Source organism: Flavobacterium sp. FlaQc-48 (genome assembly GCF_044007335.1).
Lineage (GTDB): Bacteria > Bacteroidota > Bacteroidia > Flavobacteriales > Flavobacteriaceae > Flavobacterium.
This window is the reverse complement of record NZ_JBIPCR010000024.1, coordinates 1-91,522: the sequence shown is the minus strand read 5'-3', so window position 1 is coordinate 91,522 and position 91,522 is coordinate 1. Positions and strand designations below refer to the sequence as shown.

General features: G+C 34.6%; 87 protein-coding genes, 1 tRNA gene and 2 pseudogenes. 41 read left to right on the top strand and 49 right to left on the bottom strand.

Annotated features, from left to right (window positions below; translation table 11 throughout):
* The first annotated feature begins 555 nt into the window (after nt 1-555).
* Nucleotides 556-2,175 carry an alkaline phosphatase PafA gene (gene pafA / locus ACHRWY_RS25485; RefSeq protein WP_395358455.1) on the top strand — a complete coding sequence of 540 codons (1,620 nt, stop codon included), beginning with the start codon at nt 556-558 and terminating at the stop codon, nt 2,173-2,175.
* A gap of 130 nt (nt 2,176-2,305) precedes the next feature.
* On the opposite strand, the gene ald is transcribed toward pafA, so the two are convergent.
* Nucleotides 2,306-3,424: an alanine dehydrogenase gene (gene ald / locus ACHRWY_RS25480; protein WP_395358453.1), complete on the bottom strand. Its 1,119-nt coding sequence runs from the start codon at nt 3,422-3,424 to the stop codon at nt 2,306-2,308.
* A gap of 201 nt (nt 3,425-3,625) precedes the next feature.
* Between ald and ACHRWY_RS25475 the strand changes: the two genes are divergently transcribed.
* Nucleotides 3,626-4,084: an Lrp/AsnC family transcriptional regulator gene (locus tag ACHRWY_RS25475; RefSeq protein WP_055095431.1), complete on the top strand. Its 459-nt coding sequence runs from the start codon at nt 3,626-3,628 to the stop codon at nt 4,082-4,084.
* 62 nt (nt 4,085-4,146) lie between these two features.
* Here ACHRWY_RS25475 and ACHRWY_RS25470 read toward each other — a convergent pair whose 3' ends face one another.
* Both ACHRWY_RS25470 and ACHRWY_RS25465 read right to left on the bottom strand, forming a co-directional pair.
* Nucleotides 4,147-5,595, bottom strand: coding sequence for a glyceraldehyde-3-phosphate dehydrogenase (locus ACHRWY_RS25470; protein ID WP_395358451.1), 1,449 nt, complete (start codon nt 5,593-5,595; stop codon nt 4,147-4,149).
* Nucleotides 5,596-5,885: 290 nt separating this feature from the next.
* Nucleotides 5,886-7,286: a trypsin-like peptidase domain-containing protein gene (locus tag ACHRWY_RS25465; RefSeq protein ID WP_395358449.1), complete on the bottom strand. Its 1,401-nt coding sequence runs from the start codon at nt 7,284-7,286 to the stop codon at nt 5,886-5,888.
* 159 nt (nt 7,287-7,445) lie between these two features.
* On the opposite strand from ACHRWY_RS25465, the gene dapF reads away from it, so the two are divergent.
* The 4 genes from dapF (at nt 7,446) to ACHRWY_RS25445 (ending at nt 11,049) form a co-directional block, all read left to right on the top strand.
* Nucleotides 7,446-8,228, top strand: coding sequence for a diaminopimelate epimerase (gene dapF, locus ACHRWY_RS25460; RefSeq protein ID WP_395358447.1), 783 nt, complete (start codon nt 7,446-7,448; stop codon nt 8,226-8,228).
* 34 nt (nt 8,229-8,262) lie between these two features.
* A complete protein-coding gene (locus ACHRWY_RS25455) occupies nt 8,263-8,796 on the top strand; it encodes a GNAT family N-acetyltransferase (protein ID WP_395358445.1) in 534 nt (177 codons plus the stop codon).
* 10 nt (nt 8,797-8,806) lie between these two features.
* A complete protein-coding gene (gene mltG / locus ACHRWY_RS25450) occupies nt 8,807-9,847 on the top strand; it encodes an endolytic transglycosylase MltG (RefSeq protein ID WP_395358443.1) in 1,041 nt (346 codons plus the stop codon).
* Nucleotides 9,848-10,401: 554 nt separating this feature from the next.
* Nucleotides 10,402-11,049 carry a peptidoglycan-binding protein LysM gene (locus ACHRWY_RS25445; RefSeq protein ID WP_395358441.1) on the top strand — a complete coding sequence of 216 codons (648 nt, stop codon included), beginning with the start codon at nt 10,402-10,404 and terminating at the stop codon, nt 11,047-11,049.
* A 48-nt stretch (nt 11,050-11,097) separates the two neighbouring features.
* Here ACHRWY_RS25445 and scpA read toward each other — a convergent pair whose 3' ends face one another.
* From scpA to dnaA, 10 genes are all read right to left on the bottom strand, one after another.
* Entirely contained in the window at nt 11,098-13,239 is a 2,142-nt protein-coding gene (gene scpA / locus ACHRWY_RS25440) for a methylmalonyl-CoA mutase (RefSeq protein WP_395358439.1), read from the bottom strand.
* A 44-nt stretch (nt 13,240-13,283) separates the two neighbouring features.
* Nucleotides 13,284-14,648, bottom strand: coding sequence for a methylmalonyl-CoA mutase subunit beta (locus ACHRWY_RS25435; RefSeq protein ID WP_395358437.1), 1,365 nt, complete (start codon nt 14,646-14,648; stop codon nt 13,284-13,286).
* A gap of 23 nt (nt 14,649-14,671) precedes the next feature.
* On the bottom strand, nt 14,672-15,007 hold the full coding sequence (locus ACHRWY_RS25430; protein ID WP_395358461.1) for a septum formation initiator family protein: 336 nt from the start codon (nt 15,005-15,007) through the stop codon (nt 14,672-14,674).
* Between the two features lie 151 nt (nt 15,008-15,158).
* Nucleotides 15,159-15,767, bottom strand: coding sequence for a uridine kinase (gene udk, locus ACHRWY_RS25425; protein ID WP_395358435.1), 609 nt, complete (start codon nt 15,765-15,767; stop codon nt 15,159-15,161).
* Between the two features lie 254 nt (nt 15,768-16,021).
* Nucleotides 16,022-16,903: an SDR family oxidoreductase gene (locus ACHRWY_RS25420; protein WP_395358433.1), complete on the bottom strand. Its 882-nt coding sequence runs from the start codon at nt 16,901-16,903 to the stop codon at nt 16,022-16,024.
* 78 nt (nt 16,904-16,981) lie between these two features.
* A complete protein-coding gene (locus tag ACHRWY_RS25415) occupies nt 16,982-18,109 on the bottom strand; it encodes a methionine aminotransferase (RefSeq protein ID WP_395358431.1) in 1,128 nt (375 codons plus the stop codon).
* Nucleotides 18,110-18,174: 65 nt separating this feature from the next.
* Nucleotides 18,175-18,642: an energy transducer TonB gene (locus tag ACHRWY_RS25410; protein WP_395358429.1), complete on the bottom strand. Its 468-nt coding sequence runs from the start codon at nt 18,640-18,642 to the stop codon at nt 18,175-18,177.
* Nucleotides 18,643-18,665: 23 nt separating this feature from the next.
* Nucleotides 18,666-19,379, bottom strand: coding sequence for an SAM-dependent methyltransferase (locus ACHRWY_RS25405; RefSeq protein ID WP_395358427.1), 714 nt, complete (start codon nt 19,377-19,379; stop codon nt 18,666-18,668).
* Nucleotides 19,380-19,451: 72 nt separating this feature from the next.
* Nucleotides 19,452-19,919: a low molecular weight protein-tyrosine-phosphatase gene (locus tag ACHRWY_RS25400; RefSeq protein ID WP_395358425.1), complete on the bottom strand. Its 468-nt coding sequence runs from the start codon at nt 19,917-19,919 to the stop codon at nt 19,452-19,454.
* Nucleotides 19,920-19,928: 9 nt separating this feature from the next.
* Complete coding sequence (gene dnaA / locus ACHRWY_RS25395) at nt 19,929-21,356, bottom strand: chromosomal replication initiator protein DnaA (RefSeq protein WP_041517015.1); 1,428 nt, start codon at nt 21,354-21,356, stop codon at nt 19,929-19,931.
* 187 nt (nt 21,357-21,543) lie between these two features.
* On the opposite strand from dnaA, the gene ACHRWY_RS25390 reads away from it, so the two are divergent.
* Nucleotides 21,544-21,948 (top strand): acyl-CoA thioesterase, encoded by a 405-nt coding sequence (locus tag ACHRWY_RS25390; protein ID WP_395358422.1) that lies wholly within the window; start codon nt 21,544-21,546, stop codon nt 21,946-21,948.
* Nucleotides 21,949-21,979: 31 nt separating this feature from the next.
* On the opposite strand, the gene ACHRWY_RS25385 is transcribed toward ACHRWY_RS25390, so the two are convergent.
* The 3 genes from ACHRWY_RS25385 to ribD all read right to left on the bottom strand — a co-directional run bounded on the left by ACHRWY_RS25385 (nt 21,980) and on the right by ribD (nt 24,419).
* Entirely contained in the window at nt 21,980-22,612 is a 633-nt protein-coding gene (locus tag ACHRWY_RS25385; RefSeq protein ID WP_395358420.1) for an IMPACT family protein, read from the bottom strand.
* A gap of 162 nt (nt 22,613-22,774) precedes the next feature.
* The gene (locus tag ACHRWY_RS25380) at nt 22,775-23,377 is read right to left on the bottom strand and encodes an HAD family hydrolase (RefSeq protein WP_395358418.1); all 603 of its coding nucleotides are present in this window, start codon (nt 23,375-23,377) and stop codon (nt 22,775-22,777) included.
* The gene (ribD, locus tag ACHRWY_RS25375; protein ID WP_395358416.1) at nt 23,370-24,419 is read right to left on the bottom strand and encodes a bifunctional diaminohydroxyphosphoribosylaminopyrimidine deaminase/5-amino-6-(5-phosphoribosylamino)uracil reductase RibD; all 1,050 of its coding nucleotides are present in this window, start codon (nt 24,417-24,419) and stop codon (nt 23,370-23,372) included. The genes ACHRWY_RS25380 and ribD overlap by 8 nt, the downstream gene beginning before the upstream one ends.
* Before the next feature lie 107 nt (nt 24,420-24,526).
* On the opposite strand from ribD, the gene ACHRWY_RS25370 reads away from it, so the two are divergent.
* Genes ACHRWY_RS25370 through prmC form a run of 3 tightly spaced genes read left to right on the top strand, consistent with a single transcriptional unit; the run spans nt 24,527 to nt 26,746 of the window.
* Complete coding sequence (locus ACHRWY_RS25370) at nt 24,527-25,012, top strand: GNAT family N-acetyltransferase (protein ID WP_395358414.1); 486 nt, start codon at nt 24,527-24,529, stop codon at nt 25,010-25,012.
* Nucleotides 25,013-25,019: 7 nt separating this feature from the next.
* Entirely contained in the window at nt 25,020-25,829 is an 810-nt protein-coding gene (locus ACHRWY_RS25365) for a hypothetical protein (protein ID WP_395358412.1), read from the top strand.
* A gap of 59 nt (nt 25,830-25,888) precedes the next feature.
* On the top strand, nt 25,889-26,746 hold the full coding sequence (prmC, locus tag ACHRWY_RS25360) for a peptide chain release factor N(5)-glutamine methyltransferase (protein WP_395358410.1): 858 nt from the start codon (nt 25,889-25,891) through the stop codon (nt 26,744-26,746).
* Nucleotides 26,747-27,097: 351 nt separating this feature from the next.
* Here the strand turns inward: prmC and ACHRWY_RS25355 are convergent, their stop codons facing one another.
* The gene (locus tag ACHRWY_RS25355; RefSeq protein WP_395358408.1) at nt 27,098-28,342 is read right to left on the bottom strand and encodes an ABC transporter permease; all 1,245 of its coding nucleotides are present in this window, start codon (nt 28,340-28,342) and stop codon (nt 27,098-27,100) included.
* 216 nt (nt 28,343-28,558) lie between these two features.
* Between ACHRWY_RS25355 and hisS the strand changes: the two genes are divergently transcribed.
* From hisS to ACHRWY_RS25295, 12 genes and pseudogenes are all read left to right on the top strand, one after another.
* Nucleotides 28,559-29,986, top strand: a complete 1,428-nt coding sequence (gene hisS, locus ACHRWY_RS25350; RefSeq protein WP_395358406.1) for a histidine--tRNA ligase — start codon at nt 28,559-28,561, stop codon at nt 29,984-29,986.
* 306 nt (nt 29,987-30,292) lie between these two features.
* Nucleotides 30,293-30,363: transfer RNA gene (locus tag ACHRWY_RS25345), tRNA-Trp, on the top strand.
* Nucleotides 30,364-30,723: 360 nt separating this feature from the next.
* Nucleotides 30,724-31,302: a nucleotide exchange factor GrpE gene (locus ACHRWY_RS25340; RefSeq protein ID WP_395358404.1), complete on the top strand. Its 579-nt coding sequence runs from the start codon at nt 30,724-30,726 to the stop codon at nt 31,300-31,302.
* Between the two features lie 94 nt (nt 31,303-31,396).
* Entirely contained in the window at nt 31,397-32,509 is a 1,113-nt protein-coding gene (gene dnaJ, locus ACHRWY_RS25335) for a molecular chaperone DnaJ (protein WP_395358402.1), read from the top strand.
* Nucleotides 32,510-32,673: 164 nt separating this feature from the next.
* A complete protein-coding gene (locus ACHRWY_RS25330; protein WP_395358400.1) occupies nt 32,674-33,594 on the top strand; it encodes an ABC transporter ATP-binding protein in 921 nt (306 codons plus the stop codon).
* A gap of 101 nt (nt 33,595-33,695) precedes the next feature.
* On the top strand, nt 33,696-35,012 hold the full coding sequence (locus ACHRWY_RS25325) for an ABC transporter permease (protein WP_395358398.1): 1,317 nt from the start codon (nt 33,696-33,698) through the stop codon (nt 35,010-35,012).
* A 104-nt stretch (nt 35,013-35,116) separates the two neighbouring features.
* Nucleotides 35,117-36,280: a sigma-54-dependent transcriptional regulator gene (locus ACHRWY_RS25320; protein ID WP_395358396.1), complete on the top strand. Its 1,164-nt coding sequence runs from the start codon at nt 35,117-35,119 to the stop codon at nt 36,278-36,280.
* Nucleotides 36,281-36,379: 99 nt separating this feature from the next.
* The gene (locus ACHRWY_RS25315) at nt 36,380-37,042 is read left to right on the top strand and encodes a DEAD/DEAH box helicase (RefSeq protein ID WP_395358394.1); all 663 of its coding nucleotides are present in this window, start codon (nt 36,380-36,382) and stop codon (nt 37,040-37,042) included.
* A 106-nt stretch (nt 37,043-37,148) separates the two neighbouring features.
* The gene (locus ACHRWY_RS25310; protein WP_395358392.1) at nt 37,149-37,937 is read left to right on the top strand and encodes an alpha/beta hydrolase; all 789 of its coding nucleotides are present in this window, start codon (nt 37,149-37,151) and stop codon (nt 37,935-37,937) included.
* 32 nt (nt 37,938-37,969) lie between these two features.
* Complete coding sequence (locus ACHRWY_RS25305) at nt 37,970-38,188, top strand: putative signal transducing protein (RefSeq protein WP_395358390.1); 219 nt, start codon at nt 37,970-37,972, stop codon at nt 38,186-38,188.
* 76 nt (nt 38,189-38,264) lie between these two features.
* A complete protein-coding gene (locus tag ACHRWY_RS25300) occupies nt 38,265-39,068 on the top strand; it encodes a Cof-type HAD-IIB family hydrolase (protein ID WP_395358388.1) in 804 nt (267 codons plus the stop codon).
* A 5-nt stretch (nt 39,069-39,073) separates the two neighbouring features.
* Nucleotides 39,074-39,584 (top strand): annotated as a pseudogene (locus tag ACHRWY_RS25295) (GNAT family N-acetyltransferase).
* A gap of 105 nt (nt 39,585-39,689) precedes the next feature.
* On the opposite strand, the gene ACHRWY_RS25290 reads toward ACHRWY_RS25295, so the two are convergent.
* Nucleotides 39,690-40,208: a hypothetical protein gene (locus tag ACHRWY_RS25290; RefSeq protein WP_065451486.1), complete on the bottom strand. Its 519-nt coding sequence runs from the start codon at nt 40,206-40,208 to the stop codon at nt 39,690-39,692.
* Nucleotides 40,209-40,710: 502 nt separating this feature from the next.
* Here ACHRWY_RS25290 and mtaB point away from each other — a divergent pair.
* The gene (mtaB, locus tag ACHRWY_RS25285; RefSeq protein ID WP_395358386.1) at nt 40,711-42,045 is read left to right on the top strand and encodes a tRNA (N(6)-L-threonylcarbamoyladenosine(37)-C(2))-methylthiotransferase MtaB; all 1,335 of its coding nucleotides are present in this window, start codon (nt 40,711-40,713) and stop codon (nt 42,043-42,045) included.
* A gap of 111 nt (nt 42,046-42,156) precedes the next feature.
* On the opposite strand, the gene ACHRWY_RS25280 is transcribed toward mtaB, so the two are convergent.
* The 8 genes from ACHRWY_RS25280 to ACHRWY_RS25245 all read right to left on the bottom strand — a co-directional run bounded on the left by ACHRWY_RS25280 (nt 42,157) and on the right by ACHRWY_RS25245 (nt 47,815).
* A complete protein-coding gene (locus ACHRWY_RS25280; RefSeq protein WP_395358384.1) occupies nt 42,157-42,666 on the bottom strand; it encodes a hypothetical protein in 510 nt (169 codons plus the stop codon).
* Nucleotides 42,667-42,726: 60 nt separating this feature from the next.
* On the bottom strand, nt 42,727-43,443 hold the full coding sequence (locus ACHRWY_RS25275) for a 3-ketoacyl-ACP reductase (protein WP_395358382.1): 717 nt from the start codon (nt 43,441-43,443) through the stop codon (nt 42,727-42,729).
* A 113-nt stretch (nt 43,444-43,556) separates the two neighbouring features.
* Nucleotides 43,557-44,144 carry an LURP-one-related/scramblase family protein gene (locus tag ACHRWY_RS25270; protein WP_395358380.1) on the bottom strand — a complete coding sequence of 196 codons (588 nt, stop codon included), beginning with the start codon at nt 44,142-44,144 and terminating at the stop codon, nt 43,557-43,559.
* Nucleotides 44,145-44,263: 119 nt separating this feature from the next.
* Entirely contained in the window at nt 44,264-44,662 is a 399-nt protein-coding gene (locus tag ACHRWY_RS25265; RefSeq protein ID WP_395358378.1) for a TonB-dependent receptor plug domain-containing protein, read from the bottom strand.
* Nucleotides 44,663-44,740: 78 nt separating this feature from the next.
* A complete protein-coding gene (locus ACHRWY_RS25260) occupies nt 44,741-45,691 on the bottom strand; it encodes a hypothetical protein (RefSeq protein WP_395358376.1) in 951 nt (316 codons plus the stop codon).
* 2 nt (nt 45,692-45,693) lie between these two features.
* Complete coding sequence (locus ACHRWY_RS25255) at nt 45,694-46,194, bottom strand: RNA polymerase sigma factor (RefSeq protein ID WP_395358374.1); 501 nt, start codon at nt 46,192-46,194, stop codon at nt 45,694-45,696.
* Nucleotides 46,195-46,478: 284 nt separating this feature from the next.
* Nucleotides 46,479-46,967, bottom strand: a complete 489-nt coding sequence (locus ACHRWY_RS25250; RefSeq protein ID WP_395358372.1) for a hypothetical protein — start codon at nt 46,965-46,967, stop codon at nt 46,479-46,481.
* Between the two features lie 11 nt (nt 46,968-46,978).
* Entirely contained in the window at nt 46,979-47,815 is an 837-nt protein-coding gene (locus ACHRWY_RS25245; protein WP_395358370.1) for a DUF6929 family protein, read from the bottom strand.
* 208 nt (nt 47,816-48,023) lie between these two features.
* Between ACHRWY_RS25245 and ACHRWY_RS25240 the strand changes: the two genes are divergently transcribed.
* From ACHRWY_RS25240 to ACHRWY_RS25215, 6 genes are all read left to right on the top strand, one after another.
* Nucleotides 48,024-48,905, top strand: a complete 882-nt coding sequence (locus ACHRWY_RS25240; RefSeq protein WP_395358368.1) for a PPK2 family polyphosphate kinase — start codon at nt 48,024-48,026, stop codon at nt 48,903-48,905.
* A gap of 196 nt (nt 48,906-49,101) precedes the next feature.
* The gene (locus ACHRWY_RS25235) at nt 49,102-50,568 is read left to right on the top strand and encodes a hypothetical protein (protein WP_395358366.1); all 1,467 of its coding nucleotides are present in this window, start codon (nt 49,102-49,104) and stop codon (nt 50,566-50,568) included.
* A 95-nt stretch (nt 50,569-50,663) separates the two neighbouring features.
* Entirely contained in the window at nt 50,664-52,436 is a 1,773-nt protein-coding gene (locus tag ACHRWY_RS25230) for a cytochrome-c peroxidase (protein ID WP_395358364.1), read from the top strand.
* 458 nt (nt 52,437-52,894) lie between these two features.
* On the top strand, nt 52,895-53,494 hold the full coding sequence (locus ACHRWY_RS25225; protein WP_395358362.1) for a porin family protein: 600 nt from the start codon (nt 52,895-52,897) through the stop codon (nt 53,492-53,494).
* A gap of 103 nt (nt 53,495-53,597) precedes the next feature.
* Nucleotides 53,598-54,647 (top strand): sensor histidine kinase, encoded by a 1,050-nt coding sequence (locus ACHRWY_RS25220; protein ID WP_395358360.1) that lies wholly within the window; start codon nt 53,598-53,600, stop codon nt 54,645-54,647.
* Nucleotides 54,648-54,729: 82 nt separating this feature from the next.
* Nucleotides 54,730-55,443 (top strand): LytR/AlgR family response regulator transcription factor, encoded by a 714-nt coding sequence (locus ACHRWY_RS25215; RefSeq protein WP_395358358.1) that lies wholly within the window; start codon nt 54,730-54,732, stop codon nt 55,441-55,443.
* A 2-nt stretch (nt 55,444-55,445) separates the two neighbouring features.
* Here ACHRWY_RS25215 and ACHRWY_RS25210 read toward each other — a convergent pair whose 3' ends face one another.
* Nucleotides 55,446-56,381, bottom strand: a complete 936-nt coding sequence (locus ACHRWY_RS25210) for a DUF6268 family outer membrane beta-barrel protein (RefSeq protein WP_395358356.1) — start codon at nt 56,379-56,381, stop codon at nt 55,446-55,448.
* A gap of 167 nt (nt 56,382-56,548) precedes the next feature.
* Nucleotides 56,549-57,067 (bottom strand): hypothetical protein, encoded by a 519-nt coding sequence (locus ACHRWY_RS25205; RefSeq protein WP_395358354.1) that lies wholly within the window; start codon nt 57,065-57,067, stop codon nt 56,549-56,551.
* Between the two features lie 189 nt (nt 57,068-57,256).
* Between ACHRWY_RS25205 and ACHRWY_RS25200 the strand changes: the two are divergent.
* From ACHRWY_RS25200 to ACHRWY_RS25190, 3 genes and pseudogenes are all read left to right on the top strand, one after another.
* Nucleotides 57,257-57,427: pseudogene (locus ACHRWY_RS25200) on the top strand (MATE family efflux transporter); the annotation flags it as partial.
* 268 nt (nt 57,428-57,695) lie between these two features.
* Complete coding sequence (locus tag ACHRWY_RS25195) at nt 57,696-57,923, top strand: hypothetical protein (RefSeq protein WP_017495128.1); 228 nt, start codon at nt 57,696-57,698, stop codon at nt 57,921-57,923.
* Nucleotides 57,924-57,957: 34 nt separating this feature from the next.
* Nucleotides 57,958-59,892, top strand: a complete 1,935-nt coding sequence (locus ACHRWY_RS25190; RefSeq protein ID WP_395358352.1) for an LTA synthase family protein — start codon at nt 57,958-57,960, stop codon at nt 59,890-59,892.
* A gap of 529 nt (nt 59,893-60,421) precedes the next feature.
* On the opposite strand, the gene meaB is transcribed toward ACHRWY_RS25190, so the two are convergent.
* From meaB to ACHRWY_RS25175, 3 genes are all read right to left on the bottom strand, one after another.
* The gene (meaB, locus tag ACHRWY_RS25185; RefSeq protein WP_395358350.1) at nt 60,422-61,519 is read right to left on the bottom strand and encodes a methylmalonyl Co-A mutase-associated GTPase MeaB; all 1,098 of its coding nucleotides are present in this window, start codon (nt 61,517-61,519) and stop codon (nt 60,422-60,424) included.
* Nucleotides 61,520-61,670: 151 nt separating this feature from the next.
* Complete coding sequence (locus ACHRWY_RS25180) at nt 61,671-62,312, bottom strand: NAD(P)-dependent oxidoreductase (RefSeq protein WP_395358348.1); 642 nt, start codon at nt 62,310-62,312, stop codon at nt 61,671-61,673.
* 57 nt (nt 62,313-62,369) lie between these two features.
* A complete protein-coding gene (locus ACHRWY_RS25175; protein WP_395358346.1) occupies nt 62,370-62,777 on the bottom strand; it encodes an Rrf2 family transcriptional regulator in 408 nt (135 codons plus the stop codon).
* A 177-nt stretch (nt 62,778-62,954) separates the two neighbouring features.
* Between ACHRWY_RS25175 and ACHRWY_RS25170 the strand changes: the two genes are divergently transcribed.
* The 3 genes from ACHRWY_RS25170 (at nt 62,955) to ACHRWY_RS25160 (ending at nt 65,748) form a co-directional block, all read left to right on the top strand.
* Nucleotides 62,955-64,040, top strand: coding sequence for a serine hydrolase domain-containing protein (locus ACHRWY_RS25170; protein ID WP_395358344.1), 1,086 nt, complete (start codon nt 62,955-62,957; stop codon nt 64,038-64,040).
* Nucleotides 64,041-64,085: 45 nt separating this feature from the next.
* Nucleotides 64,086-64,997 (top strand): AEC family transporter, encoded by a 912-nt coding sequence (locus tag ACHRWY_RS25165; RefSeq protein WP_395358342.1) that lies wholly within the window; start codon nt 64,086-64,088, stop codon nt 64,995-64,997.
* A 112-nt stretch (nt 64,998-65,109) separates the two neighbouring features.
* Entirely contained in the window at nt 65,110-65,748 is a 639-nt protein-coding gene (locus ACHRWY_RS25160) for a peroxiredoxin (RefSeq protein WP_395358340.1), read from the top strand.
* A gap of 88 nt (nt 65,749-65,836) precedes the next feature.
* On the opposite strand, the gene ACHRWY_RS25155 is transcribed toward ACHRWY_RS25160, so the two are convergent.
* The 3 genes from ACHRWY_RS25155 to ACHRWY_RS25145 form a co-directional block, all read right to left on the bottom strand.
* Nucleotides 65,837-68,071, bottom strand: coding sequence for a cation:proton antiporter (locus ACHRWY_RS25155; RefSeq protein WP_395358338.1), 2,235 nt, complete (start codon nt 68,069-68,071; stop codon nt 65,837-65,839).
* A 240-nt stretch (nt 68,072-68,311) separates the two neighbouring features.
* Nucleotides 68,312-69,658: an adenylosuccinate lyase gene (gene purB / locus ACHRWY_RS25150; RefSeq protein WP_395358336.1), complete on the bottom strand. Its 1,347-nt coding sequence runs from the start codon at nt 69,656-69,658 to the stop codon at nt 68,312-68,314.
* A 248-nt stretch (nt 69,659-69,906) separates the two neighbouring features.
* Nucleotides 69,907-70,596, bottom strand: a complete 690-nt coding sequence (locus ACHRWY_RS25145; RefSeq protein WP_395358334.1) for an SIR2 family NAD-dependent protein deacylase — start codon at nt 70,594-70,596, stop codon at nt 69,907-69,909.
* Nucleotides 70,597-70,738: 142 nt separating this feature from the next.
* Between ACHRWY_RS25145 and cysC the strand changes: the two genes are divergently transcribed.
* The 4 genes from cysC to ACHRWY_RS25125 all read left to right on the top strand — a co-directional run bounded on the left by cysC (nt 70,739) and on the right by ACHRWY_RS25125 (nt 73,712).
* Nucleotides 70,739-71,272 carry an adenylyl-sulfate kinase gene (gene cysC / locus ACHRWY_RS25140; protein ID WP_395358332.1) on the top strand — a complete coding sequence of 178 codons (534 nt, stop codon included), beginning with the start codon at nt 70,739-70,741 and terminating at the stop codon, nt 71,270-71,272.
* A 51-nt stretch (nt 71,273-71,323) separates the two neighbouring features.
* Nucleotides 71,324-72,007, top strand: coding sequence for an aspartyl/asparaginyl beta-hydroxylase domain-containing protein (locus ACHRWY_RS25135; RefSeq protein WP_395358330.1), 684 nt, complete (start codon nt 71,324-71,326; stop codon nt 72,005-72,007).
* Nucleotides 72,008-72,017: 10 nt separating this feature from the next.
* Complete coding sequence (locus ACHRWY_RS25130; RefSeq protein WP_395358328.1) at nt 72,018-72,977, top strand: sulfotransferase family protein; 960 nt, start codon at nt 72,018-72,020, stop codon at nt 72,975-72,977.
* Between the two features lie 72 nt (nt 72,978-73,049).
* Nucleotides 73,050-73,712: a TrmH family RNA methyltransferase gene (locus ACHRWY_RS25125; RefSeq protein ID WP_395358326.1), complete on the top strand. Its 663-nt coding sequence runs from the start codon at nt 73,050-73,052 to the stop codon at nt 73,710-73,712.
* 110 nt (nt 73,713-73,822) lie between these two features.
* On the opposite strand, the gene ACHRWY_RS25120 is transcribed toward ACHRWY_RS25125, so the two are convergent.
* From ACHRWY_RS25120 to ACHRWY_RS25075, 10 genes are all read right to left on the bottom strand, one after another.
* Nucleotides 73,823-74,713 carry a YARHG domain-containing protein gene (locus ACHRWY_RS25120; RefSeq protein WP_395358324.1) on the bottom strand — a complete coding sequence of 297 codons (891 nt, stop codon included), beginning with the start codon at nt 74,711-74,713 and terminating at the stop codon, nt 73,823-73,825.
* Nucleotides 74,710-75,345 (bottom strand): DUF2306 domain-containing protein, encoded by a 636-nt coding sequence (locus tag ACHRWY_RS25115; RefSeq protein WP_395358322.1) that lies wholly within the window; start codon nt 75,343-75,345, stop codon nt 74,710-74,712. Before ACHRWY_RS25115 ends, ACHRWY_RS25120 begins: the two co-directional genes overlap by 4 nt.
* Nucleotides 75,346-75,449: 104 nt before the next feature.
* The gene (locus ACHRWY_RS25110) at nt 75,450-76,409 is read right to left on the bottom strand and encodes a transporter (protein ID WP_395358320.1); all 960 of its coding nucleotides are present in this window, start codon (nt 76,407-76,409) and stop codon (nt 75,450-75,452) included.
* Between the two features lie 220 nt (nt 76,410-76,629).
* Nucleotides 76,630-77,670: a cytochrome-c peroxidase gene (locus ACHRWY_RS25105; RefSeq protein ID WP_395358318.1), complete on the bottom strand. Its 1,041-nt coding sequence runs from the start codon at nt 77,668-77,670 to the stop codon at nt 76,630-76,632.
* A gap of 155 nt (nt 77,671-77,825) precedes the next feature.
* On the bottom strand, nt 77,826-78,629 hold the full coding sequence (locus tag ACHRWY_RS25100) for an MbnP family protein (RefSeq protein ID WP_395358316.1): 804 nt from the start codon (nt 78,627-78,629) through the stop codon (nt 77,826-77,828).
* A gap of 117 nt (nt 78,630-78,746) precedes the next feature.
* Nucleotides 78,747-79,112, bottom strand: coding sequence for a hypothetical protein (locus ACHRWY_RS25095; RefSeq protein WP_395358314.1), 366 nt, complete (start codon nt 79,110-79,112; stop codon nt 78,747-78,749).
* 188 nt (nt 79,113-79,300) lie between these two features.
* On the bottom strand, nt 79,301-82,645 hold the full coding sequence (gene secA / locus ACHRWY_RS25090) for a preprotein translocase subunit SecA (RefSeq protein ID WP_395358312.1): 3,345 nt from the start codon (nt 82,643-82,645) through the stop codon (nt 79,301-79,303).
* Nucleotides 82,646-82,734: 89 nt separating this feature from the next.
* Nucleotides 82,735-82,956, bottom strand: a complete 222-nt coding sequence (locus tag ACHRWY_RS25085) for a DUF2795 domain-containing protein (protein WP_007138072.1) — start codon at nt 82,954-82,956, stop codon at nt 82,735-82,737.
* Between the two features lie 174 nt (nt 82,957-83,130).
* Nucleotides 83,131-83,700 (bottom strand): cob(I)yrinic acid a,c-diamide adenosyltransferase, encoded by a 570-nt coding sequence (locus tag ACHRWY_RS25080; RefSeq protein ID WP_395358310.1) that lies wholly within the window; start codon nt 83,698-83,700, stop codon nt 83,131-83,133.
* 76 nt (nt 83,701-83,776) lie between these two features.
* On the bottom strand, nt 83,777-84,463 hold the full coding sequence (locus tag ACHRWY_RS25075; protein WP_395358308.1) for an ABC transporter ATP-binding protein: 687 nt from the start codon (nt 84,461-84,463) through the stop codon (nt 83,777-83,779).
* Between the two features lie 307 nt (nt 84,464-84,770).
* On the opposite strand from ACHRWY_RS25075, the gene ACHRWY_RS25070 reads away from it, so the two are divergent.
* Complete coding sequence (locus tag ACHRWY_RS25070; RefSeq protein ID WP_395358306.1) at nt 84,771-85,430, top strand: DUF6565 domain-containing protein; 660 nt, start codon at nt 84,771-84,773, stop codon at nt 85,428-85,430.
* Between the two features lie 52 nt (nt 85,431-85,482).
* Here ACHRWY_RS25070 and ACHRWY_RS25065 read toward each other — a convergent pair whose 3' ends face one another.
* Nucleotides 85,483-86,262 (bottom strand): O-methyltransferase, encoded by a 780-nt coding sequence (locus ACHRWY_RS25065; RefSeq protein ID WP_395358459.1) that lies wholly within the window; start codon nt 86,260-86,262, stop codon nt 85,483-85,485.
* A gap of 154 nt (nt 86,263-86,416) precedes the next feature.
* Between ACHRWY_RS25065 and ACHRWY_RS25060 the strand changes: the two genes are divergently transcribed.
* The gene (locus ACHRWY_RS25060) at nt 86,417-87,967 is read left to right on the top strand and encodes an SDR family NAD(P)-dependent oxidoreductase (protein WP_395358457.1); all 1,551 of its coding nucleotides are present in this window, start codon (nt 86,417-86,419) and stop codon (nt 87,965-87,967) included.
* Between the two features lie 113 nt (nt 87,968-88,080).
* Here the strand turns inward: ACHRWY_RS25060 and ACHRWY_RS25055 are convergent, their stop codons facing one another.
* From ACHRWY_RS25055 to ACHRWY_RS25040, 4 genes are all read right to left on the bottom strand, one after another.
* On the bottom strand, nt 88,081-88,563 hold the full coding sequence (locus ACHRWY_RS25055) for an FKBP-type peptidyl-prolyl cis-trans isomerase (protein ID WP_395358304.1): 483 nt from the start codon (nt 88,561-88,563) through the stop codon (nt 88,081-88,083).
* Nucleotides 88,564-88,703: 140 nt separating this feature from the next.
* Entirely contained in the window at nt 88,704-90,566 is a 1,863-nt protein-coding gene (locus tag ACHRWY_RS25050; RefSeq protein ID WP_395358302.1) for an ABC-F family ATP-binding cassette domain-containing protein, read from the bottom strand.
* Between the two features lie 220 nt (nt 90,567-90,786).
* Nucleotides 90,787-91,188, bottom strand: a complete 402-nt coding sequence (locus ACHRWY_RS25045) for an XRE family transcriptional regulator (RefSeq protein WP_395358300.1) — start codon at nt 91,186-91,188, stop codon at nt 90,787-90,789.
* Between the two features lie 17 nt (nt 91,189-91,205).
* Nucleotides 91,206-91,522 (bottom strand): XRE family transcriptional regulator (locus ACHRWY_RS25040; RefSeq protein WP_395358298.1); only part of this gene is annotated, 317 nt, incomplete at its 5' end.

Here is a 91,522-nt window from a genome sequence, read left to right as displayed (position 1 = left end):
CCTTTCTTTTAAAAACCCTGTTTCTAACGAAACGGGGTTTTTTGTTTTCTATGGGTTTGTGATTTAACGGCAAGGTGCGCAAGGTTTAACTTTAAAGCTTTGCGAACTTTGCGGTTTTACTTTGCGGGCTTTGCGGTAAAAAAAAACTATTTATCACAATTATGACCATAGATTGTGCGCTCGCATGCTTGAAACCACTGCCAACGTTTACGAAATTCTATAAATCGCCTGGCAAGCTTTTGCAGGCGTAATATTTTGGGATTTTTAAAATTTGGATTTTCTTTTAAAAATAATACTTCTCTTTATTTATGTCTGCGTTAGGGATGGCAGCGGTATCCTTTTGCGATATCCTAATCCGCTTGGTCTTAAACAATACCACTCTCGCAAAAGATTTAGCGTACAGCCCGGCCCGGAGGGAAACGCCCACAACAATTCTTGAATAATTTTCTGTAACAGTTTCTGTTAAATTATAGTCATTTTTAAGTTTTAAATTATAGTGGGTTAGTCTATCTAGATGTGAATCTGTATTTTTGTACTAAATATTATAATTTAAGTATGAAAAAAAGTATTGTATTGTTGACATTGTTTGTTATCTCAAATTTAAGTGCTCAACAGCGCCCTAAGTTGGTAGTAGGTATTGTAGTAGATCAGATGAAAATGGAATATTTATATCGGTTTTCAGATGATTTTTCACCAAACGGATTTAAGAGATTGATGAATAATGGATATACTTTTCAGAATATGCATTATAATTATATGCCGACTTATACAGCTCCTGGACATGCTTCGATTTACACGGGAACTACACCAGCCACACACGGAATTGTAGGTAATGAATGGTTCAGCAGAACACTTGGTAAAGAGATGTATTGTACCGATGATGCCGGAGTAAAAACGGTTGGAGATGGTACTGCAGAAGAAGGGGCTATGTCTCCAAAAAACCTGCAAAGTACTACAATTACGGACGAAGTAAGAATGGCTACTAATTTTGAAGGAAAAGTTATTGGAATTAGTCTTAAAGATCGAGGCGCGATTTTACCAGCGGGGCATTTTGCGAACTGGGCTTTTTGGTACAGTAAAACAGGTTCTTTTATTTCTAGTAGTTTTTACGGAGAAAAATTACCTGAATGGGTGTCTCAGTTCAATAGCGAGAAACATTATATGACTTATATTAATAAAGGTTGGGATTTGTATAAGCCAGCTTCAGCTTATAACGAAAGTTTACCTGATAATAATCCTTATGAAGGTAAATTGTTTGGAAGTGCCGCTCCTGTTTTTCCGTACGATTTGAAATCAATGTATGAAAAAAATGATGCGGGAATTCTAAGGGCAACTCCTTTTGGAAATGATTTATTAGCTGAATTTGCTATGAAAGCCATTGAAAAAGAGGAATTAGGAAAAGATAACGTTACAGATTTTTTGACTGTAAGTTTTTCTTCTACTGATTATGTGGGGCATTTACTAGGACCACGTTCTATGGAACTTCAGGATACTTATTTAAGATTAGATCAAACTATAGCAGACTTTTTAAATTATTTGGATAAAACGGTAGGAAAAGATAATTATTTACTTTTCCTGACTGCTGATCATGCAGGGGCTGAAAACGTTATTTATTTAAAAGACAGAAAGTATAATGTAGATAATTATCCGTCGAAAGAAGTTAAGAAGAGTTTGCAGGATTTCTCTACTAAAACTTTTGGAGCTGATTTAATTTTAAATTACTCAAACTTTAATGTTTTCTTCAATAAGCAAATTATTAAAGATAAAAAGTTAGATTTGGTAAAAGTAAAACAAGCTTTTAAAGAGTTTCTGATTTCGCAGCCACAAGTTAAGAAAGTATATACTGAAGAAGAAATTTTAGCGAATGGAGGAAATGACTACTATTTGAATTTTGTAGCAAAAGGTTATGATGTGACTCAAAATGGTGATTTAGTTATTATCGATAAGCCCGGAGATATTGAGTATTCAACAACGGGGACTTCACATGGTACACCTTATAGCTATGATACTCATGTACCTGCTATTTTTTACGGATGGCATATTAAAAAAGGAGAATCTTATGATAAGAAAGCCATTACTGAAATTGCTCCAACAATAGCACAGAAAATTAAGGTAGCTTTCCCAAATGGAACTGAAGCAAAAGTATTGCAGGAAGTTTTGGATGAGAAAAAATAGTTTCCTATTGGATGTATAAAGTAAAAACCTGTCATAAATTATGACAGGTTTTTTTATGGACAAAAAAAAGACTTTTCAATTAAGAAAAGTCTTTTATAGTGTTTAGTAAGCACTTATTTTAATGTTAGCACTATGCGTTTGCTAACACTAACTCTTCATTGAAGGGAAGATTCCAGGCCTCAGCAACTCCTTTGTAAAGGATTTTTCCGTTAGCAATGTTTAATCCTTTTTTCAATTCTTCGTTTTCATTACAAGCTTTTTCCCATCCTTTATTTGCTAATTGTACTGCGTAAGGCAAAGTAGCATTTGTTAAAGCTAAAGTTGATGTATAAGGAACAGCACCTGGCATATTGGCTACACAGTAGTGTACAATATCATCAATGATAAAAGTTGGATTTTCGTGTGTTGTTGGAGTACAAGTTTCGATACAACCTCCCTGATCAACTGCAACGTCAACAACAACAGTTCCCGGACGCATTAATTTAAGCATATCACGAGTAATTAAGTGAGGTGCTTTTGCTCCTGGAATTAAAACAGCACCAACAATTAAATCAGCATCAGCGATTGCTTTAGTGATATTGTAGTGATTTGACATTTGTGTATTTACGTTTGCAGGCATAATATCATCTAAATAACGTAAACGTGGCAAACTTAAATCCATAATAGTTACCTGAGCCCCTAAACCAGCAGCCATTTTTGCAGCCTGGGTTCCAACGATTCCTCCACCTAAAACTAAAACTTTAGCAGGAGGTACACCTGGAACACCGCCTAAAAGAATTCCTCTTCCTTTTAAAGGTTTTTCAAGATATTTAGCACCTTGTTGGATAGCCATACGACCAGCAACTTCAGACATTGGAACTAATAATGGTAAGCTACGATCTGTTTTTTCTACTGTTTCATAAGCCAGACATACAGCACCTTTCTCAAGCATAGCATGAGTTAATGGTTCTGATGAAGCAAAGTGAAAGTAAGTAAATAATAATTGATCTTTTTTAATTAATGGATATTCAGATGCAATTGGTTCTTTTACTTTAATGATCATTTCAGCGATAGCATATACTTCTTCAATAGTTGCTAAAACTACTGCGCCAGCCTCTGCATATTCCTGGTCGCTAAAACCACTTCCTAAACCAGCAGTTGCCTGAACATATACAGTATGTCCATGTTTTTTCATTTCAGAAACACCGGCAGGAGTTAAGGCCACACGGTTTTCATTGTTTTTTATTTCCTTTGGAACACCTATTATCATCTTGTTATATTTTTTTTGTTTTTATTAAAATTGTTTTACAAAACTACAGATAGAGAATATATTATGGATTAAGTGCTGATAAATAAGAAAATATTATTTTATTTAATACTTTTACAGAAAAATATTCTTTTTAAAAGCGAATAGAGTCCTTAAAAAAGAAAAAATGACTAAGTTTTATTAATTACAGAAAACGTTTTCGTTATGGCTTTAGATGAAATTGACAAAAAAATCTTACGACTTTTACAGGAAAATGCGCACTACACTTTAAAAGATATTGCGAACAAAATAAACTTGTCTTTAACGCCTGTTCATGACAGGGTGAAACGTCTTGAAAAAGAGGGTGTTATTGAGAAATATGTTTCGATTTTGAACAAGAAAAAATTAGGAAATAATCTGACTGTTTATTGCCAGGTTACCTTAACAAAACAAACTTATGATACATCAGAAGGATTTAATCAATCGATTTTAAACTTGCCTGAAGTGGTCGAATGTAATTATGTTTCTGGTAATTTTGATTATATGCTTAAAATTATCATTCCGGATATGGAAAGCTATCATCAGTTTCATCAGAAAAAATTGTCTGTGTTGCCGGAAGTTTCTCTAATCAATACGGTTTTTGTAATTTCAGAGGTAAAGAGTACAACAGTTTTGCCTATTTAAAATAGTAAAACCATCAGGAGATCCTGATGGTTTTAGAATGGTTAATGTGTTTTGGTTTTATATTAGTAATAAGTAAAACGTCTTACTTTGGCAATATATTTGGCCAGACGAATTACCTGATGACTGTATCCGTATTCATTATCATACCAAATATACAGTACAATGCTTTTTCCGTCTTTTGAAACAATTGTAGCATTACTGTCATAAATAGATGGTGCAGATGTTCCAACAATATCCGAAGACACAAGTTCATTGTTTAATGAATATTTTATTTGCTCTACCAGTTCACCTTCAAGGGCATATTTTTTCATGATTTTATTAATAGCAGGAAGCGAAGTTGCTTTTTTTACTTCTAGATTTAAAACGACTAAAGAACCATTTGGTACGGGAACTCTAATAGCATTTGAAGTTAATTTTCCTTCTAATGATGGCAGTGCTTTTGCAACTGCATTTCCGGCACCGGTTTCGGTAATCACCATATTTAATGCAGCAGCTCTTCCGCGACGGTATTTTTTATGCATATTATCAACCAGATTTTGATCGTTTGTATAGGCATGAATAGTTTCTAAATGACCTTTTACTACACCTAAAGTGTCTTCGATTGCTTTTAAAACGGGTGTAATAGCATTTGTAGTGCATGATGCAGCAGAGAAAATGTCTATTTCATCAGGATTATATTCGTTGTGATTTACGCCATGGACAATATTTGGTATTCCTTTTCCGGGTGCGGTCAATAAAACTTTACTTACACCTTTTGAAGTTAAATGTCTTTTCAATGCTTCTTCGGTTGTAAAGGCACCTGTGTTGTCGATTACTAGTGAATCATTGATTCCGTATTGTGTATAATCGATTTCTTCCGGAGAATTTGCCGCGATAACATGTACAGTAGTTCCGTTTATAATTAATGCATTATTTTTTGGATCAGCAATTACAGATCCTTGAAAATCTCCATGGATTGAATCATATCTAAGTAAAGAAGCTCTTTTCTCTAGTGTAGATGCATCATTTTTGTCACGGGTTACAATTGCTCTCAGGCGCAATTGATTTCCTTTTCCGGTTTTAGACATTAATTCTCTGGCTAATAAACGTCCAATTCTTCCAAAACCATATAAAACAACGTCTTTTGGCTGAATTTCTTCTGAAGATTTTGCTTTTTTCAATTTGTCAATTACAAAATATCGTGCATCGGGATATTTTTCATCTTCTAAACGATATTCGTAAGTCAGTTTTCCAAGATCTATTTTTGCAGGTGGAAGATCGAGCGATAAAACAACTTTTGCGATTTCAACCGAATCAAAAATGGTGATTGGTTTACCTACAAATTCACCTGCATATTGATGTAAATTGATAATATCGCTGACATTTTTATCAAGTAATTGATTTTTAAATAAAACCATTTCAATTGATTTATCATACCATAAATCACTTATGACTTTGATTAATTCGACACCAGCTCTTCTTCGGTCGACTTGTAATGATACCTCTTTCTGGTACAACGTTTTTTTGCTCATAATTGATTAAATTGAAAAAATAAATAAACAAATATTTTTAAATTTTGCGCAAAAGTACTTATTTCAATCGATTTCGTAAGCTGTTTTGTGATTTATTTTTGAAACCGCTTAAAAAAAATATGTTCTCAGGAAGCATAAAAAATAAGCTTTGGACAAGTAAAAATTAAATCCTTTTTCAAAAAAAACAGCCACCTTATTTCTAAGATGGCTGTTTTTTTAGTGTTTAATCTCAGTAAACCATTTTCAGTAACTTAAAACTGAAAAACTGTAACTTTAAATTGCGATTAATTTTAAATGATAATTCTAAGTATTTCACCGTTTCTATTGATCATTTCGATGCGTACACTTTGTCCTTCATCTTTTTTGTTTAAAAGTTTAGAAACAGTTTCAATATTAGTAGCTTTTACATTATCAATACTCAGGATAATATTGCCCTGTAGTTCGTTTTGATATTGTGCCAAATTCTCATTGTTGATGTTTTTAATTTTTACTCCGTAATCAATTCTAAATTTCTTTTTATCAGAAGCATCAATATTTTCTAGTTCTATTCCTTTAAATTCAGTGCTGTAAAATTCGTTTTTGCTTAAAGTTACCGGAACTGTTTTTGTTTTTCCATCTTTAATGTAAGTTACTTTCACAACATCGTTTGGTCGTTTGGTATTAATGTAACCAGAAAGGTCTGCGTAAGTTGAAATGTTTTGATCGTCAAGTTTTACAATAATATCTCCTTTACCAAGTCCTGCTTTTTCGGCACCGGAATTTTTGGAAACTTTACTAATATAAAAACCTTGTGTTTCAGTAACGCCCAGTTCTTTTGATGCTGTACTGTTAAGTTCTCCACCTTCTACACCGAGAATTCCTCTCTGAACATTTCCAAATTCCATAATATCCTCGATAATTTTTCGGGCAATATTAGAAGGAACAGCAAATGAATATCCTACATAAGAACCTGTCATAGATGAAATCATAGTATTAATTCCGATTAATTCACCTCTTGTATTGACCAATGCACCACCACTGTTTCCTGGATTTACAGCAGCATCAGTCTGAATAAAGGACTGAATTCCGTTAGTATCTAGATTTCTTGCTTTTGCCGAAACAATTCCAGCAGTTACCGTTGATGTTAAATTATACGGATTTCCAACTGCCAGAACCCATTCACCAATTTTTACAGAATCTGAATTTGCAAAAGCTGTATAAGGTAATTTTTCATTGGCGTCGATTTTTAATAATGCGATATCCATTTTAGAATCAGTACCAATTAATTTGGCTTTGTATGATTTTTTATTGTTCAGAGTAATCTCGATTTCTGTCGCATCCTTTATTACATGGTTATTGGTTACAATGTACCCATCTTCTGAAATAATCACTCCGGATCCGGTTCCAACTTGTTCCTGTTGCTGTTGACCACCGTAACCATAGAAAAATTCCATCATAGGATTATTAACAGTTCTTCGCGAAACATTTTTTACGTGTACAACAGTATGAATTGTTTTATCTGCTGCAGCTGTAAAATCTACCGTTTCAGCAGATAAAGCCACATTCTTTCCAAATGAGTTGGGGGCAAGAGTTACAACAGAATTTTGTCTTCCAAAAAAAGAGTTGTTGCTTTCAAATAATAACTTGTAAGCACCAAGGGTTGTAGCACCACTAAGTAGTGAAACCAAAAATAAGGTTGAAAGTCTTTTCATAGTTATATTGTGTATTTAAGTTGTTATAATTTATGTTTAGGTAATTTTACGTAAAAATAATTCAAAAAATTAACGAATAAAATGGTTTAACGCTCTTTAACATTGATTAACATTTCATTAATTATTTGTTCGTACTTTTGTAGTATTAATGTAAAAAAAATGCAAATAGAATTTTATAAATATCAGGGTACGGGGAACGACTTTGTAATGATTGATAATCGTTCAGATTTCTTTCCAAAAGAAAATATCAAAGTGATTGAACATCTATGCGACAGACGTTTCGGAATAGGAGCAGATGGCCTTATTTTATTGGAAAATGATGCTGAAACTGATTTCAGAATGGTGTATTATAATTCAGATGGAAATCAGAGTTCCATGTGCGGAAACGGAGGACGTTGCTTAGTGGCTTTTGCAAACCAATTGGGAATAATCGAAAACGAAACAACATTTATGGCAACAGACGGTTTGCATCACGCCTCAGTTGGGCAGGATGCTATTGTCTCTTTGCAGATGATTGATGTTGATGAAGTACAACAAAACGATTCCTATACCTTTTTAGATACTGGTTCTCCACATCATGTACAGATTGTTGAAGATCTCGAACATTATAATGTAAAAGATAACGGTGCTGCTATTCGCTACGGAGATTTATATGGAGAAAAAGGAAGCAATATTAATTTCGTGAAGAAAGTAGATGACGATACATTTTCACTTCGTACTTATGAAAGAGGTGTTGAAGATGAAACTTTAGCCTGTGGAACCGGGGCAACCGCAGTGGCAATTGCTATGAATGCTATTGGACAAACAAATAAAACTTCAATTAACTTAAATGTTGAAGGAGGCAAATTAGTGGTGTCTTTTGATAAACTGGGAAATCATTTTACAAATGTATTTTTGACCGGACCTGCAAAATTTGTTTTTAAAGGAACAATAGAAATTTAATACTAAAGCGGGATTATCAATCTCAAATTTAAAAATGATTACACTCAAAGGAGAAAATATTTATCTGCGAGCATTAGAACCTAATGATTTAGAGTTTGTGTATGCAATGGAGAATGACGAAACTATTTGGGAAGTCAGTAATACCCAAACACCTTACAGTCGATTTTTGGTTCGGCAGTATCTCGAAAATGCGCAGCAGGACATTTATGAAGCCAAACAATTGCGATTAGCGATTTGTCAGGATCAGGATTTTCCAGCCATAGGATTAATCGATTTATTTGAATTTGATCCCAAAAATAATAGGGCCGGTGTCGGAATTGTTATTCAGAGTGGTGAAAAGAGGAATCAAAAGATTGGATCTGAGGCATTAGAGCTTTTAATTAAATATTCCTTTCATAATTTAAATTTGCATCAATTATATGCAAATATTGCTGTAGGAAATGTAGCAAGTATAGCACTTTTTACTAAATTTGGCTTTGAGAAAATAGGAATCAAAAAGGATTGGATTTTGCTAAATAACCGCTATCACGATGAAGCAATTTTTCAGTTAATTAACAAACAAATTTAAACTTTATACTTTGAGCTTAAAAAAAATAATCACGATATCTGCTGTAGCCGTAATTTCAGTATTAATGATTTATGGATTTATTTTAATTAATAAAATATTCAGCGCCAATACTAAATTCGAAGAAAAAGAACTTTATGTATATGTACCAACTGGTGCAAATTATACAGATGTAAAGAAAATATTAGAACCCTATATCAGGAATTTTGACAATTTTGAAATGGTCGCCAGTAAAAGAAGTTATCCTGAAAATGTAAAATCAGGTCGCTTTTTGCTTAAAAAAGATATGAATAATATTGATCTGGTCCGTGCGATGCGTTCAAATGTTCCTGTAAAATTAGCTTTTAATAACCAGGAGCGTTTAGAGAATTTTGCAGGAAGAGTAGGTTCTGAAATAGAAGCAGACAGTTTATCGTTAATGAAAGCATTTAAAGATCCGGCTTTTCTGGCAGCAAATGGTTTCAACGAAGAGAATGTCTTTGCTATGTTTATTCCTAATACGTATGAAATCTATTGGAATACCCCGGCAGAGAAATTTCGTGATAAGATGATTAAAGAGTATCATAATTTCTGGACGCCTGAAAGAATTGAAAAAGCAAAAAAACAAGGTTTAACTCCTGTTCAGGCTACTATTTTGGCTTCTATTGTTCATAAAGAATCAGTTAAAAAAGATGAACGTCCGCGTATTGCAGGAGTATATTTAAATCGTTTACGTTTAGAAATGCCCTTACAAGCAGATCCAACGGTTATCTATGCCTTAAAATTAAAAGACAATAATTTTGATCAGGTTATAAAAAGGGTCTTTTATAATGATTTAGTTATGAAATCCCCATACAATACCTATGTAAATATCGGACTTCCTCCCGGGCCTATTGCAATGCCTGATATTACAGCGCTGGAAGCAGTTTTGAATCCGGAGAAAAATGATTATATTTATTTTTGTGCGAGTGTTGAACGTTTCGGATATCACGAATTTGCTTCGACATTAGCAGAACATAATGTAAATGCAAAAAAATATTCAGACTGGATCGCTAGTCAGGGTGTAACAAGATAGTTTTTTAATTAAATAAAAGATTAATATTTAACCGAAGTTCTGAACTTCGGTTTTTTTATGGCTTAAAAGTATCATTGAATCTTCTGAATTTGATATATAACTAAAAAGCAATTATGGCGGTGGATTTAACTATTGCATTTTTTATAATGGAAAAAAAATATTTTTTTAAATTTTAATGAGTCGTTTTTGAGGAAGGGGATTTTTTTGAGACCCTAATTTTTGCTTTTTCTCTTAAATTAATCTGAATTTTTTTAAAATTGAAATTTCATTTAGCGTTTAAAACGACTTAATAGTGTAGGTTTAATCTTCTTATTTTAACATATTTGATAAAAATTTGATAAAAATGACATTTTTTAAGTTTATTTTTTTTCGCTTTTGAAGCATAATCACCACTTGGGCGAAGTACTGGAATACTGCATGAGCAAAGGGCTAAAGCGAGATTTTATAATTCTTTAAAACATGTAAACTGTTGATTTACAGTATTGTTTTGTATTTCTTATCTTTGCACCGTAGAAATTTCAAAGAGGTGACAGCGTTTTGAAGAAAAACAATTTATGATAAAGAAGTGGTATTTTTATGCGAGTTTGATCGTTATTATTACATTTTTAAGTTTGGGTTTTAAACCCTTTAATCTGGAAACCAAACCTTGGTTTTTAATAGAAAAAACAGATGGATCCGAATACTTATTTCCATCGCAAAAAGAGGATGATTATCCTGAATTAAAAAAAGTAAATGTCATATTTACAGAAAAGCGCCTTATAAGTTTTAAAGAAGCGGTTGCTTTTAAAGAATCTCAGGGAAAATACCGATTGGTAAATTCTCTTGGTTACATGGGTAAATACCAATTTGGCCCTCAAGCCTTACGATCTGTTGGTATTCACAATGACAAAGCCTTTTTAAAAGATCCTGCCTTACAGGAAAAAGCATTTGTTGCTTTATTGTCTAAAAACAAATGGATTTTACGCAATGAAATTGAAAGGTATGAAGGTAAAATAATCAATGGTGTTCAAATTACCGAATCGGGTATTTTAGCAGCTGCACATCTTGGAGGAGCTGGTTCAGTCAAAAACTTTTTCAAAAATAATGGAAGCAGACATTTTAGAGATGCCTACGGGACTTCATTAAAAAGTTACATGAGAGCTTTTGGAGGTTACGACCTTTCTCATATTGAAGCAGATAGTGATGCTACAATAAACGATTAAAAATTACAAGCATAAAAAATCCCGATTGTTCGGGATTTTTTATGCTTTTTAATCAATAAGGATTTCTAAAATTTTGATGGCAGCTTCACTAATTTTGGTTCCGGGACCAAATACAGCTACTGCTCCGGCATCAAACAGAAATTGATAATCCTGGGCCGGAATTACACCGCCAACAATTACCATGATATCTTCACGTCCGTGTTTTTTTAGTTCTTCTATTACTTGCGGCACTAATGTTTTGTGTCCTGCAGCCAATGATGAGACACCTAATATATGTACGTCATTTTCTACAGCTTGTTTGGCAGCTTCAGCCGGAGTTTGAAAAAGAGGACCAATGTCTACATCAAAACCTACATCGGCATAACCGGTTGCTACTACTTTTGCACCTCGATCATGCCCGTCTTGTCCCATTTTGGCAATCATTATTCTGGGACGTCTCCCTTCTTGTTTGGCAAAGGCATCAGCTAACTGTTTTGCCTTTTCAAAATTTTCGTCGTTTTTTATTGCTGCACTATACACACCGCTAAAGGATTTAATTTGCGCTTTATATCTGCCGAAAATACTTTCAAGGGCATCGCTAATTTCGCCTAAAGTAGCCCTGTTTCGGGCGGCTTCAATAGCAATTTCCAGTAAGTTTCCTTGCCCGGTTTTAGCACAAAGTATTAATTTTTCGAGTGATTGATTTACTTTTTCGGTATCTCTTGTTGCTTTTATTTCCTGAAGCCTTTCTACTTGTTGTTTTCGAACCATTTGATTGTCAACATCCAAAATATGCAAAGGATCTTCTTTGTCCAATCGATATTGATTTACACCCACAATAATATCCTGTCCACTGTCTATTCGGGCCTGTTTTCTGGCTGCTGCTTCCTCAATTCTTAGTTTTGGAATTCCGGCTTCAATGGCTTTTGTCATTCCGCCTAATTCTTCTACTTCTTCAATAAGTTTCCAGGTACTTTTTAGAATTTCATTAGTCAGACTTTCAACATAATAACTGCCTCCCCAAGGATCGACAGTTTTGGTTATTTTGGTTTCTTCCTGTAAAAAAATCTGCGTATTACGTGCTATCCTTGCCGAAAAGTCTGTAGGCAGTGCAATAGCTTCATCAAGTGCATTGGTGTGCAACGACTGAGTTCCTCCAAAAGCGGCTGCTGTTGCTTCGATACAAGTCCTGGCAACATTATTAAAAGGATCTTGTTCTGTTAAGCTCCATCCGCTTGTTTGGCAATGTGTTCTTAAAGTCAGGGATTTGTCACTTTTAGGATTAAATTGCTGTACTAATTTTGCCCAAATCATTCGTCCGGCGCGCATTTTGGCAATTTCCATAAAATGATTCATTCCGATTGCCCAAAAGAAAGAGAGGCGGGGAGCAAATTCGTCAATGGTCATTCCTGTTGATAATCCTGTTCGAATATATTCTAAACCGTCGGCTAACGTATAGGCCAATTCAATATCCGCAGTTGCGCCGGCTTCCTGCATATGATATCCTGAAATAGAGATAGAATTGAATTTGGGCATTTTTTTGCTCGTAAATTCAAATATGTCTGCTATAATCTTCATAGAGGGTGTTGGCGGATAGATATAGGTGTTACGAACCATAAATTCTTTCAGAATGTCATTCTGGATTGTTCCTGATAATTTTTCAATTGCTACACCCTGTTCTTCAGCTGCAACAATATAAAATGCCATAATAGGCAAAACCGCCCCGTTCATGGTCATCGAAACAGACATCTCGTCTAACGGAATCTGATCAAACAATACTTTCATGTCTTCAACAGAATCAATTGCAACACCTGCTTTGCCAACATCACCTACAACTCTTTCATGATCTGAATCATAACCCCGATGTGTAGGTAAATCAAAGGCAATAGAAAGTCCTTTTTGTCCTGCTGCCAGATTTCGTCTGTAAAAAGCATTGCTTTCTTCTGCGGTAGAAAATCCTGCATATTGACGAATTGTCCAGGGACGTCTTACATACATTGTAGCGTATGGTCCTCGTAAATTGGGCGCAAAACCAGCTCCGAATTCAAGAAACTCTAAATCTTCGATATCTTTTTCAGAATAGTTTTTCTTGAGTTCAATTCCTTCAGCCGTGTAAAAGTTTTGAGTTATAGGTTCAGAGTTATTAGTCAGTTCGTCTAACTTTTCGCTTTTAACATCTAACTTAATATGTTTAAGGTCTTTTCTTATCATGGAAATACTCTTTTGAGCAGTTTATTAATTACTTAGAAAAACGATTATTCAAGTTCCAGCCTTTCCTGTTCCAGTTTTTCTGCCAGTCTTTTTTCGATTATGGGTGTAATTAATGTTTTTCTTGGTTTTATTTTTACAAAAGGAAACAATTCTAAATCGTGTTTCATTTTGTCGTCTTTGTTTGGGTATTTATTTGTTCCCAACAAGACTTCTTTTTTAGAATCGAATAATTCCTGTTCTTTAGCTGCGCTTTCCTGAATCTTCTTTTTAATAGTTCCGTCGTTTAAAAGTTTGAGGAAACCTCCATTGGCTTCAATATCTTTAAATAAAGTAAGACTTTTTTCTGCCAATTGCATGGTGAGGCTTTCTATATAATAACTTCCATCGGCAGGATTATCGACTTTATCAAAGTAACTTTCGTGTTTTAAAACTAATAATTGATTGCGGGCAATTCGATCACCAAATTCATTGTCTTTATGATATAGAGAATCGTAAGGTAAGTTTGCCACGGCATCTGCACCACCTAAAATAGCCGACATACATTCGGTCGTAGTGCGAAGCATGTTTACATTGTAATCGTAAATGGTTTTGTTGCGTTTAGTTGGTGTAACTAAGAAATGACATTCTATATCCGGATTATATTCGGCAGCAATTACTTTAAAAAGCATTCGAAGAGCACGAAGTTTTGCAATTTCAAAAAAATAATTCGTTCCTACCGCTATTTGAAAAACAATTGTTTTTGTAATTGGGGATAAACGATTTAAATATTCGTTTGCATGTGCTAAACTATAGGCAATTTGTTGTGTAATGTTGGCACCGGCATTTTGATATAACCCTGAATCTATACTTAAAAGGGAGAGATTTGTGGTGGCTTTTGCAATTTTCTCAATCGTTTCGAAATTACTTTTGTCAGAAGTCGTAAACCAGTTTCCTTCTCTTGCAAAGTGGCCAATTGGGTCCATATTACAGAAAAAAATGGCTTTTTTTTGTATAGAAATGCTATCCAGTAATTTTACGAAATCGATTGAAATGAATTTCAAATTAAAGTAAACGGTCCTGTTTTCTAAAGGAAGAGTTTCTAATAATTTTTGAACATCGGTTTTTTCGTTTTCGATAGTAAAACGTAAACTTTCAGCACCTCTTTCGATAGTGTTCATAGCTCTTTGAATCGATTTCTCGATATCGTATACAAAGATGTTTTGACAAATTTTAAAATTGGAAGCCTGTGTTTTTACCTGAGCTGCCCTGGAAAATTCGTCTATGTGATAAAACGGTTTAACCTGAAGATCTTCGGGAGAATGCCAAATTACGGTTTCGTTATAATCGGCTCCGTCTAATTCAAACTGAATTTTTTGTTTCCATTGTTTGGATGAAATCGGATTAAAATCGTCGAATAGGGTAGTAGCCATTGGGATTGTGTGCTTTTTTCTGATTATTCTTTAGTATCTTGAATAGTATCTCCTTCAAATTGAATGATGTAAATGTCTTCGCTGTCTTTTTTCATGAAGTACTTTTCGCGGGCATATTTTTCTATTTGTTCAGGATTTTTAAGTTGCTTGATCTGTTCCTGATCTTTTTTTATTTCTTTTTGGAAATATTTTTTATTATCCTGCAATTCATTAATCTGTCCGTCTAAAAAACGATGATCAAAATAAGAGTAATTGTCTAAAAATAACATCCAGACCACAAAAAACAGCAGCACCCAAACATATTTATTGCTCAGGAGTTTAAACCATCGTTTGCCTTTGTATGGATTTTTTATTTTCATTTTCATTTAACCTGTTATTTCTAGTAATTTCAATTGGTGTTTTTAGCCCCGATAGTAGTGAAAACCCTTTGGTGCCGGTGTTCGGCACAAAAGGTTGAAACGAATAGCGGGAATAGCTCCTAACTTTTATGGAATAAATTTACGATAAAAATTATGAAATTCGTTGATTAATTACAGCCCGGACTACATCAATGGCAACAGTATTATATTTATCATTAGGGATAATAATGTCAGCAAAAGCTTTTGAGGGTTCAATAAATTGCTCGTGCATTGGTTTTAAAGTGTTTTGATAACGTGTTAAAACCTCATCAATATCACGTCCGCGCTCTGAAATATCTCTTTTTAAGCGACGAATTAACCTTTCATCAGAATCGGCATGAACGAATACTTTAATATCAAAAAGTTCTCTTAGTTCCGGATTAGTCAAGATTAAAATTCCTTCGACAATCATTACTTTTCTTGGATGCGTTGATACCGTATCGTCAGTTCTGTTATGTTGTATAAACGAATATACCGGCTGATCTATCGTTTCACCTGCTTTTAAAGCTTTTAGATGTTTTACCAATAATTCAAAGTCAATTGCACGAGGATGATCAAAATTTATTAATGCTCTTTCGTCAAAAGATAAATTGGTTGTTTCTTTATAATACGAATCCTGAGAAATTACGCCCACTTCAGTGTCTGGTAATTCGTTCATGATTTGATGTACTACTGTTGTTTTTCCACTTCCTGTTCCACCTGCAAGTCCAATAATGAGCATAAAATTTGATGTTATATATTTGTCCGGCAAAAATAATAATTTAAGTGGATTGTCTAAGCATATTAACGTATTTAACCATATAAGTGATATAAGTAAATTTACGCAAACAGATATTTAAACAATTTATTAGTTCATTGAACTTATATCACTTATATGGTGAAAAACATAAAAAAATCCCGAAAGCAGAACCTTCGGGATTTAGTGCAATCAGTATAGTTTAAATAAAATATTCTGAATTTAGTAAGCACATAAAATTATTTATTCTTTTTTGCTTTTATCATCATTTCAAGCTGGTCCCAAAGTTCTTCAGGAATTGCTTCTAATAAATTAAATTGTCCGGCGCCTTTTAGCCATTCACCACCATCAATTGTAATAACGTCTCCGTTTACATAAGCTGAAAAATCAGACACTAAGTAAGCGGCTAAATTCGCTAATTCCTGGTGATCACCTACACGTTTTAAAGGTACTTTTTTTGCCATATCGAATTTTTCAGCTAAATCACCCGGCAATAGTCTGTCCCATGCCCCTTTTGTTGGAAATGGCCCCGGAGCAATGGCGTTAGAACGGATTCCGTATTTTGCCCATTCTACAGCCAGACTGCGTGTCATAGCTAAAACTCCTGCTTTTGCAGTTGCACTAGGTACCACATAAGCAGATCCTGTCCAGGCATAAGTCGTTACGATATTTAAAATCGTAGCCGATGTTTGTTTGCTGTCAATCCAATGTTTTCCAAAGGCTAGCGTGCAGTTTTTGGATCCTTTTAATACAATATCTATAACAGTATCAAATGCATTTGCAGATAAACGTTCTGTTGGAGAAATGAAATTTCCGGCAGCATTGTTTAATAGAACATCTACTTTCCCGAAAGCTTTTAAAACTTCCTGAAGCATATTTTCTACTTCTTCATAATGACGAACATCACATTGAAGTGGTAAACATTTTCCTCCCGTTTCAGCTTCAAGTTCTGTAGCAGTGTTTTTTAGCTTTTCTAAATCTCTCGAAGTGATAGCCACCTGAGCACCTAATTCCAAGAAATATTTAGTCATTGCTTTTCCTAAACCACTTCCTCCACCTGTAACGACAATGACCTTACCTTTTAAAGCGTCATCTCTCAACATTTTATCTGTATAGCTCATATTTTTCTCTTTTTTATTACAATATTAATTAAATAAATAGGATGCACGCATAATAATGTTATAAAATTTTGATAAACTTTATATATCACACAATTTTTTTGCAGCAGATTCTAAGGTAACATTGTCTTTGGCAAAACAAAAACGGATTAATTTTTGATCTTTATGATCGGAGTAAAAAGTAGAAATAGGAATAGCGGCAACGCCATGATCTGTGATTAATTTTTTGCAAAAAGTAACATCATCGTCTTCTGAAATGTTAGCATAAGAAACAACCTGAAAATAAGTTCCTTCGCAAGGTTTTAATTCAAATCGACTGTTTTGAAGTAGTTTTTGAAAGTAATCCCGTTTTTCCTGATAGAATTTTCCGAGAAGATTTACATCAACAACATTTAAATATTCGCTTATAGCAGCTTGTGAAATACTATTAACGCTAAATACTAAAAATTGATGTACTTTTTTGATTTCTTTCATTAGATGCTCAGGTGCAACGGTATAACCAATTTTCCACCCCGTAATATGAAATGATTTTCCGAAAGAAGAAACCATGATGCAGCGATCTAAAAGAAAATCTTTGGTATGTGCCGAAATATGTTTTTCTTCAAAAGTAATGTATTCGTAAACTTCATCAGATAAAACAATAATGTCAGGATGTTTTGAAAGCAATTTTTCCAATTGAAGAAAATCAGCTTCTGTCAAAATTTTCCCGGTTGGATTATGCGGATTATTGATAATAATCATCTTCGTTTTTGACGAACACGCTTTTTCTATAGTTTCCCAATTTGGGGTGTAATCATTGTTTAATGCAACACGAACTGGTTTTGCGTTACAAAGTAAAACCGGAGATTCATAAGAATCATAACTCGGATCCAGAATAATAACTTCATCACCCGTTTTTACCAAAGCTAAAATCGAAGTAAAAATTCCCTGAGTGGCACCGGCAGTAACCAGAATTTCAGTTTCGGGAATAATGGTTCTGTTGTATGAACTCTGAATCAATTTTGCAATCTGATTCATCAATGGTGGAAAACCTGCCATTGGTGTATATTGATGCACATTTTCTTTGGATAATTTTGCCAAAATATCTGTTAATCGTTCGTCAACAGGAAAGTTTGGGAATCCCTGCGAAAGATTGATTGCATTGTATTCAGCTGCCATTTTTGACATTACCGTGAAAATACTTGTGGTTACATTTGGAAGTTTACTCATGAAAAAGTTTGATTAAGGGAAAACTTGTGAGTACAATATAAGGAAATTTTTATTTTGTTGAATAATTACTTTACGAAATTATTTACAGAAACTGGTATTGAATATAATGTTCTAACAGTAGTATTGTTTTGTTTTCCGGGAATCCATTTTGGAGACATTTTTAAAACACGTATAGCTTCTGCGCCGGTTTCAAAACCAATGTCTCTTAAAACTTTAATATCACTTAATGAACCGTCTTTTTCTATTATAAAAGTTAGATATACTTTTCCTTTTATTTCTGTATTTTTTGGATTTTTATAATTTTCCTTTAAAAAACGATCAAATGCTTCTTGTCCTCCAGGAAATTCTGGTCTTACTTCTAGTCCAGCTGTATTGTAAACTTGATTTTTTTCTTCAATAACTTCGCTGGTTGGTTTGTAAGGAAGTTCTTCTGAGTTTTTAGGGGATGTCTTGCCGGAAGAATCTTTTGTCCTGGTTTGAGAAAATATACTTTGCACAGAACAGATCAAAATGAGGATTAAAAGCTTTTTCATACATTATGGTTTTAAAGTTAGTTTTACATTTTATGAATAATAAAAATCGTAGGTCTGTTATGTAAATCAACCTTTAATTTCTTCCAATCTGAAATACGCATCGTTTTAATGAATTCTGTTGGTAAGGTGATATCTGTGGCAATACACAGATGTGTAGACGGATTTAAGATTTGCAGAATATCTTCGACTAATTTATTGTTTCTATAAGGGGTTTCAATAAAAAGTTGTGATTGATTTTTATCCTGAGATAATTTTTCAAAATATTTTAATGCCGATTTTTTTTCGTCTTTATCTATTGGTAAATACCCGTTGAATGTAAAACTCTGACCATTCATTCCGGAAGCCATCATGGCCAGTAGAATAGAAGAAGGGCCAACTAGAGGTACAACCTGAATTCCTTTTTCATGAGCCAGTTTTACAATTACAGCACCGGGATCAGCAACTCCTGGGCAACCTGCTTCGCTCATTAAGCCCACATTTTTGCCTTCTAATAAAGGTTTTATGAAGTCTAAATGTTCGCTTGGTTCAGTACGTTTATTAAGTGTGAAAAGTATAAGTTCTGATTGTTTTTTCTCAGGAGAAACTGCTTTTATTGATTTTCTGGCGGTTTTTTCGTTCTCAACAATATAATGATCTATAAAATCGATACTTCTTTTTACGGTTTGTGGTAAAACGTCCATCGGATCACTTTCGCCCATTGTTGTTGGAATTAAATATAATTTTCCTGGGAGTTTCATTTTGTGATATTTTAGGGTTTAAAGCAAAAAATGTATTTTAATTATCGTTAAGTAATTAAAATACAAATTAAATTAGGAATGTTTTTCGATAAGTTTTTGGGCTATAATTTCAGCAACTTCATCCAGCATCTGGTAAACATTGTCAAAACCATTAACAGCTCCGTAATAAGGATCTGGAACATCTACATTTTCATCCGGAAATAATTCGTTTAAGATAAGATGTACTTTGTTTTTGTGTTCCGGAGTTTTAGCCAGCTGAATGACATCACGGTAATTTGAACTGTCCATGACATAGATATAATCAAATTCGTCAAAATCAGCGATTTTAAATTGTCTGCCTTTTTGATTGTCAATACATAAGCCGTTTTTTTGCGCTACTGCAATCGAGCGTTTGTCGGGAGCATGACCAATATGCCATGATCCTGTTCCGGCAGAATCAACAATAAATTTATCCTGAGGTAATTTTGCTGCTAGAATACCTTCTGCTAAAGGTGATCTGCAAATATTTCCCAGGCAAACCATTAAAATTTTTACTGGCATGATTCGCGTTTATAGCGTTAGTTTTTTATTGATGTCTTCGACAAATTTCTTGAATTGTTTATCTGTAGAAACTAAATTGTCAACGGTTTTACAAGCGTGTAATACGGTAGCGTGATCACGGTCCCCAATTTGTGAGCCAATGTTTGCCAAAGAAGCTTTGGTAAATTTCTTAGCAAAAAACATAGCCAGTTGTCTTGCCTGAACAACGTGCCTTTTTCTGGTTTTAGATTGAAGCGTTTCGATATCCAGCTGAAAATAGTCAGATACAATTTTTTGAATATAATCGATAGAGATTTCTCTCTTTACGTTTTTGACAAATTTCTCTACAACACTTTTTGCCAGTTCAATGGTAACTTCTTTTTTATTGAAAGAAGACTGAGCAATTAATGAAATAATAGCACCTTCAAGTTCTCTAACATTAGATTTAATATTGCGGGCAACATATTCAATAATATCTTCAGGCATTTCGACACCATCGCGATATAAAATGTTTTTTAAGATCGAAATTCTGGTTTCGTAATCCGGCTGATGTAATTCAGCAGATAATCCCCATTTAAAACGGGATAACAAACGTTGCTCAATGTCCTGCATGTCAACAGGAGCTTTGTCTGATGTTAAAATTACCTGTTTTCCGTTTTGGTGCAGGTAGTTGAAAATGTGGAAAAATACGTCCTGAGTTCCGGATTTTCCAGATAAAAACTGAACGTCGTCAATAATTAAAACGTCGATTAATTGGTAAAAGTGAATGAAATCATTACGATTATTCTTTTTTACCGAATCAATATATTGTTGTGTGAAAATTTCGGCAGAAATGTATAAAACCGTTTTTTCAGGATATTTATCTTTTACTTCTACACCTATAGCGTGTGCTAAGTGTGTTTTTCCTAAACCAACTCCGCCAAAAATCAATAATGGGTTAAATGATGTTCCTCCAGGTTTATTGGCAACAGCCATACCTGCTGAACGGGCCAGACGGTTTGAATCTCCTTCAAGGAAATTATCAAAGCTGTAATTGGCATTTAACTGCGACTCAATTTTTAAATTTCTAATTCCGGGAATTACAAACGGGTTTTTAAGTTCAGGGTTTAAGTTTTTAAACGGAGCATCAACCTCCTGAGGTTTCATTGGAACTCTGTTGGCACTTGGTAGCTGTTCAGTAAACGGTTGTTTATTACCATAAGTGTTCTCCATTTTAATTTTATAGAGTAACTTTGCGTTTTTTCCCAGTTCTTTGGTAAGCGCAACTTTCAATAATTTAACATAGTGTTCTTCTAACCATTCGTAGAAAAATTTACTAGGTACCTGAATATATAACGCGTTGTCGGTTAGCTCAACTGATTTGATTGGTTCAAACCAAGTTTTGTATGCTTGATCTTGAATATTGTCTTTTATAAAGGACAAACAGTTTTCCCATACCGATTGAGCAGTTTTAGTCATAGATTCAGATAAATTTTCTTATTATTGATAAAGATTCTCCTAATAAAAAAGGAGCAATTTTATTCCGTATTTCGGGATAACAAATATGTGAACAAATTTCTGTAAAAAAAAATATTTTGGACTCTAATTTTATAAAAAAAAGTTGTAAGTGAACTTTTGAAAGTTAAATTTTTTTAATACATAATTAATGAAAAATCATCAAACTCAGGTACGGGTTCGTTACTCTGAAACCGATCAAATGGGCGTTGTTTATCACGGAAATTACGTTCCGTATTTTGAGATAGGACGCGTGGAATGGCTTAGAAATAAAGGGGTTTCTTATAAAAGTATGGAAGAAAGTGGTATTGGGTTGCCCATTGTTTCCATGCAAATAAATTATAAAAAATCAGCGCGCTATGATGAGCTTCTTACAATTCATACGACTTTCAAAAGTCAATCCTCGGTGAAGATTGAATTTGACTGCGCGATCTATAATGAAGCGAATGAGTTATTAACAACTGCGGTGTTTATTTTAGTATTTATTTCGTTAAAAACAGGTCGCCCGACGGCACCTCCGGAATACATTTTAGAATTATTTAAAACATTAGTATAATTGTTAAAATGTACTGGGTTTTAATGTCAATTTATATAATTTTAATGTCGATTTCGAACATTAAATCAAAAATGTCGAATACTGTTTCGGCATTTTTTTTTCGGGTTTTCGTTCCTATTTTACCTATTGGAAGACCGGAAACCTCGTTAATCTCCATTTCCTGAGAAGTAATTTCCAGTTTCTTTTCTTTAATAACACGCATCACTTTGTTCATGTTTTTATAATCAAAAGAGATTAAAAAGTGAACATCAATTGTTTTTTCGATAATTTGACAACCTTCAAGTGTCATTTGTGCAGTTGTTTTATAAGCTGCAATTAATCCGCCAACACCTAATTTTGTACCGCCAAAAATTCGAACCACAACAACAAGAACGTTGGTTAGTCCAAAAGATTGTATCTGTCCGTAAATAGGAGCTCCGGCACTATTATTAGGTTCTCCGTCATCATTAGCGCGATACGTTACTTTTGGAGCGGTGCCCAGTTGGTAGGCATAACAAAAATGAACGGCATGAGGATGTTGTTTTTTTAAGACTTCAATTATAGGTCTTACTTCATCTTCAGTTTCTATAGGAAATGCATAACCAAAGAACTTGCTTCCTTTTTCCTTGAAAAGCACTTCTTCTGATTCAAAGGCAATGGTTTGATACGTATCGTTATATTCCAAAAGTAAAATTTCTAAATTATATGAGTAAAATAAGGTAAAGGTTTTTTTATCCAGATTTAAAAAGATCCAGGCTGATTTACACAGATTATAATTAAACCTGCTCCAATCTGCGTGAAAAAAATCCTTCTGATCTTTTTAATCTGTCGCTAAAATAAAGAGTACCTAAATTATTTTTTTTTCAAACAGATCCACAACATCTTCCTGGCCCACTTGTAAGTTCCAGATATTAAATCCTAATGCAGCTGCAGAATCTGTGTTTTCTTTTTTATCATCTACAAACAAAGTACGTTTTGGTGATAACTCATGTTTATTGATTAAGTATTGAAAAACTTCAGCATTGGGTTTTCTCATTCCAATTTCAAATGAAAAATAGACTTTTTCAAAACATTGGTAAAAATCGCTGTAGAAAGAAATGCCACTTTTATTTTCGAAAGTTTCAATATGGATTGAATCTGTATTGCTTAATAAGAACAAGCGGTACTTTTTAGAAAGCATTTGTAGAAACTCCAATCGGTATAGAGGAAAATCTGCCAGAACAGCATTCCAGGCTTCCAGAATTTGTTCAGTTGAAGCGTTTGGAAGTTCTTTTTGAAAACCGGCCAAAAAATCAGCATGCGAAATATCTCCTGTTTCGAACAAAAGATTCAAACGCTCCAATTCTGCATTCCACTCTGTCATGCCTAATTTTTGCAATCCTGAAATGGTAGCTTGTTTATCTAAATTGATAAAAATGTCTCCAAAGTCAAAAATGATAGTATCAATCATGATTTCTAATATATATTAATTCGTCGCTTTGAATGTAGGTTTTGGTTGCGTTTTTCTTTTGAATTATGGGTGCTTTTGTTCCCTTTTCGAAAGTGGTGTTTCCAATAAAAATTCGGGCTTCATCCCAGATATCCTGATCAATAAAAGTTTGTAAAGTTTGCAATCCGCCTTCAATAATAATAGACTGAATCTGATTTTGATATAAAATGCCCAAAATTTGCGGAACAATATTTTGATTAAAATCAATTACTTCAAAGATAGTGTTTTCTGCTGATATGATATTTTCAGATTTTGTAAATACAATCGTTTTTACACTGTCGTCAAAAATAAAACTTTCTTTAGAAATCCGATTGTTTTGATCCAAAACAACTCTTACCGGATTATTCCCTGACCAGTCACGAACATTCAATCTTGGATTGTCGGCTATAACTGTTTGTGTGCCCACTAAAATTGCTTGTTCCTCGCTTCGCCATTTATGAACCAATTGCCTTGAAAACGTATTGGTAATCCAAACAGGCCTGCGTTCCGGATTGGTTATTTTTTCAGGGGCTAAAAAACCGTCCTGGCTTTCGGCCCACTTCAATATAATATAAGGTCTCTTTTTTTGATGAAATGTAAAGAAGCGCTTATTTAGTTCGTTACACTCTTTTTCTAAAATACCAACCGTTACATTTGCTCCTGCAGCAATTAGTTTTTTGATGCCATTTCCTGCCACTTTTTCGTTTGGATCGACTGTTCCCACAACTACATTTGGGATCTCATTTGCGATAATTAAGTCGCAACAAGGCGGTGTTTTTCCAAAATGGCTGCAAGGTTCAAGGCTCACATATATAGTTGCTTTTTTTAAAAGCGATTTGTCTTTTACAGATTTTACGGCATTTACTTCGGCATGCGGCTCTCCGGCTTTTTTATGCCAGCCTTCACCAATAATCTTATCTTCGCAGACGATGACACTTCCTACCATTGGGTTGGGGTAAGTAGTCCCAAATCCATTTTTGGCAAGCTCGATACAACGTTTTATGTATTTCTCATGTATATTCACGATACAAAAGTAATTATTTTTGAGTTTAGTCCCGATAGTTTTAGGATAGTTGAGAAACTATCGAAAAAGTATATTTACTTTTGTAATGGATTACAAGAATAAATAAAATGGAAAAATGGCTTATAAGAGCAATTGAAAAAGAAGACAATCAGGCAGTTGCTCAGTTAATACGATCGGTTTTTGATGAAATGGGAATACCAAAGGTAGGAACAGCATACGAAGATGCGTATTTAGATTTAATGTTTGAAGAATACAGTAAATCAAAGGCGGTTTATTTTGTAGTTGAAAAAGAAGGTAAAATTTTGGGATGTTGCGGAATTGCCCCTTTAGAGAATGGTGATCCGGAAATTTGTGAATTGCAAAAAATGTATTTCCTGCCTGAAACCCGTGGCTTGGGAATTGGAAGTAAAATGATGGCAAAGTGTCTGGATAAAGCCAGAGATTTTGGATTTAAAAAATGCTATATCGAGACGATGCCGTTTATGCATGCCGCTCAAAAATTATATAAAAAATCAGGTTTTGAATATTTAGATGCTCCAATGGGAAATACAGGGCATAGTTCTTGCCCGGTTTGGATGTTAAAAACATTATAAGTTGACTATGAAAAAAATAATTCTTCCATTTTTGATGCTTTCAATATTATTTTCCTGTAAAGATCATCATGACGTAAAAACTCAAAAGTCTTTAAAACCGGTTAAGAATCAAGTCGTTAAAGACTCCGTTGTAAACGATGAAGTGGTTGTTGAAGAAGATTTTAAGAATGACTTTGATATCTTGCTTCAGCATGGATACAGAGATGATGAAGGCAGTAATCCGGCTAATTCCTTAAATAAAAACTGGGTTGATTTGTTCGAAGAAAATGGAGAATATTATCTTGGAAAAGCTGATTTTAAGATTGAAAAAGGATTCGACGAATGTGTCGGGGATTCTTTGAGATCGATTATTTCCAAAAACAAATCACTTTTGTTTATGGACTATTCACAATTGAAATTGGGAAAAATAAAGACTTTGAAATTGGCTAAAAACAAAATCTGGCCTGACGAAAAAGTAACTTTAAAATTCAATAATACAGACTATGTTTTTAGGGCTGAAGGAAAAGTGCTGTCTACTGAAAAAAGAAGTTTAGATGATAATAAAGAAGAAGTTTATAAAAAAGTAGAAAACTATAAACTTTATTTAAAAGCCAATAACGGACCTGAAAAATTGCTTTTGCAAGTAGACACATTCAATGATACTTTTGTTGAATTGCTTTTTGCCGGAGATATTGATAATGATGGAAAACTGGATTTTATTTTTGGTGCAAACCGGGATTATGAAGAAACGCGTGTTATGTTATTTCTTTCTTCAAAGGCAGAAAATGAAGAGCCTGTAAAAAAGGTTTCTCAAATCGCCATACAATTCGATTGTTAGCAGAATTCAGGCAAAAAGTATAAAAAAACACTGCTTAAATATATAAATTTCAAGTATAAATGAGAATTAAACAATACCGCACTCAGTTTATTAAAGAGTTGTCGTCTTTTTACGATGCGTACGAAGCGGAAAGTTTTTTCTATTTAATTTTAGAAGATAAACACAAACTTCGGCAAATCGATTTAGCTTTAAATCATGAATTGACTTTTTCTGAAGAGGATTTTGTGGTTTGGGATTCTTTATTGGCCGAGTTAAAAAAAGAAGTTCCGATACAATATTTATTAGGTAAAACTCATTTTTATGGTTTAGAGTTTGAAGTCAATGAAAATGTTTTGATTCCGAGACCTGAAACAGAAGAATTGGTAGAATGGATTATCAATGAACATTCGAAGATGGATCGGACTAAAAAAATCAAAATCCTTGATATTGGAACAGGAAGCGGATGCATCGCAATTTCTCTTGCCAAAAACATTCCAAATGCAGAAGTATATGCTATTGATGTTTCAAAGAAAGCGATAGAAACGGCTAAGAAAAATGCTGCTAATAATAAAGTTGAACTCAATTTTATACTTCAGGATATTTTAGAAACGGAGGAATTGAAATGTAATTTTGATATTATTGTTTCAAATCCGCCTTATGTCCGTAATTTGGAGAAAGAAGAAATCAAAAAGAATGTTCTGGATTACGAGCCGCATTTGGCACTTTTTGTAGAAGATAATGATGCTTTGGTCTTTTATCGGAAAATAGCAGAACTGGCTCAGGAAAATCTCTTGGAAAACGGACAGTTGTATTTTGAAATTAACCAATATTTAGGTGAAGAAACGAAAGATTTATTAGAAAAAATGAATTTTAAAAATATCGAATTGCGAAGGGATATTTATGATAATGACAGAATGATTTCATGTAAGGTTTCTTAGGCTGTATGAATTACCAAAGTTAAGCATACTCAAATGGAAGATCAAAATACAACCATAAAAGACTATTTGAAAATAGATGGTTATTTTTTGCTAAGGGAATTAAATCGGTAAAGGAAATTTAGAAAAGTGATGTAGGTGGTTTTCAAAATCAAAGCTAGAGCTTTTTAAGTCCGGCTAGAGTTGTTGAAATCATAGCAGGTTTTATCCATAGAAGTGGAAATCCTTTTGTGCCGGTCCTGAGGCTTTGGGTGGTGTAAAAAAAACATATTAGGAGTAAATCCGGTCTTTTGAAGAGCTATTTCTCCATTAAATACTTGATTCACAGTATTAGGCTTAAGCGCCTATTTAAAACTATTCGTAACGTAAGGCTTCAATTGGGTCTAATTGCGAAGCTTTAATTGCCGGATATAAACCGGAAACAATAGCAACGGCAAAACTGGTTCCGAAAGCTGCAAAAATAGCCATCCACGGAATCACAAAAGCAAAGCTCATTGCAGCTGCAAAAGCAAAACCTACTAAAATTCCCAGGACAATTCCAACCAGACCTCCAATTTGTCCAATTAATAAGGTTTCTATAAAAAACTGAACCGAAATGGTCACTTTTGTTGCTCCTAAGGCTTTACGAACACCAATTTCGCGGGTACGTTCTGTAACCGAAACAATCATGATATTCATTAAGGCAATCGAGGAACCTAAAATAGTAATAATGGAAATAATCCAGGAAGCCCAGCCTAAATATTTAGTAATGCCCAGGATTCTGTTTATTAAATCGTCACTTCGGCCAATACCAAAATTGTTATCACGAACCGGACTTAATTTACGAACTCGTCGCATAGTACTTGTGGCGTTATCAATGGCTTCGTCTAAAAGTTCTTTTTTAGAAACCATTACGCTCATTGTATAATTGATGTTTGGGGAAGTAAATAAGGAACGTGCTACTTGTATTGGAATCAAAACACGTAAATCCTGACTATGACCAAAAGTAGATCCTTTTTCTTTTAAAACTCCAATGACCTTAAAGCGTGCGCCACGAATAGAAATAACTTTGTCAATTGGATTGACATCTTTTAGCAGGCCTTTTTCAAAATCAGAGCCTACGATACAGGAATATGTATTGTTTTCGATGTCGAATTGATTAAAAGAACGGCCTGAAGTAGTTTCTAAACCTGAATTATTGATAAAATGCTCGTCGACCCCTACAATTGTAATTTCCGGATCTGTTTTTTTATCTATATATTTTACTTCTGCGGTTGTGGTAGCTGTAAACGAAAGAGAAGTTTCGGTAAAAGGATATTTGTATTTGTTCTTAAAAGCTACAGCTTCCGGATAAGAAATGATTGGATTTATAATTTCACGCTCTTTTCCGCCACGATTTTTAAGCGTGTTTTCGTATTGATTGATGTTGAAAGTATTCGCCCCCATTGAAGCAAAATTGGTTGAAACCGTATTTTCAAGAGCTGTTACAACAGTTAAAATTCCAACTAGAGCTGTAATTCCGATAGCGATAATTACCACGGTAAGAATAGTACGCAATAATTGTGTTTTGATAGAACCAAAAGCAATTCGGATATTTTCTTTAAATAATTTTAGCATCATGACCAATTTGTCACGAAAATACGTTTTTTGTTACAAGTTTGTTTTCGAACTGCTATTATTTATTTTAAAAAATAAGATATTTGCAGTCGATTAGAATTTATGAGGAATCTAAATTCTGCGAAAATCCAATAATCTAAAAAGATCATTTATATTTAAGACTTCAAGCAAAAGAAATCTAATAATCTAAAGATCTAATAATCTAAAGATCTAAAAAAAATGGCTTTAAAACCAAGTATTCCACAAGGGACAAGAGATTTTTCACCTGCAGAGGTGTCAAAACGTCAATATATTATTCAGACTATAAAAAGTAATTTTGAGAAATTTGGTTTCCAGCCCATTGAAACCCCTTCGTTTGAAAATTCAGATACCTTAATGGGGAAATATGGGGAAGAAGGCGATCGTTTGATTTTTAAAATATTAAACTCCGGTAATTTCTTCTTTAATAAAAATAAAATTGAATTACCGGAATCTATAGAATCGCTGCAAGTTAATTCTGCTGAAACAATAGATTTGAATCAAAGAATTGAGCTGAATAAATTTACCGGAAAGATTTCAGAGAAAGCCTTGCGTTATGACCTGACCGTTCCGTTTGCCAGATATGTAGTGCAGCATCAGAACGAAATTGAATTTCCTTTTAAGAGATATCAAATTCAACCGGTTTGGAGAGCTGACAGACCTCAAAGAGGGCGTTACAGAGAATTTTATCAATGTGATGCCGATGTTGTAGGTTCAAAATCATTATGGCAGGAAGTAGAACTGGTTCAATTGTATGATACGGTTTTTACTTCTTTAGGTCTTGAAGGTGTGACAATCAAAATCAATAATAGAAAAATATTATCCGGAATTGCGGAAGTAATCGGGGCATCGGATAAATTGATCGATTTTACGGTAGCACTTGATAAACTGGATAAAATTGGTGAAGATGGTGTAAAAAAAGAAATGATCGAAAAAGGTATTGCTGAAGAGGCTTTGGTCAAAGTGCAACCACTTTTTAGTTTTGCAGGATCATTTGCAGATAAAATCGCTCAGCTTTCAGGTTTACTGGCCGAATCAGAAGAAGGAATGAAAGGAGTGGAGGAATTGAAATTTATTTGTGACAATGTGGCAACTTTAGGTTTGGCAACAGCAACATTAGATCTTGATGTAACTCTTGCCCGTGGATTGAATTATTATACCGGAGCTATTTTTGAAGTAGCAGCACCAAAAACGGTTTCAATGGGTTCTATTGGCGGAGGCGGAAGATATGATGACTTGACAGGCATTTTTGGTTTGAAAAATATGAGTGGCGTTGGAATCTCATTTGGTTTAGATCGTATTTATTTAGTTTTGGAAGAATTAAAATTATTTCCGGAAACTGTTGCAGCAACATCAAAGGCATTGTTTATTAATTACGGAGATGCAGAAGCTTTATACGCGTCGCAAGCCATTCAGAAATTGAGACAGGAAAATATAAAAGTAGAATTGTATCCGGATAATGTAAAAGTGGGAAAACAGTTTCAATATGCAGATAAACGTTTGATTCCGTTTGCAGTAATTGCAGGCGATCAGGAAATTGCGTCGAATTCGTACTCACTTAAAAATTTAGTTTCAGGAGAACAGGTTTCTGTTGATTTTGAAGGGTTGAAGGCTGCTTTGTTGTCATAAGAGTTTAACCGCAAAGTGCGCTAGGTTTAATTTTACTTCACGCACAGAAAACACAAAGTTCGCAAAGCCAGATAAACACAAAGCTTTGCGAACTTTGTGTTTTTATAAAACCATACCTTTAAAATCTTAGCGTACTTTGCGGTTATTTCATAAAGTTTTTGTTTTGACAAAAAAGGTATAGCTTGTAAAGCTTTGGTGGTGATTGTGTTACTGAATTATTAGGGTTTATTAGCTTAAATCTTTTTAAATTTGCGTGAAATAGTTGGTGGAAAAGAAAAAAAAGCATTTAATTTGCGGCCTTAAGTTACGGGCGTAGTTCAAGGGTAGAATAGCGGTCTCCAAAACCGTTGATGGGGGTTCGAATCCCTCCGCCCGTGCAATAAAACAGATTAAATAAGGTGTTTTATTTATCAAAGGCTTTCTGTAAGCTATGGGTAAAAGAAATAAAAAAAAGCTTCGTCTGAAATAGGCGAAGCTTTTTTTAATATAAGGTAAACTTGAATTAATAATTATTTATAAAGCCGAGGCCAACCCTTAAATTCAATTTTGATCGGTAATAATTTAATTTCCAATTTGGAACTCAAAGATAAAGCAAACTAAAACGTAATAGTCTTAAAATTATACTAAATTTTAAAAGACTAATTTCGCTTTTTAAGTGACTCAGTTTTAATAAAGTGACAATTTGACATTTTATAAGATTTGGCAGTACTTTTGCAATCCAACAGAAAGAATAAAAAATGAAGTTTAAGAATATTTTTAAAAATAAAAGTAATATGACTACGGAAAATACAGAGTTCGATCAGGAATTAGATGATGTAACGTTAGAGAACAACGCCAACGGTGAACAATTAATTGTTGAAGAATTAAGTGTTGAAGAGCAATTGGCTCAAGACTTGGCAAAAGAAAAAGATAAGTTTTTGAGATTATTTGCAGAATTTGAAAATTACAAAAAAAGAACTTCAAAAGAGCGTATGGATTTGTTTAAAACTGCAAATCAGGAAGTTTTGTTAGCAATGCTTCCGGTTTTGGACGATTTTGACAGAGCGACTGTAGAAATCAACAAATCTGAAGATGAAAATTTGAAAAAAGGTGTTGAGTTGATTCACGAAAAATTAAAAAGCACTTTGGTTTCTAAAGGTTTAGAGCAAGTTGAAGTAAGAGCAGGTGATGCTTTTAATGCTGATTTTGCTGAGGCAATTACCCAAATTCCGGCACCGTCTGAGAAGTTAAAAGGGAAAATTGTTGATGTTATTGAAAAAGGATACAAATTAGGAGACAAAATTATTCGTTTCCCTAAAGTGGTAATCGGAAACTAAAACTAAAAATTAGATTCTGAACGTCAATTTTTTAAGAATTGGATTTTGGAATTTATCCCGATAAAACTATCAGGATTGGAATTTAACCTAAATTATGAAAAAAGATTTTTACGAAATATTAGGCATTTCAAAAAATGCTGATGCAGCCGAAATTAAAAAAGCGTATCGAAAAAGTGCGTTAAAATATCACCCGGATAAAAATCCAGGCGACAAAGAGGCAGAAGAAAACTTTAAACTTGCGGCAGAAGCTTATGAGGTTTTAAGCGATCCGAATAAAAAAGCGAAATACGATCAATACGGACATCAGGCATTTGATGGATCCGGCGGATTTGGCGGTGGCCACGGCGGAATGAACATGGATGACATTTTCAGTCAGTTTGGTGATATTTTTGGTGGCGGATTTGGCGGTTTCGGCGGAGGCGGAGGCGGAGGTCCTCGCCGTGCTAAAGGAAGCAATCTTCGAATTAAAGTGAAATTAACTTTAGAAGAAATTGCAAATGGTGTGGAGAAAAAAGTAAAAGTAAAACGTAAAGTTCAGGCCAAAGGTGTAACATACAAAACGTGTTCGACTTGTAACGGTCAGGGACAGGTAATGCGTGTAACCAATACCATTTTGGGAAGAATGCAATCTGCATCAACTTGTCCTACTTGTGGGGGTTCCGGTCAGATTTTAGATAAAAGACCTTCTGAGGCAGATGCTCAGGGAATGGTTCAGGAAGATGAAACTGTTTCCATCAAAATTCCTGCAGGAGTTGTTGACGGGATGCAATTGAAAGTTTCCAATAAAGGAAACGATGCCCCTGGAAATAGTATTCCAGGTGATTTAATTGTGGCTATCGAAGAATTAGAACACGAATTTTTGAAACGTGAAGGTGAAAACATCCATTACGATTTATACATCAGTTTCCCGGAAGCTGTTTTAGGAGTTTCTAAAGATATTGAGGCTATCAACGGAAAAGTTCGTATTAAATTAGAAGAAGGTATTCAGTCCGGAAAAATCTTAAGATTAAAAGGAAAAGGAATTCCAAGTATCAACGGTTACGGAAGCGGGGATTTACTGGTTCATGTAAACGTTTGGACACCAAAAACATTAAATAAAGAGCAAAAACAATTTTTTGAAAATGCCTTAAACGATGAACACTTCGTTCCAAGTCCTGAAAAATCAGAAAAATCATTTTTTGAAAAAGTAAAAGATATGTTTTCATAAGCCATACTTTTTCTAAAAGGTTTAAATAAATACTAAAACCCATTCTAATGCAAATTTAGAATGGGTTTTTTGTCTAATTATACAAAGATTCGCTTCGAATTATTTACTTTTACAGGCTGTTGGTCATAATGATCAAACCGAAGCAGAAAATCTTAAAATACAGCATGGGCAACTTACTCGAAGTACATAAAGTCGTAAAACAATACGGTGATTATGTAGCGCTTAACGAAGTTTCATTAAATGTGCCAAAAGGCAGTATTTATGGACTATTAGGTCCAAACGGAGCCGGAAAAACTTCTCTTATCCGAATCATAAATCAAATTACTTTGCCGGATAGTGGCGAAATAATTTTAGACGGAGAAAAATTGCAGCCCAAACACGTACAGACTATTGGTTATCTTCCGGAAGAAAGAGGATTGTATACTTCGATGAAAGTAGGGGAGCAGTGTTTGTATTTGGCACAGATGAAAGGTCTTTCGAAAGCCGAAGCAAAAGTGCAGTTAGAATACTGGTTTGATCGTTTGGGAATTCAGGGCTGGTGGAATAAGAAAATCCAGGAGCTTTCTAAAGGAATGGCACAAAAAATCCAGTTTGTGGTTTGCGTTTTGCATAAACCAAAATTGCTCATTTTTGATGAACCTTTTTCCGGATTTGATCCCGTTAATGCCAATATCATTAAGGACGAAATTTTGGCATTGAAAGAACAAGGTGCCACCATTATCTTTTCGACACACAGAATGGAAAGTGTTGAAGAACTATGTGATCATATCGCCTTAATTCACAAATCGAATAAGTTAATAGAAGGAAAACTAAGCGATGTAAAGCGACAGTTTAAAACCAATAGTTTTGAAGTTGGAATTTTGACTGATAATGTTGAAGGTTTGATGTATGATATTACACAAAAGTTTATCGTTTCGCCGGCAAATTTTAAATCATTAAACGACGATCTGAAATTAGATATTCAAATTGGAAATGCAACGCCAAATGAATTATTGCATCTTCTCACGCAAAGAGGTCAGGTGACACATTTTGTAGAAAAAATTCCAAGTGTAAACGATATTTTTATTCAAGCAGTAACTGGGTAGATTTTCAGATCGTTAGACTTCTTGGATTCTTAGACTGAATCTGGAAATCTAAAAACAAATCTAACAATCTAAGAAGTCTAAAAATCTTATAATCTAAATAAATGAGTATAGTTTCATTAATTATAAAGAGAGAATTTATTGCAAAAGTCCGCAATAAGTCTTTTGTTGTCATGACTTTTTTAAGCCCATTGCTTTTTGTGGCTATTGCAGGATTTATTGGGTATTTAAGCTCAATGAAAGCAGAAACAAAACGAATTGCCATTCATGATGAAACAGGTTTGTTTGCCAACGATTTTTTAAAACAGAATAAAAAAGGCGGCGAGTACCGATTTTTGAATCTTTCTGAAATTGATGTAAAATCCCTGAAGGATAGTATTACCAAAGAAAACTTTAGTGGCTTAATTGTTATTCCAAAAACAGATAATTCCAAAGATTTAGAAAGTAAAATTGAGTTTATTTCAAATAACAGTCCAAGTATTTCCTTTATCGAAAACACGCAGGATGTTATAGCAGAGAAAATCACCAAAATAAATTTAGAAAGGGCAAAACTGGATACTTTAGCGATTAAAGAAGCGCAGTCAGCTGTAAATATTCATTTGGTTAAAGCTTCGGGAGAAGAAAGTTTAAAAGGCCTGAATGAAATAAAAATAGGAATAGGCGGTGCATTTGGTTATCTGATTATGATGTTTATTATCATTTACGGAAATATGGTCATGCGAAGCGTCATCGAAGAAAAAACCAACCGAATCATCGAAATCATAATTTCATCGGTAAAACCATTTCAGTTAATGATTGGTAAAATCGTTGGAACCTCACTGGCCGGAATTTTGCAATTTATGATTTGGGCAATTATTGGACTTGGTCTGATGTTTGCTGCTTCGGCATTTTTTGGAGTCAATGTGGGCCCAACGGCTAAAATTCCACCGGCATTAATGCATTCGGCGCAACAGGAATTTGCAGGATCTGCACAAATGTACATTAGTGAATTATGGAACCTGCCTATCGCCAGTATTTTAATAGGGTTTGTAATTTATTTTATTGGGGGTTACTTTCTGTACAGTTCTTTTTATGCTGCAATTGGAGCTGCAGTTGACAATCAAACTGATTCGCAACAGTTTTTATTGCCGATCATTATGCCATTGATATTAAGTGTTTATATTGGTTTCTTTACTGTTGTAAATGATCCCCACGGAACTATAGCAGTAGTGTTTTCTATGATTCCGCTTACATCGCCAATCGTAATGTTAATGCGTATTCCGTTTGGAGTACCGTGGTGGCAAATCGCGATTTCGGTATCATTATTGTTTGCTACCTTTTTTCTTGTGGTTTGGTTTGCAGCCAAAATTTACCGTGTTGGTATTTTAATGTATGGCAAGAAACCAACCTGGAAAGAACTGTACAGATGGCTTAAATATTAATTTTTTTAAAGCTGCTAAGATTCTGAGTTGTTAAGTCGCTAAGTTTAGCTTCTTTAAAAAAAACTCAGAATTTTAGCAACTCAGAACCTTAGAACCTCAAAAGAATGAGTAAAATACTAATTGTAGAAGACGAAGCAGCGATCAGAAGAGTTTTGGTGAAAATTTTATCAGAAGAAAATGATTCGTATCAGGTGGATGAAGCTGAAGATGGAGTTGTTGGACTGGAGAAGATAAAAAATAACGATTACGATTTGGTGTTGTGTGATATTAAAATGCCAAAAATGGATGGTGTTGAGGTTTTGGAAGCAGCAAAAAAAATCAAACCTGAAATTCCGATGGTTATGATTTCCGGTCACGGCGATATGGAAACAGCTATTCATACCATGAGACTGGGTGCTTTTGATTATATCTCAAAACCACCTGATTTAAATCGTTTGTTAAATACTGTCCGTAATGCTTTAGATAAAAAGCAACTCGTAGTTGAGAATAAAATCCTAAAGAAAAAAGTCAGTAAAAACTACGAAATGGTTGGGGATAGCGAAGCCATCAATCACATCAAAGTAATGATTGATAAAGTAGCCCAAACCGAAGCCAGAGTTTTGATTACAGGACCAAACGGAACCGGAAAAGAATTAGTAGCACATCAGTTACATGAAAAAAGCGAACGTGCCGGTTTTCCTTTAATCGAAGTAAATTGTGCTGCGATTCCAAGCGAACTGATCGAGAGTGAATTATTTGGCCATGTAAAGGGGGCTTTTACATCAGCAGTAAAAGATCGTGCAGGAAAGTTTGAAGCAGCTGACAAAGGAACTATTTTTCTGGATGAAATTGGCGATATGAGCCTTTCGGCGCAAGCCAAAGTGTTACGTGCTTTACAAGAAAGTATGATTACCAGAGTAGGGGCCGAAAAAGACATTAAAGTTGATGTTCGTGTTGTGGCTGCCACCAATAAAGATTTAAAAACTGAAATTGCCGAAGGTCGTTTTCGCGAAGATTTGTACCATCGTTTGGCAGTGATCTTGATTAAAGTTCCGCCATTAAACGAAAGACGTGACGATATTCCGGCCTTAATTAGGCATTTTGCAGAGAAAATTGCTTCAGAACAAGGAAATGTAGTTAAGGTATTTTCGGCACAAGCCGTACAATTATTGCAAGAATACGACTGGACAGGAAATATTCGTGAACTTCGAAATGTAGTCGAAAGATTGATCATTTTGGGAGGAACAGAAATTTCTGAAACCGATGTGAAAATGTTTGCCAGCAAGTAAGCTTCGCGCAACAGGTCTTAAGCGATAAGCTTCAGGCCAATAAAAAATATAAATAATTTTTGCTTATGGCTTATTGCCTGAAGCTTAAAGCATAGAAAGATGAAACTAAAAAAAATAAACGAAAAATTACAGGACGCTTTAATTGAAAATGGATTGACGCAAGCTAATGTATTGCAACAGGAAACTTTTTCGACCATAAAAAGTGGTGCAGATTGTATCATTCTTTCTCCAGCAGGAAGTGGAAAATCGACTACAATTGTATTAAATGTAATTCAGCAATTGGCTGGTCATACAGAAGAATCACCGCGCGCTTTGATCTTTGTAGAGGATAAAGCCAAAGTTTTAGAAATGGAAGCGCTTTTCGAAAAATACGGAAAATATACCAATCTTGAAGTTTATGGCGTTCACGATAAAGGCGATATGGATTATGATAAGAATTATATTTCTACAGGAGTAGATGTTTTAATTGGTACGCCAAATAAATTAAGTGATATGTTTACAACCGCGGGGTACAATGTAAACCGTTTAAAAATGTTTATTATCGATGATGCAGACCCTATTTTGAAATTGCGCCATGAAACTAAAATCATGCGTATCTCAAACAGTATTGCCAAAACACAACGCATCATTTTTGCTGAAACACTGACAGAACGTATCGAGATTTTAGCCGATAAAATGATGTTGGAACCTTACTTATTTGATATGGATGAAGAAGGCGAGGAAGAACTGGATGAAGAAGAAGGAGAGATTCAGGAAGAATAATAAATAAAGCCGCCGTTGGTTCTCAGTTTACAGTATTGAACTGAAAACGGAGCATACAAACTAAAATGTAATGTTGTTTATGGAGATAGTGAAAACGCTTAAATTTTTGGCAATTATACTTTTGGGATTTTTTGTTATTATTTATGTAATTACTGTTTCCTATGTCTATTTCAATCAGGTTGGAATGGTTTTTCAAAGCTCGCGACTTCCCAAAGATTACAAATTTGGTTATTATCAGAAATTTGAAGAATTAAACATTAAGTCGTTTGATGGGATAAAGCTGAATGGATTGTTATTCAAAGCTGACGATTCAAAAGGGCTTATTTTTTATCTTCATGGAAATGCAGGGACACTAGAAACCTGGGGAAGAATTGCAGGCATTTATACGCATTTAGGATACGATATCTTTATTTTGGATTATCGAAGTTTTGGCAAAAGTGAAGGCGAAATTCAAAATGAAGAACAATTAAATAAAGATGTTTCGATTGTTTATAAAACATTAGCCAAAAGCTATCCCGAGAATAAAATCATTATTGCAGGGTATTCAATAGGTTCCGGACTGGCGACTATTTTAGCTTCTGAAAACAAACCAAAGGCCTTAATTTTGCAAGCACCTTATTATAGTTTTACGGAATTGTCAAGCAGCAGAGTGCCGTTTTTTCCAAATTTTATGAAGAAGTTCAGTTTAGAGACCTTTGAGTATTTGCCAAAAGTAAAAGCTCCAATTTACATTTTTCATGGAATGAAGGATCAATTGATTCCTTATGAAAACTCGGTTCGATTAAATGAACTTTTAAAAGGAAAAGCGCAGTATTATCCTTTAAAAGATCAGGATCATATTGGGATGAATGAAAATGTTGGTTTTCAGGATCAATTAAAAATAATTTTAGAATAAAGAATTCAAATAATAATAAAAAACAGAATGTCATGGGATTAATGAAAGTGTATTCAGGAAGTGAAGTATTAGCAATTGCTTTGCAGGAAAGATTAGAAGAAGCGGGAGTAGAAACGGTAAAAAAAGATAATATTCAGTCTGCTCGTTTAGGTGGTTTTGGGCAATCTGATTTAGCTGTTGAAGTATTTATTCAGGAAACTGATTTTGCAAAGGCAAATCCGGTTATTGAAGAATTTAGAATGAGTATCTAAGAAAGAGTAAATAGTCACAGTCTTAGTTTCGGTCATCATTGATTACTGGGGCTGAAAACTGAAAACTCAAAAAAGTATGCAATACAAAATGTTAGTGCTCGACATGGATGATACCTTGTTGACAGACGATCATAAAATTTCAGAATTAAATAAAAAAGTACTTCTTGAAGCACAGGCAAAAGGGGTACATGTAGTGCTGGCTTCAGGCAGGCCAACATCGGCAATGACTGCTTATGCCAAAGAACTACAACTTGATTTATACGATTCTTATATTATTTCATTTAACGGAGCTGTAATCAGTACCGTAAAAGATGATCTTGTCTTGTTTGAACAATCTTTAACACCGGAACAAATTCATGATTTATACGATTATAGTATAAAAATGAAAACGGATATTATTACTTATCTTGATGGTGAAATTGTTAGTGAAACAGATTCGGAGTATATCGAAATTGAAAAAGAGATTACCGGATTGCCGCACCATAAAGTACCTGATTTTAAAGCAGCAGTTCAAAAACCGGCAGTAAAATGTATTTTATTGGCAGAGCCTTCTTATTTAAAAGAGTTAGAAAAGGATTTAAAAGTAGCAATGCCACATTTAAGCATTGCAATGTCTAAACCCTTTTTCCTGGAGGCTGCCCAGAACGGAATTGATAAAGCAGCGAGTTTAAAACTTTTGGCTGAAAAGCTGCATATTCATCAAAGCGAGATTATTGCCGTAGGAAACGCAGGAAATGATTTAACAATGATCGAATATGCGGGACTGGGAGTTTGGGTGGATAATGTAACGCCTGAATTACGTAACAGGGCGGATGTAATTGTAGCTTCAAATAATAATGACGGTGTTGCCGAAGTGGTACAGCGTTATATTTTAAATTAAAAATCATGAAAGATCCAATTGAAACAGAACGTTTGCTTTTAAGAGAATTACTCCTTTCTGATGTAGATGGAATTTTTGAATTGGAATCTAACCCAAATGTACATTTGTATGTAGGTAATAAACCTATTACAGATGTTAATGAAAGCCTTGGGTATATTGAATTTATTCAGCAACAATACAAAGATTTCGGAACTGGGCGCTGGGCTGTACTCCTAAAAGACACAAATGAATTTTTAGGATGGTCCGGGATAAAATTTATTACCAATGAAATCAATAATCATAAAGATTTCTATGAAATAGGATATCGTTTCATCGAGAAACATTGGGGAAGCGGGAAAAGCATTTGTAAAGTATGCTTTTGAAGTAATGAAAGTCGAAGCTATTTACGTCTATGCAGATGCGGGAAATGAAAACTCCAGAAAAATTTTGGAAAAGCTTGGTTTGCGTTACGTCAATGCTTTTGAATATGAAGGAGAGTCCGAAGTTTGGTACGAATTAAAAAATCCAAACATTTAGTATTTCTAAGAAATGCGTTCCAAATCTTTGTAAACTTAAATTTTATTTTAAGATCTGCAAAGATTTGGAAAACAGCTCATAGTTTCTAATACTTAGTATCAGATATTATTTTTTAGCTACAGAAACAAAGTATTTATTTCCGTCACCCATTGTCAGTTTTACACGTTCGTCGCAAAGATCGATAGCGAAATTAGCGCTTTCGTAACAAGTACAAGTAGTGTTTTTGTCTTTAGACATTTCTGTTTTACAATTGTTGTTTTTGAAAGTAGACAATTGAGGTGTGTACAAACTCACTAAATCAGTTGAAGCTGTTACCAAAGAAATAATACTTGCCGAATTATTACTCGTAATTCTGTAAACAATTCTATCAGTATAGTTTACTTCATTTACTGTTACTTTACGAATATAAGTGTAAGCCGTAGAGCCTTCACCCGGTTCTTTAACCTCAAATTTAAATCCAACCGCACGAATTGCAATATCAAATTGAGACTGAGAGTTTAAACTCGCCCAAGTTGTCAATGTACTAATAGATGGAAATGGATTAGCAGCCGGGGCAGCAGTTTGCGCCTGAGAGCTAAAAATGGTTAAGAACATCAAGCAGATTGTGGGTAAAAATGCTTTCATATGGAGTTTTAATTTTTAATTTTTGCCTACTCTTTCTGGTTTTCGGCATTCCCATTTTTTATAATAACAAAACAACAACATAACGAGGGAAAATCAAAATTGTTATGAACTATTTATTATTTAAATAATATAATTTTAATTGACACTTTTTTGAAGAAGTGAAATTACTTCTAAAATCTATCTTCACAAAGTTAAATGTAAGAAAATTTGAATTTAATCCTTAAAAAAATGCACTTAATCGGTGATATTTGCATTTAATCGATGATTTTGTCATTTTATTCTTATCGAAATCTAATGTTGTTTTACACAGAGAAAATTTATTCACTGCCTGTTTCGCTAAATTTACGATTTTTTAAGATCAGTTAAAATATATGTTTCGTGCAAAATATTGATATATAGTATATTATTGATTTTATTTTAAAGAATATTGTATGTAAATTTGCAAACTCTTTAAAAGAGATGTAAATATAATATCTTACTACTTAAAACGTAGTTTATTCCCATGGAAAATAGAAAAAAAGTTGCTTTTTATACGCTTGGCTGCAAACTGAATTTTTCAGAGACTTCTACAATTGCACGAAACTTTAATGATGAAGGTTTTGATCGTGTCGATTTTGAAGAAGTTGCCGATATCTATGTGATCAATACCTGTTCCGTTACAGAGAATGCAGATAAACAGTTTAAGCAGGTGGTAAAAAAAGCAATGAAGCTTAACGACAAAGCTTTTGTGGCTGCAGTAGGTTGTTATGCGCAATTAAAGCCAGAAGAATTAGCAGCTGTCGATGGTGTTGATCTGGTTTTAGGAGCTACAGAAAAGTTTAAAATTACCGATTATATTAATGACCTGAGTAAAAACGATATGGGGGAAGTTCACTCCTGCGAAATTGCCGAGGCCGATTTTTATGTTGGAAGTTATTCTATTGGTGATCGTACACGTGCTTTCCTGAAAGTTCAGGACGGTTGCGATTATAAATGTACTTATTGTACCATTCCTTTAGCAAGAGGAATTTCGAGAAGTGACGCTTTAGAGAATGTCCTGCAAAATGCCAAAGAAATTTCAGCCCAAAACATCAAAGAGATTGTTTTAACCGGAGTCAATATTGGTGATTACGGAAAAGGAGAATTCGGAAACAAAAAGCATGAACATACTTTTCTTGATTTAGTTCAGGCATTGGATAAAGTAGAAGGAATCGAGCGTTTGAGAATTTCATCAATCGAACCTAATTTATTGAAAAATGAAACAATTGAATTTGTTTCTAAAAGCAGAACATTTGTGCCTCATTTTCATATTCCGCTGCAATCCGGAAGCAATGATATTTTAAAGTTAATGAAACGTCGCTATTTGCGTGAGGTTTATACGGAACGCGTTAATAAAATTCGTGAAGTAATGCCACATGCCTGTATTGGAGTAGATGTAATTGTTGGTTTTCCCGGGGAAACCGATGAGCACTTTTTAGAAACGTACCATTTTCTGAATGAAATGGATATTTCGTATTTACATGTATTCACCTATTCAGAAAGAGACAATACCGAAGCGGCCAATATGTCTGGGATAGTTCCCGCCAATGTAAGAGCAAAACGCAGCAAAATGCTACGTGGGTTATCTGTTAAAAAACGTCGTGCTTTTTATGAAACCCAATTAGGTACTAACAGAACTGTTTTGTTCGAAAGTGAAAATAAAGAAGGATATATTCACGGTTTTACCGAAAATTACGTAAAAGTAAAAACACCATGGAATCCGGAATTGGTAAATACATTACAAGAAATCAACTTAACAAAAATTGATGAGGATGGAAGCGTTCGTTTAGAGTTTCTCAATAAATTAGCGGAAGCGTAAATATAAGTGTGTAATGGCGAAGAAGAAACTATACTAATAATAGTAATGGAATTCGAAATAACAAAAAACAGAAAAGCCCTTTTTAAAAAGGGCTTTTCTGTTTTTTAATAACTATTTCTGATCCTCAGGAATAACCAGTTTCAAAGAATTAATATAATCGGTATCAAATTCAATTACCCTGATTTTCTCCGGATTAAAACTCAAATCACCTCCAAACTGACCTTTTATATCTAAAAAATCAATGGTGAGTTCTTCATCGTTTAATGCTATTAGTTTTCCTAAATAGGCTGATTTGGCTGATTTTTTCGAAATCTGAAAAATACCGTATTTAGTATTGACATAATTCAGGATTGAACTCAAATCTCTTATGGGGATAATATCTTCAGCATTTGTTTTTAAACCTTTCAAACGAATTACTTTTTCAGTAAAGGCCAGATCCTGATCTCTGTGAACTGCTTCAATATTTTTGTTTTTCAGGATCACAAAACCATCCAATATAAAATCCTCGGGATTATTTCTAAGCAAAATCCAGTCATCGGAATAATCAATAAGGAACCCGGTGAAAATCTCTTTTTTATCTGTAAATTCTATGGCGATTAATTGTCTTAAGTATTGTTCCATTAGGTTAGTTTATAGAAATTCCAATTTTACCAGTAATTGGAATTTGGATTTTTTTGTTAATTAAGGATTCGTAGACCAGATACTGCTGTTTTTGATAAAAACGCGACGGTTTAATTTCAATTGGGCAATGATCAATTCAGCAATATCCTCAGATTGCATTACTTTTTCGGGATTACCATCTGTAAGGTTTAGATCTTTTGCCATATCAGTTGCTACAGTACTCGGTGTTAATGCCGTAACGCGAATATTGTGTTTTCTCATTTCCTGCATTAAAGAATCCGTAAGTCCTAAAACAGCAAATTTTGAAGCACTGTAGGCACTTGTCAGGGCGTTTCCGTTTAATCCGGCTGTTGAAGAGATGTTGATAATATCACCGGTTTGTCTTTCGATCATATTTGGAATAACCGCCCGGGTTGCATAATAAGTTCCCATCAAATTTACCTTAATGATATTTTCCCATGCATCGGGTTCTAATTCCAGAAATTTCCCAAAAGAAGCAATTCCTGCGCTGTTGATTAAAATATCGATGTCTTTAAATGCAGCTAAAGCTGTTTCTACTGCCAAATTGATCGAATTAATGTCTGAAACATCGGCAGATAAAGCCAAAGATTTTACACCAAGTGCAGCAGTTTCGGCAGCCAGTTGATCCACGTCGGCCTGAGTTCTTGAAACTAAAATTACGTTGACACCTTCTTTGGCAAGTGCAATGGCAATCGCTTTTCCTATTCCTTTTCCTGCTCCTGTAATCAGGGCATTTTTATTTTTTAAGTCTGTCATGATTTTAATATTAGAAATGCAGAAAGCATCAATTTAAGTCTAACAAAAATAAAGCTTTTGTAAACTAAAATGATGCTTTGAGGTATTTTCTTAATCTAAGTTTAACAACTTATTTATTCTTTCAGAACCATATCAATGCACATTACAGCGGCAAGAATTAATTGTCTTAACGGACTGTCCTGCGCTACGGTTTCTTCTATTTGAAGCACATAATTGTCTGCACTGGTAAAAAACTCTTTACCCATTCCGGCCCATTTTTTACTTACCTGTGCCAATTGTTTGTTTTCGTACGTAAATTTAAAATCCCAACCTGTCCATTTTCCCTGAAGCATGGCGATTGGTTTTTCGTTTTTATCCAGAATTTCGAACTTTCCTCCAATAGATAAAAGTTTTTGTTTGAATGTTCCCACCAAACGGTCTTTTTCATCAAATACCTCAACGGTAGAACGAAACCAGGCAATTCCACGTTTTACAGAAATTAGTTTTTCGCCGGAAGCAGTTGTAATTTCAATGTTAAAAGGCGTCATTCTTTTATAATCTGTAAAGCGCATCACTTTGGTAAAAAAGCCCAGATTGTTTTCTCTGCAATTCATTATAATCTGATTGCTTTCGGGATTATAAATGTCATAGTTGTTAGCGGCTTTAAACATTCCGAGATGTTCTTTTACAAGAAATAAATTCTGATTTAAAATTGGGTGCATGAAATTTGTTTGATATTGATTTGTAAAGATTTTGTTTTGAATTTTTCTTTAGAGAAAATCAAATGTAAAACTTATTCTGTTAATTTGATCATATTGAAATTGAAATATTTTTTTTGTTACTATTTTCTCGCAGAGATTCTAATAGTTTTTTTTCTTTTCGTCGTAACTACGATTACTCCATTTATAGCCTGATTTCCGTAAAGGGAAGTTGCTTCAATTCCTCTCAAAACCTTAATATTTTCAATATCATTAGGATTGATTTTAGAAAGCTGCTTCGAGTCGATTACAATTCCGTTCATAATGTATATTGGTTCGTTCATAAGAGGCCGGGATTGGGCACATATAATAATTTTTGGGGCAGAATTTGAAACCTTTATATCCGAAATTGTGTCTTTTGTTTTCACAATTGTTGCGGCATTATCATTCGAATTTTCGCCAGAAATTGTTTTCTTCTGGGCTTTTCCCGGGAAAGATATAAGCATAGCAAAGACTAATGAAATAAGCTTTACGTTTTTCATGATGGTAAATTTTAGATAATATTGGATTTTTCTTAGTCAAAGTTTAAAACTTTGACTAAGAAATTTTGAGCTTTTACGCTATTTTTTAGGAGCTGGTTTTCCGTATTTGGTGGTAATTATAACAACTCCTTTTTTGCCTTTTTCGCCATATTTTGAGGTAGCTTCCAAATCCTGAAGAACGGTAATGGTTTTTATTTCCTGCTTATTCAAAGGCGCATAAGGACTTGTTGGGTTTGTGCCAAATAAATCGTTTTCAGAATAATAAATACCGTCAATGATGTATAATGGGGCATCCAGTACAACTAAGGAATCTACATTTTCTGGCTGTAAATTTGGAAGCTCTGCCTGCATCATTTTATCTCTTTTATTATCGTCACTATGAGATATTGCATTTCCGTTTAAAACAATTAAAGGGGCGCTTTTCTTAGGCATTGGAGCATGTTGATCAGCATAAGCTACTTTGGCAGATTCTCTCTCTGTTTGATAGGAACCATAATTTTGGACTGCTTTATCTTTTGAAGTATTATTTTCGCTTTCATTAGAATAATCCGGCTGCACGATTGCAGCTGGTTCTGCCGCAGCAATAGCATCTGCTGTTCCTGAGCCAACGGATTCATAAACAGGATCGGGCGCTACGTTTGGTACTACCTGATTGGGCTGCATCATTTGGTCTTCCGGAATTTTATGCGCTTCGGGTTGTGGTGCCGGTGGTGCCTCTGCAGAAACAATGGCGTTGTTTTTTTCTATTTCAGGTCTTTGAATGTTTTCTTTTGAGTTTTCATTCACCACAACTGTAGGATCAGTTGTCGTTTTCTCTGATGTTAAAAACTGCGATCCAATAGAAATGAGTAATAAAAGAGAGGCGGCAATGGCAATTTTTTTCCATAATGAAATGGTTTTTTTGTCTTCTTTTTTATCGAGTTTCTCTTCAACACGGGACCAGACTTTGTCCATTCCAGGAAAATCTTTAGATTCCGAATTACGTGCGGCATCTTTAAATTTATCGAATATTTTATCTTGATTGTCCATGACTATTTTGCTTTTTGGTAATACAATTTATTTACTAAGTCCTTGAGCTTGGTTTTAGCGGCATTCAATTGTGATTTTGATGTGCCTTCAGAAATGTTAAGTATGGCGGCTATTTCTTTGTGTGCGAAACCTTCTATGACAAAAAGGTTAAAAACAGTTTTGCAGCCTTCGGGAATATGGTTTAGTAAATGGAGCAAATCTTCTTCTTCTAGTGAGTTAATTTCATCAGTAAAAGGTTGCGAAAGCAATTTGACATCATCAAGGTACATATTGAAATTGGTGTTTTTCTTGATGGTTGCCAAACAATGGTTAACCGTTATTTTTCGCGCCCAGGCCTCAAAAGCCAGAACTTCTTTAAGTTGTTCCAGTTTTGTGAATATGGTATAGAAAGCGTCAGCCATAGCTTCTTCTATTTCTTCTTCCTTTTTGAGGTATCGTTTGCAAACGCGATACAATTTTGGAGCCATATGCTCATAAACCTGACGCTGTGCATCTCGGTTCATTTTTTTGCAGTTAGAAATTAGCGTTTCGTTTATCACAATTGTTGTCTTTATACTAAAGAGGGTTAAAAAGATAAAAAGGTTGGGACGGGTTAAAAAAAAAGTTTTTTTTTAAGGTTCAAAGTGTCAAAGGTTCAAAGTTACAGAGGTTTTGTTTCAGGGATACATAATAGTACACTTTTTTGAAATTTCGGAATCCTCAATACACTGCTAATCTTTGTGGTATAATTATAACACAAAGATTAGCAACGTTTTTATTTAACGGGTAAACTCAATTTGAAAAATCTTTAATGATTCTTTTGATACCATTTTTCAATTTTTCTAACGGATTCAATATTTGTTCCGGGATTGCAATTCAAGCCCATATTAATTTTTGTTTTTGAAATATATGAGTTCAGGAAGATTATGGCAAAGCCTCCAACTTCGCCATTTTCACTTGAAATAAAAGAAGAGAAGGTATTCATATATCCGCAACATTTTTCTTTAGATCTCATAACTGATATTAAATAGTGAACATCATTTGGTTTTACCCAATTATAAGGAAAATCTCCCGTCATTGTTACAAAATTCAGTTTGGAATCTTTGTTATAGTTCTCTGTAAAAAGGGCAATAAATGATTTTGGATCTAAATCTTTCGGATACAAAATTTTTGAGTTTTTCTTTTCTGTTTTTGGATTTAAATACCCAAAGTTTTCCTTTTTTGTTTTAAAATCATAAAATAGATAGCTGGCAGCCAGAAGAATGAAAACTAGTAAGGAAAGAATTATTTTTCTCATGGAAATTCGTGTTACTTAACCGGTAAACTCAATTTAAAAATCTTAGTTTCCAATACTTCAGTATCATTATCCTCGCAAAGCAAAAACTCGATTTTGTTGTTTTCTTTTTTATAGAAAGTCAACCCTTCAAACTTATTAGTTGCCGTGATTTTTTGCGTAAAATCTATTTTCATGGTTTTAAGATCGATTCTGCCAATAAAACTTCCAAGGATTTCACCGTCATCGTAAGTTGATTTGGTGTCTTCGGCAGTGGATAGGAAATAGATTTTATCTTCGACCAAAATAGCATCGGTAAAACTGGAACGAACACCTTTTATTTTTGGAAGTTTATAATTGGTAGCAACCAATGCAAATTCTTCTCCCAGATTTTTAGCGTGAATTGTAAAGATGGTGTTTTTGTTCGAGATTCCGTTTCCTCGGTTGAATAGATACCAGTTTTCGCCATCGAAAATGGCGCCTTCCAGGTTGAAATCTTCCGGTTTTATAGATCCGAAACTTTGCATTACAGCGTATAAATCAACGAGATTGTTTTTCTGTAAAACGGTTTTTGATTTTATGTCAAAGGCAATCATTTTGTTTCGGTTTTCGGTTGAGCCGGAACCAAAAACGTATAAGGTATCGTTATGATGAGTTAAAGATTCAAAATCGGGTTTTAGGTTTTTGGGAATGTTTTGTGTTGGATTATCAATTAAAGCATGTTGGTTTAATTGCTGATTCTGCATGTTGTATTCATATAAATAACCGCTGTTGTCGCCAATAATATATAATGAATCGTTATTGAAAAATAATCCGGATGCCGAACCGATTCCGATGATTTGAAATAATATTTCTAAGGTGAATTTTTCCATGAATTTTGTTTTGAATACTAAAATATAGCCCTGATAGCAATGAAAATGCTTTGAGGAGAAATTGTATTTTTTTCCTGACAGAACAAAGCGACCGGCGGAAGCTCTTGTTATGTCCTGGTAAAAAACAATTTATCGAAAAAGTATTGCAATGAATAGCAGGAATATGCTTCGTAAAATTAGTATATTTATAATATAAAAATGGAAAAATATGAAATCGATAGATCCAAATGATTTTAAAGTTACAGATAAAATAAAATTATCAAAGATTCCGACTTTGTTGGAGGTAAAAGCGGATGATGATGAAAAGGTAGAAAAACTGGATAAGGTACAATCTAAATTAAGTAAACAGCAGGATACGATGTATGCCCATAACAGGTACGGAGTTTTGATTTGTTTACAAGGCATGGATACCTCAGGGAAAGATAGTCTGATTCGTGAGGTTTTCAAGGAATTTAATCCGCGTGGTGTTGTGGTGCATAGTTTTAAAACACCGACTTCTGCAGAATTAGAACATGATTATTTATGGCGACATTACATGGCTTTGCCTGAAAAAGGTAAGTATGCGATTTTTAATCGTACGCATTACGAGAATATCCTGGTAACGCGTGTACATCCTGAATTTATTCTGGCGGAGAATCTGCCGGGAATAGAAAAAGTAGAAGATATTCCTAAGGATTTTTGGAAGAACAGAATCGAGCAAATCAATAATTTTGAAAAACATATTACGCAGAACGGAATTATTGTACTGAAATTTTTTCTTCACTTAAGTAAAGAAGAACAACGACAACGTTTATTACGCAGATTGGAAGAAGAAAAACATAACTGGAAATTCTCAGTAGGGGATTTAAAGGAACGTGAACATTGGGATGAATATCAGGAATATTATGAAGAAGCCATCAATAAAACTTCGACTAAAGATGCTCAGTGGTATGTGATTCCCGCAGATGATAAAGAGATGGCACGTTATATTGTGGCAAAGATCATCTGGGAAGAAATGCAGAAACATACGGATATTAAAGAACCGGAATTGCCTGAAGATATTAAGGAAAATATAGGAGTTTATAAAAAACAATTAGAAAATGAGTCTTAGAAATAAGGCTCTTTTTTTTGCTTTAATGTTACTGTAAGTTTATGAGTATTTTGTATTACTAATTTAATGTTAATTTTTTTAACCCTGTTGCACTTTTTTTGCTAAGAGTTTTATTTTTTTGATAATATCAAAATGATTTTAAGTTAAAGAGTAGGGATTTACTTTGTAAAAAAAAATAAAACCAATTTTTAGCTTTATGAAAAGAATTATTCTACCCCTAATTTTTTTAGGTTCGTTACTTACATCTTGTAACAACAACGACTCTAAAGATGAGACAGAACCAACGAGCGTTGTATTAAAGGATCAATCTGTTACGCCAAGTTTATTAAAAGCGCAGGCAGGTTTTGAGAATTTAAAAATTTATTCTCTTTTTAGTTCAGACGACGTTTTTCCAGATAGCCCTAAGTTTGTTTTTGGAGGTTCTGCTGATGGTTCCGGTTTATTAAAAAATACTGACGGAACTTTTACTTTTTTAGTAAACAACGAAGATAATTTTGCTGTTTCGAGAATTACACTTGACAAAACCTTTAAACCTGTTAAAGGGGAATATTTGCTAAATTCTAGCGGAGGAACCTGGAGATTATGCGGTGCAACAATGGCAACTCAGGCCGAAAATGGTTTTGGACCGGTTTATTTGACTTGTGGAGAATCCGGAGAAGAATCTCGTACGCATGCATTAGATCCTTACGGAAGCGCAGGTTCAGCATCTGTATCTAAAGAATTACCGGGATTTGGCCGTTTGAGTGCTGAGAATGCTTTGCCATTGCGCACTAATGCTTACAAAGGTAAAACAGTAGTTGTTATTGGTGATGATGACTCTGGAACTTACGGAGGTCAGGTTTTTATGTATGTATCAAATACTGTTGGTGATTTAACCGGAGGTTCTTTGTATATGCTAAAAAGAAACGACGACAACCAAAGAGAGAAAGATATGGAAGTTGCTAAAACGTACCCGGTTTCTTTTGTGAAAATCGAAAATCATACAACGCTTACAGGCGCTCAGATTAATGCAGCGGTAAATACTTTGAAAGCGATTAAATTTGGTCGCGTAGAAGATTTAGATTACCGTAAAGGGGGAGAAAATGCCGATCGCGAATTGTATTTTAATGTAACTGGACAGGATATTACAAAAACAAACGCCGATGCTTCAAGAACGAAATACGGGAGAGTTTACAGATTAAATCTTGATGCTGCCGACCCTTTAAAAGGAACTCTTGAAGTTATTCTTGACGGTGATAACCGTTCTGGAATTGCTGGTAAATTCCAGAATCCGGATAATATTTGTGTGACTAAAAACTATGTTTACGTTCAGGAAGATGCAAACGGATATGGAGACGAAACTCATGATGCTTACATCTATCAATATAATATAGCGACTAAAGATTTGAAAGTTGTGGTAGAATTAGATCACCGTCGTACAGCAACTGATGCAGCAAAATATAATGTAGCTACAAAGGACCTTGATCCAAGCAAAAAAGGCGTTTGGGAATATGGAGCATTAATTGATGTATCTGAACAATTGGGTATTCCGGATACTTTTATGTTAAGTATACAGCCGCATTCATGGACTGGTACAAAATATTTAAAACCTGATGGCGGAACAAACCGTCCTGAAGAAAACCAAGCAAGTCAAATTGTAGTTATAAAAGGTTTGGCGAGATAAATTTCTAAATCATTACAAAACAGTCATCCACTATTTCTATTTGAGGTAGTGGTTTCTGTTTTTCTGAATATTCCTCTTTTAATTGTTATTAGATCATGAAAAAAATATATTGTTTGTTGTTCCTAGTGTCATTTGTTGCTTGTCAGAAAAAAAACAAACATCAGGAAATAAATGAGTTGTTTCAGGCTGATATTACTTTATTGGCTGAAAAAGTAGCCAAACTTAAATATTCTGTACAAGCGGATTCTACCGAAGCGCAAATTCAGCGACAATTTCTGGAAGCACACCAAAGCTACAAAAAGGTCGAAATGATCAGTGAGTATTATTCGCCAGCCGTTTCTAAATCGATCAACGGACCTGCCATACCTGAGTTTGAAGAAAATGATAAAATGACAGTTCCACCCGAAGGTTTTCAGGTTGTGGAGGAATTGGTTTTTCCGAAATATAACAAAAAGATTAAAAAAGAACTGCTTCAGGAATTGGGCGTTTTATCAGCAAATTTAATTCGGTTAGAAAAAGTGGCAAATTCTAATGAATTGACTGATGCTCATGTTTTTGATGCCATGCGATTAGAAGTGTACCGAATTATTACGTTGGGAATTACAGGTTTTGATTCTCCGGTTGTCCTGAACTCACTTCCTGAAGCTTCAGTGACTCTGGAAACTATCGAAAAATATTATCGGGTTTATCTGGAGAATGAATCAGTTGCGAATCGAAAACAAGTGCTGGGAATTCTGGAAAAAGGAAAAAAATATTTAAAATCGAATAGCAATTTTAATGCTTTTGACCGGGCATATTTTATCAAAGAAATTTTAAATCCGCTAAGCAGAGGACTTTTTAAAACGCAAGCCGAATTAGGAATTCCGTTACTGAAAGAGCAAAGAGGTCTAAAAGTTACCGCACAAACTTTATTCGATAAAGATGCCTTTGATCCCGAAGCATTTTCAGGTTTTCCCGATTATCAAACTACACCGGAAAAAATTGCTTTAGGCAAAAAGTTATTCAATGACCCCATTTTATCCGGAAACAATACCCGCTCTTGTGCTTCCTGCCATCACGCCGATAAAGCTTTTACAGATGGATTGGAAAGAGCAGTTTCATTAGACGGAAAATCAATGATTCAGCGCAATACGCCAACATTGACCAACATCGCTTTTCAGCGTGTGTTTTTTGCAGATTCACGTGTGAGTTACTTAGAAGATCAGGCAATCGCAGTTATTAAAAATGAAAACGAAATGCACGGCTCTTTAGAAAAATCAGCTTTGGCTATTCAAAAAAATGAAAACTATTTAAAAGAGTTCAAAAAAGCGTTTCCAAAAGGAGAAATAAATGAATTTGCAATCAAAAATGCTCTGGCATCTTATATTCGATCATTAAGTCATTACGATTCTAAGTTTGATGGTTACATGCAAAACAAAACCACCTTTACCTCAGATGAAAAAGCAGGATTTAATTTATTTGCCGGAAAAGCCAAATGTGCAACCTGTCATTTTATTCCGCTTACCAACGGAACTGTTCCGCCAAATTTCGACAGATCTGAAAGTGAGATTTTAGGAACTCCCAATAAAAATAAAAAACTCGACGGAGACCTGGGCAAGTTTGTTATTACGCAAGCTGCTATTCATAAACATTCTTTTAAAACGCCTACCATTAGAAATATAGTATTAACAGCTCCATACATGCATAATGGTGTTTATAAAACGCTGGAAGAGGTAATTGATTTTTATGATCAGGGCGGAGGATCAGGTCTGGGATTTGATGTGCCCAACCAGACTTTACCCGAAGACAAACTGAATTTATCTGATAAAGAAAAGAAACAATTGATTGCTTTTATGAGAACGTTGACGGATAAGGAATATTTAGAGTAAAGAGTAAAGAGTAGAGAGTAGAGAGTAGAGAGTAAAGAGTAAAGAGTAAAGAGTAAAGAGTAAAGAGTAAAGAGTAAAGAGTAAAGAGTAAAGAGTAAAGAGTAAAGAGTAAAGAGTAAAGAGTAAAGAGTAAAGAGTAAAGAGTAAAGAGGAAAGAGTAAAGAGGAAAGAGTGAAGAGTGAAGAGTGAAGAGTGAAGATGGGGAAGGAGCGGCGAATTTCACGGATTTTAAATCTGCCAAATCCTGATCGCTTTGCGAACTTTGTGCTCTCAGCAGATAAAAACTTTGCAAACTTTGCGGTTAAATATTTTTGGTATTAATTAAAATTTCATGCTAATTCGGGGCAAAAATCTTTATACAATTCCGTTGGTCAAAACAACAATGTAGTTCATCAAACTAATTTTAATAGCGTTTATGGTTTGTGCTCCTTTGCATCAAATTAATAAAAACTATTATCATGAACATGTACAAATTATTATTGTTGCTTACCGTTTTCCTACTAGGATTAATTTCCTCTAAAATAAATGCGCAATCTGCATTTCCAATTCATATTGGAATAAAAGGCGGATCCAATTATTCTGAATTGCCGGTTTCGGATGGTTTTAATTCGAATTATGCTGTGGGCTATTTTGGGGGCTTTATGGCGCGATTTGATTATAAAAGATTCTATATTCAAAATGAAATCCTGTATAGCGGAAAATCTTCTAAAATTGAAAATTCTTCTGTAGCCGGAGCTAAAAATGCAAAATGGCAAAGTATCGAAATGCCTTTGGTTATAGGTTATAAAGTGGTTGATCTTGCTGCTCTCAATATTAGGCTTTTTGGAGGCGGTGTTTACTCTTATACTTTAGATGAAAATTTTTCGTCACTGAACCCATTAAAAAATACGGATACTAAATTCGATAAATTTAATATTGGCTATCAGGTTGGGGCAGGAGTTGAGGTTTGGAAATTTACTATTGACTTCACCTATCAGGGCGGATTAAATAATGTGAATAAAAATTTTAGTTCTAAACCCAATTCGTTTAACGTGGGCGTTGGCTATTTTTTCTTGTAACAAAAAAATTATTGTTTAACCTTATATGCAGCAAAGAATCTTTTTGGTTCTTTGCTGTTCCTTTAGAAAATATAGGGGTAATTTTGAATATAAATTATTTTAGATGATTACAATTAATAAAAACAGACATTGGATATTTTTAGTCTTTTTCTGGAGCTTATTAGGGATCACAATATGGGCTCAGATGATAGAAGACTTCGATTTTTGGTCGGCTACTTATCAGGCTGTTTTAGTGCTAATATGCTCTGTTTTTTTAGCTCATTTTTTGAGCGATGTTATATTGCCAAATGCATTGAGAAAAAACAAAATGAATTGGTTTGCCGTACAAAGCGTTATTGTTACACTACTCTTATCACTCTGTCTGGCTTTGATTTATACTGTTTTTTCAGATGAAATTTCGAGAGTTCGGGCATATCCTGGTGATGGTGATTTAAGCTCTGTTCATTTTTTATGGTCGCGATTTTGCGGCAGTATTCCGGCGGCCATTTTAATTAACGGTACCGCCTGCGGACTTCGGTTTTATCAGGAACATAATGTCATCGAACAAAACCATGCTGCATTAAAACAAGTTCATCTTGAGGCACAAATCAAGATTTTGCAGGATCAGATCAATCCGCATTTGATGTTTAATGTGCTTAACCATATTCATATTTTAATGCAAAGCGATGTAAAGCTGGCCTCGGTATTATTAGTTCAGTTTTCGGATATTTTAAGATATCAACTGTACGAATGCAATAAAGAATATGTGCCATTACATCTCGAAATTAAGTATTTGAAAGATTTGATTGCTGTCGAAAAAACCCGCTGGGGAAATGAATTAGAAGTAAAAAGCAAATGGAATATCGAAGACGGTCAACTTCAGATTGTACCGTTACTTTTAGTTCCCCTGATCGAAAATGCTTTTAAACACGTTTCCCGACTTCCAAATCAAAAAGGATATGTACACTTATCATGCAGACAGGAAAATAAAGAATTGATTTTTAGAATAGAGAACTCCCATACAGAGCAATACAAACTGCCTTCTAAAAGTCAGGGGTTGGGACTTGAAAATGTAAAGAAAAGACTGGCCATTCAGTATCCTGAAAAATATCAGCTGAATATAGAAAAGACTGATTCCGATTTTACCGTTACAGTGGTTTTAGATTTAAAATAATTTTTAAAACTGGATAGCAAAATAAATCTGCAAGATCTGTGTGAAAAAAATAAAGAATAAGTAGTTTAAAAAAACATCAAATATGACTATGAAATGCCTCGTTATCGACGATGAACCTATTGCCAGAAACGGAATAGTAGATTTTGTTTCTAAAATTGATTTCCTGGAAGTCATTGGTACTTGTGCTTCGGCATTAGAAGCGACTTCGTATGTTCAGGAAAAACAGGTTGATTTATTATTTCTGGATATTAATATGCCGTATCTCTCCGGATTAGAATTTCTGGAATCTTTAGATAATCCGCCTTTAGTGATTTTTACCACAGCCTATTCAGAACATGCTTTAGACGGTTATCGCTTGCAGGTAGTCGATTATTTACTAAAACCTATCACGTTTCAAAGATTTTATCAGGCTTCTTTAAAAGCCAGACAATGGTATCAAATGATACAATCTCCAAAACAAAATCAATTAGATCCGTATTTATATGTACGTCAGGAAGAGGGATTTCATAAGATTTCCTGGGTAGACATTTTATATATCGAGGGCATGCAGAACTATGCTAAACTTCATTTTAAAGATAAAGTAATAGTCATTCATCAAACCATGATTTCATTAGAAGAAACGCTGCCAACAGAAATTTTCTTTAGAATTCACAAATCCTTTTTGGTCAATATTACGCATATCGATTCAGTTTCCGGCGGACGATTGTTTGTTAAAGGACAAGAACTACCCATTTCAAGAACACGCCGCGAAGCATTATTGAAAGAGGTAGTCTATAAAAACTTATTAAGCCGATAGTTCTAAAATTTCCATTTTAGGGCTATTGCTCCATAAAAAGTTGTGGTAAATCTTGGATCTGCCATCTCTTTTTCTTTAAAAATATCTTTGATTTTTCGATTAGTAGTCGAGAAACTGCGAAGCAGAGTAGTTCCGGCGGTAGGTTCTAATGTCCAGTGTTCGCCAAATTTTATCTGAGGTCTTAAACCTGCAATGATTTGCTGATAACCTAATAACATCGATTTGTTTCTGACTTTAGTTTCTGCCGTCATACCGCTTAATTCTACCACTGCTTTTAAGTCAAATGTATCAGACATTCGGTAACCTAATTCTAAGCCTTCAGGAAAAGTAATCTTAAAATGTAAAGCCCCTTTGGATTCCCAATTAAAATAAATCCCCGGAAGTACCATCGGAACACCAAAACTATTGGTTAAAACAGGCCCTAAACCTAAAGCCAGATTAGGATTGAATTGTTTGATAAAAAGAACTCCACCCTGAATCAGCACATCATCTTTATTAATTTCGACCATATCTGTATAAACGCCAACAGAAGCCATAACTAATAGCGACCAGGACGAAGAAATGGAACGTAAATGTTTAACGCCAATTTGTGCATTTAGAAGTTCATTTGGAAAGCCGCCTTGAAAATCTACCGGAAGATCTTGAATTTCATAATTTTTGTTTTCCATTCTGGCATAACTCCCATTAAGAAAAACAGACCAGAGCCTTGGATGATTGTATTGGTCCATTTCTAAAGAGAGAGGTACTTCAAAAGCAATTTGGGCTCTTTTGAAATTGCTCTCGGCATTTGTTTTTGTACTGTCAATTGGCCTCACGTATTTAGAAAAAGGAACATAATCGACTTTAAATTCACCTGAAATTCCGGATTGCGAACGGGCTGTAATGGTAAATAGTAAAAAAAGAAAAAGTTGCGGGAGATAAAGAATTGTTTTGTTCATGATTGGATTAATTTTTCTGCGAATTACCGCGTTCTAAACCAATCTTAAAAAATCATTTGACTAATGGCACTTCTGTTTTGACCAATGGTATAAAATTACAAAACCCGACAGACTATGCGATCTGTCGGGCTCATACCAAAAACAAAAAAATAAAATAAACCCTCCCTTTATAAGTCAAAACCATAGGCTAGACGTAAAGCCACCTGGTTGGTTTTGAATTTGTTATAGTCTTCATAACGGACACTAATGTCAATGTATTTGTTGGCGTACCCAATTCCTGGCGCCCATAAAAAAGTAGTGTCATTATAACCGTTTGTAACGGCAAAACCCGCACCTACTTCACCTAAAACATAAAATTGATCTTCCCAGATAAAAGCTTTAAAACCTGCTTTTGCCGGAATAAACCCAAGATCTTTTACATCAACCCCATTTTCATCTTTTCCCATAAATAAATTGGTAAAACCAGTTGTAAGGGTTAATGATGTTTTCTTTGTTAAATCATATTGCAAACGTACATCGCCTCCTAAAGACCAGTCGTAAGCATTATCTGTCGGAAGTCCTCCGTTTAATCCGAATCCTAATCTAAAGCCCTGATCGTAATTTTTTACTTCACTTTCCTGAGCGAAAGTTGCATTGGCGTATAAAAAAGCGAAGGCAGATAGGCATAACATTTGTAATTTTCTCATGGCAAATATTTTTGAATTATTAATAATGTAAAAGTATAAGAGAGCCCTTTTTGGCTTGTTATATAATTTTTAAAAATTGTTATATAATATTGAGATCAGGCAAATTTGACTTAATGTTTGCTTATGTTTTTAATAATAGGAAAGAATCCAAAGCTTCTGATTATCTTTGCCGACTAAAAAAGAATTGTAGTGAATTTAAAGCAGTACACTAAAGAGTTTTCATATAATTTAAGATTAGCATATCCTATTATATTAGGAATGGTTGGCCATACTTTAATTGGTATTGTCGATAATATAATGGTAGGAAAACCAGGGAGTACTGAATTGGCGGCACCTCTGCGGCAATTTTCCTTTACATTCGCTTTCATTACTTAACCAAAAAATTAATCCGGAATTCATTTTCAAATAGTTAAATTTGAACAGAAAAACAGTCTGTGAGATTAACAGGGTTTTCGCAGATTATAAATAAACATTTTAATCTTTGCCCCTGAAAACACAGGAACAGAAATTAAAACTGGAGCAAATTATAAATAGTGCAGTCAGGTATTACAGGAATTCACAGCATTGTAAAATCTTTTTTAATCCTTTTAAGCTGTGGCAAAAAAAATAAATACAAAAAACAAATAACATGGAATTACCTAAATTTTTACTCGGAGACAATACTGACTTCCCGGATGATATTTTTATCATTCACCTTGATTACCCAAGATTTATCATCAACCTAAAAGATGATGAGGTAGAATTTATGGAAGAAGCAGAAGATCTGGACGAAGCAGAATTGAATGCTGAAATGGAAGGCTTGATTGTTTTGGCAAATGAATTTTACGACCGCGAAATAAATCGTTACGAAGAATAGTCATTTTAAGTTTTTCACGTTCTAAATTTTTCAAATGAAAAAATTAAGTTTTTTAAAACCCATTTTTAACTTTATAGCAATCGGATTGCTAATTACTACTTTAAGCCGGATCTTTTTGTTTTTTATTTTTAAAGACAGAGTAGTAGAAACACCAAATTTCTGGTATATCTTTCCAATCGGACTTCGAATGGATTTAATATTATTATGTTATTTATCTTTCTTACCAGCAGTTTTAATTACTTTTCTACCTAATAAGTGGCTAAAGTTCACCAATAATTTTTTGGTGATTTACAGCTTTTTATTTCTGTTTCTGATTCTTTTTGTAGAATTAGCTTCACCTGATTTTGTAAAACAATACGATACGCGTCCCAATAAAATTTTCTTAGATTATCTAATTTATCCTAAGGAAGTAGTAGGAATGCTTCTAAAAAGTTATCTGACTTCGATTGTGGTGACTTTTTTAATCTTGGGAATAGTTTTGTATTTTGCTTTCAAAAAAGGAAAAAAATATTTCTACACAACCGGTACCGAATACAAATTCAAATTAATGCTTTTCCCGTTAGTGGCATTTTTATTGTTTTTTGGGGCACGTTCCAGTCTTACTTCAAAACGTCCGATCAATGCCAGTAATGCTGTTTTTTCAACAGATCAACTCACCAATACTTTAGGATTAAATTCATTTTATACGGTAGCATTTGCGGCGTATTCGATTAAAAATGAAGGCAACACAAAAATGTATGGTAAAATGGAAGAAGCAGAAGCCATTGCCCGTGTTAAAAAATATATGATTGCCGGACCAAATGATTTTACCGATGCCGAAATTCCGTTTTTACATGTACAGCAACCGGATACACTTTTGAAGAAACCGTACAATTTGGTGATTTTTCTGCAGGAAAGTTTAGGAGCTGAATATGTTGGGATTTTAGGAGGAAAACCATTAACCCCTGAATTCGATAAATTATCAAAAGAAGGTTTATTGTTTACCAATTTATATTGTACCGGAACAAGAAGTGTTCGTGGGATTGAAGCAGTGGTAACCGGATTTTTACCGTCACCATCAGAAAGTGTAGTGAAATTAGGAAACTCACAACAAGGATTTTTTACACTTGCAGATGCTTTAAGACAAAAAGGGTATAGCACGAGTTTTATTTATGGCGGAATGGCAAATTTTGATAACATGGCTTCTTTTTTTAACGGAAACGGTTTTCAGGATATTATAGATCAGGAAGATTTTGAATCAGATGGAAACAAATATGCTTTTAAAGGAACCTGGGGGTATTCTGATGAAGATTTGGTAACGAAAGCGAATAATTACTTTAAAGCAAAAGGCGATAAACCTTTCTTTTCTTTGATGTTCTCTACTTCAAACCATGAACCTTTTGAATATCCTGCGGGAAGAATTAAGCCTTATGATGCAAAACCGGCTACGGTAAATAATGCCATGAAATATGCCGACTTTTCGATTGGGAAATTCTTCGAAATGGCGAAAAAAGAGCCGTATTTCAAAAACACCATTTTCATTGTAATCGCAGATCACAATACCAGAACCTACGGAAAAAATTTAGTACCAATTAATAAATTTCATATTCCGGCCTTAATAATGGGGCCAGGAGTCCCTAAAGGAGTTTCGTATAGTAAACTGGCCAGTCAAATTGATATCCCGCCAACGTTATTAAGTTATTTAGGGCTTCCGTTTGAAACCCCAATGGTAGGAAGAAATCTAAATAAATTAGACCCGAAAACACAAGGAAGATCAATTATGCAGTTTAATGACATCAACGCTTTTAGAGTCGAAAATCAGGTTGTAATTATGCAGCCAAATTTAAAACCATTGCAATTTGAAATCAAAAATGATACGACTTTAATTCCGGTTAAATTAAATGAAGAATTAGCAAAAGATGCTTTAGCACATGTAATTACTGCAGGAAATTTATATAAAGAGAATAAGTATAAATTGAGAAAGAAATAGGTTCAAAGAAACAAAGCAACAAAGGTTCAAAGAAACAGAGTGTAAAATCTTTGCTACTTTGGACCTTTATTAAAAAATAGGTTCAGAGGAACAAAGGGACAAAGGTTCAAAGTAACAGAGTGCAAAACCTTTGTCGCTTTGAGCCTTTGTTAAAAAATAAGTTCAGAGGAACAAAGTAGCAAAGGTTCAAAGTAACAGAGTATAAAACCTTTGTCGCTTTGAGCCTTTGCTACTTTGTGCCTTTGTTAAAAAATAAGTTCAGAGGAACAAAGGGACAAAGGTTCAAAGTAACAGAGTGTAAAACCTTTGTCGCTTTTGAACCTTTGCTATTTTGTGCCTTTATTAAAAAATAGGTTCAGGGGTTCAGAGGAATAAAGGTTCAAAGAAACAGAGTGTAAAACCTTTGCTACTTTGTGCCTTTATTAAAAAATAGGTTCAGAGGAATAAAGGTTCAAAGTAACAGAGTATAAAACCTTTGTCGCTTTGAGCCTTTGCTACTTTGTGCCTTTATTAAAAAATAGGTTCAAAGCTACTTTGAACCTTTGCTAAAATATAATTTCAATAAACGCTGAGCAGCTGCAAAAGGTGAAATTTCATCGTTTTGCACTGCTTTTTTGTTTTGTTCTAATTGTGAAATGATTTCAGGCTGGTTGTAAAAATTTAGCCTGAGTTGTTCATTAATCGTTTCCAGCATCCAGAAATGGTTTTGATCTTTTCTGTTTTCATTAAAATAACCTGAAATTTTCGTTTGTTCCAGATAAGCAGAAATAGTTTCCCAGATTTCTGTAATGCCGTCTTTTGTAATGGCGCTGCAAGTTGTCACTTTTGGTTGCCACTTTGATTTTTTAGGCGGAAATAAATGCAAAGCCCGGTTGAATTCCAGTTTTGCCTGATTCGCTTTTTTGATGTTGTCGCCATCTGCTTTATTGATGACAATAGCATCCGCCATTTCCATAATGCCACGTTTAATCCCTTGAAGTTCATCGCCGGCACCGGAAATTTTCAGTAATAAAAAAAAGTCAACCATACTATGAACGGCGGTTTCGCTTTGGCCAACGCCAACCGTTTCGATAATAATAGTATCAAAACCTGCTGCTTCACATAAAATAATAGATTCACGTGTTTTTCGGGCAACGCCTCCTAAAGTATCTCCCGAAGCACTTGGACGGATAAAAGCATTCTCATCTTTTACCAATTCCTCCATTCGGGTTTTGTCACCCAGAATACTTCCGTGCGAAAGCGAACTGCTTGGATCGACTGCCAAAACAGCCACTTTTTTTCCTAAATGCGTCAAAAAACTTCCAAAAGCTTCAATAAAAGTACTTTTTCCAACACCCGGAACTCCGGTAATTCCTATTCGGATAGATTTATTAGCGTGAGGTAAACAACCATTAATCACCTGATTTGCTTTTTCAGCATGTTCAGGATTTGTGCTTTCAACTAAAGTAATCGCACGACTTAGGGCTGTTCTGTTACTGTTTAAGATTCCATCAATTAATTCCGTTGCAGAAGGTTGTTGTCTTCTGTTTTTCTTAATTTGATGAATAGCAGAAGCATTGGTGATTTCAGGTGGTGAAATTCCGGCTTTTTCCTGTAAACTGCCTGTTTGGTTTTTTGAACTTGACAAAATGTACTTTTTGGTACCGTAAAAGTACAGAAAACAAAAACAGTTTCAAAAAAGGATTTCTTTGAAACTGTTTGGGCAAATAGAACACTAATTTCATCAATTAGCATTAATGATCAGCTTGCTTAATATTTTAATTCGTGAAATTCTTATTTTAATAAGCCGCAGTAAAACGAACCTGATGATGTTTTGGAGTTTCTGCTTCATCAGCAATCACAACTGCCAGGTCTTCTACAGATAAAATACTTCTTTGTTCATCATTAAGCACAGGATTATCCAAGCCTAAACGGTATTTACCTGTTCTTCCTGTGGTAATTCCCTGGTGCATCTCGAAAGCCGGACTAAAAAAGGCCCAATCCAGTTGTTTTTCTTCTTTCAGAATATTTAAATAATCTCTGGCAGCTGTTGCACCGGCATGATATTCTTTTGGGAAATCAGGAGTGTCTACCGCTTGCAAACCCGGAGCAACAAATAAACTTCCGGCACCACCAATGGTAATAAAGCGTTTAACACCTGATTTTTTTACTGCTTCCTGAATCGATTTTGATCCGGCAATAAAATCATCATATATGTTTGGGTTTGTCCATCCTGAATTATAGGCATTAATCACAACATCGTTTCCTTTTAAAATTTCTGCCAGGGCTTCTACATTAAAGATATCAGCACTTTTCCAGTTTACTTTCGATGTGTCTTTAGGGTTTCTTGCAATAGCAGTAATCTCATGATTTCTGTTTGCTAATTCGTTTAAAAGGGCTGAGCCAACAAATCCGGTTGCTCCAATAATGGCAATTTTCATAATATATAATTTTAATTAGTAATAAAAAATGTTACAGTTTTGTCTAAAAAAATAGTTTTAGAATTGATTCGAAAAATCTTCCAAAGAAATACCTTCTAATTGCAAACTAACTTTTTGATTCATATCTGCATATAAAGCACTTAAATTTTGATTGATTTTTTTACCGACCGGACAATCCGGATTAGGCTGATTTTTGGCATAACCTAAATTAATCGATTCAAAAGTCATTTCGAATATCTCCTTTAAGGTAATTTTTGAAGGATCGACTGATAGTTTCGTTCCGCCATTTTTACCTTCTTTACTTTCTACAATATGATTCGCTTTTAAATTGGCAATTTCTTTTCGAACCAAAACAGGATTCAGATTAATACTACCCGCAATAAACTCAGATGATAAATAATCATTTGGGAATTTTGTCAGTAAAGTCAAAATGTGAATCGTTATGGCAAACTTACCTGAAAGCATACTGTAATAAAATATGTTACAAATTTAATCAGGATTGACGGAATAAAAAAGTTTTTAACGAAAAATTAATTTTTCGTCTAAAATAGGGTAGAAGCCTAAAATAAAACAATTAAAAAAAAATACTTATTTCTATAAAATATTAGATTTGTATTTGATTAGTAACGATTGCAATTGATTATGATGAAATTTAAATTAGCATTTCTCTTTTTCTGCGGTTTGTCGACTTTTATGTCTGCGCAAAAGCATGCCCAATATGCCGATTCAATTCGGGTAGCGAATGGTATTCCGGAAATGAGTTATGCCGTAGTGACAGGCGATAAAACCTTAGAGATAAATACGTCAGGATTGCATTCTGTATCTTTAACAGATCCTGCTACTTTAAACGATCGCTTTCATATTGGCTCAAATACAAAAGCAATGACGGCTTTTATGATTGCCAGATATGTGGACAAAGGAAAACTAAAATGGACAACTCAATTCTTTGACGTGTTTCCGGATTTAAAGAAAACTTCAAAACCGGAATATTACGATATTACGCTCGAAAAATTACTATCTCATCAAGCCCGGATCCAGCCTTTTCAGGGAGAAAATGATCCGGCGGTTCCCAATTTTACAGGAACGCATCAGGAAAAAAGAGATCAGTTTGGGAAATTTGTTTTGACATTAGACCCTGCCCGGATAGATTCAGATCATCAATATGTATACTCAAATGCAGGTTACACCCTGGCTGCAATGATGGTGGAAAAAGTGACCGGAATGAGCTGGGAAAAATTGATCGATACAGTATTTAATAAAGATTTAAAACTGGATGTTAAGTTATCCTGGCCGGAGAATCTAAATTCAAAAGATACCTGGGGACATTCTTTTGAAAATAATAAATTAAGTCCGGTGCCTTCCAACACAGATTATCATTTGGATTATACAGAACCAGCAGGCGATATAAATATCAAACTAACTGATTATATCAAATTTATTCAGCTTAATATTCAGGGACTTCAGGGACATAACAATTATCTAAAAGCAAGTACGTATAATTTTATTCATAAGGGAATTGAAGGATATTCATTAGGATGGTTTAACAGTTACGAAAACAATCAGGATTTTTCGACACATTCCGGAACCGCAGGAACGTATTACACCATTGCATCCCTGGATCGAAAAAAGGGTATTGGATATATCATCTTTACGAATTCTTTTAATGAAGATACCGTAAATGGGGTCCGGTTTCTGATGCGAAAATTAAAAAAGGATTATGGAGGCTAAAATGTCTTTGATTCTTTAAAATCTTATTTTGATGCTTTTAACTCCATGAACAATTTTATTCTTATCTTTTTCTTTCTGGCCTTAGGATTGGTTTTGCAACATATAAGGCAATTTCCAACATCTATTTATAAGGTTTTAAATAAGATTGTTATTTATGTGTGTTTACCGGCGATAACATTATATCATATTCCGAAAATAAAATGGAGTAATGAATTACTTTTTCCCATATTAGCGGGCTGGATTGCTTTTTTACTGGCTTTTGTTTTTTTTCATTTTTTAGGACGACGATTAGGCTGGTCCAATAAACTCATTGGTTGTTTGATCCTGACAGCGGGCTTAAGTAATTCCTCTTTTTTGGGATATCCTATTATTGAAGCTTTATTTGGAAAAAAAGGTTTAGAAACGGCTATTTTGGTTGATCAGCCCGGAACATTTGTGGTGGTTTCTACCCTGGGTGTTTTTGTTGCCGCTTTTTACTCGAAAGGAAGTCCGGATGGTTTTAGTATTTTCAAAAAAATAATTTTTTTTCCGCCCTTTATTACATTTGTTGTAGCTTGTCTACTGAATGTTTTTCAATATGATTTAGACGCAAACGTTCAATCTGTTTTATTAAAAACAGGCGGTTTCGTTACACCGTTGGCTTTGCTTTCAGTAGGGCTCCAGCTTACTTTTGACCGAAAAAGCCAACATTGGAAATTCCTGCGACTTGGACTTTTCTTCCGGCTTATTCTTACGCCTTTTATCATTTTGGTTTTATATGTCTTTATTTTTAAACAACATGCTGAGCCTATTAAAATAACGATTATGGAAACGGCTATGGCTCCCATGATTACAGGTGCAATTTTAGCCTCGACTTATGGCTTAAAGCCAAAGTTAAGCAGTATGATGATTGGTTTTGGGATCCCGGTTTCGTTTGTAACCCTTGCCATTTGGTATTTTGTCCTGGGTTTTATTTAATTTAAAATACTAACTCGATAGAAAATATAGAATTTTAACTTATTTTTAAAAAATCAATGTTTTCCTTATACCTTTTTTGACTAATTTTAGAGGAACTAAAAAATGTATTATTATGTCAACATTAAGATTAGGAGATATTGCTCCAGATTTTCATGCAGAAACAACCGAAGGACCAATCCAATTTCATGAATGGTTAGGAGATTCCTGGGGAGTTTTATTTTCGCATCCCGCAGATTTTACCCCTGTTTGTACAACTGAATTAGGAACAGTGGCCAATTATGTTCCGGAATTTAAAAAACGAAATACAAAAGTAATTGCTTTAAGCGTCGATGGTCTTGAGTCTCACAAAGAATGGATCAAAGATATTAACGAAACCCAAAATACAACCGTTAATTTTCCGATAATTGCCGACGAGGATAAAAAGATCGCAACTTTATATGATATGCTGCATCCAAATGCCAGTGAGAAATTTACAGTTCGTTCTGTTTTTGTAATTGGCCCTGATAAAAAAATAAAACTGACTTTAACGTATCCGGCCTCAACAGGAAGAAATTTTGAGGAACTGCTTCGTGTGATCGACAGTTTACAGCTAACCGCAAATTATAGTGTAGCCACTCCGGCAAACTGGAAAGACGGAGAAGATGTAGTGATTACGCCAGCCGTTCCCGACAGTGATATTCCGGCGAAATTCCCAAAAGGACATACCGCTATCAAACCTTATTTGCGCATAACACCGCAACCTAATAAATAAGATTCTAAGTGACTAAGTTTCTAAGATGCTAAGAGTTTGACTCTTAAAAAACTTAGAAACTTAGCACCTTAGTTACTAAAAGCCTTTTTCAGGCTTTTTTCATCAACTCGTTCATTCGTTTTTTATCACCAACCACCCAGATAATATCATTTTTTTCTAAGATTAAATGAGATTCCGGGTTTAAAATACGATTACCGTTTCGTTCAATTCCCACAACAAGTCCGCCTGTTTTTTCTCTAAATTGTCCCACTCTTTTTTCGATAAATTCATCATTAGAAATTTCCAGTTGGCGAAGTACAATATCCGATTCTTCTATGTTTTTTGCCGCCTCAACCTGATTCTGCAAATAGTTGGTAAATTGTGTAATTTGCTCATCGGTACCAATAACGCAAATTTCATCACCCGGAAACAAACGTTCGTTTTTAGTTGGGATAGGAATTGTGATTTCACCACGTCGGATAAAAGCAATATTAATCCCCATATTTTCTCTAATGCGTAATTCTTCTAAAGTTTTACCTGCCAGATTAGATTCTTTTCCAATATCAAAAAAAGACATGTGACCGTCCCACGGCATTAAATTGGCATATCTTCGGTCAATTTTTTTATTCTCACGATCGTTTAGATTCTTTAAAAAGTGATTTTCAATTTTATGATATTGTTCATTTAATTTCTTCGGGAACAATTGATAAGCCCCAATCGCAATAATTAAAGCGACAAAGGCTACTAAAGGCGAAAAGAAAATATTCAATAAGAAACCAACAAAAAATAAACCAAGGCTCATCCTGATTAAAATTAACATTAAAAGAGCACCACGATATTTTCGTTCTTCCCATAATTCTTCTACTTCGGCAACTTTTACGCGTCGCAATGAAAGTGCCCATAAAAATGGGGCAATGATAACCAGAGTAATCAATGCGGCCAAAGTATTTCCAAAACGGGTATCCGCAACTAAAGGCGCTACAAATTTTGATGACAATAAGATGATGGCGGTAATAATTATAGTATGTAAAATGATTTGGGTGATAGAGGCACGAAGTACAATTTGCCACGTACTGACAGATTTTATCGCTTGTGCATTGACGCTGTAACGGTTAATGTTTTTAATCCATTTTTTAGGTAGTTTTTGTTCTAAATATCCTGAAAACGGATCGGAGTATTTAATTAAAAATGGAGTTGTAAAAGTGGTGATGGCAGATACGGCAACAATTATAGGATATAAAAAATCGCTTGTTACTTTAAGTGTCATTCCCAGAGTCGCAATAATAAAAGAAAACTCCCCAATTTGCGCCAGACTCATTCCTGTCTGTACAGATTGTTTTAAAGGCTGCCCTGACAATAAGGCTCCGATAGAGGAACTAAATGCTTTTCCAAAAATAGTAAGTAGTGTTATAAGTGCCACTGGCAGTGCATAAGTAATCAATGTTTCCGGATTAATTAACATTCCGACTGATACAAAGAAAACGGCACCAAATAAATCTTTTACGGGCTGAATCAAGTGTTCTATTTTTTCTGCCTGAGTAGTTTCTGCAATAATAGATCCCATAATAAAAGCACCAAGGGCAGGCGAAAAGCCAACATTGGCAGCAAACATAACCATCATCAAACAAAGGGCTAACGAAATAATAAGCAACATTTCATCTGTTAAAAGATGTTTTGCTTTTTTTAAGATTGTCGGAATAATAAAAATTCCACCCAAAAACCATATAATCAGAAAGAATATCAATTTTAAAACCGATTGTAATAAAGCGCCTCCCGAAACCTGGTCGCTAACGGCAATAGTAGATAGTAGAACCAGCATTAAAATAGCGACAATATCTTCAACAATTAAGGCACCAAATACAATTCCGGCAAACTTCTTTCCCTTAACGCCAAGTTCATCAAAGGCACGAATGATAATAGTGGTGGACGAGATCGAGAGTGTTGCGCCCAGAAAAATACTATCCATTTTGGCCCATCCCATCCATTGCCCGACACAATAACCAATCAGGGTCATGAAAAGTATCTGGGTTATGGCGGTGATGGAGGAAGTTCCGCCCACTTTCATTAATTTCTTAAAACTAAATTCGAGACCTAAACTAAATAGTAAAAAGATAACCCCAATTTCAGCCCAGACTTCAACACTTTTCATGTCTGTTATTGAAGGGAAAAAGTCAAAATGGTTTCCGGCTAAAAAACCTGCGATCAAATAGCCTAAAACAAGAGGTTGTTTTAGTTTCTTAAATATTAAAACAGCAATTCCTGCAGTCATCAGGATTAAACCCAAGTCGCTAATAAGAGGTTGTAAATGGTGTGTAGTTTCTGCAGCGGCGTTTAAGGCAATCATAAAGTGGTATTTTTTGTTTAGGAGCTTAATCCAGCTTTCCATTTCAGCCTTTTACTCAAAAAACATATTTTTAATACCGTTTCAGGAGCTTCCTCCGGTCGCTCTGTCCCGGTAAAAAAATATAGTTTTTTTCGCAAAAGGCTTTCCATTGCAATCTGGGCTAATTTTCGAACAAGATTTGTAAATAAAAAAAGCTATCGATAAAGATAGCTTTTTTTGGTAAAATATTTTAGGTTTTCTTTAGATACCCACGTAATTACTAGGAGTTATTGCCATTAATTCGGCCCTGACTTCATCAGAAACCTCTAAAGTCGCAATAAAATTATGAATTGCTTTTTTATCTATTGCTTCATTTGTTCTCGTTAAACCTTTCAAAGCTTCATACGGATTTGGATATGCTTCACGACGTAAAATAGTTTGAATAGCCTCAGCGACAACAGCCCAGTTTCTCTCTAAATCTTCAGCAAATTTGCCTTCATTTAAAAGTAATTTGTTTAAACCTTTTAGTGAAGCTTCAAAAGCAATAATAGTATGGCCTATAGGAACTCCAATATTACGTAAAACAGTACTGTCTGTTAAATCACGCTGTAATCTTGAAACGGGTAATTTTGCCGATAAATGCTCAAAAATAGCATTGGCGATTCCTAAGTTTCCTTCAGAGTTTTCAAAATCAATTGGGTTTACTTTATGTGGCATTGCCGAAGATCCAATTTCTCCCGCTTTGATTTTTTGTTTAAAATAATCCATCGAAACATACGTCCAGATATCACGGTCCAAATCGATAACAATCGTATTGATTCTTTTTAAAGCATCAAAAAATGCAGCAAAATGATCATAATGTTCAATTTGAGTAGTTGGAAAAGAATGGTGTAAACCTAAATCTTTTTCTACAAATTTATTTCCAAACTGTTTCCAGTCGATTTGCGGATACGCGACATGATGTGCATTGTAGTTTCCTGTCGCTCCACCAAATTTAGCGGCAAACGGAATGTTAAACAACAAGCGCATCTGCTCTTCTAAACGCTCTACGAAAACCAAAATTTCTTTACCCAAACGAGTAGGAGAAGCCGGTTGTCCGTGTGTACGTGCCAACATCGGAATGTCTTTCCATTCTGTGCTTAATTCTTTTAATTTAGAGATTAAGGAAATTAAAGAAGGCATGTATACCTGCTCAAAAGCATCTTTTGTAGAAAGCGGAATTGCCGTATTATTAATATCCTGAGAGGTTAACCCGAAGTGAATAAACTCTTTGTACTGAGATAAACCTAATTTTTCAAAAGCATCTTTGATAAAGTATTCAACCGCTTTTACATCGTGATTGGTTACTTTCTCTGTTTCTTTAATCCAAAGTGCATCTTCAGTAGAGAAATTTTTATAAATGTTACGTAAGCTGTCAAATAAACCTGAATCTACGCCTTTAAGTTGTGGCAAAGGAACTTCGCACAAAGCAATAAAATATTCAATTTCAACTAATACACGGTATTTAATTAAAGCTTCTTCAGAGAAAAATGGCGCTAATGAAAGGGTTTTACTTCTATATCTTCCGTCAATTGGTGATATAGCATTCAATTCGTTTAGAGTAGTCATTGTTATGTTGTTTTTTCGAAAGGCACAAATATAAACAGAATTTGCGGATTAAAAGTAATCAGGGAGTCAATTGTCAGGGGAAAGGGATCAATAAAAGAAAAAAAAGAACACTAATTTCACCAATTTTCACGAAGTAGGTTTCTTTTAATTTTTTGAGAATAACTAGTAAAAAAAGAAGTCCGTAAATTTAATTTTTAGCCTATATAATTCGTGCTAAATGGTGAAATCGGTTTTTAATCTTCGATGGGTTAAATTGATTTTAATCGTTCTCTTAATTCTGCGACACCTTCTGAGGCAACTTTTGCAATAACTTCAACCTTATTCTGAATATTTGGAATTGAAATGGGTTTTGGATCAATATAAAAAACCGGAGTAGTGCTATAGGTATAGGAGATTAAACCTGCAGCAGGATATACTTGCAGAGAAGTTCCAATTACGGCAAAACAATCAGCATTTTCTGTGATTTCAATGGCGTATTCCAATGCCGGAACATCTTCGCCAAACCAGACAATATGAGGTCGGAGCTGATGTCCGTTTTTATCCAGATCACCGGTAAACAAATCGTCTTGCCAATCCAGAATTAAATCCCGGTTTTGAGTGCTTCTTACCTTTAGCAATTCGCCATGCAAATGCAACACTTTGGTGCTTCCGGCGCGTTCGTGTAAATCATCAACATTTTGAGTAATAATATGTACATCGAAATCCTGCTCTAATTCGGCTAAAATAAAATGTCCTAAATTGGGTTTAACCTCTTTGAGTTGTTGACGCCTTTTGTTATAAAAATCCAAAACCAGTTCCTGATTTTTGTGCCAGCCTTCCGGAGTTGCCACCTCCATCACATCATGGCCTTCCCATAAACCATCACTATCACGGAACGTTTTAATTCCGCTTTCGGCACTAATTCCGGCGCCGGTTAAAACAACAAGTTTCTTTTTCATCCTATTCAATTAAAAGATAAAAATAGTGATTTAGAAAACGAGTTCTAAATAAATTTTTAAGTAATAACCCGTAATTATACTTATTGTCGGAGTCTTCTAAATTATCTATTTTTAAGGTAGAGTAAAACAAAAGAACTTTTCAATGATTTTAATTCAGTTTACAGGATTATCAGGCTCAGGTAAAACAACATTGGCAGAAAATGTTCGCTCTTTGTTACTACAAAACGGTTACAAAGTAGCAGTAGTCGATGGAGATGTTTATCGTAAAACAATTTGCAAAGATTTAGGATTTTCAAAAGAAGACCGATGTGAAAATGTGAGACGGATTTTTAATGTTGGACGAGATTTTGTCGATGCAAAGACTATAGTTCTAATGTCAGTGATAAATCCGTATGAAAATCTTAGAAATGAAATAAGAGCATACCATTTTGTGCGGACAGTATTTTTGGACTGTTTCCTCCATAATCTGATACAACGAGATCCAAAAGGGCTTTACAAAAAAGCAATGCTTCCGGATCATGACCCTAATAAGATAAAAAATTTTACAGGAATAAGTGATGTTTTTGAAACGCCAGCGAATACAGACTTAATTCTGAAAACAGATTCGGAAACGATTTCTTTTTCAACGAATAAATTGTACCATTTTATTATCGACAATTTAACTCAGACAGTTTGAAATAAAAATTTAAACCTGATTTGTAAAACTAATTTAATCATTTGATATCGTATGAATCCTTCAGCCATGAAACTTCCGATTTCTTTTTCAACTGAAAAACTCCTTAAAGATTTAGTAGTTTGTGAAAATGATTTATGGACACCACATTTTAATACCAATCGATACGAAGGCAACTGGACCAGTATTTCTTTGCGGTCACATTCTGGCTTAACAACCGATATTCTGTCATTTCCCAACAAAGAATATATAAATACAAATTTGCTCGATCGTTGTCATTATTTCAAAGAAATTATGGATTGGTTTCAATGCGAAAAAGAAGCGGTGCGATTGCTTAGGCTAGATCCTCAAAGTGAAATTAAAGAACATGTAGATAATGATACTTCTTATGTAGATGGTTTTTTTAGGATTCATATACCCATTATAACAAATCCGGAGGTGTTTTTTTATGTGGACAAAAAACGTGTTCCTATGGGAATCGGGGAATGTTGGTACGCTAATTTCCAACTTCCGCATAGTGTAGAAAACAGAAGCTATAAACCGCGAATTCATTTTACACTGGATTGTATCAGAAATGACTGGTCTGATGAGCTGTTTAGTAAAATGGGGTTCGATATCCATCAACCAACGAATACTAATACCTATACAGACGAAGTAAAACAGCAAATTATAGCAGAACTTTCTCGTAACCCATCAGAAACAACTGCTAAAATTATTGCAGATCTGTTAGCCGAATAAAAGAAAAATAATGGAAAACATCAATCACCCGCTTTTAAATTGGATTCCGTACAAGTTAATCGAAAAAGACAATGAAGTCTATTTTGAATGGATTTATTTGGAGGACAAAAAATTTTCTGATCCCTTTTTTGAGGAAACGATGGCAATTTGCAGAAGTCATTTTTATAATTCAACTGGTTTTAAAGCAGTAAGTACAACAGAAAATCTAATAGACTGGTCGCAACAATTAAATTCAGTTCCATTAAATTCATTAGTTTTTCATGTGTCAAGATGTGGCTCTACTATGTTAAGTCAGTCTTTGGTCACTTCATCAGAAAATATAGTGATTTCTGAAGCACCTCTGATAGATCAAATTTTAAGAACGGATCTTTTTAATGAAGTTGAAAAGCGTACTCTTATAAAAGCAGTATTAAAGTTGTTAGGTCAGAAAAGATTTCCGGAACAAAAGTATTTCATCATAAAACTGGATGCCTGGCATATTTTTAAGGCTTCTTATCTAAGATCTGTTTTTCCCGAAATACCTTTTGCTTTGCTTTACCGGGATCCGAAAGAGGTATTAAAATCACATCAAAAAATGTTCGGAATGCATATGGTGCCTCATGTATTGCCATCTGCTGTTTTTGGAATTACAGAGAAAGAGATTAGTGAAATAAGTATTAAGCAGTATGGTGCCTTAGTGCTGGAAAAATATTTTAAGGGATTCCTGGATTTTTATAAGGAAGATCAAAATACAATAATCCTAAATTATAATGACGGGATGAAACAGGTTATCGAAAGGTTTATCTCTTTTATTGAGATTAAGTATTCTGTTAATGAACTGGACAAAATGTATGCTCGTTTAAATAACCACTCTAAAAATGAAAATAATGTTTTTACCGGTGATGTTTATAAATCAGAAGCTTTAGAAATAGATTTGACAAAGGTTAATATTTTACACGAAAAGTTAAGCAGGAATCCGGTTAACATCTAAAGTATTGAAAATGCTGATGAATTTTTCATTCTATTTTATTTATGGTGTATTTTTGCCCCAAATAAAATTATCATGATTGATTTAGATTACCTCGCTTTCCTTGAAAATATATTAACAGACAACCGTAAAGAAAAATTTTTAAAAGTACTTGGAAATCGCACTAAGCATTTTACAATTGTGGTCGAAGATGTTTTTCAGATGCACAATACCAGTGCAGTAATGCGCAGTTGTGAAGTTTTTGGAATTCAGGAACTCAATGTGATTGAACAACGCTACGGAAAAAAAATCGATAAAGAAATTGCTATGGGTGCCCAGAAATGGGTTGATATCAATCAGTATGACTCGGTTACCAATTGTATTTCTACTTTAAAAGAACAGGGATATCAAATTATCGCTACAACCCCTCATGAAAATGATTGTTTGCTGGAAGATTTTGATATTTCAAAACCAAGTGCTCTTTTTTTTGGAACAGAAAGAGACGGTTTATCAGAAGAAATATTAGAAAAAGCAGATGGATTTCTTAAAATACCTATGGTTGGTTTTACAGAGAGTTTAAATATCTCTGTTTCGGCTGCAATTATCATTCAAAATCTAACCAACAGATTACAAAAATCAAATATTGACTGGCACTTGTCTGAAGAAGAAATTCTGGAAAAACGTCTGGCATGGGCGAAAAATTCGATTAAAGATATTAAACGAATCGAGGCCCGTTATTATGAGGAGAACCCGAGATAAAAGTTTGCCCCGAATTTCACGAATTACTTTATAAGTTCCTTAACGTTGAAAAAAATCAACAAAATAACTCGTGGATACTTCGTGAAATTCATGGCAAAAATATTTAAAATCTATCTTCCAAAAGAATCATAATTGTCTTCGGCATATTTTTCAAAACGCTTCAGTAAAACAATGTTTTCTTTTTCTACATTGGTTAACTCACTGTTTACATTGTCCGAAACTGGAATATACCATTCGACATCATCAAAAAACTGACGAACAGTTTTCGTTTTAAAAGTAAGTCCATGTCTGGCAAAAATGGTATTTCTAAGAATCTCCAAATCAATTTTTTTTAGATTTTTTACATCTGATTCTTTTAATTTTTTTGTGGATGAATTTATAGTCACAATACTTTCTGATGCCTCTCTGTATACAGTTTGCATATACGTTTCGGTTTCTTTAATCTCCGGATCATCATTCTCCTCTGTTACCTGTTCTTCTTTTGTATTTACATAATCAATATACATTCCTTCCTCCGGAAGCATTACATTCGGGTCGTACTTAAATTCTTTTTTAGTAAGTTCAAATTTTCTTTTAGTGACTTCTTTTTTAGGATTATTGGCCGTCCACGTTCCCACTAAAAAGCTGTCATTTTTTATTTCAAAATCAAAAACGCCATCATTTTTATCGTCACCGGGTTCTTTTAGTATAAAATGAATGGTAGTGCCGTCCGCAGTCATTTTACCACTTAGTGCCCTGCTATTGCCGGCAACAACACTTTGCCCGGTCACTTCTGTTGCTGTAATTTTCTTGATGATAATATTGATCTTGTTGATGTCATTTTCTTTTGCGATTCTGGTAGTATCGCGTTCTAAAACAGTAAAATCGCCTACATATGAACCATACAAATCGGTTCTAATTTCTTTAGGCAGATTTTGAGCGTTGTCTTTTGTGTGTTTTTTCTCTTTAGAATTGCAGGAAAAAAGGAGTATGGATAATAATAAACAAAAAAGTTGTTTCATTTTTTTAATTGGTTATAAAGATAGCATTCAATGATTAATAAATTAGGAATCCAGCCCAGCCATGCAATTATCTGATAGACATCCATTGGTGCGGGATGAAACAAATATACAAGAATAACCTTCCAGAAACGTAATGTTATGGCAGAAAAGGTTAACGCAAAACTTCGCCACATAAAGGCCTTATGCTTTGTAATATTTTTATCTTTTATGGCTGTAAAACCTTTAACAGTAAAGAAAAACCATAAAACCGACAAGCTGACAAAAGAAATTTTAGAGTAAAGTCCGCCGTTGGCAAAAAGACCAATAAACAAACCTGAAGGAGCACTTAAAAAAAGCACTACAAAAACATAAAATTTTCCAATGTTTCTATGTGTTACAGGAAACCTTTTTAAAAGAGTAGTGCTGAATTGAAAAAATCCGGCAAGCAAAACAAAAATTGCCGAATAAACATGCACGTAAAAGACCGGGTAGTAAAACGGAATCCGGCTAATCTCGGTTTGCTTTATCTGAAGAAAAGCAACATCGCTTTTTAATGGAATATACTGCCAGGTTATTTTAATCATTAAGATGAAAAAATAGCTGAAACAAATAATCCAGATAAATCGCAACGAAAGCCAAAGGTTCTTTTTCAATGTTGGTGCTGCTTTTTTTTGCCCAAATATAAGAAAATCCCTAACGGCTTTACCATTAGGGATTGTTTATATTTTTGAAATAATCTTTTAGAAACAGGAACCTGCTATAAGGTATAATTCAGGTTGACACTCCATCTGTAATTGGCTTCCATATTACCGTTAGACAGATGTTGATTAACAGGCAGCATGGCATTTACACCAACCGAAAATTTATCTTTTCCTGCCTCGATACCAAATTTTCCAAACAAAATATCTCCGGCGGTATTAGGTAAATCCAGATTATGCTGCTTATTGGTCTGGTACAATTCGCCTGCTAAACCGGCTTGCGGAACGATCTGAACCGATTTTAAATCGAATAAATAAAAGAATGTTCCGGCATAATTAAACTGATCTCCATATTGGTAATTTTTACTGTTTTCAGTTTTGAAGATATAATTCATAGTGGTGTTTAAACCCAGATTTTTGTGTTTGATTATATACTCAGAAACTACAGGAAAATCCCAGCTTCCGGTTCCCAACTGAAAACTCTGGTTGACACTTCCCAGATTATTGGCCTCAGTAAATTTTCCGGTTGGGATTTTAACACCTCCACCCAAATTAATTTTATGCGTAAAAAAAGTACTGTCTTTTTTGGTTTCAAAAACGGTGTACAAAGCCATAACGGTAATATCTCCCAAGCCTGTAATACGCTCTGTTCCGGCAGTTAATTCCCTTTCATTAAAATGATACGGAACCAGGGCCGAAATCTGCACTTTCTCTGTCACCGGAATACGTGCCCATGCCTGAATCGTATTAAAGTTTTCATCAATCCACGGAGAATTGGCAAAAATCCCGTCACGACTTGTATAACTTTGTTTAAGGTATCTCAAACCCACAAAATTATTATTTAACATGGAACCAAAACCCATACTTCCGCCGCTTGCCGAGCAACCGCAGGCATCACAGTCAAAATCTTCCATCATGGCCAGACGCTGAAACGTAAAGGCCGAAATACTATCTTTTACGGTAAAACTAAAGGCCGAAAAACCAGCCAAAAGAGCGAACATTACTATTATTTTTTTCATTTTAATTTTTTTTAAGAGCTAATCCCGCTTTTCGTTGCAAACGAAGTTCAATTAACTCCGTTTAAAATAAAAGTTAAGTGAAGTAAACTTTTTTTTAAAGGCTTTCCACTTCAATCGGGGTTTAGGCTCCAGTTTTCATTACATTTTTTCTGTCACAAATTAAATGGATTTCACTGATCTTTAAATCTGTGTTAATCCGTGCAATTTGTGGCAATAACTTTTAAAATTCAGAGAAACGTTTGTCGGTCAGGTATTGATTATCCGTCAGCGTTTTCAGGAAAGCTATAAGTTGTTTTTTGTCAGTATCAGAAAGTGAAATTCCTAATTTTCCATTCTGCTTTAATATGGGGTCTAAAGTTGCCGAAGTTTCAATACCGCTCGCATAATGATCTAAAACCCCTTCTAAAGTTCCAAATCTTCCGTCGTGCATGTAAGGTCCTGAAACTTCTACATTTCGTAAACTTGGCACTTTAAATTTGTAGTAATCAGTTGCCAGTTCGGTTACTTTATAACGGCCAACATCATTTACCATTGGATTTACGGCCAAACCATTATTGCGAAACGAATTATCAGTTTGTAAATCTGTTGCGTGGCAAGAGGCGCATTTAGATTTAAATAAATCATATCCGGCCAATTCATCAGAAGTTAAACTTCCGCCAGTTTCATTTCGTCTGTATTTGTCAAACTTTGAGTTAGATGAGGTAACCATAACCATAAACTGCGAAAGCGCTTTCAGCATATTTTCGGTTGTAATGGCACCATCGTCAAACGCCTGTCCAAATAATTTCTGATAATCCCGATCGGCTTTCATCATTTTTAAAATGGCATTCAGGTCACCGTTCATTTCGATAATACTTTTCAGCGGAATTAGGGGCTGTAGGTCTAAATGATCTGCAGCACCGTCATACATAAATACGGTCTGATAAGCCAGATTTTGAATAGATGGTGTATTTCTTGTTCCTTGTGCATTGTCTACACCATGACTTACAGTATGTCCGTGATGTGTGAACGCATTGGCCTGAATGTGGCAAAAACCACAGGAAACTACTCCGTCAGACGCTAAACGTCCGTCGTAAAAGAGTTTTTTTCCCAGTTCAAACCCTTTTTCTGTTGGCGGATTCTGTGCAATGTTATACGCTAAAGCAGGAAAGTTTGACGGAACAGTAAATTCTAAAGGAACATTTACATATTCGTCGTCCTGATCAGAGCAGCTCCACAACAACGGAATCATCAGCCATAGAAAATATTTTATTTTCAGCATGATTTCTTTGGATTTTTTTAGAAGCACAAAAGTTCTGGTTTAGCCCCGATAGTAGCGGCATCCTTTTGTGTTCGCCTCAGCGTGCACAAAAGATATAGCGAATAGCGGGACGTCTTTTCTTTTAAACTCCGGCTTTTGTGCTCCTTAAAATAAATTTAGTCGTTGTGTACGTGGTCTACTCTAAACATAGCACTGATGTTTTGGGTAATTAGCGGCAAATTAGCACCCCCCATGATCATAGCACCCATTCCGCCGGCATTGTTGTCAGAAAGTTTAATTTTGTTTTTACCGTCGATGATTTTAGAAAGGTCTGTAATCAAATGGACTTCCGGGGTAATGGTAGTGCGTACCAAAGCTTTTGTAGGCATATCAACAGTTACTTCGGTATAGTTGTAGTCTGTTCCGGTTTTTCCGGTATGAATCATAAAAGGAGTTGCAGTGGTTACTGTTGGCGAAGTAAAAGTACCTTCGAAAGCCAGGAATTTGTAACCAGCAGCCCAGGACCACATCATGCCCGCAGCATCAGCTTTTGCTAAAAAATCTCCCTGACCCGAAGCGCCTAGTTTCCATTGGTCTTCATCAACTCCAATTCCGAATTTTACTTTTACATAATCTCCGGCAGGAACATCCGTAAGTTCAAATTCGCGTCCGGCAGCGGTTGCTTCATCAGCAATAAAATAGCTTTTGCTTTTTGGATACGTAAAAGTAGTTCCGTCTGCTTTTGTTAAAACGACATTGCTGATAATATATTTAACTAAGCTAATTTTTAAAACTTCATTATTAGAAGTTGTATTTCCCTGAGTGTTTAAAATAAGATCGTTTGCGCCATAAGCATTATCGAATTCTAAAATAAGTTTTCCGTTTCCTGATACGGCAGTATTGTCGTCATCACTTGAACAAGAAATTAAAGATATAGATAGGGTTACAATAGCCAAAGCGCTATATATAATGTTTTTCATTTTTTTGAGTTTTATATAATTTGATTTTAAATTGAGGAGTGCGTAAACGCGTTTTCATTGGTTTTAAAACAATGAAAAATGGATTTCAATTGTGAAAATGAAACCGGATTTAAAAAATTATATAAAATAGGAAGGTGGGCGAAAAGTAGCAATTGAAACCGAAATAGGTTTTGCATCTAATACCGCAAAAAGTTTTGCTTTAGATGGAATTGGTGCTACTAATTTGAATGCTGTTGTAAACGTATTCTGAATGTAAACAATCTCTGCTTTTTCTTTCAGGTTGTTTTGCATTTTCTTTTCGTTGTCGGCGTATTTTTTTAAACTTTTCTGAAGTTCACAACGACCGTTACAGGTATTAAAAACCAATTTACGCTGTACACAAATGGTTTTGGTAATTTCATCCTGATTTAATTTGAATGAGGTATAAACAAAGAAACTGCCAAAAGATGGCACTAAGAGCATACAAGATAATACTATGATCAAAAATCTTTTCAAGACTTGTTTCGTTGTTTCGATTGCAAAAATACATTTTATTATTTTTAATCATTATTATTTTTGTCATTTAACATAAAAAAATCCCTAATTGCAAATGCAATTAGGGATTTTAGAATTGGCAAAGCTAACAGGTTTTATAAGCCTGTCAGGTTTACATATCGATTTTAATTTAGAAATTATTCTTTAACTATAACCCAGGCGCCTGAAGCTAAAAGGGTTTCTGCTTTTTTAAATTTCATTGTTTCTGTTTTACCGGTAGCCACTTCTTGTACTGTTACAGTATCATTACGATTGATTTTTGGATTATCTCTCACAATGGTTTCTGTAACCTGACGTTGTTGTGTTTCTCCGGCTTCACGGTTGATGTCTTCACTGTTTACGATTTCATCTTTGCTTAATTTGAAGTTTTCTTTTTGACGAACTTCTTTGGCTTCGTGAATTTCCGGAACATTTTGAGCCGGTAAATCACCTTTGAACAAGAACGAAATCACTTCTTTGTTGACGTTATCTAACATTCCTCTAAACAAATTAAAAGCTTCTAATTTGTAAATAAGCAATGGGTCTTTTTGTTCGTGAACGGCTAACTGAACAGATTGTTTCAATTCGTCCATTTTACGTAAGTGTTTTTTCCAGGCTTCATCCACAATAGATAAAGTAATGTTTTTCTCAAAGTCAGCAATTAACTGAGCCCCTTCGCTATCGTACGCTTTTTTCAAGTCAGTAACGACATTCAGCGTTTTGATTCCGTCAGTAAACGGAACTACAATACGCTCAAAATGATTGTTTGGCTCTTCGTAAACTCCTTTAATGATTGGGAAAGCTTCTCTGGCGCTTCTTTCTGTTTTCTCTGTGTAGAAAGCTAAAGTTTCTTTGTATATTTTTCCTGTAATTTCGATATCAGACAATCTCTGGAAATCAGATTCTGAAATCGGAGATGTGATAGAGAAATAACGAATCAAATCAAATTCGAAGTTTTTGAAGTCATTTGCAGGCTTAGTTTGACTTACGATTAATTCGCAGGTATCATAAAGCATGTTTGCGATATCCAGCTTCAAACGCTCGCCAAACAAGGCGTGACGACGACGTTTGTATACTACTTCACGTTGAGAGTTCATGACGTCATCATATTCTAATAAACGTTTACGGACACCAAAGTTGTTTTCTTCTACCTTTTTCTGAGCACGCTCGATAGATTTAGTCATCATAGAATGCTGAATTACTTCGCCTTCCTGAAGTCCCATTCTGTCCATAACTTTAGCTACTCTTTCAGAACCAAATAAACGCATTAAGTTGTCTTCAAGCGAAACATAAAACTGAGAACTTCCCGGATCTCCCTGACGTCCTGCACGACCACGTAACTGTCTGTCTACACGACGGGAATCATGACGTTCTGTACCCACGATTGCTAAACCTCCGGCAGCTTTTACTTCTGGAGTTAATTTAATATCGGTACCACGACCAGCCATGTTTGTTGCAATGGTTACAACTCCTGCTTTACCTGCTTCTTCTACAATCTGAGCCTCTTGTTTGTGCATTTTAGCATTCAAAACGTTATGGGTAACGCCTCTCATTTTCAACATTCGGCTTAATAATTCTGAAATCTCTACAGATGTTGTTCCAATCAAAACGGGTCTTCCTGCATTTGATAATTCCGTTACATCTTCGATTACAGCATTGAATTTCTCACGTGTAGTTTTGTAGATATAATCTTCTTTGTCTTGTCTTGAAATCGGACGGTTGGTTGGAATCTCCACCACGTCTAATTTATAAATCTGCCATAACTCTCCGGCTTCTGTAACCGCCGTACCTGTCATACCCCCTAATTTGCTGTACATTCTGAAATAATTCTGTAATGTTACAGTTGCAAAAGTTTGTGTAGCAGCTTCGATTTTTACATTTTCTTTTGCTTCGATCGCCTGGTGTAAACCGTCAGAATAACGACGACCATCCATAATACGGCCTGTTTGCTCATCGACAATCATAATTTTGTTGTCCATGATTACGTATTCTACATCTTTTTCAAAAAGCGCATACGCTTTTAAGAGTTGTGTAAGAGTATGGATACGCTCGCTTTTTACCCCAAAATCCTGGAATAATCTTTCTTTGGCTTCTGCTTCAGCATCTTTATCCAGTTTTTGTTTTTCGATAGCCGCGATTTCAGTTCCAATGTCCGGTAAAACGAAGAAATCAGAATCCGTGTCTCCGGATAAATACTTAATACCGTTATCAGTCAGTTCTACCTGATTGTTTTTTTCTTCAATTACAAAATACAAAGCTTCATCGACTTTGTGCATTTCGCGATTGTTGTCCTGCATGTATTGATTTTCGGTTTTTTGAAGCAATTGTTTGATTCCTTCTTCACTCAAAAATTTAATTAATGCTTTATTTTTTGGTAAACTTCTGTAAGCTCTTAACAATAAGAACCCGCCTTCTTTGGTTTTTCCTTCTTTAATTAACTTTTTAGCTTCGGCTAAGAAACCATTTGCTAACTGACGTTGTTGTGCTACTAAGTTTTCGATTTTTGGTTTCAACTCATTAAATTCATGACGATCTCCCTGAGGAACCGGTCCTGAAATAATAAGAGGTGTTCTTGCATCATCAATTAATACAGAATCGACCTCATCGACAATAGCATAGTTGTGTTTTCTTTGTACCAGATCACTTGGCGAATGTGCCATGTTATCCCTTAAGTAGTCAAAACCAAATTCGTTATTGGTTCCGTAAGTGATATCTGCGTCGTATGCTTTTTTTCTTTGTTCTGTACTGGGCTGGTGATTATCGATACAGTCAACAGTTAAACCGTGAAATTCGAATAATGGCGCTTTCCATGTACTATCACGTTTTGCCAGGTAATCATTCACTGTTACCAGGTGAACACCGTTTCCGGTTAAGGCGTTTAAGTAGAGTGGAAGTGTAGCCACCAAAGTTTTACCTTCCCCCGTTTGCATTTCGGCAACTTTACCTTCATGCAACACCATTCCACCAATCAACTGAACGTCATAATGGATCATGTCCCAGGTAATTTCTTTACCGGCAGCATTCCATTTATTAGCCCATGTTGCTTTATCGCCTTCAATAGTGATATATGTTTTTGAAGCTGAAAGTTCACGATCTTTTGCCGTTGCAGTCACTTCAATAAAAGAATTGTCTTTAAAACGGCGGGCTGTTTCCTTAACAACAGAAAAAGCTTCCGGAAGAATTTCTAATAAAGTTTTCTCTGAGATTTCGTATGCTTCTTTTTCAAGAGTATCGATAGCATCATAAAGATCTTCTCTTTTGTCGATGTCTTCGATGTTTTCTACTTCAGCTTTAAGCGAAGCAATTTTAGCATCCTTATCAGCTCTGGCTTCTTTTATTTTTTCCTTAAAATATGCGGTTCTGGCTCTTAATTCGTCATGAGACAAAGTCATTAAGCTGGTTTCGAATGTTTTAATTTTATTTAAATAGGGCTGTAAAGCTTTGACATCTTTCTGTGATTTATCACCTACAAAGACTTTAATAATACTGTTTATGAAACTCATGATTTATTGTATTTCTATTTTATGTAAATGTGTGTATTTGAACCAAAAAAAAAGCCTCGGTGATGAGACTTTTTTCTTTGGTTTATTTTTTAATATTCATCCTCGTTCCAAAGATAATCTTCGTCTGTTGGATAATCAGGCCAAATTTCTTCCATTGATTCATATATCTCTCCTTCGTCTTCAATTGACTGAAGGTTTTCTACTACTTCTAATGGAGCACCAGCTCTAATAGCGTAGTCAATAAGTTCGTCTTTGTTAGCAGGCCATGGCGCATCACTTAAATAAGATGCTAATTCTAATGTCCAATACATCTGTTATCTGTTTAGTTTGTGCAAAAATAAATTTTTTACTGAAAAAGACAAGTAAATTTTGATTTATTTTAAGAAAATTTAAGAACGTCTCTATAAATTGCGGATTGTAGATTGTAAATTTTAGATTTCTGAAATCTCATTAATCTAAAATTTTAACTCTAAAATCTAATAATTTCACTTCCTCGGAATCCATTTCACTTCATCCGCTTTTAAGTCTGAGGACAACTTCCGTGCCAAGACAAAAAGGTAGTCAGAAAGTCGGTTTAAGTATCGAATTGCTATTTCAGGAACGTGTTCATTATGGCTTAAATGTACTGCCAAACGTTCTGCGCGACGGCAAATGCAACGTGCTATATGACAATGTGACACGGTTGGGTGGCCACCCGGTAGAACAAAATGAGTCATTTGCGGAAGGCTTTCTTCCATTTTGTCTATTTCATTTTCTAATAATTCGATGTCAGAATCGATTATTCCAAGATTCTTTAAACGAAGTTCACCATTCTTTAAGACTTCTTTTTCCTGTGGTGTTGCCAGAATAGCGCCTACAGTAAAGAGGCGATCCTGAATTTCGATTAAAATAGTTTTGTAATGGGAATCGATTTCCTGATCGCGAATCAATCCTATATAAGAGTTCAGTTCGTCAACAGTTCCGTAACTGTCAATGCGAATATGATCTTTTGGAACGCGTGTGCCTCCAAAAAGAGCTGTCGTTCCTTTGTCTCCTGTTTTTGTATATACTTTCATTTTTTTGAGGTGCTAAGGTTCTGAGTTGCTAAGTGACTAAGTTTTCTTTTCTTGGGTTTAACAAATAAAAATGAAACTACTTTGTCGTGTCACTTTCAATTACACCGTCTCTTAAGCGAATCACACGATGGGCGTAAGCGGCAATATCTTCTTCGTGCGTTACCAGAATTACAGTATTTCCCTGTTCGTGAATATCACCAAAAAGTTTCATGATTTCTACAGAAGTTTTACTGTCTAAGTTTCCTGTAGGTTCATCGGCTAATATGATAGAAGGTTTATTGACAAGAGCACGGGCAATTGCCACACGCTGGCGCTGTCCTCCGGAAAGCTGATTGGGCTGGTGATCCATTCTGTCTGCAAGATTAACCTGTTTTAAAACCTCAATTGCCCTCGCATGGCGTTCTGATTTTGAATATCCGGCATAAATCATGGGTAAAGCCACATTATCTAAAGCCGTAGTTCTGGGCAAAAGATTAAAAGTCTGAAATACAAATCCAATTTCTTTGTTCCGAATTCCTGCCAGTTCATCATCTTTCATTTGGCTCACATCTTTTCCGTTCAAAACATAATGCCCTGAAGTTGGAGTATCCAGGCAGCCTAATAAATTCATTAAAGTCGATTTTCCGGATCCTGAAGGCCCCATTAAAGCTACGTACTCGCCTTTGTTAATTTCTAAATCTATACCTTTTAAAACATAGACGATTTCGTTACCTAATACAAAATCTCTTTTGATGTTGGTTATTTTAATTAATGGATTTGCCATTTCTATTTACAATTTTGGATTTAAAAGTACAAAACACTTTTCAATAAACGATAAGTAGCCTGAAATTGATTTATGTTACAAAAGCGGCAATTTATACTATTATCTTTTGGAGGGAGAAGGTTTTAACGTAATGATAAATTTAGAAACGAAAAGTTTGTTATATTATTTTGAATTGTTTTTATATAATTATCATATTTTTTAAATTTAACTGAATTATTTTTAAAATAAATATTAAAATATTGATAATAATTTACAATTGTTTAAATTTTTAACTATATTTGTTATCTAATCTTAAATAATCAGAATTATGAAAAACATACAATTATTATCGGGAATTGCTATAATCGCATTAACTTTTGCATCGTGTAAAGACGAAAAACAGGAAAAAGCAAAAAAAACAATCGACTCTTATGTAACCTACGTCGATTCAGTTAAAAATGTAAAAGCCGACAATTTGAAAGCCGATTGGAAAGATGTTGAAGCAGAATATGACAGAAGAGCAGCAAATGCACAGGCGGCACTTGCAGACCTTAAAGACAATGCTGCTGAAACAGAAAAGATAAATGCGAGTAAAACTAAGTACGAAGAATTTAAAAATGAAATGACCACCGTTTTTGCCCCTCCGGCCCCAAGCCCACAACAACAATTAAGAAATTCCTTATTTGGTGAAGGAAAAATTGGCGAGGATATGAATTTTGACTGGGTTAACGCTAAAAATATTCACAGTGTATACCAACAATTTGTTCATACCGTAGAGAATAACAAAGATAAATATTCCCGTGAAGACTGGGATAAAATTAAAATCATGTACGAAGCCCTTGACAGCCGTAAAAATACAGTTGAAAAAGAAGGTCTTACCTCTGAAGATAACAGAAAAATTGCAGGTTTAAAATTGAAATTTGCCCCAATGTATACGCTTAACAGAATGGGAGCTAAATCTGAAGAAAATAAAGACGCTAAAAAATAATTAGATATCTTGAATTAGTATTAAAAAGGCAATCAGAAATGATTGTCTTTTTTTATGCCCGAATCACAAAATGTTCTTTTTCCTGCTCGTATCTGAAAAACACAAATCCCCACTGAAAAGTATCGATGGTTACAGTAACTTTTGGATGGTTTTGAATGTTTTTCCAGGCTTCTTCCATTTCTGGTGACCAATGAATGTCATCGAAAATCCAAACAGAATCATTTGTGATAGTTGTTAGTAAGAGATCAAAATAGGCCAAAGTGGCTTTTTTAGAATGATTTCCATCAAAATAGATCAGATCGTAATCGGTAGACTGAAGATTTGTAGAAACTAAAAAGTTTTCGAATTCGGTTATAATGGTGTCAACATTTTTGCAATCAAAATTTTCTAAATGATTTTTGGCTACAGTTGCCGTTTGTGGGCAGCCTTCTAACGTAATTATTTTTGCTTTTGGATTCCCTAAAGCCAGGGCAGAAGTAGCTAAACCTAATGAAGTGCCTATTTCTAAAACGTTTTTAGGTTGAAAATAATTGGTAACTCTGAAAAGTAATTCGGCCCGTTTTGGTGAAATCCCAGCTGTTTTGGCTATTTTCGAAATTTGTCTTCTGTTGGATTTAAACACTTTTGATCCTGCACCAAAATCAGTTACTTCGATTACGTTTTTGTTTTCGAGAAGTGATCTTCTATAGTTTTTGAGAATTGTATATTGTGGTTTTTGCTTTTTATCATAAAAGCATTTCGTCAATAAATTAAATACGAAAGGCGAATGTACGCCGTGTTCGTTTTTCGAGTTCCAAAGGAATTTTAAATAAGACTTTATTTGAAATAGCATAAAAATAATTACAAGTAAGCGCGAAGATACAAAAAAGTCGAAAGTCGTAAAGTCGAAAGACATAATTATGACTTTTGGCTTTGAACTTTTTCGACTTTCAAAAAGACTATATTTGTGAACTTTAAATTTAAGCTAATAGTAATACGTTTTTATGATGTTGAAGGAAGAAATAGAGGGGAAGAGTATCATATCTTCTGAAGAAATTAATCGTTGCATTGCTATTTTAGCACAATTGAACACCCATACAGATCAGATTTTTGATATTCCGAAAGAACAAAGAATCGCTTTGATCAAAGAAGCAGGAATGTTTTCCAGACCTGATCGTGACGAATTTTCCAGAAGAGTTAAAGACGGATTACAAGCTGCCAAACGTAAAAAAGAAAAGAAAGATAAAACGGCACGTAAGGAAACCGGAATTCGTCACGCACGTGAAGCAAGCATCTTTGTTGCTCCTAAATTATTAGCTTATACTGATCTTGCCCATAAAGAACAATTAGAATTAGAAACTCCGAGAAATTGCTATGTATGTAAAACCGAATTTACTAAAATGCATCATTTCTACGATACGATGTGTACGGATTGTGGCGATTTTAATTATGCCAAACGTTTTCAGACGGCAGATGTAAAAGGGCAAGTTGCCATTATTACAGGTTCCCGTTTAAAGATTGGCTATCATATTACATTAATGCTTTTGCGTGGCGGGGCAACCGTTATTGCTACGACTCGTTTTCCGGTAGATTCGGCTTTGCGTTTTGCCAAGGAAGAAGATTTTATGGAATGGGGACATCGGTTAAAAATTCATGGTTTGGATTTGCGACATATTCCGAGTGTGGAGATTTTTTGCAACTTTATAGAACAAAAGTACGAACGTCTTGATATTCTGATTAATAATGCGGCACAAACAGTGAGACGCCCTGCGGGATTCTATACTCACTTAATGGAGAATGAAGAATTGCCAATAAGTGCACTTCCAAAACAAGCACAGGAATTATTACTGGATCATCTCAATTGTCTGGATGAATTAAAAATGTTGACAACGGGTGCATCATCTAACGAAAATATGCCCGTAACCTGGCACGGACCTGAGCCGGGAATTGGTTTGCGTGCTTCGGCCCAATTGTCCCAAATTCCGTATTCATTTGATAATGCTCTTGTGGCAAATGAGGTTTTTCCGGAAGGAGAACTCGATGCCGATTTACAGCAAGTCGATTTACGAAAAACAAACAGTTGGCGTTTGCGTTTAGGACAAATAGAAACTACTGAAATGATCGAAGTGCAATTGGTGAATTCTGTTGCCCCTTTTGTATTATGCAACCGACTTTCAGAAGTGATGAAGAAAGATATTACCGGGAAAAAACACATTATTAATGTTTCGGCGATGGAAGGAAAATTTCATCGTTTCTTCAAAGAAGACCGTCATCCTCATACGAATATGGCAAAAGCTGCACTGAATATGTTAACGCATACTTCTTCAGGAACATTAGCAAAACATGGTATTTTTATGAATGCTGTCGATACAGGATGGGTAACGGACGAAGATCCTGCTGAATTGGCTAAAAAGAAACAGGAATTAGAAGATTTTCAGCCGCCATTAGATATTGTTGATGGTGCAGCGCGTGTTATGGATCCTTTATTCGACGGAATCAATACAGGAAAACACTGGTGCGGGAAATTTTTGAAAGATTATAATCCCATTCCCTGGTAGTATAGGGTGTTCAGTCTCGGTTTTTTAGTTGTATTATTGAGATTGCTAAAAATAAAAAACCACAACAAAATAAAATTCTGTTGTGGCTTTTGTATGAATTGTAAAGTTTTGTTTTAGTTTACTTTGATCAGCTTAACGTCAAATATAAGTACAGAGCCTCCAGGGATGCCACTGTAGTCAAAACTTCCGTAACCCAAATGCGAAGGAATCAATAGAATTCCGCTTCCGCCAGTTTTAAAATAAGGAATACCTTCTGTCCAGCCTTTAATAACTTGATTTAGTCCAAAAGAAATACCTGCAGCGCTACTTTGGTCGAATACCTTTCCACTACTAAAATAACCCTTATAAGCTACGGTTACATTTGATGTCGCTGTTGGCTGCGTTCCTGTTCCTGGTTCATTGATTACATAATACAAACCAGAGTCGGTTTTTACAGCTGTCAATTTGTTTTTGGCGATATAATCTGTGATTTCTTTGTCGTTTTCAACAGTATAATCTGTTTTTTGCGGTTCCGTAGGTTCTGTGTTTTTGTCTTCATTACTAATACAAGAAACAAAAAGTGTTAGCACTACTAGTGCAGATAAAAGGTATTTCATGAAATGTGGATTTTTAAAGTTTCAAATATAATAAAATGAATAGTTTTTGTTTTACGGAGATTAACAAAGAAAGCACAAAGATTCACAAAATAAAAAACTTAGCGTGGCTCTGTGTTTTCTTTGTGAATCTTTGCGTAATACTATCCTTCAATTTTAGCCGAAAGCTCAAACCAACGCTCTTCTTTCTGGTCTATTTTATTGATTATATTTTGCAATTCATTTGCCTTTTTCGCGATATCGGCATCAGCAACATTTCCGTCAGAGAATAATTGTTCGATTTTAGTTTTGTCAATTTCTAAGTCTTTAATTTCTCTTTCCAGTTTTTGATATTCTTTTTGCTCGTTAAAAGTTAAGTTTCCGGTTGGGTTATTTTGTTTCCAGTCTTTTTTCTCTGCTTTGTTTTCTTCTTTTTGAGCTACATCGGCACTGTCTTCATAAGCTCTGAAATCAGAATAATTCCCGGGGAAACTCTCGATTTCACCTTTTCCTCTAAAGATAAATAAATGATCTACAATTTTATCCATGAAATAACGGTCGTGAGAAACTACCAGTAAACATCCCGGATAATCTAAAAGAAAGCTTTCTAAAACGTTTAATGTTACAATGTCTAAATCGTTTGTTGGCTCATCCAGAATTAAAAAGTTAGGGTTCTGGATCAAAACGGTACACAGATACAAACGTTTTAATTCTCCACCGCTTAATTTTTCTACGAAGTCATATTGCTTTTTGGCATCAAAAAGAAAACGTTCCAGCAATTGTGAAGCCGAAATCATTCTGCCTTTTGCAAGCGGAATAAATTCTCCGTATTCCTTAATAATATCGATTACACGCTGATTTGGTTTCGGGTTGATTCCGCTTTGCATATAATATCCTACTTTAATAGTTTCACCTTTTACAACACGTCCGCTATCTAAAGGAAGAGTTCCGGTTAAAAGATTTAAGAAAGTAGATTTTCCTGTTCCGTTTTTACCAATAATTCCAATACGTTCTCCACGTTGAAAATCAAAACTAAAGTTGTCCAGGATAACATGATCTTTGAATTTTTTAGAGATTTTGTGAAGCTCAATAATTTTGCTTCCCATTCTTTCCATATTGATCTCAAGTTCGACTTTATTTTCTTTTCGTCGGCTTTGCGCTTTTTCTTTAATGACATAAAAATCATCCTGACGCGATTTTGACTTTGTCGTTCTTGCCTTTGGCTGACGGCGCATCCATTCTAATTCTTTTACAAATAAATTTTTGGCTTTGTCAACACTGGCATTTTCAGAAGTAATTCGCTCTTCTTTTTTCTCTAAATAATACGAGTAATTACCTTTGTACTGGTATAGTTTTCCGTTATCCAATTCGATAATCTCGTTACAAACACGTTCTAAAAAGAAACGGTCGTGCGTAACCATAAACAACGTGATATTTTCTTTGGCAAAATAACTTTCCAGCCATTCGATCATTTCAAGATCAAGGTGGTTGGTAGGCTCATCCAAAATCAATAAATCAGGACGATTGATCAAAATGATCGCCAATGAAAGACGTTTCTTTTGCCCTCCCGAAAGATTTTTTACCTTAAGTTTAAAATCCTCCAGTTTTAATTTAAATAAAATCTGCTTGTATTGCGTTTCAAAATCCCACGCATTGTGTTGGTCCATTCCGTCAAAAGCTCTTTGATAAGCCTCTTCATCATCCGGATTTTCTAAAGCTTTTTCGTAAGCTTCAATAACTTTTAAAGTCTCATTATCTGAAGCAAAAATACTTTCTTCGATAGTCAGTTCCTCCTGCAGGTTATTATCTTGAGAAAGAAAAGCCATTCTGATTCCTTTTCTCAGGACTACCTGGCCCGTATCGGGTTCATCTAAACCATTAATGATGCTCATAATGGTGGTTTTTCCCGAACCATTTTTAGCAATAAAGGCAATTTTTTGATCTTTATTGATTCCGAATGAGATGTTGTCAAACAACGTTCTTTCTCCAAACGACTTCGATATATTTTCTACAGATAAGTAATTCACTTTGTAAATTATGAGTTATAAATTATAAGTTAAGAATGTTTTGCAAAACATAACTTTTTTGCAAAAGTAAACTTTTATATTGCTATTTGCGAATTATTTATGGAGATAGGAATTTAGCCTCGTTTCTATAAGACGCAGGAAAGGTTAATTTTCAAAACTAAAAAAGAGACTCGAAAGTCTCTTTGTGTATTAATATGTCGTATTAATGATTATTACGAAATTATTTATTGATAAATTTTTCAAGTCTTTGCATCATTTCATCTTTCTCTTTCAGCATACGCTCGTATAATGCAATCTTTTCTTCGTGCAATTGGATAACTTTTTCAATTGGATTGTAATTATTAATTACAAACCCAATTGCACTATCATTGTTATTAAATGTATTTGCAATAACATTCACCGCCTGTTCCTCATCAAAATTCTGAAAAGCTTCAACAGGAATTTTTAATGAATTCGAAATTTGATTTAGTATATTATCTTCAATTACATCTTTTTGCTCCAACATAGAAATTTTCTTTTGGTTCCAGTCATTTCCCAAATCAAAAGCTAAAGCCTCCTGTTTGATCCCAAGCATTTCTCTGAAACGTTTTACGTTTCTTCCCTGATGTATTTTTTGTTCCATAATGATATATTCCGGAATTATTTATTGATTAATTTTCCAATTCTTTGCATCATCTCATCTTTCTCTTTTAGCATACGCTCGTAAAAAGCAATCTTTTCTTCGTGAAGTTTTTTTAACTCTTCGATAGGATTGAAGTTGAATGTAGAATTAGGATTTCCAATACAGGCATTATCTCCAAAAGTATTAGAAATAATATTAATCGCCTGCTCCTCATCAAAATTCTGAAAAGCTTCAACAGGAATTTTTAATGAATTCGAAATTTGATTTAGTATATTATCTTCAATTACATCTTTTTGCTCCAGCATAGAAATTTTCTTTTGGTTCCAGTCATTTC

Bases quoted from the DNA above. Each gene is read 5' to 3' on its own strand.
- ACHRWY_RS25135 (WP_395358330.1), top strand. From the start codon at position 71,324: ATGAATCCTTCAGCCATGAAACTTCCGATTTCTTTTTCAACTGAAAAA.
- ACHRWY_RS25215 (WP_395358358.1), top strand. From the start codon at position 54,730: ATGACTATGAAATGCCTCGTTATCGACGATGAACCTATTGCCAGAAAC.
- ACHRWY_RS25220 (WP_395358360.1), top strand. From the start codon at position 53,598: ATGATTACAATTAATAAAAACAGACATTGGATATTTTTAGTCTTTTTC.
- ACHRWY_RS25225 (WP_395358362.1), top strand. From the start codon at position 52,895: ATGAACATGTACAAATTATTATTGTTGCTTACCGTTTTCCTACTAGGA.
- cysC (WP_395358332.1), top strand. From the start codon at position 70,739: ATGATTTTAATTCAGTTTACAGGATTATCAGGCTCAGGTAAAACAACA.
- ACHRWY_RS25330 (WP_395358400.1), top strand. From the start codon at position 32,674: ATGGGCAACTTACTCGAAGTACATAAAGTCGTAAAACAATACGGTGAT.
- ACHRWY_RS25455 (WP_395358445.1), top strand. From the start codon at position 8,263: ATGATTACACTCAAAGGAGAAAATATTTATCTGCGAGCATTAGAACCT.
- ACHRWY_RS25145 (WP_395358334.1), bottom strand. From the start codon at position 70,596: ATGAAAAAGAAACTTGTTGTTTTAACCGGCGCCGGAATTAGTGCCGAA.
- dnaA (WP_041517015.1), bottom strand. From the start codon at position 21,356: ATGACTAAAACTGCTCAATCGGTATGGGAAAACTGTTTGTCCTTTATA.
- ACHRWY_RS25170 (WP_395358344.1), top strand. From the start codon at position 62,955: ATGATGAAATTTAAATTAGCATTTCTCTTTTTCTGCGGTTTGTCGACT.
- purB (WP_395358336.1), bottom strand. From the start codon at position 69,658: ATGACTACTCTAAACGAATTGAATGCTATATCACCAATTGACGGAAGA.
- ACHRWY_RS25415 (WP_395358431.1), bottom strand. From the start codon at position 18,109: ATGAGTAAACTTCCAAATGTAACCACAAGTATTTTCACGGTAATGTCA.
- ACHRWY_RS25245 (WP_395358370.1), bottom strand. From the start codon at position 47,815: ATGGAAAAATTCACCTTAGAAATATTATTTCAAATCATCGGAATCGGT.
- ACHRWY_RS25230 (WP_395358364.1), top strand. From the start codon at position 50,664: ATGAAAAAAATATATTGTTTGTTGTTCCTAGTGTCATTTGTTGCTTGT.
- ACHRWY_RS25190 (WP_395358352.1), top strand. From the start codon at position 57,958: ATGAAAAAATTAAGTTTTTTAAAACCCATTTTTAACTTTATAGCAATC.
- ACHRWY_RS25300 (WP_395358388.1), top strand. From the start codon at position 38,265: ATGCAATACAAAATGTTAGTGCTCGACATGGATGATACCTTGTTGACA.
- hisS (WP_395358406.1), top strand. From the start codon at position 28,559: ATGGCTTTAAAACCAAGTATTCCACAAGGGACAAGAGATTTTTCACCT.
- ACHRWY_RS25120 (WP_395358324.1), bottom strand. From the start codon at position 74,713: ATGAAACAACTTTTTTGTTTATTATTATCCATACTCCTTTTTTCCTGC.
- ACHRWY_RS25320 (WP_395358396.1), top strand. From the start codon at position 35,117: ATGAGTAAAATACTAATTGTAGAAGACGAAGCAGCGATCAGAAGAGTT.
- secA (WP_395358312.1), bottom strand. From the start codon at position 82,645: ATGAGTTTCATAAACAGTATTATTAAAGTCTTTGTAGGTGATAAATCA.
- pafA (WP_395358455.1), top strand. From the start codon at position 556: ATGAAAAAAAGTATTGTATTGTTGACATTGTTTGTTATCTCAAATTTA.
- ACHRWY_RS25430 (WP_395358461.1), bottom strand. From the start codon at position 15,007: ATGAAAATAAAAAATCCATACAAAGGCAAACGATGGTTTAAACTCCTG.
- ACHRWY_RS25270 (WP_395358380.1), bottom strand. From the start codon at position 44,144: ATGCACCCAATTTTAAATCAGAATTTATTTCTTGTAAAAGAACATCTC.
- ACHRWY_RS25070 (WP_395358306.1), top strand. From the start codon at position 84,771: ATGAAAAACATACAATTATTATCGGGAATTGCTATAATCGCATTAACT.
- ACHRWY_RS25355 (WP_395358408.1), bottom strand. From the start codon at position 28,342: ATGATGCTAAAATTATTTAAAGAAAATATCCGAATTGCTTTTGGTTCT.
- ACHRWY_RS25400 (WP_395358425.1), bottom strand. From the start codon at position 19,919: ATGCCAGTAAAAATTTTAATGGTTTGCCTGGGAAATATTTGCAGATCA.
- ACHRWY_RS25210 (WP_395358356.1), bottom strand. From the start codon at position 56,381: ATGAACAAAACAATTCTTTATCTCCCGCAACTTTTTCTTTTTTTACTA.
- prmC (WP_395358410.1), top strand. From the start codon at position 25,889: ATGAGAATTAAACAATACCGCACTCAGTTTATTAAAGAGTTGTCGTCT.
- ACHRWY_RS25410 (WP_395358429.1), bottom strand. From the start codon at position 18,642: ATGAAAAAGCTTTTAATCCTCATTTTGATCTGTTCTGTGCAAAGTATA.
- ACHRWY_RS25100 (WP_395358316.1), bottom strand. From the start codon at position 78,629: ATGAAAAACATTATATATAGCGCTTTGGCTATTGTAACCCTATCTATA.
- ACHRWY_RS25260 (WP_395358376.1), bottom strand. From the start codon at position 45,691: ATGGACAATCAAGATAAAATATTCGATAAATTTAAAGATGCCGCACGT.
- udk (WP_395358435.1), bottom strand. From the start codon at position 15,767: ATGCTCATTATTGGACTTGCAGGTGGAACAGGAAGTGGAAAAACAACA.
- ACHRWY_RS25235 (WP_395358366.1), top strand. From the start codon at position 49,102: ATGAAAAGAATTATTCTACCCCTAATTTTTTTAGGTTCGTTACTTACA.
- ACHRWY_RS25195 (WP_017495128.1), top strand. From the start codon at position 57,696: ATGGAATTACCTAAATTTTTACTCGGAGACAATACTGACTTCCCGGAT.
- ACHRWY_RS25110 (WP_395358320.1), bottom strand. From the start codon at position 76,409: ATGAAAAAAATAATAGTAATGTTCGCTCTTTTGGCTGGTTTTTCGGCC.
- scpA (WP_395358439.1), bottom strand. From the start codon at position 13,239: ATGATAAGAAAAGACCTTAAACATATTAAGTTAGATGTTAAAAGCGAA.
- dapF (WP_395358447.1), top strand. From the start codon at position 7,446: ATGCAAATAGAATTTTATAAATATCAGGGTACGGGGAACGACTTTGTA.
- ACHRWY_RS25470 (WP_395358451.1), bottom strand. From the start codon at position 5,595: ATGAGCAAAAAAACGTTGTACCAGAAAGAGGTATCATTACAAGTCGAC.
- ACHRWY_RS25275 (WP_395358382.1), bottom strand. From the start codon at position 43,443: ATGACAGACTTAAAAAATAAAAATGCCCTGATTACAGGAGCAGGAAAA.
- ACHRWY_RS25255 (WP_395358374.1), bottom strand. From the start codon at position 46,194: ATGAACCGAGATGCACAGCGTCAGGTTTATGAGCATATGGCTCCAAAA.
- ACHRWY_RS25340 (WP_395358404.1), top strand. From the start codon at position 30,724: ATGAAGTTTAAGAATATTTTTAAAAATAAAAGTAATATGACTACGGAA.
- dnaJ (WP_395358402.1), top strand. From the start codon at position 31,397: ATGAAAAAAGATTTTTACGAAATATTAGGCATTTCAAAAAATGCTGAT.
- ACHRWY_RS25160 (WP_395358340.1), top strand. From the start codon at position 65,110: ATGTCAACATTAAGATTAGGAGATATTGCTCCAGATTTTCATGCAGAA.
- ACHRWY_RS25080 (WP_395358310.1), bottom strand. From the start codon at position 83,700: ATGAAAGTATATACAAAAACAGGAGACAAAGGAACGACAGCTCTTTTT.
- ACHRWY_RS25125 (WP_395358326.1), top strand. From the start codon at position 73,050: ATGATTGATTTAGATTACCTCGCTTTCCTTGAAAATATATTAACAGAC.
- ACHRWY_RS25105 (WP_395358318.1), bottom strand. From the start codon at position 77,670: ATGCTGAAAATAAAATATTTTCTATGGCTGATGATTCCGTTGTTGTGG.
- ACHRWY_RS25180 (WP_395358348.1), bottom strand. From the start codon at position 62,312: ATGAAAATTGCCATTATTGGAGCAACCGGATTTGTTGGCTCAGCCCTT.
- ald (WP_395358453.1), bottom strand. From the start codon at position 3,424: ATGATAATAGGTGTTCCAAAGGAAATAAAAAACAATGAAAACCGTGTG.
- ACHRWY_RS25250 (WP_395358372.1), bottom strand. From the start codon at position 46,967: ATGAGAAAAATAATTCTTTCCTTACTAGTTTTCATTCTTCTGGCTGCC.
- ACHRWY_RS25060 (WP_395358457.1), top strand. From the start codon at position 86,417: ATGTTGAAGGAAGAAATAGAGGGGAAGAGTATCATATCTTCTGAAGAA.
- ACHRWY_RS25280 (WP_395358384.1), bottom strand. From the start codon at position 42,666: ATGGAACAATACTTAAGACAATTAATCGCCATAGAATTTACAGATAAA.
- mtaB (WP_395358386.1), top strand. From the start codon at position 40,711: ATGGAAAATAGAAAAAAAGTTGCTTTTTATACGCTTGGCTGCAAACTG.
- ACHRWY_RS25445 (WP_395358441.1), top strand. From the start codon at position 10,402: ATGATAAAGAAGTGGTATTTTTATGCGAGTTTGATCGTTATTATTACA.
- ACHRWY_RS25370 (WP_395358414.1), top strand. From the start codon at position 24,527: ATGGAAAAATGGCTTATAAGAGCAATTGAAAAAGAAGACAATCAGGCA.
- ACHRWY_RS25265 (WP_395358378.1), bottom strand. From the start codon at position 44,662: ATGAAAAACGTAAAGCTTATTTCATTAGTCTTTGCTATGCTTATATCT.
- ACHRWY_RS25405 (WP_395358427.1), bottom strand. From the start codon at position 19,379: ATGAAACTCCCAGGAAAATTATATTTAATTCCAACAACAATGGGCGAA.
- ACHRWY_RS25240 (WP_395358368.1), top strand. From the start codon at position 48,024: ATGAAATCGATAGATCCAAATGATTTTAAAGTTACAGATAAAATAAAA.
- ACHRWY_RS25380 (WP_395358418.1), bottom strand. From the start codon at position 23,377: ATGATTGATACTATCATTTTTGACTTTGGAGACATTTTTATCAATTTA.
- ACHRWY_RS25305 (WP_395358390.1), top strand. From the start codon at position 37,970: ATGGGATTAATGAAAGTGTATTCAGGAAGTGAAGTATTAGCAATTGCT.
- ACHRWY_RS25420 (WP_395358433.1), bottom strand. From the start codon at position 16,903: ATGAGCTATACAGATAAAATGTTGAGAGATGACGCTTTAAAAGGTAAG.
- ACHRWY_RS25315 (WP_395358394.1), top strand. From the start codon at position 36,380: ATGAAACTAAAAAAAATAAACGAAAAATTACAGGACGCTTTAATTGAA.
- ACHRWY_RS25065 (WP_395358459.1), bottom strand. From the start codon at position 86,262: ATGCTATTTCAAATAAAGTCTTATTTAAAATTCCTTTGGAACTCGAAA.
- ACHRWY_RS25290 (WP_065451486.1), bottom strand. From the start codon at position 40,208: ATGAAAGCATTTTTACCCACAATCTGCTTGATGTTCTTAACCATTTTT.
- ACHRWY_RS25475 (WP_055095431.1), top strand. From the start codon at position 3,626: ATGGCTTTAGATGAAATTGACAAAAAAATCTTACGACTTTTACAGGAA.
- ACHRWY_RS25045 (WP_395358300.1), bottom strand. From the start codon at position 91,188: ATGGAACAAAAAATACATCAGGGAAGAAACGTAAAACGTTTCAGAGAA.
- ACHRWY_RS25465 (WP_395358449.1), bottom strand. From the start codon at position 7,286: ATGAAAAGACTTTCAACCTTATTTTTGGTTTCACTACTTAGTGGTGCT.
- ACHRWY_RS25130 (WP_395358328.1), top strand. From the start codon at position 72,018: ATGGAAAACATCAATCACCCGCTTTTAAATTGGATTCCGTACAAGTTA.
- ACHRWY_RS25205 (WP_395358354.1), bottom strand. From the start codon at position 57,067: ATGAGAAAATTACAAATGTTATGCCTATCTGCCTTCGCTTTTTTATAC.
- ACHRWY_RS25365 (WP_395358412.1), top strand. From the start codon at position 25,020: ATGAAAAAAATAATTCTTCCATTTTTGATGCTTTCAATATTATTTTCC.
- ACHRWY_RS25435 (WP_395358437.1), bottom strand. From the start codon at position 14,648: ATGGCTACTACCCTATTCGACGATTTTAATCCGATTTCATCCAAACAA.
- ACHRWY_RS25325 (WP_395358398.1), top strand. From the start codon at position 33,696: ATGAGTATAGTTTCATTAATTATAAAGAGAGAATTTATTGCAAAAGTC.
- ACHRWY_RS25390 (WP_395358422.1), top strand. From the start codon at position 21,544: ATGAAAAATCATCAAACTCAGGTACGGGTTCGTTACTCTGAAACCGAT.
- ACHRWY_RS25175 (WP_395358346.1), bottom strand. From the start codon at position 62,777: ATGCTTTCAGGTAAGTTTGCCATAACGATTCACATTTTGACTTTACTG.
- ACHRWY_RS25155 (WP_395358338.1), bottom strand. From the start codon at position 68,071: ATGATTGCCTTAAACGCCGCTGCAGAAACTACACACCATTTACAACCT.
- ACHRWY_RS25075 (WP_395358308.1), bottom strand. From the start codon at position 84,463: ATGGCAAATCCATTAATTAAAATAACCAACATCAAAAGAGATTTTGTA.
- ACHRWY_RS25165 (WP_395358342.1), top strand. From the start codon at position 64,086: ATGAACAATTTTATTCTTATCTTTTTCTTTCTGGCCTTAGGATTGGTT.
- ACHRWY_RS25085 (WP_007138072.1), bottom strand. From the start codon at position 82,956: ATGTATTGGACATTAGAATTAGCATCTTATTTAAGTGATGCGCCATGG.
- ACHRWY_RS25055 (WP_395358304.1), bottom strand. From the start codon at position 88,563: ATGAAATACCTTTTATCTGCACTAGTAGTGCTAACACTTTTTGTTTCT.